The organism is Bradyrhizobium sp. MI1.4 (genome assembly GCF_055811315.1).
In genome coordinates, this window is sequence record NZ_JBVVPP010000002.1 from 200,357 (window position 1) to 281,796 (window position 81,440).

Annotated in this window: 74 protein-coding genes (1 of these 74 cut by a window edge); 41 read left to right on the forward strand and 33 right to left on the reverse strand. The window is 64.4% G+C overall.

Going from position 1 to position 81,440, the window contains the following annotated elements; genetic code table 11:
- Both metH (AC0L23_RS03285) and AC0L23_RS03290 read left to right on the forward strand, forming a co-directional pair.
- Positions 1-295: the final stretch of a methionine synthase gene (metH, locus tag AC0L23_RS03285; RefSeq protein WP_085361626.1), read on the forward strand. Its footprint begins 3,569 nt before the window's first position; the window shows 295 of its 3,864 coding nt (coding positions 3,570-3,864); its start codon lies beyond the left edge, outside the window; it ends in the stop codon at positions 293-295.
- A gap of 449 nt (positions 296-744) precedes the next feature.
- Positions 745-1,752, forward strand: a complete 1,008-nt coding sequence (locus AC0L23_RS03290; RefSeq protein WP_085351836.1) for a DUF3592 domain-containing protein — start codon at positions 745-747, stop codon at positions 1,750-1,752.
- Positions 1,753-1,758: 6 nt separating this feature from the next.
- Here the strand turns inward: AC0L23_RS03290 and AC0L23_RS03295 are convergent, their stop codons facing one another.
- Positions 1,759-2,388, reverse strand: a complete 630-nt coding sequence (locus AC0L23_RS03295) for a glutathione S-transferase family protein (RefSeq protein WP_085361627.1) — start codon at positions 2,386-2,388, stop codon at positions 1,759-1,761.
- 157 nt (positions 2,389-2,545) lie between these two features.
- On the opposite strand from AC0L23_RS03295, the gene AC0L23_RS03300 reads away from it, so the two are divergent.
- Positions 2,546-3,493, forward strand: a complete 948-nt coding sequence (locus AC0L23_RS03300) for a threonine/serine dehydratase (protein WP_085385090.1) — start codon at positions 2,546-2,548, stop codon at positions 3,491-3,493.
- 166 nt (positions 3,494-3,659) lie between these two features.
- Here AC0L23_RS03300 and AC0L23_RS03305 read toward each other — a convergent pair whose 3' ends face one another.
- The 6 genes from AC0L23_RS03305 to pimC (AC0L23_RS03330) form a co-directional block, all read right to left on the reverse strand.
- On the reverse strand, positions 3,660-4,265 hold the full coding sequence (locus AC0L23_RS03305) for a GNAT family N-acetyltransferase (RefSeq protein ID WP_085361676.1): 606 nt from the start codon (positions 4,263-4,265) through the stop codon (positions 3,660-3,662).
- 221 nt (positions 4,266-4,486) lie between these two features.
- Positions 4,487-6,934: a penicillin acylase family protein gene (locus AC0L23_RS03310; protein ID WP_085361629.1), complete on the reverse strand. Its 2,448-nt coding sequence runs from the start codon at positions 6,932-6,934 to the stop codon at positions 4,487-4,489.
- A gap of 46 nt (positions 6,935-6,980) precedes the next feature.
- A complete protein-coding gene (gene glpK, locus AC0L23_RS03315) occupies positions 6,981-8,483 on the reverse strand; it encodes a glycerol kinase GlpK (protein WP_018454709.1) in 1,503 nt (500 codons plus the stop codon).
- Between the two features lie 368 nt (positions 8,484-8,851).
- On the reverse strand, positions 8,852-9,625 hold the full coding sequence (locus AC0L23_RS03320) for an SDR family NAD(P)-dependent oxidoreductase (protein WP_085361630.1): 774 nt from the start codon (positions 9,623-9,625) through the stop codon (positions 8,852-8,854).
- A 148-nt stretch (positions 9,626-9,773) separates the two neighbouring features.
- Positions 9,774-10,916, reverse strand: coding sequence for a pimeloyl-CoA dehydrogenase small subunit (pimD, locus tag AC0L23_RS03325; RefSeq protein ID WP_085361631.1), 1,143 nt, complete (start codon positions 10,914-10,916; stop codon positions 9,774-9,776).
- Positions 10,917-11,048: 132 nt separating this feature from the next.
- The gene (gene pimC / locus AC0L23_RS03330; protein WP_018454712.1) at positions 11,049-12,239 is read right to left on the reverse strand and encodes a pimeloyl-CoA dehydrogenase large subunit; all 1,191 of its coding nucleotides are present in this window, start codon (positions 12,237-12,239) and stop codon (positions 11,049-11,051) included.
- Positions 12,240-12,397: 158 nt separating this feature from the next.
- Here pimC (AC0L23_RS03330) and pimC (AC0L23_RS03335) point away from each other — a divergent pair, with 158 nt between their 5' ends.
- From pimC (AC0L23_RS03335) to AC0L23_RS03360, 6 genes are all read left to right on the forward strand, one after another.
- Positions 12,398-13,588 carry a pimeloyl-CoA dehydrogenase large subunit gene (pimC, locus tag AC0L23_RS03335; protein ID WP_018454712.1) on the forward strand — a complete coding sequence of 397 codons (1,191 nt, stop codon included), beginning with the start codon at positions 12,398-12,400 and terminating at the stop codon, positions 13,586-13,588.
- 132 nt (positions 13,589-13,720) lie between these two features.
- Complete coding sequence (pimD, locus tag AC0L23_RS03340) at positions 13,721-14,863, forward strand: pimeloyl-CoA dehydrogenase small subunit (protein WP_085361631.1); 1,143 nt, start codon at positions 13,721-13,723, stop codon at positions 14,861-14,863.
- 148 nt (positions 14,864-15,011) lie between these two features.
- The gene (locus tag AC0L23_RS03345; RefSeq protein ID WP_085361630.1) at positions 15,012-15,785 is read left to right on the forward strand and encodes an SDR family NAD(P)-dependent oxidoreductase; all 774 of its coding nucleotides are present in this window, start codon (positions 15,012-15,014) and stop codon (positions 15,783-15,785) included.
- A gap of 368 nt (positions 15,786-16,153) precedes the next feature.
- Positions 16,154-17,656 (forward strand): glycerol kinase GlpK, encoded by a 1,503-nt coding sequence (glpK, locus tag AC0L23_RS03350; RefSeq protein WP_018454709.1) that lies wholly within the window; start codon positions 16,154-16,156, stop codon positions 17,654-17,656.
- Positions 17,657-17,702: 46 nt separating this feature from the next.
- The gene (locus AC0L23_RS03355; protein WP_085361629.1) at positions 17,703-20,150 is read left to right on the forward strand and encodes a penicillin acylase family protein; all 2,448 of its coding nucleotides are present in this window, start codon (positions 17,703-17,705) and stop codon (positions 20,148-20,150) included.
- 221 nt (positions 20,151-20,371) lie between these two features.
- Positions 20,372-20,977: a GNAT family N-acetyltransferase gene (locus AC0L23_RS03360; RefSeq protein ID WP_085361676.1), complete on the forward strand. Its 606-nt coding sequence runs from the start codon at positions 20,372-20,374 to the stop codon at positions 20,975-20,977.
- Between the two features lie 166 nt (positions 20,978-21,143).
- Here AC0L23_RS03360 and AC0L23_RS03365 read toward each other — a convergent pair whose 3' ends face one another.
- Positions 21,144-22,091 (reverse strand): threonine/serine dehydratase, encoded by a 948-nt coding sequence (locus tag AC0L23_RS03365; protein WP_085385090.1) that lies wholly within the window; start codon positions 22,089-22,091, stop codon positions 21,144-21,146.
- A 157-nt stretch (positions 22,092-22,248) separates the two neighbouring features.
- Between AC0L23_RS03365 and AC0L23_RS03370 the strand changes: the two genes are divergently transcribed.
- Entirely contained in the window at positions 22,249-22,878 is a 630-nt protein-coding gene (locus AC0L23_RS03370; RefSeq protein WP_085361627.1) for a glutathione S-transferase family protein, read from the forward strand.
- A 6-nt stretch (positions 22,879-22,884) separates the two neighbouring features.
- Here AC0L23_RS03370 and AC0L23_RS03375 read toward each other — a convergent pair whose 3' ends face one another.
- From AC0L23_RS03375 to metF, 3 genes are all read right to left on the reverse strand, one after another.
- Positions 22,885-23,892 carry a DUF3592 domain-containing protein gene (locus AC0L23_RS03375; RefSeq protein ID WP_085351836.1) on the reverse strand — a complete coding sequence of 336 codons (1,008 nt, stop codon included), beginning with the start codon at positions 23,890-23,892 and terminating at the stop codon, positions 22,885-22,887.
- Between the two features lie 449 nt (positions 23,893-24,341).
- Entirely contained in the window at positions 24,342-28,205 is a 3,864-nt protein-coding gene (gene metH, locus AC0L23_RS03380; protein ID WP_085361626.1) for a methionine synthase, read from the reverse strand.
- A 6-nt stretch (positions 28,206-28,211) separates the two neighbouring features.
- A complete protein-coding gene (gene metF, locus AC0L23_RS03385; RefSeq protein WP_085351721.1) occupies positions 28,212-29,132 on the reverse strand; it encodes a methylenetetrahydrofolate reductase [NAD(P)H] in 921 nt (306 codons plus the stop codon).
- Between the two features lie 399 nt (positions 29,133-29,531).
- Between metF and AC0L23_RS03390 the strand changes: the two genes are divergently transcribed.
- Entirely contained in the window at positions 29,532-30,545 is a 1,014-nt protein-coding gene (locus AC0L23_RS03390; protein ID WP_085351722.1) for an LLM class flavin-dependent oxidoreductase, read from the forward strand.
- Between the two features lie 45 nt (positions 30,546-30,590).
- Here AC0L23_RS03390 and AC0L23_RS03395 read toward each other — a convergent pair whose 3' ends face one another.
- Together AC0L23_RS03395 and AC0L23_RS03400 are read right to left on the reverse strand one after the other, a co-directional pair.
- Positions 30,591-31,436, reverse strand: a complete 846-nt coding sequence (locus tag AC0L23_RS03395) for a prephenate dehydratase (protein ID WP_085351723.1) — start codon at positions 31,434-31,436, stop codon at positions 30,591-30,593.
- Positions 31,437-31,457: 21 nt separating this feature from the next.
- Positions 31,458-32,198 (reverse strand): 3-deoxy-manno-octulosonate cytidylyltransferase, encoded by a 741-nt coding sequence (locus tag AC0L23_RS03400; RefSeq protein ID WP_018454699.1) that lies wholly within the window; start codon positions 32,196-32,198, stop codon positions 31,458-31,460.
- Between the two features lie 219 nt (positions 32,199-32,417).
- Between AC0L23_RS03400 and AC0L23_RS03405 the strand changes: the two genes are divergently transcribed.
- The 6 genes from AC0L23_RS03405 to AC0L23_RS03430 all read left to right on the forward strand — a co-directional run bounded on the left by AC0L23_RS03405 (position 32,418) and on the right by AC0L23_RS03430 (position 40,907).
- Positions 32,418-32,972, forward strand: coding sequence for a c-type cytochrome (locus tag AC0L23_RS03405; protein ID WP_018454698.1), 555 nt, complete (start codon positions 32,418-32,420; stop codon positions 32,970-32,972).
- A 209-nt stretch (positions 32,973-33,181) separates the two neighbouring features.
- On the forward strand, positions 33,182-35,083 hold the full coding sequence (locus AC0L23_RS03410; protein ID WP_085351724.1) for an extracellular solute-binding protein: 1,902 nt from the start codon (positions 33,182-33,184) through the stop codon (positions 35,081-35,083).
- A gap of 14 nt (positions 35,084-35,097) precedes the next feature.
- Positions 35,098-36,978 carry an extracellular solute-binding protein gene (locus tag AC0L23_RS03415; RefSeq protein WP_085361625.1) on the forward strand — a complete coding sequence of 627 codons (1,881 nt, stop codon included), beginning with the start codon at positions 35,098-35,100 and terminating at the stop codon, positions 36,976-36,978.
- The gene (locus AC0L23_RS03420; RefSeq protein ID WP_018454695.1) at positions 36,975-38,084 is read left to right on the forward strand and encodes a microcin C ABC transporter permease YejB; all 1,110 of its coding nucleotides are present in this window, start codon (positions 36,975-36,977) and stop codon (positions 38,082-38,084) included. The genes AC0L23_RS03415 and AC0L23_RS03420 overlap by 4 nt, the downstream gene beginning before the upstream one ends.
- Entirely contained in the window at positions 38,084-39,265 is a 1,182-nt protein-coding gene (locus AC0L23_RS03425; RefSeq protein ID WP_018454694.1) for an ABC transporter permease, read from the forward strand. Before AC0L23_RS03420 ends, AC0L23_RS03425 begins: the two co-directional genes overlap by 1 nt.
- A 4-nt stretch (positions 39,266-39,269) precedes the next feature.
- Complete coding sequence (locus AC0L23_RS03430; RefSeq protein WP_085351726.1) at positions 39,270-40,907, forward strand: ABC transporter ATP-binding protein; 1,638 nt, start codon at positions 39,270-39,272, stop codon at positions 40,905-40,907.
- 6 nt (positions 40,908-40,913) lie between these two features.
- On the opposite strand, the gene AC0L23_RS03435 is transcribed toward AC0L23_RS03430, so the two are convergent.
- Both AC0L23_RS03435 and AC0L23_RS03440 read right to left on the reverse strand, forming a co-directional pair.
- Positions 40,914-41,804, reverse strand: coding sequence for a C40 family peptidase (locus AC0L23_RS03435; protein WP_085361624.1), 891 nt, complete (start codon positions 41,802-41,804; stop codon positions 40,914-40,916).
- The gene (locus AC0L23_RS03440) at positions 41,797-43,170 is read right to left on the reverse strand and encodes a leucyl aminopeptidase family protein (protein ID WP_085361623.1); all 1,374 of its coding nucleotides are present in this window, start codon (positions 43,168-43,170) and stop codon (positions 41,797-41,799) included. Before AC0L23_RS03440 ends, AC0L23_RS03435 begins: the two co-directional genes overlap by 8 nt.
- A 202-nt stretch (positions 43,171-43,372) precedes the next feature.
- Here AC0L23_RS03440 and AC0L23_RS03445 point away from each other — a divergent pair, with 202 nt between their 5' ends.
- From AC0L23_RS03445 to AC0L23_RS03455, 3 genes are all read left to right on the forward strand, one after another.
- The gene (locus tag AC0L23_RS03445) at positions 43,373-43,576 is read left to right on the forward strand and encodes a hypothetical protein (protein WP_018454690.1); all 204 of its coding nucleotides are present in this window, start codon (positions 43,373-43,375) and stop codon (positions 43,574-43,576) included.
- A gap of 281 nt (positions 43,577-43,857) precedes the next feature.
- Positions 43,858-45,366, forward strand: a complete 1,509-nt coding sequence (locus AC0L23_RS03450) for a metallophosphoesterase family protein (RefSeq protein WP_085361622.1) — start codon at positions 43,858-43,860, stop codon at positions 45,364-45,366.
- Between the two features lie 94 nt (positions 45,367-45,460).
- Positions 45,461-46,288 carry a tetratricopeptide repeat protein gene (locus tag AC0L23_RS03455; protein ID WP_026232795.1) on the forward strand — a complete coding sequence of 276 codons (828 nt, stop codon included), beginning with the start codon at positions 45,461-45,463 and terminating at the stop codon, positions 46,286-46,288.
- Between the two features lie 74 nt (positions 46,289-46,362).
- Here AC0L23_RS03455 and AC0L23_RS03460 read toward each other — a convergent pair whose 3' ends face one another.
- From AC0L23_RS03460 to AC0L23_RS03505, 10 genes are all read right to left on the reverse strand, one after another.
- Positions 46,363-47,337 (reverse strand): type II secretion system F family protein, encoded by a 975-nt coding sequence (locus AC0L23_RS03460; protein WP_018454686.1) that lies wholly within the window; start codon positions 47,335-47,337, stop codon positions 46,363-46,365.
- A gap of 9 nt (positions 47,338-47,346) precedes the next feature.
- Entirely contained in the window at positions 47,347-48,324 is a 978-nt protein-coding gene (locus tag AC0L23_RS03465) for a type II secretion system F family protein (RefSeq protein ID WP_026232794.1), read from the reverse strand.
- Positions 48,325-48,340: 16 nt separating this feature from the next.
- Entirely contained in the window at positions 48,341-49,804 is a 1,464-nt protein-coding gene (locus AC0L23_RS03470; protein ID WP_026232793.1) for a CpaF family protein, read from the reverse strand.
- Positions 49,805-49,825: 21 nt separating this feature from the next.
- Positions 49,826-51,094: a CpaE/TadZ family protein gene (locus AC0L23_RS03475; protein ID WP_018454683.1), complete on the reverse strand. Its 1,269-nt coding sequence runs from the start codon at positions 51,092-51,094 to the stop codon at positions 49,826-49,828.
- A complete protein-coding gene (locus AC0L23_RS03480; RefSeq protein WP_018454682.1) occupies positions 51,091-51,828 on the reverse strand; it encodes a CpaD family pilus assembly protein in 738 nt (245 codons plus the stop codon). The genes AC0L23_RS03475 and AC0L23_RS03480 overlap by 4 nt, the downstream gene beginning before the upstream one ends.
- 17 nt (positions 51,829-51,845) lie before the next feature.
- Entirely contained in the window at positions 51,846-53,321 is a 1,476-nt protein-coding gene (locus AC0L23_RS03485; RefSeq protein ID WP_026232792.1) for a type II and III secretion system protein family protein, read from the reverse strand.
- 11 nt (positions 53,322-53,332) lie between these two features.
- Positions 53,333-54,130: a Flp pilus assembly protein CpaB gene (cpaB, locus tag AC0L23_RS03490; RefSeq protein WP_018454680.1), complete on the reverse strand. Its 798-nt coding sequence runs from the start codon at positions 54,128-54,130 to the stop codon at positions 53,333-53,335.
- 127 nt (positions 54,131-54,257) lie between these two features.
- The gene (locus tag AC0L23_RS03495) at positions 54,258-54,782 is read right to left on the reverse strand and encodes an A24 family peptidase (RefSeq protein ID WP_018454679.1); all 525 of its coding nucleotides are present in this window, start codon (positions 54,780-54,782) and stop codon (positions 54,258-54,260) included.
- A gap of 122 nt (positions 54,783-54,904) precedes the next feature.
- Positions 54,905-55,045, reverse strand: a complete 141-nt coding sequence (locus AC0L23_RS03500; protein WP_162496356.1) for a hypothetical protein — start codon at positions 55,043-55,045, stop codon at positions 54,905-54,907.
- Between the two features lie 73 nt (positions 55,046-55,118).
- Positions 55,119-55,283, reverse strand: a complete 165-nt coding sequence (locus AC0L23_RS03505; protein WP_007599783.1) for a Flp family type IVb pilin — start codon at positions 55,281-55,283, stop codon at positions 55,119-55,121.
- A 261-nt stretch (positions 55,284-55,544) separates the two neighbouring features.
- Between AC0L23_RS03505 and AC0L23_RS03510 the strand changes: the two genes are divergently transcribed.
- The 4 genes from AC0L23_RS03510 (at position 55,545) to AC0L23_RS03525 (ending at position 58,492) form a co-directional block, all read left to right on the forward strand.
- Positions 55,545-56,372: a sterol desaturase family protein gene (locus tag AC0L23_RS03510; protein WP_085361621.1), complete on the forward strand. Its 828-nt coding sequence runs from the start codon at positions 55,545-55,547 to the stop codon at positions 56,370-56,372.
- 152 nt (positions 56,373-56,524) lie between these two features.
- Positions 56,525-57,019, forward strand: coding sequence for a pilus assembly protein N-terminal domain-containing protein (locus tag AC0L23_RS03515; RefSeq protein ID WP_018454676.1), 495 nt, complete (start codon positions 56,525-56,527; stop codon positions 57,017-57,019).
- Positions 57,020-57,275: 256 nt separating this feature from the next.
- A complete protein-coding gene (locus AC0L23_RS03520; protein ID WP_085351837.1) occupies positions 57,276-57,848 on the forward strand; it encodes a TadE/TadG family type IV pilus assembly protein in 573 nt (190 codons plus the stop codon).
- Between the two features lie 23 nt (positions 57,849-57,871).
- A complete protein-coding gene (locus AC0L23_RS03525) occupies positions 57,872-58,492 on the forward strand; it encodes a TadE/TadG family type IV pilus assembly protein (RefSeq protein WP_240550528.1) in 621 nt (206 codons plus the stop codon).
- 101 nt (positions 58,493-58,593) lie between these two features.
- Here AC0L23_RS03525 and AC0L23_RS03530 read toward each other — a convergent pair whose 3' ends face one another.
- The 3 genes from AC0L23_RS03530 to AC0L23_RS03540 all read right to left on the reverse strand — a co-directional run bounded on the left by AC0L23_RS03530 (position 58,594) and on the right by AC0L23_RS03540 (position 60,928).
- A complete protein-coding gene (locus AC0L23_RS03530) occupies positions 58,594-58,806 on the reverse strand; it encodes a cold-shock protein (protein ID WP_007599788.1) in 213 nt (70 codons plus the stop codon).
- 269 nt (positions 58,807-59,075) lie between these two features.
- Positions 59,076-59,363, reverse strand: a complete 288-nt coding sequence (gene infA, locus AC0L23_RS03535; RefSeq protein ID WP_007599789.1) for a translation initiation factor IF-1 — start codon at positions 59,361-59,363, stop codon at positions 59,076-59,078.
- 23 nt (positions 59,364-59,386) lie between these two features.
- Entirely contained in the window at positions 59,387-60,928 is a 1,542-nt protein-coding gene (locus AC0L23_RS03540) for a DEAD/DEAH box helicase (RefSeq protein ID WP_051112971.1), read from the reverse strand.
- A gap of 479 nt (positions 60,929-61,407) precedes the next feature.
- On the opposite strand from AC0L23_RS03540, the gene urtA reads away from it, so the two are divergent.
- From urtA to AC0L23_RS03615, 15 genes are all read left to right on the forward strand, one after another.
- Complete coding sequence (gene urtA, locus AC0L23_RS03545) at positions 61,408-62,730, forward strand: urea ABC transporter substrate-binding protein (protein WP_026232789.1); 1,323 nt, start codon at positions 61,408-61,410, stop codon at positions 62,728-62,730.
- 84 nt (positions 62,731-62,814) lie between these two features.
- Positions 62,815-64,422 carry an urea ABC transporter permease subunit UrtB gene (urtB, locus tag AC0L23_RS03550; protein ID WP_473356772.1) on the forward strand — a complete coding sequence of 536 codons (1,608 nt, stop codon included), beginning with the start codon at positions 62,815-62,817 and terminating at the stop codon, positions 64,420-64,422.
- Complete coding sequence (urtC, locus tag AC0L23_RS03555) at positions 64,419-65,597, forward strand: urea ABC transporter permease subunit UrtC (protein ID WP_026232788.1); 1,179 nt, start codon at positions 64,419-64,421, stop codon at positions 65,595-65,597. Before urtB ends, urtC begins: the two co-directional genes overlap by 4 nt.
- Positions 65,594-66,355 (forward strand): urea ABC transporter ATP-binding protein UrtD, encoded by a 762-nt coding sequence (gene urtD / locus AC0L23_RS03560; protein ID WP_018454669.1) that lies wholly within the window; start codon positions 65,594-65,596, stop codon positions 66,353-66,355. The genes urtC and urtD overlap by 4 nt, the downstream gene beginning before the upstream one ends.
- Before the next feature lie 3 nt (positions 66,356-66,358).
- A complete protein-coding gene (gene urtE / locus AC0L23_RS03565; protein ID WP_007599806.1) occupies positions 66,359-67,054 on the forward strand; it encodes an urea ABC transporter ATP-binding subunit UrtE in 696 nt (231 codons plus the stop codon).
- Positions 67,055-67,084: 30 nt separating this feature from the next.
- Positions 67,085-67,915 carry an urease accessory protein UreD gene (locus AC0L23_RS03570; RefSeq protein WP_085351738.1) on the forward strand — a complete coding sequence of 277 codons (831 nt, stop codon included), beginning with the start codon at positions 67,085-67,087 and terminating at the stop codon, positions 67,913-67,915.
- A 24-nt stretch (positions 67,916-67,939) separates the two neighbouring features.
- Positions 67,940-68,242, forward strand: coding sequence for an urease subunit gamma (locus AC0L23_RS03575; protein ID WP_018454667.1), 303 nt, complete (start codon positions 67,940-67,942; stop codon positions 68,240-68,242).
- A 10-nt stretch (positions 68,243-68,252) separates the two neighbouring features.
- Positions 68,253-68,558, forward strand: a complete 306-nt coding sequence (locus AC0L23_RS03580; protein WP_007599812.1) for an urease subunit beta — start codon at positions 68,253-68,255, stop codon at positions 68,556-68,558.
- 57 nt (positions 68,559-68,615) lie between these two features.
- Positions 68,616-69,155, forward strand: coding sequence for an HD domain-containing protein (locus AC0L23_RS03585; RefSeq protein ID WP_026232787.1), 540 nt, complete (start codon positions 68,616-68,618; stop codon positions 69,153-69,155).
- A gap of 37 nt (positions 69,156-69,192) precedes the next feature.
- Entirely contained in the window at positions 69,193-70,908 is a 1,716-nt protein-coding gene (gene ureC / locus AC0L23_RS03590) for an urease subunit alpha (RefSeq protein WP_085351739.1), read from the forward strand.
- Between the two features lie 142 nt (positions 70,909-71,050).
- The gene (locus tag AC0L23_RS03595) at positions 71,051-71,350 is read left to right on the forward strand and encodes a putative quinol monooxygenase (RefSeq protein ID WP_007599815.1); all 300 of its coding nucleotides are present in this window, start codon (positions 71,051-71,053) and stop codon (positions 71,348-71,350) included.
- Positions 71,351-71,364: 14 nt separating this feature from the next.
- Positions 71,365-71,982 carry an urease accessory protein UreE gene (locus AC0L23_RS03600; RefSeq protein WP_018454664.1) on the forward strand — a complete coding sequence of 206 codons (618 nt, stop codon included), beginning with the start codon at positions 71,365-71,367 and terminating at the stop codon, positions 71,980-71,982.
- Positions 71,963-72,691: an urease accessory protein UreF gene (locus AC0L23_RS03605; protein ID WP_018454663.1), complete on the forward strand. Its 729-nt coding sequence runs from the start codon at positions 71,963-71,965 to the stop codon at positions 72,689-72,691. Before AC0L23_RS03600 ends, AC0L23_RS03605 begins: the two co-directional genes overlap by 20 nt.
- 158 nt (positions 72,692-72,849) lie before the next feature.
- Positions 72,850-73,473 carry an urease accessory protein UreG gene (ureG, locus tag AC0L23_RS03610; protein ID WP_026232785.1) on the forward strand — a complete coding sequence of 208 codons (624 nt, stop codon included), beginning with the start codon at positions 72,850-72,852 and terminating at the stop codon, positions 73,471-73,473.
- Positions 73,474-73,769: 296 nt separating this feature from the next.
- A complete protein-coding gene (locus AC0L23_RS03615) occupies positions 73,770-75,428 on the forward strand; it encodes a CHASE domain-containing protein (protein WP_018454661.1) in 1,659 nt (552 codons plus the stop codon).
- 7 nt (positions 75,429-75,435) lie between these two features.
- Here AC0L23_RS03615 and AC0L23_RS03620 read toward each other — a convergent pair whose 3' ends face one another.
- The 5 genes from AC0L23_RS03620 to AC0L23_RS03640 form a co-directional block, all read right to left on the reverse strand.
- On the reverse strand, positions 75,436-76,065 hold the full coding sequence (locus AC0L23_RS03620; RefSeq protein WP_026232784.1) for a TetR/AcrR family transcriptional regulator: 630 nt from the start codon (positions 76,063-76,065) through the stop codon (positions 75,436-75,438).
- Between the two features lie 67 nt (positions 76,066-76,132).
- Complete coding sequence (locus AC0L23_RS03625; RefSeq protein ID WP_085351740.1) at positions 76,133-77,275, reverse strand: OpgC domain-containing protein; 1,143 nt, start codon at positions 77,273-77,275, stop codon at positions 76,133-76,135.
- Positions 77,276-77,451: 176 nt separating this feature from the next.
- The gene (locus tag AC0L23_RS03630) at positions 77,452-77,907 is read right to left on the reverse strand and encodes a hypothetical protein (RefSeq protein WP_085361619.1); all 456 of its coding nucleotides are present in this window, start codon (positions 77,905-77,907) and stop codon (positions 77,452-77,454) included.
- A gap of 76 nt (positions 77,908-77,983) precedes the next feature.
- Positions 77,984-78,355, reverse strand: a complete 372-nt coding sequence (locus tag AC0L23_RS03635; RefSeq protein WP_085351839.1) for an ElaB/YgaM/YqjD family protein — start codon at positions 78,353-78,355, stop codon at positions 77,984-77,986.
- A gap of 78 nt (positions 78,356-78,433) precedes the next feature.
- Entirely contained in the window at positions 78,434-79,546 is a 1,113-nt protein-coding gene (locus AC0L23_RS03640; RefSeq protein WP_026232782.1) for an AI-2E family transporter, read from the reverse strand.
- Between the two features lie 210 nt (positions 79,547-79,756).
- Here AC0L23_RS03640 and AC0L23_RS03645 point away from each other — a divergent pair, with 210 nt between their 5' ends.
- A complete protein-coding gene (locus tag AC0L23_RS03645; protein WP_085351741.1) occupies positions 79,757-80,590 on the forward strand; it encodes a L,D-transpeptidase in 834 nt (277 codons plus the stop codon).
- Between the two features lie 17 nt (positions 80,591-80,607).
- Positions 80,608-81,261, forward strand: a complete 654-nt coding sequence (locus AC0L23_RS03650; RefSeq protein WP_085351742.1) for a DUF2865 domain-containing protein — start codon at positions 80,608-80,610, stop codon at positions 81,259-81,261.
- The last annotated feature ends 179 nt before the right edge of the window (positions 81,262-81,440 follow it).

The following is an 81,440-nucleotide window of genomic DNA, read 5'->3' on the forward strand; positions in this document are numbered from 1 at the left end:
CGTGTCGGGGCTCTATCTCGCCAATCCAGAGAGCTATTATTTCGGAGTCGGCAAGATCGAGCGCGATCAGGTCGAGGATTATGCTGCGCGCAAGGGCATGAGCGTCGCCGAGACCGAGCGCTGGCTCGCGCCGATTCTGAACTACATCCCGACGCGAGAGGGTGCGAGCGACAAGGGGGCGTTCACGGCAACGCCGGCGAACGACGAGACGTCGAAGGAGCTTGCGTCGCATCCGCCGGGCTGCACCTGCGCGGTGCACCTGGTCTGGCAGAAGAAGCGCGCGGGCGCGGGTTAGGCGCCCTCCAAACAGAAAATGAAAAATCAACCCCATGCACAGTAGGCATGGGGTTGAAAAAGCTCGATAATTTTTTCGGCGCTACCGAATGATTTTTTCGATATTACCGAAATCGCTTGCGGCGTCGGGCAAAACACCTGTAACATTCCATCATCGCCGACCGTGCCCGTTTGATACTCCCTCGCCAGTCGCCATCACGGCGCGTGCCACACGTTCGCTGTCGTCCTGGCGAAAGCCATCCATACCGGGTGATCCATTGGTGGTCATCGCAGGCAATACCGAACGACCAATCTTCGCCAAATGACCCGCTGGGGCAATGGGTCCTGGCTTTCGCCAGGACGACATTGGTGAAGCTATGCCTGGCATGTGCTGGGGCAACGCACAGCATCGAACGCAAAGCGCGTTCGCCGCGACCAATGGCGGTCGCCGCCGAAGCGCAGGGGAATCGGATGCTGAACGCCCAACAATTGATGTGGACACAGATTGCCGCCGGCATCGCCGTGCTGCTGTTTGGATTGACGCTGTTCAACCTGGTCCGCATGCGGGGCCGGATGGTGGCGGCGCGGAGCTGGGACAAGGTGGAGGGCATCATCACGGTCTCCCGGGTCGACCAGCCGACGGCGCATTCCTCGGACGATCGGAACGACGCCAAGCCCATCATCCGCTATCGCTATCAGGCCGGCGGCCAGGAGCTGGAAGGCGACAAGATCTTTGTCAGCGGCACCGTCATCACGACGAGGGTCCTGGCCGCAAAACTGACCGGACGCTATCCGGTCGGCGCCCATGTCGAGGTCCATGTCGATCCGAAGCAACCGACAGAGGCGCTGCTGGAGCCTGCCGCCGCGCAGAACGTCGCGGCCCTGGTGGCGTTCACAATGGTGTTCGGCGTCATCGCCGCCACCCTGACCGCGCATTCGTTCGCGGGCCACGTGCTCTACGCCGACAAGGGCGTCCCGCTGTTCGCGTTCGCGGTGCCGATCATCGTGCTCGTGGGCGGGGTGTTCCTCGCCGCCGATTATGTCCGGACGCGCCGGCTGGCGAGCGCCAGCCTGCGCTGGCCGACCGCGTCGGGCAGGGTCACCCATTGCGACGTGATCGAGGAAATCGTCGAGGAGAAGACCGAGCACGACAATCGACCAACGACTTCAAAGCTCGTCCACCGCTATCAGGTCGACCTGCGCTACGCCTACAGGGTCGGCAAGCGCGACTTCATCGGCACCGAAGTCGATTGGAACGGCACCATGATCTCCGGCCTGCGCGAGGTCGCCGAAGAGGCCGCGGCGAAATATCGGCCTGGGAAGAGCGTCCAGGTCTACTACGATCCGGACCAGCCCGAACAAGCCGTGCTGGAGCCTGCAAGCCGGGGAGGCGCGCTGGGGCCGCTGATCGGTGCCGCGGTCTGCGCGGTTGTCGGCGGCCTCTTCCTGACGATCCTGATCAAGGTCGGGTTCGCATAGCGGCGATCACCCCTTCGGCGGTGCCAGGGGCTGCACGATCTCCTTGAACGGCGCCAGCGCCTCGCACGCATCGGCATGCGCCGACAGCGCCGGATAGCGCGACGGCTCGAACAACTGCGGATGGGCCTCGCGGGTGAAGCGGACGACGCAGGCGACCACAATATCGGCGTGGCCGATGCGGTCACCCAGCCAGTACGGCGTGGTCACCTTGGCGCGCTCGGCCTCCAGCGCTTTCAGCACGTCCGCGATCTGCGCCTGGCAGCGCTCGACCCACAGCGTAAGCTGCTCCTTCCGCAGCACGCGTTCGTAGAGCAGGCTCACGGCCTTGTCGCCGAGGCCGGACGCGAGCGCGCAGATGCGCAAGTGACGCCGGCGCTCGGCGCCGGAGCGCGGCAGCATCGCCTTCTCCGGCCCGGCGAGCTCGTCGAGATAATCGAGGATGAACGTGCTCTCGATCAGCGCCTCGCCGTCGTCGAGCACCAGCGTCGGCACGCGGCGCAGCGGATTATAGGGCGCGATCTTGTCGGCGTCGCCGAAGGTCGACCACGGCCTGTGCTCGAAGGCGAGGCCGTAAAGCCGCAGCGCAATCGCGACGCGGCGGACGAAGGGGGAATCATATTGGCCGATCAGGAACATGGTTTTGCGCTCTTCTCTGGCTTTTGGACGAGGCAGGGCCGATCAGTTTCCACGGCAAGGCCGCAGTGGCGCAAGCAAAATCATGGAAGTGGAGCATTGCGCTGCATGCAACGGCGCCGCGACAGCGGCTGCCGGATGCGTTATCAAGGACGGCATCATGACAGCAACAATGGACATCAATCGGGAGCGGATCGCGGCGACCGAGGCCGTCATCCGTCCGCACATACGGCGCACGCCGCTCGTTGAGGCCGATCTCGCCGATTTTGGCCTGCCGGCTTCTCCCGTCACGTTCAAGCTCGAGATGCTGCAGCATTCCGGATCGTTCAAGGCGCGGGGTGCCTTCGCCAACCTGCTGTTGCGCCGGCTGCCGGAAGCCGGTGTCGTCGCCGCATCGGGCGGCAATCACGGCGCGGCGGTGGCGTATGCGGCGCAGCGGCTCGGCATCCCGGCCACGATTTTCGTGCCCGAGATCACCTCGCCGGCCAAAGCCGAGCGTATCAGAGGCTATGGCGCGAAACTCGTGATTGCGGGCAGCCGCTATGCCGACGCGCTCGCCGCAAGCGAAACCCATGTCGCGCAGACCGGCGCCATGGCGGTGCATGCCTACGACCAGGTCGAGACCTTGCTCGGTCAGGGCAGTGTCGGAATGGAGCTGGAGCAGGATGCACCGGGCATTGACACGGTGCTGGTTGCAGTCGGCGGCGGCGGCCTGATCGGTGGCATGGCGGCCTGGAGTGCCGGCAGGACGCGCATCGTCGCGGTCGAGCCGGAGCAGTCGCCAACGCTTCACGCCGCCTTCGCGGCAGGCGCGCCGATCGATGCGCCGGCGGGCGGCATCGCCGCCGATAGTCTCGCCCCGCGACGTGTCGGACAATTGATGTTTCCGATTGCGCGGGCCCATGTCGAGCGGGTCGTCCTGGTCGCCGACGACGCGATCAAGCAGGCGCAGTCGGCCTTGTGGTCGAGCCTGCGCCTGGTGGCCGAGCCCGGCGGCGCCGCCGCATTTGCCGCCTTGCTCTCCGGTCGCTATCGCCCCTCACCCGGCGAGCGGGTCGCGGTACTGGTTTGTGGCGCCAACACCAATGCGGTGAATTTCAACAGCTAGCGAGCTTCGCATGATCTGGAGCGCGTAGCCCGAATGAAAAGGGACGACGGTGCCACGCTCCGTCATTGCGAGCGCAGAGAAGCAATCCGGTATCTCTCGGCGGAAACAGACTGGATTGCTTCGTCGCAAGGGCTCCTTGCAATGACGGGTAGGAGGCAGCTCTGCACTATCCGATGATCGGCATATGCCTCGCCGCCGTCCGCGGCACCGTGCCATCGAGCCGCGGATCGTCGGCGATCTCAATCTGGCGGCGGAACGGGCGGAAGCCGAAGCGCTGATAGAACGCAACGGCCGACGGATGATCGAAGGTGCAGGTGTGCACCCAGACGCGGGACAAATCGCGTGACCATGCGATTTCAAGTGCATGGTTCATCATGAAGCGGGCGGCACCACTGCCGATCAGTTTTGCGGTGACGCCGAAATACACCAGCTCGCACTGGCCGGCCTCGCGAAAGTCCAGCTCCAGCAGGCCTTCATCGCGGCCGTCCACGACAAGCGTATAGACCTCGACGCCCGGCGCATGGATGACGGCAGCGAGCTCGGCATCGTTCATGCGCGCCCGCGAAAACCACAACCACTCCTCGCCGACGCGGCGATGGAGGTCGCGATACCAATGAAGCGCGGGGGTATCGACCTTGCGCAGGGTCCAAAGACCTGATGGAGCGCCGGGCGGATCGGCGCGGCGCGCGGGGCGCGCGGTCATCTCGAGATGGGTAACGACGGCGGCGATCTTGCCGGCGGGGATGTCGGAATAGCCGTCGGGGAGGATCATGGGATGCGTCCCTTTGAAGCTGAGCGCCGGCCACACATTCCGGGTCGGGGGGGGGGGGGGGGGGGGGGGGGGGGGGGGGGGGGGGGGGGGGGGGGGTGAGGGGGGGGGGGGGGGGGGGGGGGCCCCCCCCCCCCCCCCCCCGCCCCCCCCCCCCCCCCCCCCCCCCCGGCCCCCCCCCCCCCCCCCCCCCCCCCACGGCGGAGTTTGTGGATACGCCTCATTCACCGCGGCGTCAGCGTGATCGCCTCCGCCGCCGCCGCTTCGACCGCAGCGCGGCTGTAGAGCAGCGGCACATACTGGCCGGTCGCCCACAGCGGCGCGAGGTCGCGATAGTGGCCGCTGAAGGGATCGCCCGACTGGCCCGGCGTGTTGATGGTGCGGCTCGCATCCCAATTGCCGACGTCGAGCACCATGCGGAACGAGGCGCCGGCGAACAGCTGATAATCGGTGCGGCGGTAGGTGGCCGCGCGCGGCACATTGGCCGCGCCGCCGTAGGCCAGCGGACCGACCGAGAGCTGAGCGGCCGTCGCCTTGTCGGCAAGCGGCATCAGAGCATGGTCGAATTTTGCGACGTGCAGGCGGCCCCAGCGCCAGGTTGAGGAATCGGCCCCGAGCTTGGCCGTCACATCGGCCACCGCGGCGCCGAGGCTGTCGCGCAGGATCTGGTCGCGCGCGGCGGCGGGATCGGAGCCAAACGACGCGTCTGGAGATTCCAAGAAGGCAACAAGCGCCGAAATGCTCGACGCCTCGGGCGCGATCAGGTCGGCGGCCTTGGGCGCCGTGGTCTTCAACAGTACCGGTCCAAGATGATTGGCGATCCAGACCTCGAACACCGCAGCAGCGGCACTGTCGGCGGCATCACGGGCATTCCAGGGCTTGAGCAGTTCGAGGCCCTTCTTCACGTTGGCATCGTCCGAAGTGAGCGGCTGCAACAGCTTGACCAGCCGCCGGCCCAGCATCGTGGTGTCGTCGTTCTGCAGATCCATGGCATCGGCCAGCGTCACCTTGCTGTTGGCCTTCAGGACCTCGGTGATACGCTGCCAGCGCGCACTGTCCGCCCATTCGAAGCCGACCTTGCGCTCGCTGACGGGATAATCCGCCGGCAGGTTCATCTGGTTGGCGGTGGCGAGAAAGCCCTGCTTGGGCTGATAGGCCTTGGGCAGTTCGTCGAGCGAGAGAAAACCCTGCCATTCGTAGCGGCCGTCGCCGGGCACCGGCATCAGGCCATCATAGTTGGCGCGCCGCGGCGTCTTGCCGGCGGCGACCCAGCCGATATTGCCCTTGGTGTCCGCATAGACCTGATTCTCCGACGGCGCGCCCCAGCGCCGCATTGCGCCGAGGAATCCGTTCCAGTCCTTCGCGGTCATGTAGTCGGAGGAGCCGAAATAGGCCGAGGTGCCGGGCTCGAACCAGATCGAGCGCACGGCGAAGGCGCGCTTGTTGGCGTCATCGACATAGATCACCGGACCATGCCGGGTGAATTTCAGCTCGAGATCGCGATCGCTCTCGCCTTTCACCTGCTCTTTCTCGTGGACGATGCGCATGTCCTCCCAGCCAGTGCCATAGCGGTACTGGTTGGGATTCTCCGGATTGAGCTCGTAGACGTAGAGGTCTTCCTGGTCGACGTTGAAGATGGTGAGACCGAAGGCGATGGTGCCGTTGTGGCCGATTGAGATGCCGGGCAGCGCCGGCTCGCCCGCACCGATCACGGAGAGGCCGGGCGCATTGAGGCCGACGATGTAGCGCAGCGACGGCACGCTGTGCTCGCGATGCGGATCGTTGGCGAGGATCGGCCGTCCCGTCGCGGTCCGCGACGCCGCGATCACCCAATTGTTGGAGCCGATGGTGTCGCGTTGCTGGTCGGCCTCGGTGAGGTACTTGTCGGGATCGTGCGCGAGTGCGGCCTGGCGATCTTTCGGCGCGGCAAAGGCGACCGGACGCGTTGCCAGATCGTAAGGCGCCAGCACCGCCTTCGGCACGCTGCAGGGATCGAGACCATCGGGAATCTTCGTCGTCCAGGCCGGCTCGAGCTTGACGCGAAACCGATCGGCATCGAGGCCGGCCGCACAGGCGACCAACGAGCGCTTGACCTCGGAGGCGACATTGCGCGTCAGGCCGTGGCTGCGGATGCGGACGATGTCGTCCGCCGTCCACGGATCCGGCCTGGTACCGGCGATCCTGAATTCGATCGGCAGCGGGCGCTTGCCCGCGCGCACATCGGCGACATAGGCGTTGACCCCGGCGACGAATGCCTCCGCATAGGTCCTCCCCTTGGGGCCGTAAGCCGCCCATTCCGCATTCATATCGCCGCGATAGAGAAAGAGCCGCAGCGCCTTGTCCTGTTCGGCATAGGCCGGGCCGAAATCCTTAGCCAGCAGACCAAGTCCGCGCTTGCGCCAGAGATCGATCTGCCAGAGCCGGTCGCGCGCGGCGTTGAAGCCCTGCAGGAAAAACAGGTCGTGCTCATTGTCTGCATAGATGTGGGGGATGCCCCAGACATCGACCAGAATCTGCGCGGGAGCATTGAGACCGGCGACGTCGGTCTTGACCTGACGCGCGCTTCCGAGCGGGTCCGGCTTCTCACGCGCGAGGGAGGTCGAGGTGAGCAGCGCGGCGCAGATCGCGGCACCGCAGAGCTTTTGGACGACCCGGTTGAGATCCGTGTTCATTGTCGTTTCTCCCGTTTGTTGTTGTTTGGCGCGTCGTGCGCGCCCGTTATTCGCCCTCGTCGCTCGCGAGCACGCCCTTCACCGCCCTTGTCCATCCCGCAAGCTTCCGCTCGCGCGTCGCCTGGCTCATGTTGGGCTTGAAGCGGTGCTCCAGCCGCCAGTTATCGGCGAATTTGGTCGGCTCGGGATAGACGCCGGCCTCGAGGCCGGCAAGATAGGCGGCGCCAAGTGCCGTCGTCTCCTGGATCACGGGGCGATCGACCGGCGCATCGAGCAGGTCGGCGAGGCGCTGCATGGTCCAGTCGGATGCGGTCATGCCGCCATCGACGCGGAGCACGACGCTTGCCACCTCCGAGCTCGGCCAGTCGGCGCGCATTGCGGCCCAGAGATCAAAGGTCTGGTAGCAGACGCTTTCCAGGGCGGCGTGGGCAAGCTCGGCCGGGCCGGTGTTGCGGGTGAGGCCGAACAGGGCGCCGCGCACGCGCGGATTCCAGTACGGCGCGCCCATGCCGACGAAGGCCGGGACGAGATAGACGCTCTGCATGGAGTCCGACTGATCGGCGAGAGGTCCGGTCTCGGCGGCATGCTTGATGATGCCGAGGCCGTCGCGCAGCCACTGCACTGCCGAACCTGCGACGAAGATCGAGCCTTCGAGCGCATAGGTGCGCTTGCCCCCGAGCTGGTAGGCGATGGTGGTGAGCAGCTTGTTCTTCGAGGCCACGGGCGTGGTGCCGGTGTTGAGCAGGGCGAAGCAGCCGGTGCCGTAAGTCGATTTCATCATCCCCGGACGGAAGCAGGCCTGGCCGATGGTCGCGGCCTGCTGGTCGCCGGCGATGCCGCAGATCGCAATGGCGCCGCCGAACAAATCCGGCGTGCTCTCGCCGAAACGGGCGGAGGAATCCTTCACCTCGGGCAGCATCGAGCGCGGCACGCCGATGATCTCGAGCAGTTCGTCGTCCCACTGGCCGGTGTGGATGTTGAACAGCAGCGTGCGCGAGGCGTTGGTGGCGTCGGTGGCGTGGACCTTGCCGCCGGTGAGACGCCAAAGCAGATAGCAATCGACGGTGCCGAACATCAATTCGCCGCGCGCGGCGCGCGCCCGTGCGCCGGGGACGTGGTCGAGAATCCAGGCGACCTTGGTGCCGGAGAAATAGGGGTCGATGATCAGGCCGGTCTTCTGCGAGATCACGGGCTCGCGGCCGTCGGCTTTCAGCTTGGCGCAGATGTCGGCGGTGCGGCGGTCCTGCCAGACGATGGCGCGGTGCACGGCCTGCCCGGTGGCGCGGTCCCACACCACGGTGGTCTCGCGCTGGTTGGTGATGCCGATCGCGGCGATGTCCTTTGCGCCGATGCCGGCCTGCGCGATCGCGTCGCGGCAGACCGTCACGGTCGAGGTCCAGATGTCCTCGGGCTCGTGCTCGACCCAACCCGAGGCAGGGAAATGCTGCGGAAACTCGGCCTGCGCCTTCGCCGCAATGGAAATGTCGCCGCGAAACACGATCGCGCGCGAGGAGGTGGTGCCCTGGTCGATGGCGAGGACGAAAGACATGGAAGCAAACCTTGGGGTTTCTTTGGCGTTTTCCCGGCGTTGTCCGGTGAGGGGCTATTGTGTTTCGCCAAAGGGAGCGGATTAGGGCGGGAAGGTCAAGACGGCTGTCCTCCCACCCTCCCCCTGGAGGGCAGGGTGGGCTCGCATGCAGCGAAGCGGAACGCGAACCGGGACGGGGTGACAGACTATCCGCGAAGTTGGTGCTTCGAATTCTGAGCAGCAGCCGTCTCGTCGACGCAAGCGATACCGCCTTTGCGGCTTCACCCCACCCCGCCTCGCGTTGCGCTCTGGGCAACACGAAGCGCCCCTCTCCTCTAGCGGAGGATAAGTGAAGCGCGCCCGGCGCACCATTGCAAGTAGAGCAGAAGTTACGCCGCCGCCGTCGTCACGCCGCCGTCGATGACGATGGTCTGTCCGGTCATGAAGCTCGACGCGTCGGAGGCGAGGTAGGCCACTGCGCCTGCGATTTCGTCGGGTTCGCCGATGCGGCGGAGCGGGGTGGTGGCGGTGCGGCGCTTTAGATTCGCTTCGTCTTCCCACAGCGCGCGGGCGAAGTCGGTCTTGACGAGGCCGGGCGCGATGCAGTTGACGCGGACGCCTTTCGGGCCCCATTCGCCGGCGAGCGAACGACACAGCGCGAAGTCGGCGGCTTTCGAGATGCCGTAGGCGCCGATCACGGTCGAACCGCGCAAGCCCCCGATCGAGGAGATGATGACGACGGAGCCGTTGCCGCGCTCCGCCATTTGCGGGATCGCCAGCGCGGAGAGCCAGATGTTGCTCTTGACGTTCGAGCCCATGATCTTGTCGAAGGCCTCGTCGGTGATGTCGAGCAGCGGACCGTAATACGGGTTGACCGCGGCGTTGCAGACGAGGATGTCGATCTTGCCATAGTGCTTGGTCGCACCCGCGATCAGCGCCTCGACCTCCTGCTTGCGCGCGATGTTGCAGGGGATGACGGTGGCCTCGCCGCCGGCCGCCTTGATGCCGTCGGCGACTGCCTTGCAGGCGTCGGCCTTGCGCGAGGAGACCACCACTTTGGCGCCGAGCTTTGCGAGCAGCTCGGCGGAGGAGCGGCCGATGCCGCGGCTGGAGCCGGTGACCACGGCGACCTTGCCGGTGAGATCGAACGGGGTGTTCTTCATTGTTATTGCTCCGTTGAGCCCGCTTATTCAGACGTCATCGCCCGGCTTGACCGGGCGATCCAGTATTCCAGAGACGGCTCGGCTAGAACCGAGAAGCCGCAGCGTACTGGATCCCCCGCCTGCGCGGGGGATGACAGCGACCTTGTAGCTAGATCAACCCGCCACCGTCCGCCACGCGGCGCTGGTGGTAGTCGGTGTCGCCGAACGAGTTCTCGATCATGGTCAGGCGCTTGAAGTAATGGCCGATCTTCGCCTCCATGGTCATGCCGATGCCGCCGTGGAGCTGGATCGCCTGCTGTCCCACGAACTTCAGCGACTTGCCGATCTGCACCTTGGCCGCGGCAATAGCGTTGCTGCGCTCCTTGGCATCCTGGAAATCGCCCGCCATGGTCGCGAACATCGACATCGATCGCGCCTGCTCGGTGGCGACGAACATGTCAGAGGCGCGGTGCTGCAGCGACTGGAACGAGCCGATCGGCACCCCGAACTGCTTGCGCGTCTTGATGTACTCGACCGTGGTCTTCAGCGACTCATCCATCAGGCCGACCGCTTCGGCGCAGAGCGCGATGCGGGCTTCGTCGACCACACGCTCGATCAGCGCGAGCGAGTCGTCGGGATTGCCGAGCGCCGCATCGGCACCGATTTCGACGCCGGTGAAGGTGATGTCGGCGGCGTGCAGGCCGTCCTGGGTCGGGTACGACTTCTTGGCGACGCCCTTGGCGTCGGCCGGCACCAGGAACACGCCGATGCCGCTCTTGTCGCGGCGCTCGCCCCTGGTGCGCGCGGTGACGATGAGGGTATCTGCATTCTCGCCGTTGAGCACGACGAACTTCTCGCCGTCGATGACCCAACCGTCGCCCTTCTTCTTCGCCGTCGTGGTGACGTCGAAGAGATCGTAGCGCGAGTTCTTCTCGAGCTGGGCAAAGGCGAGCGTCTTGCTGCCGTCTACGATACCGGGCACATGCGCGGCCTTCTGCGCATCGCTGCCCGCATGGCGCAGGAAGCCGCCGCCGATCACGACGGTTGCGAGGTAAGGCTCGAGCACCAGTGCCTTGCCGAGCGCCTCCATCACGATCATGGTCTCGACGCCGCCGCCGCCGAAGCCGCCATCGGCCTCCGCGAAGGGCAGACCGAGCAGGCCCTGCTCGGCGAGCTTGCCCCAGACCGCTTTGCTCCAGCCGCCCTTCTCCTTCATGTACTTCTTGCGGCTCTCGAAATCGTAGGAATCGCTCAACAGGCCGTCGATGCTTTCCTTGAGAAGCCGTTGCTCCTCGTTCAGATCAAAATCCATGTTCTTTGCTCTCCGGTATCGATTTCGTCATGCCCGGTCTTGTGCCGGGCATCCACGTTCTTTCGTGGCGCTAGGCGTGGATGGCCGGGTCAGGCCCGGCCATGACGGTGAGTGCGTGTTGATGGTGTACGATCAAAGCCCCAGCACCGCCTTGGCGATGATGTTGCGCTGGATCTCGTTGGAGCCGCCGTAGATCGAGACCTTGCGGTTGTTGAAATAGCTCGGCGCGATCTGGGCGGTCCAGTCCATGGCTTCGTTCGAGCCGTCGTCGCCGTGCACGTCATAGGGTGCCGCGAACGGGCCGATCACCTCCATCAGCAGCTCGGTGGTGGTCTGCTGGATCTCGGAGCCCTTGATCTTCAGCACCGAGGAAGCCGGATTGGGCTTGCCTTTGCCGTGCTTGCCTTCGTCGGCGACGACGCGGAGCTGGGTGAGTTCGAGCGCCTTGAGCTCGATCTCGCAGGCCGCGAGCTTGTCGCGGAAGGCCGCGTCCTGAATGATCGGCTTGCCGCCGGATTCGACCTTGGAGGCGAGATCGCGGATGCGGCGGAGCCGCTCCTTGGAGACGCCGACCCGCGCGATGCCGGTGCGCTCATTGCCGAGCAGGAATTTCGCGTAATCCCAGCCCTTGTTCTCCTCGCCGATCAGGTTCTCGATGGGCACTTCGACGTCGTCGAAGAACACCTCGTTGACCTCGGCGCCGCCGTCGATGGTCTGGATCGGGCGCACCGTGACGCCCTTCGACTTCATCGAGAACACGATGAAGGAGATGCCCATCTGCTTCTTGGCGGACGGGTCGGTGCGGCAGAGGCAGAAGATCATGTCGGCGTGCTGGGCGAGCGTGGTCCAGGTCTTCTGGCCGTTGATGATCCACTTGTCGCCCTTGCGCTCGGCCTTCGTCTTCAGCGAGGCGAGGTCGGAGCCGGAGCCGGGCTCGGAGAAGCCCTGGCACCACCAGTCGTCGACATTGGCGATGCGCGGCAGATACTGCTTCTTCTGCTCTTCATTGCCGAAGGTGTAGATGACGGGACCCACCATGCTGACGCCGAAGGCGAGCGGCTGCGGCGCCGGATAGGACTGCAGCTCCTCGTTGAAGATATAGTGCTGCACGGAGGTCCAGCCGGTGCCGCCATATTGCTTGGGCCAGTGGCTGACGCCCCAGCCCTTCTTGTTGAGGATGCGCCACCACGTCACCATCTCGTCCTTCGAGAGGTGGCGGCCCTCGACCAGCTTGCGCCGCGTATCCGGCGGCACGTTGTCGCGGAAGAATGACCGCACTTCCTCGCGAAACGCCTGCTCTTCTTTCGTGAATGCGAGATCCATCGGATCCTCCTGTGAATGTGTCGTCCCGGCGAAGGCCGGGACCCATACTCCGCAGCAGGAGTGTGGCACGCGAACAACAATGGCCTTCGCAAACCAACGAAGGCCGGTGGTTATGGGTCCCGGCCTTCGCCGGGACGACACATTCACAGGAGGATCCGATGGATCTCGCATTCACGAAAGAAGAGCAGGCGTTTCGCGAGGAAGTGCGGTCATTCTTCCGCGACAACGTGCCGCCGGATACGCGGCGCAAGCTGGTCGAGGGCCGCCACCTCTCGAAGGACGAGATGGTGACGTGGTGGCGCATCCTCAACAAGAAGGGCTGGGGCGTCAGCCACTGGCCCAAGCAATATGGCGGCACCGGCTGGACCTCCGTGCAGCACTATATCTTCAACGAGGAGCTGCAGTCCTATCCGGCGCCGCAGCCGCTCGCCTTCGGCGTCAGCATGGTGGGTCCCGTCATCTACACCTTCGGCAATGAAGAGCAGAAGAAGCAGTATCTGCCGCGCATCGCCAATGTCGACGACTGGTGGTGCCAGGGCTTCTCCGAGCCCGGCTCCGGCTCCGACCTCGCCTCGCTGAAGACGAAGGCCGAGCGCAAGGGCGACAAGTGGATCATCAACGGCCAGAAGACCTGGACCACGCTCGCCCAGCACGCCGACATGATCTTCTGCCTCTGCCGCACCGACCCGTCCGCCAAGAAGCAGATGGGCATCTCCTTCATCGTGTTCTCGATGAAGTCGAAGGGCGTCACGGTGCGCCCGATCCAGACCATCGACGGCGGCGCCGAGGTCAACGAGGTGTTCTTCGACGACGTCGAAGTGCCCATCGAGAACCTGATCGGCGAGGAGAACAAGGGCTGGGATTACGCGAAATTCCTGCTCGGCAATGAGCGCACCGGCATCGCGCGGGTCGGCGTCTCCAAGGAGCGGCTCCGCCGCATCCGCGATCTCGCCTCCAAGGTCGAATCCGGCGGCAAGCCGATCATTCAGGACGCGGCCTTCCGCGACAAGCTCGCGGCCTGCGAGATCGAGCTCAAGGCGCTCGAACTCACCCAGCTCCGCGTCGTCGCCGACGAAGGCAAGCACGGCAAAGGCAAGCCCAATCCGGCTTCCTCGGTGCTGAAGATCAAGGGCTCCGAGATCCAGCAGACCACCACCGAGCTGCTGATGGAGGTGATCGGCCCGTTCGCGGCACCCTATGACGTGCACGGCGACGACGGCTCGAACGAAGCCATGGACTGGACCGCCCAGATCGCGCCGAGCTATTTCAACAACCGCAAGGTCTCGATCTACGGCGGCTCCAACGAGATCCAGCGCAACATCATCGCCAAGGCGGTGCTGGGGCTTTGATCGTACACCATCAACACGCACTCACCGTCATGGCCGGGCCTGACCCGGCCATCCACGCCTAGCGCCACGAAAGAACGTGGATGCCCGGCACAAGACCGGGCATGACGAAATCGATACCGGAGAGCAAAGAACATGGATTTTGATCTGAACGAGGAGCAACGGCTTCTCAAGGAAAGCATCGACGGCCTGTTGAGCGATTCCTACGATTTCGAGAGCCGCAAGAAGTACATGAAGGAGAAGGGCGGCTGGAGCAAAGCGGTCTGGGGCAAGCTCGCCGAGCAGGGCCTGCTCGGTCTGCCCTTCGCGGAGGCCGATGGCGGCTTCGGCGGCGGCGGCGTCGAGACCATGATCGTGATGGAGGCGCTCGGCAAGGCACTGGTGCTCGAGCCTTACCTCGCAACCGTCGTGATCGGCGGCGGCTTCCTGCGCCATGCGGGCAGCGATGCGCAGAAGGCCGCGCATGTGCCCGGTATCGTAGACGGCAGCAAGACGCTCGCCTTTGCCCAGCTCGAGAAGAACTCGCGCTACGATCTCTTCGACGTCACCACGACGGCGAAGAAGAAGGGCGACGGTTGGGTCATCGACGGCGAGAAGTTCGTCGTGCTCAACGGCGAGAATGCAGATACCCTCATCGTCACCGCGCGCACCAGGGGCGAGCGCCGCGACAAGAGCGGCATCGGCGTGTTCCTGGTGCCGGCCGACGCCAAGGGCGTCGCCAAGAAGTCGTACCCGACCCAGGACGGCCTGCACGCCGCCGACATCACCTTCACCGGCGTCGAAATCGGTGCCGATGCGGCGCTCGGCAATCCCGACGACTCGCTCGCGCTGATCGAGCGTGTGGTCGACGAAGCCCGCATCGCGCTCTGCGCCGAAGCGGTCGGCCTGATGGATGAGTCGCTGAAGACCACGGTCGAGTACATCAAGACGCGCAAGCAGTTCGGGGTGCCGATCGGCTCGTTCCAGTCGCTGCAGCACCGCGCCTCTGACATGTTCGTCGCCACCGAGCAGGCGCGATCGATGTCGATGTTCGCGACCATGGCGGGCGATTTCCAGGATGCCAAGGAGCGCAGCAACGCTATTGCCGCGGCCAAGGTGCAGATCGGCAAGTCGCTGAAGTTCGTGGGACAGCAGGCGATCCAGCTCCACGGCGGCATCGGCATGACCATGGAGGCGAAGATCGGCCATTACTTCAAGCGCCTGACCATGATCGAGAACTCGTTCGGCGACACCGACTACCACCAGCGCCGCGTGGCGGACGGTGGCGGGTTGATCTAGCTACAAGGTCGCTGTCATCCCCCGCGCAGGCGGGGGATCCAGTACGCTGCGGCTTCTCGGTTCTAGCCGAGCCGTCTCTGGAATACTGGATCGCCCGGTCAAGCCGGGCGATGACGTCTGAATAAGCGGGCTCAACGGAGCAATAACAATGAAGAACACCCCGTTCGATCTCACCGGCAAGGTCGCCGTGGTCACCGGCTCCAGCCGCGGCATCGGCCGCTCCTCCGCCGAGCTGCTCGCAAAGCTCGGCGCCAAAGTGGTGGTCTCCTCGCGCAAGGCCGACGCCTGCAAGGCAGTCGCCGACGGCATCAAGGCGGCCGGCGGCGAGGCCACCGTCATCCCCTGCAACATCGCGCGCAAGCAGGAGGTCGAGGCGCTGATCGCGGGTGCGACCAAGCACTATGGCAAGATCGACATCCTCGTCTGCAACGCCGCGGTCAACCCGTATTACGGTCCGCTGCTCGACATCACCGACGAGGCCTTCGACAAGATCATGGGCTCGAACGTCAAGAGCAACATCTGGCTCTCCGCGCTGGCGATCCCGCAAATGGCGGAGCGCGGCAACGGCTCCGTCGTCATCATCTCCTCGATCGGGGGCTTGCGCGGTTCGACCGTGATCGGCGCCTACGGCATCTCGAAAGCCGCCGACTTCGCGCTGTGTCGTTCGCTCGCCGGCGAATGGGGCCCGAAAGGCGTCCGCGTCAACTGCATCGCGCCCGGCCTCGTCAAGACCGACTTCGCCCGCGCGCTGTGGGAAGACGAAGCGAATCTAAAGCGCCGCACCGCCACCACCCCGCTCCGCCGCATCGGCGAACCCGACGAAATCGCAGGCGCAGTGGCCTACCTCGCCTCCGACGCGTCGAGCTTCATGACCGGACAGACCATCGTCATCGACGGCGGCGTGACGACGGCGGCGGCGTAACTTCTGCTCTACTTGCAATGGTGCGCCGGGCGCGCTTCACTTATCCTCCGCTAGAGGAGAGGGGCGCTTCGTGTTGCCCAGAGCGCAACGCGAGGCGGGGTGGGGTGAAGCCGCAAAGGCGGTATCGCTTGCGTCGACGAGACGGCTGCTGCTCAGAATTCGAAGCACCAACTTCGCGGATAGTCTGTCACCCCGTCCCGGTTCGCGTTCCGCTTCGCTGCATGCGAGCCCACCCTGCCCTCCAGGGGGAGGGTGGGAGGACAGCCGTCTTGACCTTCCCGCCCTAATCCGCTCCCTTTGGCGAAACACAATAGCCCCTCACCGGACAACGCCGGGAAAACGCCAAAGAAACCCCAAGGTTTGCTTCCATGTCTTTCGTCCTCGCCATCGACCAGGGCACCACCTCCTCGCGCGCGATCGTGTTTCGCGGCGACATTTCCATTGCGGCGAAGGCGCAGGCCGAGTTTCCGCAGCATTTCCCTGCCTCGGGTTGGGTCGAGCACGAGCCCGAGGACATCTGGACCTCGACCGTGACGGTCTGCCGCGACGCGATCGCGCAGGCCGGCATCGGCGCAAAGGACATCGCCGCGATCGGCATCACCAACCAGCGCGAGACCACCGTGGTGTGGGACCGCGCCACCGGGCAGGCCGTGCACCGCGCCATCGTCTGGCAGGACCGCCGCACCGCCGACATCTGCGCCAAGCTGAAAGCCGACGGCCGCGAGCCCGTGATCTCGCAGAAGACCGGCCTGATCATCGACCCCTATTTCTCCGGCACCAAGGTCGCCTGGATTCTCGACCACGTCCCCGGCGCACGGGCGCGCGCCGCGCGCGGCGAATTGATGTTCGGCACCGTCGATTGCTATCTGCTTTGGCGTCTCACCGGCGGCAAGGTCCACGCCACCGACGCCACCAACGCCTCGCGCACGCTGCTGTTCAACATCCACACCGGCCAGTGGGACGACGAACTGCTCGAGATCATCGGCGTGCCGCGCTCGATGCTGCCCGAGGTGAAGGATTCCTCCGCCCGTTTCGGCGAGAGCACGCCGGATTTGTTCGGCGGCGCCATTGCGATCTGCGGCATCGCCGGCGACCAGCAGGCCGCGACCATCGGCCAGGCCTGCTTCCGTCCGGGGATGATGAAATCGACTTACGGCACCGGCTGCTTCGCCCTGCTCAACACCGGCACCACGCCCGTGGCCTCGAAGAACAAGCTGCTCACCACCATCGCCTACCAGCTCGGGGGCAAGCGCACCTATGCGCTCGAAGGCTCGATCTTCGTCGCAGGTTCGGCAGTGCAGTGGCTGCGCGACGGCCTCGGCATCATCAAGCATGCCGCCGAGACCGGACCTCTCGCCGATCAGTCGGACTCCATGCAGAGCGTCTATCTCGTCCCGGCCTTCGTCGGCATGGGCGCGCCGTACTGGAATCCGCGCGTGCGCGGCGCCCTGTTCGGCCTCACCCGCAACACCGGCCCGGCCGAGCTTGCCCACGCCGCCCTGGAAAGCGTCTGCTACCAGACCTTTGATCTCTGGGCCGCAATGCGCGCCGACTGGCCGAGCTCGGAGGTGGCAAGCGTCGTGCTCCGCGTCGATGGCGGCATGACCGCATCCGACTGGACCATGCAGCGCCTCGCCGACCTGCTCGATGCGCCGGTCGATCGCCCCGTGATCCAGGAGACGACGGCACTTGGCGCCGCCTATCTTGCCGGCCTCGAGGCCGGCGTCTATCCCGAGCCGACCAAATTCGCCGATAACTGGCGGCTGGAGCACCGCTTCAAGCCCAACATGAGCCAGGCGACGCGCGAGCGGAAGCTTGCGGGATGGACAAGGGCGGTGAAGGGCGTGCTCGCGAGCGACGAGGGCGAATAACGGGCGCGCACGACGCGCCAAACAACAACAAACGGGAGAAACGACAATGAACACGGATCTCAACCGGGTCGTCCAAAAGCTCTGCGGTGCCGCGATCTGCGCCGCGCTGCTCACCTCGACCTCCCTCGCGCGTGAGAAGCCGGACCCGCTCGGAAGCGCGCGTCAGGTCAAGACCGACGTCGCCGGTCTCAATGCTCCCGCGCAGATTCTGGTCGATGTCTGGGGCATCCCCCACATCTATGCAGACAATGAGCACGACCTGTTTTTCCTGCAGGGCTTCAACGCCGCGCGCGACCGGCTCTGGCAGATCGATCTCTGGCGCAAGCGCGGACTTGGTCTGCTGGCTAAGGATTTCGGCCCGGCCTATGCCGAACAGGACAAGGCGCTGCGGCTCTTTCTCTATCGCGGCGATATGAATGCGGAATGGGCGGCTTACGGCCCCAAGGGGAGGACCTATGCGGAGGCATTCGTCGCCGGGGTCAACGCCTATGTCGCCGATGTGCGCGCGGGCAAGCGCCCGCTGCCGATCGAATTCAGGATCGCCGGTACCAGGCCGGATCCGTGGACGGCGGACGACATCGTCCGCATCCGCAGCCACGGCCTGACGCGCAATGTCGCCTCCGAGGTCAAGCGCTCGTTGGTCGCCTGTGCGGCCGGCCTCGATGCCGATCGGTTTCGCGTCAAGCTCGAGCCGGCCTGGACGACGAAGATTCCCGATGGTCTCGATCCCTGCAGCGTGCCGAAGGCGGTGCTGGCGCCTTACGATCTGGCAACGCGTCCGGTCGCCTTTGCCGCGCCGAAAGATCGCCAGGCCGCACTCGCGCACGATCCCGACAAGTACCTCACCGAGGCCGACCAGCAACGCGACACCATCGGCTCCAACAATTGGGTGATCGCGGCGTCGCGGACCGCGACGGGACGGCCGATCCTCGCCAACGATCCGCATCGCGAGCACAGCGTGCCGTCGCTGCGCTACATCGTCGGCCTCAATGCGCCCGGCCTCTCCGTGATCGGTGCGGGCGAGCCGGCGCTGCCCGGCATCTCAATCGGCCACAACGGCACCATCGCCTTCGGTCTCACCATCTTCAACGTCGACCAGGAAGACCTCTACGTCTACGAGCTCAATCCGGAGAATCCCAACCAGTACCGCTATGGCACTGGCTGGGAGGACATGCGCATCGTCCACGAGAAAGAGCAGGTGAAAGGCGAGAGCGATCGCGATCTCGAGCTGAAATTCACCCGGCATGGTCCGGTGATCTATGTCGATGACGCCAACAAGCGCGCCTTCGCCGTGCGCTCGATCTGGTTCGAGCCCGGCACCTCGGCCTATTTCGGCTCCTCCGACTACATGACCGCGAAGGACTGGAACGGATTCCTCGGCGCAATGCGGCGCTGGGGCGCGCCGTCGGAGAATCAGGTCTATGCGGACACCAAGGGCAATATCGGCTGGGTCGCCGCCGGCAAGACGCCGCGGCGCGCCAACTATGATGGCCTGATGCCGGTGCCCGGCGACGGCCGCTACGAATGGCAGGGTTTTCTCTCGCTCGACGAACTGCCCAAGGCCTATCAGCCCAAGCAGGGCTTTCTCGCCACCGCCAACCAGATGAACCTGCCGGCGGATTATCCCGTCAGCGAGCGCAAGGTCGGCTTCGAATGGGCGGACAGTGCGCGCTGGCAGCGTATCACCGAGGTCCTGAAGGCCAACAGCAAGGTGACGCTGGCCGATGCCATGGATCTGCAGAACGACGACACCACGATGCTGGGCCGGCGGCTGGTCAAGCTGTTGCAGCCGCTCACTTCGGACGATGCCAACGTGAAGAAGGGCCTCGAACTGCTCAAGCCCTGGAATGCCCGTGATGCCGCCGACAGTGCCGCTGCTGCGGTGTTCGAGGTCTGGATCGCCAATCATCTTGGACCGGTACTGTTGAAGACCACGGCGCCCAAGGCCGCCGACCTGATCGCGCCCGAGGCGTCGAGCATTTCGGCGCTTGTTGCCTTCTTGGAATCTCCAGACGCGTCGTTTGGCTCCGATCCCGCCGCCGCGCGCGACCAGATCCTGCGCGACAGCCTCGGCGCCGCGGTGGCCGATGTGACGGCCAAGCTCGGGGCCGATTCCTCAACCTGGCGCTGGGGCCGCCTGCACGTCGCAAAATTCGACCATGCTCTGATGCCGCTTGCCGACAAGGCGACGGCCGCTCAGCTCTCGGTCGGTCCGCTGGCCTACGGCGGCGCGGCCAATGTGCCGCGCGCGGCCACCTACCGCCGCACCGATTATCAGCTGTTCGCCGGCGCCTCGTTCCGCATGGTGCTCGACGTCGGCAATTGGGATGCGAGCCGCACCATCAACACGCCGGGCCAGTCGGGCGATCCCTTCAGCGGCCACTATCGCGACCTCGCGCCGCTGTGGGCGACCGGCCAGTATGTGCCGCTGCTCTACAGCCGCGCTGCGGTCGAAGCGGCGGCGGCGGAGGCGATCACGCTGACGCCGCGGTGAATGAGGCGTATCCACAAACTCCGCCGTGGGGGGGGGGGGGGGGGGGGGGGGGCCGGGGGGGGGGGGGGGGGGGGGGGGGCGGGGGGGGGGGGGGGGGGGCCCCCCCCCCCCCCCCCCCCCCCTCACCCCCCCCCCCCCCCCCCCCCCCCCCCCCCCCCCCCCCCCCCCCCCCCCCGACCCGGAATGTGTGGCCGGCGCTCAGCTTCAAAGGGACGCATCCCATGATCCTCCCCGACGGCTATTCCGACATCCCCGCCGGCAAGATCGCCGCCGTCGTTACCCATCTCGAGATGACCGCGCGCCCCGCGCGCCGCGCCGATCCGCCCGGCGCTCCATCAGGTCTTTGGACCCTGCGCAAGGTCGATACCCCCGCGCTTCATTGGTATCGCGACCTCCATCGCCGCGTCGGCGAGGAGTGGTTGTGGTTTTCGCGGGCGCGCATGAACGATGCCGAGCTCGCTGCCGTCATCCATGCGCCGGGCGTCGAGGTCTATACGCTTGTCGTGGACGGCCGCGATGAAGGCCTGCTGGAGCTGGACTTTCGCGAGGCCGGCCAGTGCGAGCTGGTGTATTTCGGCGTCACCGCAAAACTGATCGGCAGTGGTGCCGCCCGCTTCATGATGAACCATGCACTTGAAATCGCATGGTCACGCGATTTGTCCCGCGTCTGGGTGCACACCTGCACCTTCGATCATCCGTCGGCCGTTGCGTTCTATCAGCGCTTCGGCTTCCGCCCGTTCCGCCGCCAGATTGAGATCGCCGACGATCCGCGGCTCGATGGCACGGTGCCGCGGACGGCGGCGAGGCATATGCCGATCATCGGATAGTGCAGAGCTGCCTCCTACCCGTCATTGCAAGGAGCCCTTGCGACGAAGCAATCCAGTCTGTTTCCGCCGAGAGATACCGGATTGCTTCTCTGCGCTCGCAATGACGGAGCGTGGCACCGTCGTCCCTTTTCATTCGGGCTACGCGCTCCAGATCATGCGAAGCTCGCTAGCTGTTGAAATTCACCGCATTGGTGTTGGCGCCACAAACCAGTACCGCGACCCGCTCGCCGGGTGAGGGGCGATAGCGACCGGAGAGCAAGGCGGCAAATGCGGCGGCGCCGCCGGGCTCGGCCACCAGGCGCAGGCTCGACCACAAGGCCGACTGCGCCTGCTTGATCGCGTCGTCGGCGACCAGGACGACCCGCTCGACATGGGCCCGCGCAATCGGAAACATCAATTGTCCGACACGTCGCGGGGCGAGACTATCGGCGGCGATGCCGCCCGCCGGCGCATCGATCGGCGCGCCTGCCGCGAAGGCGGCGTGAAGCGTTGGCGACTGCTCCGGCTCGACCGCGACGATGCGCGTCCTGCCGGCACTCCAGGCCGCCATGCCACCGATCAGGCCGCCGCCGCCGACTGCAACCAGCACCGTGTCAATGCCCGGTGCATCCTGCTCCAGCTCCATTCCGACACTGCCCTGACCGAGCAAGGTCTCGACCTGGTCGTAGGCATGCACCGCCATGGCGCCGGTCTGCGCGACATGGGTTTCGCTTGCGGCGAGCGCGTCGGCATAGCGGCTGCCCGCAATCACGAGTTTCGCGCCATAGCCTCTGATACGCTCGGCTTTGGCCGGCGAGGTGATCTCGGGCACGAAAATCGTGGCCGGGATGCCGAGCCGCTGCGCCGCATACGCCACCGCCGCGCCGTGATTGCCGCCCGATGCGGCGACGACACCGGCTTCCGGCAGCCGGCGCAACAGCAGGTTGGCGAAGGCACCCCGCGCCTTGAACGATCCGGAATGCTGCAGCATCTCGAGCTTGAACGTGACGGGAGAAGCCGGCAGGCCAAAATCGGCGAGATCGGCCTCAACGAGCGGCGTGCGCCGTATGTGCGGACGGATGACGGCCTCGGTCGCCGCGATCCGCTCCCGATTGATGTCCATTGTTGCTGTCATGATGCCGTCCTTGATAACGCATCCGGCAGCCGCTGTCGCGGCGCCGTTGCATGCAGCGCAATGCTCCACTTCCATGATTTTGCTTGCGCCACTGCGGCCTTGCCGTGGAAACTGATCGGCCCTGCCTCGTCCAAAAGCCAGAGAAGAGCGCAAAACCATGTTCCTGATCGGCCAATATGATTCCCCCTTCGTCCGCCGCGTCGCGATTGCGCTGCGGCTTTACGGCCTCGCCTTCGAGCACAGGCCGTGGTCGACCTTCGGCGACGCCGACAAGATCGCGCCCTATAATCCGCTGCGCCGCGTGCCGACGCTGGTGCTCGACGACGGCGAGGCGCTGATCGAGAGCACGTTCATCCTCGATTATCTCGACGAGCTCGCCGGGCCGGAGAAGGCGATGCTGCCGCGCTCCGGCGCCGAGCGCCGGCGTCACTTGCGCATCTGCGCGCTCGCGTCCGGCCTCGGCGACAAGGCCGTGAGCCTGCTCTACGAACGCGTGCTGCGGAAGGAGCAGCTTACGCTGTGGGTCGAGCGCTGCCAGGCGCAGATCGCGGACGTGCTGAAAGCGCTGGAGGCCGAGCGCGCCAAGGTGACCACGCCGTACTGGCTGGGTGACCGCATCGGCCACGCCGATATTGTGGTCGCCTGCGTCGTCCGCTTCACCCGCGAGGCCCATCCGCAGTTGTTCGAGCCGTCGCGCTATCCGGCGCTGTCGGCGCATGCCGATGCGTGCGAGGCGCTGGCGCCGTTCAAGGAGATCGTGCAGCCCCTGGCACCGCCGAAGGGGTGATCGCCGCTATGCGAACCCGACCTTGATCAGGATCGTCAGGAAGAGGCCGCCGACAACCGCGCAGACCGCGGCACCGATCAGCGGCCCCAGCGCGCCTCCCCGGCTTGCAGGCTCCAGCACGGCTTGTTCGGGCTGGTCCGGATCGTAGTAGACCTGGACGCTCTTCCCAGGCCGATATTTCGCCGCGGCCTCTTCGGCGACCTCGCGCAGGCCGGAGATCATGGTGCCGTTCCAATCGACTTCGGTGCCGATGAAGTCGCGCTTGCCGACCCTGTAGGCGTAGCGCAGGTCGACCTGATAGCGGTGGACGAGCTTTGAAGTCGTTGGTCGATTGTCGTGCTCGGTCTTCTCCTCGACGATTTCCTCGATCACGTCGCAATGGGTGACCCTGCCCGACGCGGTCGGCCAGCGCAGGCTGGCGCTCGCCAGCCGGCGCGTCCGGACATAATCGGCGGCGAGGAACACCCCGCCCACGAGCACGATGATCGGCACCGCGAACGCGAACAGCGGGACGCCCTTGTCGGCGTAGAGCACGTGGCCCGCGAACGAATGCGCGGTCAGGGTGGCGGCGATGACGCCGAACACCATTGTGAACGCCACCAGGGCCGCGACGTTCTGCGCGGCGGCAGGCTCCAGCAGCGCCTCTGTCGGTTGCTTCGGATCGACATGGACCTCGACATGGGCGCCGACCGGATAGCGTCCGGTCAGTTTTGCGGCCAGGACCCTCGTCGTGATGACGGTGCCGCTGACAAAGATCTTGTCGCCTTCCAGCTCCTGGCCGCCGGCCTGATAGCGATAGCGGATGATGGGCTTGGCGTCGTTCCGATCGTCCGAGGAATGCGCCGTCGGCTGGTCGACCCGGGAGACCGTGATGATGCCCTCCACCTTGTCCCAGCTCCGCGCCGCCACCATCCGGCCCCGCATGCGGACCAGGTTGAACAGCGTCAATCCAAACAGCAGCACGGCGATGCCGGCGGCAATCTGTGTCCACATCAATTGTTGGGCGTTCAGCATCCGATTCCCCTGCGCTTCGGCGGCGACCGCCATTGGTCGCGGCGAACGCGCTTTGCGTTCGATGCTGTGCGTTGCCCCAGCACATGCCAGGCATAGCTTCACCAATGTCGTCCTGGCGAAAGCCAGGACCCATTGCCCCAGCGGGTCATTTGGCGAAGATTGGTCGTTCGGTATTGCCTGCGATGACCACCAATGGATCACCCGGTATGGATGGCTTTCGCCAGGACGACAGCGAACGTGTGGCACGCGCCGTGATGGCGACTGGCGAGGGAGTATCAAACGGGCACGGTCGGCGATGATGGAATGTTACAGGTGTTTTGCCCGACGCCGCAAGCGATTTCGGTAATATCGAAAAAATCATTCGGTAGCGCCGAAAAAATTATCGAGCTTTTTCAACCCCATGCCTACTGTGCATGGGGTTGATTTTTCATTTTCTGTTTGGAGGGCGCCTAACCCGCGCCCGCGCGCTTCTTCTGCCAGACCAGGTGCACCGCGCAGGTGCAGCCCGGCGGATGCGACGCAAGCTCCTTCGACGTCTCGTCGTTCGCCGGCGTTGCCGTGAACGCCCCCTTGTCGCTCGCACCCTCTCGCGTCGGGATGTAGTTCAGAATCGGCGCGAGCCAGCGCTCGGTCTCGGCGACGCTCATGCCCTTGCGCGCAGCATAATCCTCGACCTGATCGCGCTCGATCTTGCCGACTCCGAAATAATAGCTCTCTGGATTGGCGAGATAGAGCCCCGACACGGAGGAGCCCGGCCACATCGCATAGCTCTCGGTCAGCTTCACGCCGGCGGTGTTCTCGGCATCGAGCAGCTCGAACAGCGTGGCCTTCTCGGTGTGATCGGGTTGCGCGGGATAGCCGGGGGCGGGACGGATGCCCTGATACTTTTCGAGGATCAACTCGTCGGTCGAGAGCGCCTCGTCCGGCGCATAGGCCCAGAACTCGCGGCGGACGCGGGCATGCATGCGCTCGGCGAAGGCTTCGGCCAGGCGGTCGGCCAGCGCCTTGCACAGGATCGACGAGTAGTCGTCATTGGCCATCTTGAACCGGTCGGCGACCACATCCTCGCCGATGCCGGCGGTGACGACGAAGCCGCCGACATAATCGGGCACGCCGGTGTTGGCGGGCGCGACGAAGTCGGACAGCGCCGCGTTGAAACGGCCCTCGCGCTTCTCGAGCTGCTGGCGCAGCGTGTGCAGCGTCGCGATCGTCCTGGTCCGGCTCTCGTCGGCATAGAGCACGATGTCGTCGCCCTGCGCATTGGCCGGCCAGAAGCCGACGGTGGCGCGCGCGCGGAACCATTTCTCCTTGACGATCAGGTCGAGCATCTTGCGCGCGTCGTCGTAGAGCGAGCGCGCAACTTCGCCGACCTTGGCGTCGTCGAGGATGGCAGGGAAGCGCCCGGCGAGCTCCCAGGTCTGGAAGAACGGCGTCCAGTCGATATAGGGCACCAGCTCGGCGAGATCGTAGTCGTCAAAGCTTCGGGTGCCGAGGAAGGTCGGCTTCACCGGCTTGTTCGCGGTGAAGTCGACCGGCACGCGGTTGGCGCGGGCGGTCGCCAGCTTCAGCCGCTTCTTGTCGGCCTGGGCGCGCATATGGGCGTCCGAGATCTTTGCGTATTCGGCGCGGACTTCGGCGGCATAGGCCTCGCGCCTCTCGGGCGACAGCAGCGCCGACGCAACACCGACGGCGCGGCTGGCGTCGTTGACATGCACCACGGGGCCTGCGCGATAGCTCGGGTCGATCTTGACCGCGGTATGCACGCGGCTCGTGGTGGCGCCGCCGATCAAGAGCGGCAGCTTGAGGCCTTCGCGCTGCAATTCTGCGGCGAAGAACGCCATCTCGTCGAGCGAGGGTGTGATCAGGCCGGACAGCCCGACGATGTCGGCCTTCTCCGCCTTCACCGTCTCGACGATCTTGGCCGCGGGCACCATCACGCCGAGGTCGATGACCTCGTAATTGTTGCACTGGAGCACGATGCCGACGATGTTCTTGCCGATGTCGTGGACGTCGCCCTTGACGGTCGCGAGCACGATCTTGCCGGCGGACGAGGAGCCTTCCGTGCCGATGCCGTTGGCGAGATTGCGCGCCTTCTCCTCCTCCATGAACGGCATCAGCCAGGCGACAGCCTGCTTCATCACGCGGGCCGACTTCACCACCTGCGGCAGGAACATCTTGCCGTCACCGAAGAGATCGCCGACCACATTCATGCCGGCCATCAGCGGTCCCTCGATCACGTCGAGCGGGCGCTTCGAAGCCTTGCGGGCCTCTTCGGTATCCTGCTCGATGAACTCGGTGATGCCGTGCACCAGCGAATGCGACAGCCGCTTCGCCACCGGCCATTCGCGCCAGGCGAGATCGGCTTCCTTGGTCTGAGTCTTGTTGCCGCGGAATCTTTCCGCAAGCGCCAGCAGACGCTCGGACGCACCGGGGTCACGGTTGAGGATGACGTCCTCGCACACCTGGCGCAATTCGGGATCGATATCGTCATAGACGATCATCTGCCCGGCATTGACGATGCCCATGTCCATGCCGGCCTTGATGGCGTGATACAGGAACACCGAGTGCATGGCCTCGCGCACCGGCTCGTTGCCGCGGAACGAGAACGACAAATTGGACACACCACCAGAAATGTGCGCGCCCGGCAGATTCTTGCGGATCCAGCGCGTCGCTTCGATGAAGTCGACGCCGTAATTGTTGTGCTCCTCGATGCCGGTTGCGATCGCGAAAATATTGGGATCGAAGATGATGTCTTCCGGCGGGAAGCCGACGCGGTTCACCAGGATGTCGTAGGCGCGCTTGCAGATCTCGGTCTTGCGGGCGAACGTGTCGGCCTGGCCGACCTCGTCGAACGCCATCACCACGACAGCCGCGCCGTGACGGCGGGCGATCTTGGCCTCGTGAATGAACTTGTCCTCGCCTTCCTTCATCGAGATCGAGTTGACGACCGGCTTGCCCTGCACGCATTTCAGGCCGGCCTCGATCACGGAGAATTTCGAGCTGTCGACCATTACGGGGACGCGGGCAATGTCGGGCTCGGCGGCGACGAGGTTGAGGAAGGTCACCATCGCCGCTTCCGAGTCCAGAAGACCCTCGTCCATGTTGACGTCGATGATCTGCGCGCCGTTCTCGACCTGGTCGCGCGCGACCTGCAGCGCGGCGGTGTAGTCGCCGGCGGTGACCAGCTTGCGGAAGCGGGCGGAGCCGGTGACGTTGGTGCGCTCGCCGACGTTCACGAAGGGAATGGCGTCGGTCAGGATGAACGGCTCGAGGCCGGAGAGCCGCAAGCGAGGTTCGATCTCCGGCACGATGCGCGGCTTGTGCGGCGCGACCGCAGCCGCAATCGCCGCGATATGGTCCGGCGTGGTGCCGCAGCAACCGCCGACGATGTTGACGAGGCCATCGCGCGCGAACTCGCCGACCAGGCGGGCCATGTATTCCGGGGTCTCGTCATACTGGCCGAACTCGTTGGGCAGGCCGGCATTGGGATAGGCGCAAACAAGCGTGTCGGCGACGCGGCCGATATCGGCGATATGCGCGCGCAGATCTTCCGCGCCGAGCGCGCAGTTGAAGCCGATGGTGACGGGCTTGGCGTGCTGGACCGAATGCCAGAACGCTTCCGGCAACTGGCCGGACAGCAGGCGGCCGGACTTGTCGGTGATGGTGCCCGACACCATCACGGGCATGTCGATGCCACGTTCTTCCGTGATCTCGGCGATCGCGTACAGCGCCGCCTTGGCGTTCAGCGTGTCGAAGATGGTCTCGACCAGCAGCAGATCGACGCCGCCGTCGAGCATGCCGTTGATCTGCTCGCCATAGGATTTGCGCAGGTCGTCGAACGTGACGGCGCGGTAGCCGGGATTGGACACGTCGGGCGAGATCGAGGCGGTGCGGTTGGTCGGTCCGATGGCGCCGGCGACGAAGCGCGGCTTGCCGTCCTCGGCCTCGACGCGGCGTGCGGCGTTGCCGGCGAGGCGGGCGCCTTCTCGCGCCATCTCGTAGACGATGTCGGCGAGATCGTAATCGGCCTGGGCAATCGAGGTCGTGGAGAAGGTGTTGGTCGCGACGATGTCGGCGCCGGCGCGCAAGTAAGCGGCGTGGATGTCCTCGATCGCCTGCGGTTGGGTCAGGATCAAGAGGTCGTTGTTGCCGCGCAAATCGCGATGGAAGTTCTTGAATCGCTCGCCGCGGAAGGCGGCCTCGTCGAACTGGAGATTCTGGATCATCGTGCCCATGGCGCCGTCGAGCACGAGAATGCGCTCGCGCGCGGCGTTGAGCAGGGCGGTTCGCTTGGGAGAGGTGGATACGGTCATGGTGTCTTAAGCCGCCTTCTGCGCGCTCTTGGCGCGGATGCCGAGCAAATGGCTGATCGCGAACACGAGATCGGCGCGGTTCATGGTGTAGAAATGGAAGGTGTCGACGCCGTGCTTGGCCAGCTTCTGCACCTGGCCGGCCGCGACGGTCGCCGCCACCAGCTTGCGGGTCTCGGCGTCTTCGTCGAGCCCCTCGAATTTCGCGGCGAACCAGTCCGGCACGGAGGTGCCGGCGCGGGTGACGAAGGCTCTCGCCTGCTTGAAATTATGCATGGGCATGATGCCCGGCACGATCGGGATGTTGATCCCGCGCGCGCGCACGCGGTCGAGATAGCGGAAATAGAGGTCGTTATCGAAGAACACCTGCGTGATCGCGCGGGTCGCACCTGCATCGACCTTGGCCTGCAGCGTGTCGATGTCATCGTCGAAGTCGCGCGCCTCGGGATGCTTCTCAGGGTACGCCGAGACCGACACCTCGATATCGCCGTGCCGCTTCTTGATGCCGGCGACGAGGTCGGCGGAGCTCTGGTAGCCATCGGGATGGCTGGAATAGGCCGTGCCGATGCCGCCCGGGGGATCGCCGCGCAAGGCCACGATGTGGCGGACGCCGACCTCGTGATAGCGGTCGACGATCTCGTCGATCTCCCCGCGGGAGGCGCCGACGCAGGTCAGATGCGCGGCCGGCAGCAGCGCGGTTTCTTTCAGGATGCGCGAGATGGTCGCGTGGGTCCGCTCACGGGTCGAGCCGCCGGCGCCATAGGTCACCGAGACGAATTTCGGGTCGAGCGGGGCCAGCCGGTTGATGGTGTCCCAGAGATTGCGCTCCATATCTTCGGTCTTGGGCGGAAAGAACTCGAAGGAAATCGCAGGCCGCTTCAGGTACCCGTCTTGCCCGCCGGTGTGGGCAGGCATTGTCGCGTCAGTCATGGGCACCACTCACTCTCCAAGGGCGCGCCGGGTCGTTGGCGGCCGGCGGTCAGGTCTAGATTGCGAAAGGCCAAGATAAGCCAAAGCGGCCGCATCCGACAGCCCATCGGTAATGGGAAGTGGCCCACTTTGGCGGTGTTGGCATAAAATATTCGGTGATTTAGAATCGAAGTGGGAAGCTCGGTTTGGTATAAAAAGATAAATATATCAGCCAAGTAGGGAGAACTTGCGGATTAACTGGCGCAATATATTTAGTGGGCAATATGAAACTCATGTTGCCAGATTGATTATTGTCCCAACGCCGCGGCGCGGGTCCGGAGCGCGCGGGCCCTGGCCTGCACGTCAGATCTGCGCGCCCTCCCATTGCCGCCGCGCTGCCCTCCACTACGTTAGCGCGCCATGATCCCGCTCTCAGTCCTCGACCTCTCCGTCGTCACCACCGGCACAAAGCCCGCCGCGGCGCTGCGCAACAGCATCGACCTGGCGCGCCATGTCGATGGGCTCGGCTATGTCCGCTATTGGCTCGCCGAGCATCACAACCTCGCCTCCGTCGCGAGCCCGGCGCCCGACGTGATGATCGGGCAGATCGCGGCGGTGACCAAGCACATCCGCGTCGGCTCCGGTGGCGTGATGCTGCCCAATCACGCGCCGCTGGTCGTGGCCGAGCGCTTCAAGATGCTGGAGGCGCTGTTTCCGGGCCGCATCGATCTCGGCCTCGGCCGCGCCCCTGGCACCGACGGCGCCACGGCCTATGCGCTGCGCAGCCGGCTCGACCGTCGCGAAGGCGACGATTTCCTCGAGCGGCTGCACGAATTGATCCTGTGGCAGACCCGGGAATTCCCCTCGGGCCATCCCTATCACAACGTCGTTGCGATGCCCGACGATACGCCGTTGCCGCCGATCTGGCTGCTCGGCTCCAGCGATTATTCGTCGGAGCTCGCCGCGCAAATCGGCATGGGGTTCGCATTCGCCCATCATTTTGCGTCCCACGATGCGATCGATGCGATGGTGCATTATCGCAATCGTTTTCAGCCCTCGGCCTGGAGTGCGAGCCCGCGCGCGATCCTCGCGGTCGCCGTCATTGCGGCCGACACGGATGACGAAGCCGAAAAGCTCGCCGCGTCTTTCGACCTCAACCGCCTGCGCCGGGACCGCGGCCAGTATCTTCCGTTGCCGAGCGTCGAAGAGGCGCTGGCCTATCCCTATACCGACTCGGAGCGCGCCTCGATGCGGCGCAACCGTTCCCGTCTGTTCGTCGGCAGCCGGGCAACCGTGCAGAAGACGCTGCAGCCGTTGATCGATGCGAGCAAGCCGGACGAGTTGATGGTGATTACCGCCGTGTACGATCACGGGGCACGAAAGAAATCATATTCGCTGCTGGCGGAGGCGTTCGGGCTTAAGGCGGTCGGATAAGGCTCTGGTGCTCCGGCTCGCGCTCCGCGCGTCCGGGACACGAATCTATTCCATCGTCGCGCGGAACGGGTGCCCCGGATACACGCCAACGATGCGGAATTCGCGTGAGAAGAATTTCAGCTCCTCGATCGCGAAAGCGAGGCCCTTGTCCTCGGGGTGGCCGTCGACGTCGGCATAAAACTGCGTGGCGAAGAAATTGCCGTCGACCATATAGCTCTCGAGCTTGGTCATGTTGACGCCGTTGGTGGCAAAGCCACCGAGCGCCTTGTAGAGCGCGGCGGGCAAATTGCGCACCCGGAACACAAAAGTCGTGACCAACGGACCGGAGCCCTGTGCGGCCCATTTCGGTTCGCGCGCGAGCACCACGAAGCGCGTGGTGTTGTGGGCCTCGTCCTCGATGTCCTCCGCGAGGATGTCGAGGCCGTAGATCTGCGCGGCGAGGCGCGAGGCGATCGCGGCGACGGACTTGTCGTTACGCTCGGAAATGTCGCGGGCGCTGCCGGCGGTGTCGGCGTGCACGATTGGCTTGATGCCAAGCTTGCGAATGATGCGCCGGCATTGGCCGAGCGCGTGCACGTGGCTCTCGACGCTCTTGATGTCCTCGAGCCTGGTCCCCTTCACCGCCATCAGCTGATGCCGGACCGGCAGAAACCATTCGCCGATGATGAAGAGGCCGGAGGCCGGCAGCAAATGATGGATGTCGGCGACGCGGCCTGCGACCGAATTCTCGATCGGAATCATGCCGAGATCGGCTTCGCCCGACGAGATCGCCGACAAGGCGTCCTCGAAGGTGGCGCAGGGCATCGGCTCGGCGTCGGGATAGGCCTCGACGATGGCGATGTGCGAATTGGCCCCAGGCTCGCCCTGGAATGCGATTTTCAGCTTGCTCATGCTCGGCCTTGTAACAGCGGCTCAGGATTTGGAAAGGATGCTGCGGGCGGTTTCCAGGTCCGCCGGCGTGTCGACCCCGCGGGGCACGGTATCGACAATGGTGAAGTCGATGCGCATTCCGGCCTCGAGCGCCCGGAGCTGCTCGAGCTTCTCCTGCAATTCCAGCGGCGACGGCGGAAGCCGGACGTAGCGCTCCAGCGCGGCACGGCGATAGGCATAGAGACCGATATGGTGGTAGCGCGGTCCGTCGCCGGTCGGCGCGGTTGCGCGGGTGAAATAAAGTGCGCGCATGCGTCTGCCGCCGAGCGAGGTTCCGATCGCCTTCACGACGCTCGGCGCGAGGTCCTCCTCCTCGGTGTGGATCTGCGACGCCAGCGTTGCGATATCCACGGCGGGGTCTTGCAGCGGCGGCAACACCTCGCGGATGTTGTCGATCGTGATGGTCGGGAAATCGCCCTGCAGATTGACCACGATCTCGGCTTTGCCGTCCGGATCGAGCTTCTGCATGGCCTCGTGGATGCGGTCGGAGCCGGACGGATGCTCCGGGCGGGTCATCACGGCCTCGCCACCATGGGCGGTCACGACGGATGCGATCTCCGCGGTGTCGGTTGCGACCGCGACCCGGCCTATCCCGGCCGCTTCGGCACGGCGCATCACGTGCACGATCATCGGCTGCCCCGCGATATCGGCTAGCGGCTTGCCGGGCAGGCGGGTGGCGGCCATGCGGGCCGGAATCAGCACCAGGATGCGGGGATCGATCATCGGTTCAAGGGCCTGGAAACGGGGCGTTTTCCGCGCCGGGAAATGGGGTGGGGACGGGGGTGAAGCCCGCTCGCTTATACGGGTTGCCAGACCCCGGGCAAACCGATATCTCAATGGCAAAACTCGGGGAAACAGTAAGGAACGTTGATTCCCCGAGGCTCGTCCTGGCGGCCGCACTGGGCCGCTCGATCCTTCTTGCGGTGTGGGGCCTGGCCGGAAATGGACTCTTTCGAACTGAACAAGATTCTCGGTGCCGTGCTCGGCACCTGTCTCCTTCTGCTGGTGACGAGCTTCACCGCCAGTGCGCTGTTCTCGCCCAAGATGCCGGAGAAGCCGGGCTTCGAGATCGCCGTGAAGGAAGACGCCGGCCATGGCAAGGAAGGCGGCGCTGCCGCCGCGGCTGCCGAGCCGATCGAAAAGCTGCTCCAGACCGCCTCGGTCGAGAAGGGCGCCGCCGCTGCCAAGAAGTGCGGCGCTTGCCACACCTTCGAGAAGGGCGGCCCGAACCGTGTCGGTCCGAACCTCTATGGCGTCGTCGGCGACCATGTTGGCGAGGGCCGCGGCGGCTTCAACTTCTCGGCCGCGATGAAGGCCAAGGGCGGCACCTGGGACTTCGATGCGCTCAACAAGTTCATCGCGAATCCCAAGGCAGCTGTCCCGGGCACCGCGATGGGCTTTGCTGGCATCCCGAAGGATAGCGAGCGTGCCGACGTGATCGCTTACCTGAACAGTCTCTCCGACAGCCCGAAGCCGCTGCCGACCGCGGCGAAGTAAGGCCTATCGACTTCGATCTTAGTACGCGGCCAGGCTGAAAAGCCTGGCCGTTTGCTTATCCGGGCCTCGCGGCGTTGTTATCGGGGCGTTTGGCCGCAGCGATCGGCCAGCTGGCCCTCCAAGATGAGGAAAAAGCAACATATTCCGTCGAAACCTCGCCTATATTGGGAACTTAAAGGAGTAGCCTCCTTCAAGACAGGAATGTTGATTTGGCCCTTACCCGACGCGATCTCCTGCTCACCGGCACTGCTGCCGCAACGCTCCCCGCCCTTGGTTCCGTAGGGGGCCTTTCCGGCGTCGGCGTGGCACACGCGCAATCCGCCAACGAGCCCACCTGGCGGCACGCGCTGTCGCTGTTCGGACAGATCAAATACCCGGCGGATTTCAAGCGCTTCGACTACGTCAATCCGGAAGCGCTCAAGGGCGGCGTCGCGCGCCAGATCGCCGTCGGCACATTCGACAATTTCAACATCGTCGTCTCCGGTGTGAAGGGGCAAGTCGCCGGTGCCGTGGCGTTCATCTACGAATCCCTCACGACGGCCTCGCTTGACGAAGTCTCGACCGAGTACGGCGCGCTGGCCGAGGCCGTCAGCCATCCGGATGATTTCTCCTTCGTGACTTACCGCTTGCGGCCGCAAGCCAAATGGCACGACGGCAAGCCGGTAACCGCGGATGACGTGATCTTCTCGCTCGATTCCTTCAAGAAGCACCACCCGCAGTACTCGGCCTATTACAGCCATGTGACGAAAGCCGAGAAGGTCGGCGAGCGCGAGGTAAAATTCGTGTTCGACGCGCCGGGCAACCGCGAACTGCCGCAGATCGTCGGGCAGCTCACGGTCCTGCCGAAGCATTGGTGGGAGGGCACGGATGCGCAGGGCCGCAAGCGCGATGTCTCCGCCACCACGCTTGAAGTGCCTCTAGGTTCCGGCCCCTATCGGGTCAAGGAATTCGTTGCCGGGCGGTCGATCGCGCTGGAGCGCGTCAAGGATTACTGGGGGCGCGACCTCGCCGCCAATGTGGGCCGCAATAATTTCGACGAGCTGCGCTATGAGTATTTCCGCGACGCCACCGTGGCGATTGAGGCATTCAAGGCCGATCAGGTCGATTGGCGCACCGAGAACAGCGCGAAGAACTGGGCGACAGCCTATGATTTCCCGGCCGTCACCGAAAAACGCGTGATCCTCGAGGAGTTCGCCAATCGCAGCTCGGGCGTCATGCAGGCCTTCGTGCCGAACCTGCGCCGCGCCAAGTTTAAGGATCCGCGCGTGCGACGCGCGCTCAATTACGCGTTCGACTTTGAGGAGATGAACAAGCAGATCTTCTACGGCCAGTACAAGCGCATCAGCAGTTATTTCGACGGCATCGATGAGCTGATGGCGACCGGGTTGCCGCAGGGCAAGGAGCTCGAGATCCTCGAGACAGTCCGCGCCGAGGTCCCGCCCGAAGTCTTCACCACGGCCTACACGAACCCGGTCGGCGGCAGTCCGGAAGCCGTTCGCGACAATCTGCGCGAGGCGCTGCGCCTGTTCAAGGAAGCTGGCTACGAGGTGCGCGAGCGCAAGCTGATCGACGTCAAGACCGGCGCCCAGTTCTCCCTTGAATTGCTGAACTCGGATCCAAGCTTCGAGCGGATCACGCTGTTCTACAAGCCGTCGCTGGAACGGCTCGGCATTGCTGTCAGCGTGCGGACGGTGGATCCCACTCAGTACGAGAACAGGACGCGCGAGTGGGATTTCGACATCGTCACTAACTCCTGGGGCGAGTCGCAGTCGCCGGGTAACGAGCAGCGCGAATTCTGGTCCTCGAAGACGGCTGACATCGCCGGTTCACGCAACATCACCGGCATCAAGAATCCGGCGGTCGACAAGCTGATCGAGCGGGTGATCTACGCCAAGGGTCGCGACGATCTCGTCGCGGCAACCAAGGCACTCGACCGCGTGCTGCTGTGGAATCACTACGTCGTACCGCAGTGGACTTATACGAAGGTGCGCACCGCGCGCTGGGATCGGTTCGGCCGGCCGGCGGAATTACCCAAATACGGTCAGTCCGGCTTCCCGTTCATTTGGTGGTACGACGCGGACAAGGCGGCGCGGATCGCAAAGAAGTCGTGAAGGGCATTTCTCGCATGGCGCAGCTTTCACGCCGGCATGTGCTGGCCTTGGGTGCCGGTGGCGCGTTCAGCGCCGCCTGGCTCCGGGGCGCGACAGCGTCCGAGATGCCTGCAGAGGCCCACGGCATGTCGGCCTTCGGCGACCTCAAATATCCCGCCGACTTCCATCACTTCGACTACGTCAATGTCGACGCGCCGAAGGGCGGCACCTTCTCGCTTATCCCGTCGGTGCGCGCGTACAACCAGTCCTACCAGACCTTCAACTCGCTCAATGCCTTCATCCTCAAAGGCGATGGCGCGCAGGGCATGGACATGACTTTTGCGCCGCTGATGGTGCGAGCCAATGACGAACCGGACGGGATGTACGGGCTTGCCGCCAGGTCTGTAAATATATCGGCAGACAGGCTGGTCTATCGCTTCACCATGCGGCCAGAGGCGAAATTCCATGACGGCACCAAGCTTACCGCTCACGACGCGGCGTTTTCGCTGACGTCGCTGAAGGCCAAGGGGCATCCGCTGATCATCGTGCAGATGCGCGACATGGTCAGCGCGGAAGCCGTTGACGATGCGACGCTGGTCGTCACCTTTGCCAAGGGACGCGCGCGTGACGTGCCGCTCTATGTGGCGAGTCTGCCGATCTTCTCGAAAGCATATTATGCCTCTCGCGCTTTCGACGAAACATCGCTCGATATCCCGTTGGGCTCGGGCCCGTACAAGGTCGGCAAGTTCGAGGTCAACCGCTACATCGAATACGAACGCGTCAAGGATTGGTGGGCTGCCGACCTGCCCCCCTGTCGTGGCAGCTACAATTTCGACGTCGTGCGCTACGAATTCTACCGCGACCGCGATGTCGCTTTTGAAGGTTTCACCGGCAAGAACTATCTCTACCGCGAAGAGTTCACCGCTCGTATCTGGGCGACCCGCTATGACTTCCCCGCGGTCAAGGAGGGTCGCGTCAAGATGGAGGTCGTGCCCGACGACACGCCGTCCGGCGCGCAAGGATGGTTCATCAACACGCGGCGCGAAAAATTCAGGGATCCTCGCGTGCGTGAGGCACTGATCGACGCCTTCGACTTCGAGTGGACCAACAAGACCATCATGTACGGTGCTTATGCCCGCACGGTATCGCCATTTCAGAACTCGGACCTCATGGCGAGCGATGGGCCTCCGCCGCCGGAAGAGCTGAAGCTGCTGGAGCCGTTTCGCGGCCAGGTTCCGGACGAGGTGTTCGCCGCACCGTTCACGCCGCCCGTCTCCGACGGCTCCGGGCAGGATCGCAGCCTGTTGCGCAGGGCGCAGCGATTGCTGAGCGAGGCCGGCCTGCCGATCAAGGACGGCAAGAGGATGCTGCCGAACGGCGAGATCTTCAGGATCGAATTTCTGTTGGACGAGCCTTCGTTCCAGCCGCACCATGGGCCCTACATCAAGAATCTCGCGACGCTTGGCATCGAAGCGAGCGTGCGCCTCGTCGACGCCGTGCAATACAAGGTACGCCAGGAAGATTTCGACTTCGATATGACGACCCAGCGCTTCAGCATGTCGGCAACGCCGGGCGACGCCATGCGCTCGTTCTTCTCGTCGCAGGTCGCGGCAACGAAGGGCTCGTACAATCTTGCGGGCGTCGCCAATCCGGCCATCGATGCCATGATCGAGAAGATCATGGCGGCCGACAGCCGCGAGGAATTGACCGTCGCCTGCCGCGCCTTCGATCGCCTGTTCCGCGCCGGCCGTTATTGGGTGCCGCACTGGTTCAACAAGACGCACCGGCTTGCTTATTGGGACCAATTCGGTCATCCGCAGAAGCCGCCGCGTTATGCCAACGGCGTCGGCGCTCCCGACATCTGGTGGTACGATGGCGGCAAGGCCGCCAGGCTCGAGCAGGCGAAGCAGCCATGAGCGCCTACATCGCCCGCCGCATCCTGCTGATGATCCCGACCTTGCTCGGGATCCTCTTCGTCTCCTTCATCGTCGTGCAGTTCGCGCCGGGCGGCCCGGTCGAGCGCGTGATCGCGCAGCTCTCGGGCGCGGACACCGGCGGGACCTCGCGCATTTCGGGCGGCGGCGACTTTGCGCAGCGCGCCCCGGGGCAGTTGGGGGCCGGCGGCGACGCCATCAACTCGAAGTATCGCGGCGCGCAAGGCCTCGATCCCGATTTCATCAAGAAGCTGGAAGTGCAGTTCGGCTTCGACAAGCCGGCGCCGGAGCGCTTCGCGCTGATGGTCTGGAATTTCGCCCGCTTCGATTTCGGCAAGAGCTATTTTCGCGACGTCAGCGTCCTGCAGCTCGTCAAGGAGAAGTTGCCGGTCTCGATCTCGCTCGGCATCTGGCTGACGCTGCTGACCTACCTGATCTCGATTCCGCTCGGCATCCGTAAGGCGGTCAGGGACGGGACGCGCTTCGACACCTGGACGTCGAGCGTGCTCGTACTTGGCTACGCGATTCCCGGCTTTCTATTCGCGATCCTCCTGATCATCCTGTTTGCCGGCGGTTCGTTCTTCAACTGGTTCCCGCTGCGCGGACTGACGTCAGACGGCTGGTCGCAGTTTCCGTGGTATTGGAAGATCATCGATTACTTCTGGCATTTGACGCTGCCGCTGATCGCTATGGGGCTCGGTGCGTTCACCACCATGACGTTCCTGACCAAGAACTCGTTTCTGGACGAGATCCGCAAACAATACGTGATGACCGCGCGCGCGAAGGGCTGCAGCGAGAATCGGGTGCTTTACGGTCACGTCTTTCGCAACGCGATGCTGATCGTCATCGCCGGCTTTCCCTCGACCTTCATTCACGCCTTCTTCTCGGGCTCGCTTCTGATCGAGACCATCTTCTCGCTGGACGGACTGGGACTGCTCAGTTTCGAGAGCGTTCTCAACCGCGATTACCCCGTGGTGTTCGGCACGCTCTTCATCTTTTCGCTCGTCGGCCTCGTGATCAACCTGATCTCTGACCTGACCTATATGTGGATCGATCCGCGAATCGATTTCGAGGCGCGGGAGGTCTGATGACGCTGGCCGCCCCCACCACGCCGATCGAAACCACTGCGAAGTCACCGCTCGGCAGTGCCGTGCCGATCACGCGCAAACCGTTCGTGCCGTCGCCGCTCAACAGGCGCCGCTGGCAGAATTTCAAGGCGAACCGGCGCGGCTATTGGTCGTTCTGGATCTTCCTGATCCTATTTGTGGTGTCGCTGTTCGCCGAGCTGATCGCCAATGATCGGCCGTTCCTGATCAAATATGACGGCCACCTTTATTGGCCGTCCGTCGTCACCTATTCGGAAACCACTTTCGGCGGCGACTTCGAAACCGCGGCCGACTATCGCGATCCCTATTTGCAGAAGCTGATCAGGGACAAGGGCGGCAGCATCGTCTGGCCGCTGATCCGCTATTCCTACGACACCCACAATCTCGATCTGCCGACGCCGGCGCCGTCGCGGCCGACCTGGATGTTGACGGAAGCGCAGTGCAAGCCCGTCGTCGAGAAGAAAGGCCTCAAGAGCTGCCGCGATCTCGAATACAACTGGCTCGGCACCGACGATCAGGGCCGCGACGTGGTGGCGCGGCTGATCTACGGCTTCCGCATCTCAGTGCTGTTCGGCCTCTGCCTGACCATCGTCTCCTCCATCGTCGGCATCGCGGCCGGCGCGGTGCAGGGCTATTTCGGCGGCTGGATCGACCTGTTGTTCCAGCGTTTCATCGAGATATGGACTGCGATCCCTTCGCTCTATCTGCTGCTGATCTTGTCGTCGGTGCTGGTGCCCGGCTTCTTCGTGCTTCTCGGCATCCTGTTGTTATTTTCCTGGGTGTCGCTGGTCGGACTCGTGCGCGCGGAATTCCTGCGCGGGCGCAATTTCGAGTATATCCAGGCGGCGCGGGCGCTCGGCGTGTCGAACAAGGTCATCATGTTCCGGCATCTGTTGCCGAACGCGATGGTCGCGACGATGACGTTCCTGCCGTTCATCGTGTCGAGTTCGGTGATGACGCTGACGGCGCTCGATTTCCTGGGGTTCGGACTGCCGCCCGGCTCGCCGTCGCTCGGCGAGTTGCTGTCGCAGGGCAAGTCCAACGTGCAGGCGCCGTGGCTCGGTTTTTCCGGCTTCTTCTCGGTCGCGATCATGCTGTCGCTTTTGATCTTCATCGGCGAGGCCGTGCGCGACGCATTCGATCCGCGCAAGACGTTCAGGTAAGCCAATGGACGCGATCAACCAGCCTTTGCTCAGCGTGCGCGACCTCTCGGTGGCCTTCCACCAGGGGGGCGCCACCACGCTCGCGGTCGACAAGGTCTCGTTCCAGATCAAGCGCGGCGAGTGCCTGGCGCTGGTCGGCGAGTCCGGCTCCGGCAAGTCGGTCAGCGCGCTCTCGATTCTCAAGCTCTTGCCCTATCCAAATGCCTCGCATCCCTCGGGCAGCATCCACTTCAAGGGCCAGGAACTGATCGACCGGTCGGAGCAGGAGATGCGGGAGATTCGCGGCAGCGACATCTCGATCATCTTCCAGGAGCCGATGACCTCGCTCAACCCGCTGCATACGATCGAGGCGCAGATCGGCGAGATCATTCAGCTGCACAATCCGACCAGCAATGCCGAGGCGCGCAGGCGGACGCTGGAATTGCTCACGCAGGTCGGCATTCCCGAGCCTGAAACGCGGCTGAAGAGCTATCCGCACCAGCTCTCCGGCGGCCAGCGCCAGCGCGTGATGATCGCGATGGCGCTCGCCAACGAGCCGGACCTCCTGATCGCGGACGAGCCGACCACGGCGCTCGACGTTACCGTGCAGGCGCAGATCCTGACGCTGCTCGCAGAGATCCGCGGCCGGCTCGGCATGAGCTTGCTCTTCATCACCCACGATCTCGGCATCGTGCGCCGCATCGCCGACCAGGTCTGCGTCATGAAGGGGGGCGAGATCGTCGAGCAGGGGCCGGTCGAGCAGGTCTTCAAGACCCCGAAGCATCCCTATACGCGCGACCTGCTCGCCGCGGAGCCGAAGCCGGATCCGGCGCCGCCGCAGCCGGATGCCCCGGTGGTGATGTCAGCCCACGACCTGAAGGTCTGGTTCCCGATCAAGCGGGGGCTGATGCGCAAGACGGTCGGCCACATCAAGGCGGTCGACGGCGTCAGCATCGCCGTGCGCAAGGGCGAGACGCTCGGCGTTGTCGGCGAGTCCGGCTCGGGCAAGACCACGCTGGGGCTCGCATTGCTGCGGCTGATCTCCTCGAACGGACGCATTGTGTTCCTGGGAAAAGATATCCAGGGCCTGCGCTTCAAGGAGATGCGGCCGTTCCGGCGCGACATGCAGATCGTGTTCCAGGATCCGTTCGGCTCGCTCAGCCCGCGCATGTCGGTCGCCGACATCGTCGCCGAAGGCCTCACCGTGCATCAGCCGCAGCTCTCGCGAGGCGAGCGGGAGGAGCGTGTCGTCAAGGCGCTCGAGGACGTCGGACTGAAACCGGATACTCGCCACCGTTATCCGCATGAATTCTCCGGCGGCCAGCGCCAGCGCATCAGCATCGCGCGGGCGGTGGTGCTGGAGCCGGATTTCGTCGTCCTGGACGAGCCGACCAGTGCGCTCGACATGCTGATTCAGGCGCAGATGGTCGATCTGCTGCGTGAATTGCAGCGCCGGCGCGATCTCACTTACATGTTCATCTCGCACGATCTGCGCGTCGTCGCCTCGCTCGCCAGCCATCTGATCGTGATGCGTGGCGGCAAGGTGGTCGAGGAAGGCCAGGCCGCCGAGCTCTTCAAGAACCCGAAGACGGGTTACACGCGCGCGCTGTTTGCGGCGGCGTTCCGGCTGGAGACGGCGGAGAACGGGTCCGCGGCGACGTAGCCTCCGTCAGAGCCGCTTGATCGCGGCGACCTCGCTGCCGGCTTGCTTGATCCTTGCGATTGCCGGCTCGATCGGCTCGATCACCGTTGCCATGTGATGCGCATTGGCGTGAACCATGGTGCTGCCATCGCGGACGATGGCGACATGACCTTTCCAGAAAATGAGATCGCCGCGCAGCAAGCTGCTTTGCTCATGGGGCTCCAGCGCGCGGCCGAGCCCGGCCTGCTGCATGTCGCTGTCGCGCGGGCAGCCGATGCCCGCCGATGTCAGCGACATCTGGACCAGGCCGGAGCAATCGACGCCAAGGCTGCTCTTGCCACCCCAGAGATAGGGCGTGCCGACGAAACGCTCGGCGACTGCGACGAAATCCGGCTCGCAATGACCAAGCGGGGCGAGATGGGCCTTCGGCAGATAGTGTCCGTCGCGTGTCACGGCGAAGCTGCCGTCCTCGCGTGCAACCGCGATCTTCGATCCCATCACCAGCGTGTCTGCTGGCGGCAGCTTGATCGAGGGACCGGGGAAGGCAAAGGTTCGTAAAGCACTGACCATATGGGTCGGCGCGGCCGCGGGCTTCATGAGTGCTGCGTCCGGCAGCCAGCCGACATAGCCGTCACCTGAAAGTTGACCCCATGCCCAGCCTTCGCCGTTGCGGTCGTAAACCGTGACGCCCTCGCCGCGCAACGCTTGTGTCATTAGCATCGCGTTCGACGACGGCTGCTCGCGCACGGGCGCGATCGCCGCGATGATCTCGAATTCCTCGCCCGTGACGAAACGATCCGCCTGCACCTTGCTTTCGAGGTATTTCGCGGCGATGTCGCCGCGCGACGGTGTCAGCCTTGGATCGTATCTTGGATCGTGACTTGGATCGTGGCTTAGATCGTGTTCTGGATCACGCATAGCGCTCGCTCAGCAATGTGTAGATCGCGCGCGCGGCCTGGCACTCGCCGCCCTCGGGGCGTGCGGGCTTCGCCGACGGCGTCCAGCCGTAGATGTCGACATGCAGCCAGCTCCTGGCATGCTCGACGAAGCGTTGCAGGAACAGCGCGCAAATGATCGAGCCGGCAAAGCCGCCTGATGGTGCGTTGGTGATAGTGGCGGTCTTGGAATCCAGCCACGCATCGTAAGGCGGCCACAGTGGCATGCGCCACAACGGATCGTTCTCCCTCGCCGCGCATCGTGCGACGTCAGCGGCAAGCGTCTCATCATTGGTGTAAAAGGGCGGTAAATCCGGCCCCAGCGCGACGCGTGCCGCTCCCGTCAACGTGCCGAGATCGATCAGCAGGTCCGGCTTTTCCTCGTCCGCAAGCGCCAGCGCGTCGGCGAGCACCAGCCGCCCCTCTGCGTCCGTATTGCCGATCTCGACCGTGATGCCCTTGCGCGAGGTGAAGATGTCGAGCGGGCGGAAGGCATTGCCCGCGACCGCGTTCTCCACGGCCGGAATCAGCACGCGCAGTCGCACCTTCAGCTTCGCATCCATCACCATGCGCGCCAGCGCCAGCACGTTGGCGGCGCCGCCCATGTCCTTCTTCATGATCAGCATGCCGCTCGGAGGCTTCAAGTCGAGCCCGCCGGTGTCAAAGCAGACGCCCTTGCCGACCAGCGTCACCTTGGGATGAGCCGGGTCGCCCCAGCCAATGTCGATCAGCCGCGGCGCGCGGCTAGATGCCATGCCGACGGCGTGGATCAGTGGAAAATTCGTCTTTAAGTCGTCACCGATGGTGCAGGCAAAGCTTGCGCCGAATTCGGCGGCGAGATCCTGCGCGGCTGCGGCCAGCTCCTCCGGCCCCATGTCGTTGGCCGGCGTGTTGATGAGGTCGCGCGCCAGCATTGCGGCGTCCGCCATGCGATTGATGTCGGTCGCGTCGACGCCGTCGGGGGGAACGAGGCTGACCTCGGGGCGATCGGCCTTGCGGTACCGGGCGAAGCGGTAGCTGCCGAGCGCGAAGGCGAGTGCGGCGAGCCGTGCATCCTGCGGTGCATTGGCGAAGCGATAGATGCCCGGCGGCAGGAGGCCGGGCAGGGCGCCCGGTCGGAACAGGTCGCGCGATTTTGCACCCTCGTCCTCGAGCCCGAACAGCACTTGCGCGATCGCGCCATCGGGCGCGGGCAGCGCGAGATAGCCGCCCGGCTTTGCGGTGAAGGCGCTCGCGGTGGCGAACTGGCGTTGCGCCGCCGGTAGCCCCTCGGCGACCTGATCCCAGCTCGACTTGGTGACGAAGGTGATCGGGATGGCGGTAGGCGACGTCTCGAAGACAGAAGGCATTGGCGGGTCCGGATCGTCAGATCGAGCGGGTCATACGAACGGACGAGATTTCGCAGAGTTTTGCCGCCGCCGCAATCAGCTTTGCTGCCACCGTTCGGCGGTCCGCTACTCGCAGCAAAGGGGCCATGCTAGGTTCCGGCAACGGCCGTCAGGTGTGCAGATCTCCGGCGGCCGACGACAAAGCCGGCCGGGAGGAAATGCAATGGAATTTGTGTGGAGCGTGGTCACCTTCATCGGGCAGGCGGTCGAGGCGATTTTTGGCTATGTCGAGCATCATCATTGGATATTCGCGTTCCTTGCCGGCGGTTACGTCTTCTATCTCCACGACCGCTCCGTTCACGCGCGGTTCGATGCATTGGACAAGCGCATTGATGAAATTCGCAAGAGGCTCGCTATCGAATATTGATCGGGTGAGCGAAACCATCATCGGGCGAGCCCCGTCTCATGCCGAGGACACGATCCACGCGAGCGGCCGCAGGGCTTTACTAGCGCTGCGGTTGTGGCATTATTGCCCAATATTTTAGATTGTGTCGTACGGTTCTGCACGGAGTGCAACAACAGGGGATGGGGTCAATTCTTACCCGGCTCATCATGGCCCGGGCTGATTGATACCGGACTGAACCTGATCGTCGAAGGCATTTCTCTCATCGTTTGCGCGGCGCGGCATTCGCAAATAAGCGACGCAAAATGGATAGATCGTTCGTCATCGTACAGATTTCCGACCTGCATCTGGACGGGTCTGGTCGACTGCTTGCGACCATCGAGACGCTCAATGCCGCAATTCGCGAGAGGATGGCGGACTTCGCGGATGTTCCCGATCGCATCCTGCTGATCACCGGCGATATCGTGGACGACCCGGCGCCGCCTGCGCTCGACGAAGCGATCGCCGTCATTGCGTCCTTCCGGCAGACCGGGCTGTTCACCGACATCCAGGCAATTGCCGGCAATCACGACGTCAAGCGACCGAGCCAGCGTGCAGGTCGCCACGATGTTTATGATTACCTGCATTTGCCGCGGACCTCGAAGAGCGTCTACTACCGTCAGGCCGGCCTCGATCTGGTGCTGCTGGATTCCAACCGCGCGAGCCTCACGACGCTCGTGAGCGGCAACGTCGACCAGAGCGCCTATAGCGCCATGGTTTCGGATTCCGCGCGGCTGAGCGTCAAGCTCGCGGGCAGCCTCGGGTCGGGCGGCCGCGCCGATTATGCCGAGCCGGTGGAAAACCTCGTGCGCGTGCTGGCGCTGCACCATCATCCACTGCCGCAGGCGACCGGAGAAGGAAAGCGGTTTCTCGGCGTGCCCGACGAGCCGCTGATGTATCTCGCCGCGCCCGCGACCTTCCTCGAAGCGGCGACATCGCTCAATGTCGATCTGGTCCTGCACGGACACCGGCATGTCGAAGGGCTGACGCGTTATTCGATTCCCGATCCGCGCGCCACGTCGAGCGAGAGCGCTGAAGCATTCTGGCGCACGATCTACGTCCTGTCCTGTCCGTCATCGACCGGGCAGGCCGGTGACGATGCCGGCTTCAACGTCATCCATTTCGGCCCGATGTCCGACCCGATGTCCCATGGCGGCCGCACAGAGTATCGCTTCGCGATCGCCCGCTACTCACGTCCGCGCAAGGATGGTGTCTTCAGGCCGCTCGATTCCAACCTGCCGCACGGCGTCGTCAGACTGCCGGCCGGACGGGATTTTTCCCGAGATCCGGCCGTCCAATCGGGCATCGAGATCGACGCATGCACCACGCTGAAACGGAATCAGGTCGCAGCATTCGCGCGCCGGCTCCTGCTGCGCCGCGCCTTCTATGCCGACGACGAGGTGGATTGGGCCAATTTGCTCCACGTCTATCTCGTGACCTCTCATGTCTGGGCCGATCTGGAAAGCAAGTTCTCGAGATCCGCACGCAAGCATGATGTCGAGGCCGCGGTGACGTCACTACTGCGCCGACTGATCGAGCAATCTGCAAATGTGCTCGGCATCGACGACGTTCAGCTCGACGAGCTCCGCGCGAGGCGTCTGGTCAATCGTGACGATCTTCGACGCGAATTGCCGAGGGTCGTGCGTCCGGGCATCGATGTCGCGATCGAGACGCGGCAACGACTGCAATTGCTGCGGGACCTGAACGAGCAGGCGAAGGCGCTCGGCCTCGATGCGGGTCTCGGCGGCGAGGTGCCGCCGCAGGCGCCGCAGTGACGGGCCCGGGCCGGGAGCATTAACCGGCCGTTAGGGTTAACAGTCTATTGCTGGCGCGTTCGGCTCGATCAATCGGCTCGAGAGTCAAAGCGTCATGCGTCAACGGTTCAGTCGTGAACGGTTAAGTCTTGCCCGGCTTCTTGCGTCCACCTCGCTGGTCGCAGCGGTGGCCATGGGTCTCGGCGGCTGCACGGCGATGTCGAAACTCTCCGACGTCACGGGCTCGGTCGGGCCGCGGGCGGAAGCCGCTCCCACCGATCCCGCGCGCGCTGCTGAAGTCTATGGCGAGCGCTATCGTGCCAATCCCAAGGACGCCGACGCGGCGCTCGCCTACGGCCAGGCCCTGCGCGCCAACGGCCAGCGCGCCCAGGCTGCCGCCGTGCTCGAGCAGGCGACCATCGCCAATCCCGGCAACAAGGCGCTGATGGCCCAATACGGCCGCGCGCTCTCCGACAACGGCAATTTCCAGCAAGCCTTCGACGTGCTGTCGAAGGCGCATTCGCCCGATAACCCGGATTGGCGCCTGCTCTCGGTGCAGGGTACCGCGCTCGATCAGATGGGGCGTCACGAGGAAGCGCGCTCCTACTATGCGAGTGCGCTCAAGATCGCGCCTGGCGATCCCGGCGTGCTCTCCAATCTCGGCCTGTCCTACATGTTGTCGAGAGATCTGCCGAAGGCCGAAGACGCGCTGCGCCAAGCCTATGCCTCGCCGCACGCAAGCGCGCGGGTGCGGCAGAATCTCGGTCTTGTCGTCGGTCTCCAGGGCCGCTTCGCCGAAGCCGAGACTATTGTGAAGGCGGACCTGCCGCCGGACCAGGCTACGGCCAATGTCGCCTATCTCAAGGAAATGTTGACCCGCAGCGACGTCCGGCGTGGTGCGCCGAAGCGGACGCCGGTCGCCTCGCTCGGCCTGCCCGACTGATCAGACGTGATCTTCCGATCTTGATCTTCCAATCTTGAAGGCATCCTCGGACCGTACGCGGTCCACGTCTAAGGTCATTGCATCTCGGTGACCTTGATGCCAGTCGGTCCAAGGATGACGACGAACAGCACCGGCAGGAAGAACAGGATCATCGGTACCGTCAGCTTCGGCGGCAGTGCCGCGGCCTTTTTCTCGGCTTCGTTCATGCGCATGTCGCGGTTTTCCTGCGCCATCACCCGCAAGGATTGGCCGAGCGGGGTGCCGTAACGCTCCGCCTGCTGGAGCGCGAGACATACCGACTTGACGCCCTCGAGCCCGGTGCGCCGCGCGAGGTTCTCGTAGGCGACCTTGCGATCCTGCAAATACGACAGCTCGGCCGTGGTCAGGGTGAACTCCTCCGATAGCGCGATCGACTGGCCCACGATTTCGACCGCGACCTTCCGGAACGCCATCTCGACCGACATGCCGGATTCGATGCAGATCAGGAGCAGGTCGAGCGCATCGGGAAAGGCGCGCTTGATCGAGAGTTGGCGCTTGGAGATCGCGTTCCTGAGGAACAGCATCGGCGCCTGGAGTCCGAGATAGGCCGCACCGACGCAGATGCCGATCTTGATCGGCATGGACTGCTGCATATGCGCGATCAGGAACACGTAGACGACCGAACCGACGAACAGCACGATCGGGGCAACCAGGCGGGCAAACAGGAAGGTGATGTAGGGCGCCTGGCCTCGATAGCCGGCCATGATGAGCTTGTCCCGCGCAGCTTCCTGCGCGAGCCATTTGGTCAGGTTGAAGTCATCGACGACCTTCGAGACGAGCTGCTTCGGCGTCTGGCGCAGCGAGACTTTTTCACTCTTGTGGAGGCGCTCGCGCTCGCGCTGCCGGATGCGCTCACGTTCGTTCGCCACCGCCTTCATGCGCTTGGAAAGGCCCTCGCCGGCGAACAGCGGCATCACCAGCGTATAGACGGTGGCGCTGGCGGCAATGGCCGCCAGCAGCATCGTCATGAAGTGGACGTCGTGAAGTTTCGCAACGAGGAACTCTACCATAAGACACCATCAGAAGTCGAAATTGATCATCTTCTTCATCACCATGATGCCGATCGACATCCAGACAACACAGCCGACCAGCATGAGCTGGCCGGTGGGATGAGTCCAAAGCATCGAGATGTATCCTGGCGTTGTGAGGTAGACGAGGAACATCACGATCGGCGGCAGCGAGCCGATGATGCCGGCCGAGGCCTTGGCTTCCATCGACATCGCCTGGATCTTCTCTTTCATCTTCTTGCGGTCGCGCAGCACCTTGGAAAGGTTGCCGAGCGCTTCGGAGAGGTTGCCGCCCGATTTCTGCTGGATGGAGATGACGATGCCGAAGAAATTGGCCTCGGGCAGCGGCATGCGATCGTAGAGCCGCGTGCAGGCCTCGCCGAGCGGCATGCCGATCGCCTGCGTCTCGATGATGGACAGAAACTCGGAGCGCAGCGGCTCTGGCGCGTCGGCGGCGACCACCTTGATCGATTCGAACAGCGGCAGGCCCGCCTTGATGCCGCGGACGATGACGTCGACGGCATCGGGCAAGGCGGCCAGGAACTTGTTTTCACGGCGCTTCTTCAGGAAGCCGAGCGCCCAGCGGGGCAGACCGAGGCCGCCGGCAAACGCGAAGCCGGCGGCACCGAGCAGGCCGCCGCCGATGAACAAGGCGACTGCGAACAGCACGCCCGCCACGACGGCGGACACGATCCAGAATTTCTGCGGCGCCCAATCGAGGCCGGCCTGCGACAGGCGGACACTGAGCGGTACGCTCTTCTCCTGCTGGCGCCGCGCCTCGAGATCCTTGAGCGAGGTTTCGACCTGCTCGCGGCGCGAGCGCTGCGTCTTCTCGGCGGCGCGGGCCGTGGGCGCCTCGGCCCGCGAGATCGAGGCGCGGCGGCTCTCGGCCTTCCGTTCCCCGGACAGCATTGGATAAAGGAAGACCCAGGCGAGGCCGCCGACGGTGGCGGTGGCAAGGAAGGCGAGGGCAAGGACTTGCATGTTCATGGCTGCGTTGACCTGCTCACGTCGTGGGCGCCACTTCCGCCGCGTCGAGCGCCGCGGCAAGGCGCTTCTCTTCGCCGTAATAGCGGGCGCGTTCCCAGAATTTCGGGCGGCCGATTCCGGTCGACCGGTGCCGGCCGATGATCTTGCCGTTGGCGTCCTCGCCGACCATGTCGTAGAGGAACACGTCCTGGGTGATGATGGTGTCGCCTTCCATGCCCATCACTTCGGTGATGTGGGTGATGCGGCGTGAACCGTCGCGCAGGCGCGCGGCCTGGACGATGACGTCGATCGAGGCGCAGATCATCTCGCGGATGGTGCGTGAAGGCAGGGAGAAGCCGCCCATCGTGATCATGGATTCGCAGCGCGATAGCGCCTCGCGCGGATTGTTGGCGTGCAGCGTGCCCATCGAGCCGTCATGGCCGGTGTTCATGGCCTGGAGCAGGTCGAACGCCTCGGGTCCGCGGACTTCGCCGACGATGATGCGCTCGGGACGCATACGCAGGCAGTTGCGCACCAGCTCGCGCATGGTGACCTGGCCCTCGCCCTCGATGTTGGGCGGGCGGGTTTCCAGTCGCACCACGTGCGGCTGCTGGAGCTGGAGTTCGGCGGCGTCCTCGCAGGTGATGACGCGCTCGTCGTGCTCGATGTAGTTGGTCAGGCAGTTGAGCAACGTGGTCTTGCCCGAGCCGGTACCGCCGGAGATCAGCACGTTGCAGCGGACGCGGCCGATGATCTGGAGGATTTCCGCGCCTTCCGGCGAGATTGCGCCGAACTTGACGAGCTGATCGAGCGTCAGCTTGTCCTTCTTGAACTTGCGGATCGTGAGCGTGGGGCCGTCGATTGACAGCGGGGGCACGATGGCGTTGACGCGGGAGCCGTCGGCCAGGCGGGCGTCGCAGATCGGCGAGGATTCGTCGACGCGCCGGCCGACCTGGCTGACGATACGCTGGCAGATGTTGAGGAGCTGCTGATTGTCGCGGAAGCGGATACCGGTGCGTTGGATCTTGCCGGCGACCTCGATGTAGACGGTGTCGGCGCCGTTGACCATAATGTCGGCGATGTCGTCGCGCGACAACAGCGGCTCCAGCGGACCGTAGCCGAGGACGTCGTTGCAGATGTCGTCGAGCAGCTCTTCCTGCTCGGCGATCGACATCACGATGTTCTTGATCGCGATGATCTCGTTGACGATGTCCCGGATTTCCTCGCGCGCGGACTCCGAATCGAGCTTGGCAAGCTGGGCGAGGTCGATGGCCTCGATCAGCGCGCCGAAGATGGTCGCCTTGACCTCGTAATAATTGTCCGAGCGGCGGGCTTCCATGGTCGGCGCAGGCTTCGCCGGGGCGAGCGGCGGCGAGGAGATTGCCGGCGGCGGCGGCACGCGCGACATGGCGGGCGCCGAAGCCTGGGCAGGCTCTGGCGACACGGCACCGGGCTTCGGGGCCCGGGCGTCGGCGTCTGTTCCGCTACGCTTACCGAACACTTAAAAACTCCATGCGGCGACCTATTTTCCCCGCAACTTGTCAATCAGGGGTGAAAGCAGGGACGACTTTTGCTTCTTCGTTTCGCTGCGGCCGGTCAGGCGCTGGGCGATCTGAAGGAACATCTCGATCGACTTATGGTTGGCCGAGATCTCCGCGATCATCTGGCCGTTATTGGCCGCCGAGCCGAAGATCTGCGGCTCGAACGGAATCGAGACGACCGGCTGGCTCTCGATCGCCTTGGCGAACTCCGCCGCGGCGATTTCGGGCCGTTTCGGCACGCCGACCTGGTTCAGGCAGTAGAGCGGCGGCCGGTCGTTGGGGCGCGCGGCCTTCAGGAGATCGAACAGGTTCTTGGTGTTGCGCAAATTGGCGAGGTCGGGCGCCGCCACGATCAGGATGTCGTCCGCTCCGATCAGGGCGCGTTTCGTCCAGCCCGACCATTGGTGCGGAACGTCGAGGACGATGCAGGGCATCGTGGAGCGCAACGTGTCGAACACGGAATCGAAGGCGTCGGCGCCGAAATCGTAGACCCGGTCGAGCGTCGCCGGCGCCGCCAGCAGACTGAGGTGGTCGGTGCATTTCGACAGAAGGCGGTCGACGAAGGCGGTGTCGACGCGATCGGGTGAGAATACGGCGTCGGCAATGCCCTGCGGTGGATCCTGGTTGTAGTCGAGTCCGGCCGTGCCGAAGGCGAGGTCGAGGTCGGCGACGACCGCGTCCATCGCGAGATCGCGGGCGATCGCCCAGGCGACATTGTGGGAGATGGTTGATGCGCCGACGCCGCCCTTGGCCCCGACCACGGCGATAATGCGGCCGACGGCCTTGGCTTCCGGCGCCGAGAACAGGTTGCAGATCGAGCGCACGACGTCGATCGCGCCGACCGGCGCGAGCACGTAGTCGCTGACGCCGCGGCGGACCAGCTCGCGGTAGAGCGTGACGTCGTTGATGCGGCCGATCACGACCACGCGGGTGCCGGCATCGCAGACGGTCGCGAGATGGTCGAGCCCGCCCAGGAGGTCGTTGCGGCCGTCGCTTTCGAGCACGATCACGTTCGGCGTGGGGGCCGAGCGGTAGGCTTCCACCGCAGCCGCCATTCCGCCCATCTGGATCTTCAGATGGGCCTTGCCGAGACGGCGATCTTCGCCGGCTGACTGCACGGCGGCCGCCGTTTCCACGGTCTCGCAGAAAGCCTGGACGGAAACGCGGGGCGCCGGCGCAATATGCTCCTCGACCGGTGGGAGCGATGCCTCGGACTGATCTTCTTGGGGCTGGCGAGCGTAGCTGATCATCTGCCGGTGTCGCTGAGTTTGGCCTTGTCGGCCTCAGGATAGGCGACCGCCGTCGGCATTCCCTTGCGATACTTCTCGAACGCGGCGGTCCGCCGCGGCGTGTAGGACGGCGTTTCGGGCCGCGGCTGCTCGAGATCCGACGGATTGTCGACCATCGCTGCGAGGTTGCGCTGATAGGCGCAGCCGTAATTGTAGTAGTCCTTGTTCTCGAACCAGCTCTTGTTCTTCATCGAAGGGCCGATATCTTCCGGCCACAGGCCGCAGGGACCCGCGACTGCGGCGATCTTGGAATAGGTGAGGCGGATCGGCGGCAGGAATCGCTTGTCGTCCGGCGTGTAAGAGCGGGCGTTGATGCCGCGCGGCGGAACGCCCGCCGCCGACAGCATTGCCTGGATTTCGCGCATGGTGTCCGCGACCGGACGCGCGTTGGGCGTGCCGGACGGTACGTCGATCCGGATCGCGCCGGTGCCTTCGTGCATCCAGGCCGACGCGACGCCCATCACGTCGGCGCGCTGGGCGGCGGTCAAGCCGCCGCGGGCATGGCCGACGAAGACGACGATGGAACGATTCTGCTCCTCGATCGCGATCGGATGGCGCTGCTTGTAGTCGTCGGGAATGGAGGCCGTGACCGCTTCGTCATGCTGGCAGCCGCCTAGGGCGAGCGCCATGCCGACGAGCGCGCCGCCGAGGTGGATGGCGCGCCTGCGAATCTGGGGTGGTCTAGTGATCTTCATGAAGTCCCCGTTCCGCCTCAGTCGGTGATGAAGCCGTAGGTGCCGCGGTAGTTCTTGGCCGGTTCGGTCCGGCCGGGCACGCCGTAGATGCGGTTGATGTTGCCGAGCAGTTCGGCCTGCGGATCAGCCGGTGCGGAGAAGCCATCATCCGGCCGCGACAGGTCCTTTTGCGCAACTGCGCGAACGATGTAGGGCGTCACGATCACGACCAGCTCGGTCGCGTTGTTGACGAAGTCGCGGCTACGGAACAGCGTGCCGAGGACCGGGAGCTGCATCAGACCTGGCAGTCCGCTGACCGCTTGCTTGGTCTGCTGCTGGATCAGGCCAGCCATCGCCATCGCGCCGCCTGAGGGAATTTCCAGCGAGGTTTCTGCGCGGCGGGTCTTGATCGAGGGCACCGTGAGCGAGTTGACCGAGGTCGAGGTCACGGCCTGGGACAGCGTGATCGCGTTTTCGTTCGAGAGCTCGGACACCTCGGTCATTACCCGCAGGCTGATCTTGCCCTCCGTGAGAACGACGGGGGTGAAGTTGAGCGAGATGCCGAACTTCTTGAAGCTGATCTGGGTGGTACAGACGTGCGTGGTGGGGTCGCACGCATAGCCCGCAGGCACCGGAAATTCACCGCCGGCAATGAACGTTGCCGATTCACCGGAGATCGCGGTCAGGTTCGGTTCGGCCAGCGTCCGGATCACGCCCGCGGTCTCCATCGCACGCAGCGTGGCCTGCACCGACGGGGCCGCGCCGAACTTCGTGGTCAGGTTATTGCCGTCGACGAGGTTGTGGCCAAGAGCCGTGAACGGATTGGAGTTGCTGAAGCTGACGACCGAGGTGCCGTAGCTGAGGTTGGCGGTGAGGTCGATTCCGAGCTGCTTGACGATGCTGCGCTGCACTTCCGCGACCGTCACCTTGAGCATGACCTGATCGCGGCCGCGGACCACGATCGAGTTCACGACCTTCTCGGGGCCGCCGGCGAGGCGCACGGCGAGGTCGTTGGCCTGCTGGGCTTCGGCCGGATTCGCGGCCGAGCCGGTCAAGATGATGCCGTCGCCTAGCCCGTCGATCTGGATGTCTGAGTTCGGCAGGACCTGCTTCAGCGCGGCCCGCACGCCGTTGAGGTCGCGCTTGACCGCGATGTCATAGGCCGCGATCTGCTGGCCGGCGGAATCGAAGAACACGATGTTGGTCTGCCCGATCGAGGCGCCAATGATGTAGGCACGCTGCGCCGAGCGGACGACCGCGTTGGCGATCTTCGGATCGGCGACAAGCACGTCCTTGATGTCGCGCGGAAGGTCGATCACGATCGACTTGCCGATGCCGAGCGAGAGGAATCGCGCGTTCATCTGACCGTCGGCCGCAGCCTGCGCCACAGGGCGATAGTCGGCGGCGACCACAGGGGTGAGCACCGGGTTGAGCGCGAGCGCGACGGCGGCCGAAAACGACAGGGCGCGGACCACCGGGGTTCGCATCGTCGCCAAATTCGCCCTGCATTTCATGTCGACAGTCCTCATCGTGCCTTCGCCGTCGAGCTTGGGATACCGTACCGAATGATCGAAATGCCCTCGCGCTTCTGTGCGGAGTCATCGAGCGTGATCTCGCTCAGCTTGACATCGACGATGCTGCGCAGCGCCAGCGACAGCGTGCCGCTCTGGCGTGCGGAGGAGAGCGTCGCAGTCTGCGCAGGATTGAGTTCGAGAGTGACGGTCTTGCCGACCACCGCGTTCTGGCCGTCCTTCTCCTTGGGAGCCTGGTCGATGGCCAGGACGCGGATATTGGCCAGGATGATCTCGGACGTGACGACATCGGGAGCGCCGCTGCTCTGGTCCGGGTTCTTGAGACGGCGCGTCAAAAGCACGTCGACGCGGTCGTTGGGCAGGATGAAGCCGCCTGCGCCGGTTTCCGGCGAGATCTCGGTCGAGATCGCCCGCATGCCGGTGGGCAGGATTGCCGCCATGAAGCCGGAGCCTTCGGCCTTGACCAGCTTCTGGTCCCGGATCGGCTCGCCCTGGATGAAGGGAGATCGTGCGATCGAGCCGGTGACCTGGGTTACCCCCTCGGGGCGCTCGTTGCGGCGGATGAAGGTGGCGCTGGCGGTCGCGGACGGCCAGGTCTGCCATTGCACGTCTTCCGGCTTGACGGTCTGGCCGAGGCCGATGTCGTTTTTCGCGACCAGGACGTCGACGGTGGGAAGCTGCGCGACCGGAGCAGGAGGCGGTGCAGAATTGTCCGAGCCGCTCGCCAGATACGCGGCGACACCGCCGGCGCAGATGGCGACCGTCAGGACGACAATGCGTGCCCTATTCATACGCTTCACTTTCCAACAAACGCCGCGACGCTGACGCCGCCGTAATCGGCAGTTGACCAGCTATTCGTCAAAGCATGGTTAATGAGGCGTATCTAAATCGCCTTAACGCCGGGTTTACCCGATGCGTTCAGCGCAATGCGAGGTGAGCGAGGTCGATCGCCTTCACCCATTCGGTCTCCGGGTAGACCATCAGCGCGCTCAGTGCGAGCGCGATGCCGTAGGGAATGCCGCTGTCCTTGGCGTGCAGCCGCGCGAGCCAGGTCTGGCCAGCGAGCCCGTAAGGCAGCGGCCACTGCCGGAACTGGAGCAGGAGCAGCGTCAGCGCCCCGCCGAACAGCGAGGCGTAGAGCAGGAAGTTCATCAGCTGTGCGAACCCGAACCAAAGCGCGACGGAGGCCGCCACCTTGGCATCGCCGCCACCGACCCAGCCCATCGCAAAACAGGTGAAGGCCACGACTAGGACGAGCGCGCCGGCGCCGACATGGCCCAGCATCTCGTAAGGTGCCATGCCACCGGCGAGAGCGAGCGCGAAAAAGCCGGCGACCAGCGCCAGCGATACGCGGTTGGAGATCGTCATCGTGAAGAGATCGCTTGCGGCGGCAAACGCCATCAGGGCCGGGAAGAGCAGAAGGCGCGCAAGGTCGAGGATCATGGGCTGCGTCTTGAGGCCTGGGTGTGCCGCGGAGCTGGCGTCGCCGGATTCTAGCCGGCAGTGCTAAACAAACCGAAAACGGCGGCGGCGGTCTTGAGGGGTAGAACCAGCCGAAGGCGTGCTCACCAGAGGGAGGCGATGCGTGCGGCGAGCGCGACGGTCGCAAGCAGCAGGGCCAGGCAGACCCAGTAAGCCGGCGAGCCGGTCTGCGCCGCCTCGGCCGCGTTCGCCGCGACCACGGCATCGGTTCTGTACTTGCTCAACGCCACTGGAACTCGCCGTCTTAAAAACAAAGGCCCCGGAAATCCGGGGCTTTTGCAGTCGTTGATCGATCGCCTACTTCAGCGAGCTGCTGATCGAGGTGAACTTGGCGTTCAGCGTGGTGCCGAGATTGTTGACGACGGTGATGATGGCCAGCGCGATGCCGGCGGCAATCAGACCGTATTCGATGGCGGTGGCGCCGGATTCATCTTTCGCGAAACGCGCAATCAGGTTCTTCATGAACAAAACTCCATCTGGGGTGGGATCGCCTCGTTCGGCGGTGTGCTTGACGCAACGACCATGAGATCCGAGCTCTTTCGGGAGAGTTAATTCGATCGGGCAAACGCGCTTGCCGCTGGCCAGAGTGAATTTCGCCTTAAGGCAGCCAGCTGCAATTCGTTCCGGTTCCGGATGTGCAGCAAGCGCAGCACCGGCTTCACCCTCCCTTAAATTTGGGGGAGTACGCGTAGGCGGGACCAGCAATTCGCAAGAGAGGCGACAATGTCGAGCCTGCCCATGGAAATCGCCCTGATGCTTGGCGAGACCATCGCGAAGGTGATCCCCGCGACCTTCGCGCTCGCGGTGGTCTTCACCGTGCTCGAGCATGTCTGGGCCTGCAATCCCGGCGTGCCGTGGTGGCGCAAGCGGGAGATCGTCACGGACATCTGCTACTGGTTTATCGCTCCGGTGTTCGCACGTGTCATGCGGATCGGCCTTCTGATCGTCGGTGCGAGCTTCGTCTTCAACATCCATGATGCCGACGGGCTCATCGCCTTCTACGACAACGGCCACGGCCCGCTGGCGCTATTGCCGCTCTGGGTCCAGGCCATGCTGTTCCTGGTGCTGTCCGATTTCATGCTGTACTGGCTGCACCGGTTGTTCCACGGCGGTGGGTTCTGGAAGTACCACGCGATCCACCACTCCTCGGAGGAGATCAGCTGGATTTCTGCGGCACGCTTCCATCCCGTCAATCTCGTGCTCGGTACCATCGCGGTCGACGTCGTGCTGCTGATGGCCGGCATTTCGCCGAACGCCATGGTCTGGCTCGCCCCGTTCACGACCTTCCATTCGGCCTTCGTGCACGCCAACCTGAACTGGACCTTCGGGCCGTTCAAATATGTGTTGGCGACGCCGGTGTTCCACCGTTGGCACCACACCGCGCTAGCAGAGGGCGGCGACACCAATTTTGCCGGCACGTTCCCGATCTGGGACTTGCTGTTCGGCACTTTCCGCATGCCCGAGGGGCAACTGCCGCAGGATTACGGCAAGGATGAAGCCACCATGCCGAAGGAAATCGGAGGGCAGCTTGCCTATCCGTTCCGCCGCTAGGTTCTCGAGAGCCGCGAACGCCAGTCCGTTCAAACAATAGTCCGAGAGTTTGCGGAACGTTCACGAATTGAGGGCAGGTTAGCCGGGTCGGGCACCGGCTCGGCTGTTATCTGATCGCTTCTGCCGGTTTGTGACGTCCCGGGGGTAAGAGTATGCGTAAACAACTGCTGCGCCGTCATGCGCGCGTCTGTCTTCTGGTTGCGACAGCGGTGCTGGCATCGCCGGCTGCCGTCATTGCCGAGTCCGCCGATACCATCGCCGTCAATGTCGACCAGGCCAAGCTGGTGCGGCTGCCTGGCAAGGTGGCAACCATCGTGGTCGGCAATCCCCTGATCGCCGACGTCACGCTCCAGCCCGGCGGCATGATCGTCGTCACCGGAAAGGGCTATGGCGCCACCAATTTCATCGCGCTCGACCGCGGCGGCGAGATCCTGGTCGACCGCCAGGTCCAGGTCGAAGGTCCGAGCGACCGGCTCGTTACCGTCTATCGCGGGATCGAACGCGAGTCCTACAGCTGCGCGCCGCTTTGCCAGCGCCGCGTGACGCTCGGCGACAGCGACACCTACTTCAACAGCACGATGAGCCAGGCCGGTTCGTTGAGCAGCTCGGCGAGCGGCAGTGCCGGTGCGGGCGCCAAGACGAACTGACTAAGGCGAACTGAGCAAGACGAACCAAGTAAGACCAACCAGCAAGTTTGATTGGCGGATTTGGGGGCAAGGATCGTCCCCGCCCGCCGCACGCGCGCGAGTTTCTCTTTCCGTGTCCTCGTCTCCCTGGTCCGGGTCGTTCGCGGTTAACGCGCTCTTAACGGCCCGGGCCGCCGGGTGCGGATCGCCTGAAACACTTAAACAATCAGTTTCCGCTATTGAACATGGCAGATGATTGCTGCTGCTGGGGAATTTGATGCCTTCGCCTGCACCTACGAGATTCACGCTCCTCGCCACGTTGCGCCGGTTTCGTGGCAGCCGCCGCGGCTCCGCAGCCGTCGAGTTCGCGCTCGTTGCGCCGATGTTCTTTGCGTTGCTGTTCGCCATCATCGAGTCGGCGCTGATGTTCCTGGCGAGCCAGGTGCTCGAGAGTGCCTCGCAAAATTCTGCGCGCGTGTTGCTGACCGGGCAGGCGCAATCCGGCACGCTCACGGCCTGCGCGGTCTCCGGCGTCAGCACACCCTGCTCGCAAACGACGTTCAAGGCTTACGTCTGCAGCCAGATCCCGGCGCTGTTTGATTGCACCAAGCTCTACGTCGACGTCGTGAGTACAAACTCGTTCGGAGCGCTGAGCCTCACCAATTATGGTGATTCCTGCAGCTTCAATCCAACCGGCGTGCAATACAGTGCCGGGGCCGCCAACCAGGTCGTCGTGGTGCGGCTGTTCTATCAGTGGCCGCTCTTCGTCACTGGCCTTGGCTTCAACATGGGCTGCAACAACAAGCGGCTGCTGATTGCGACCGCGGCCTTCAAGAATGAACCCTTCTGAGACAGATGGATCCGAGCGGACAGATGCAGGCGATTGCGAATATCTGGAGGAATGCCCGAAGCTCCGTGCGCGACTTCGTCGCCGACACGCGTGCGATCGCGGCGACCGAGTTCGCGGTCATCGTGCCGCTGATGCTGGTGATGTTCTTCGGGACCGTCGAATTTTCATCGGCCGTGGCGATCAATCGCAAAGTCACAATGATTGCACGGACTCTGTCCGATTTGACGTCGCAGTCGACATCGGTCGACGATGGCGACATGCAGGACACGTTCACGGCAAGCATATCGATGATCATGCCGTACGACGCTACGCTCGTGAACGGCACGGTCCTTCAGATCTATATCGACTCAAGCAAGGTCGCCAAGATTCAATGGAGCAAGTCCGCCACCATTGCCAACGGTGCGACGCAGGCCACGCTGACGGCTCCGCCCCCGACTCTGGTAGCTGGCACCACGGTCACCTCGATGATTCCGCCATCGCTCTTGATCGCGTCGACCTACCTTATCTTCAGTCAGGCGAGTTACGTCTACACGCCTTCTGTCAAATTCGTCCTGAAGACGGGCATCACGCTGAGCGATGTCTCCTACACGCGGCCGCGCCAGGTCACCTGCGTTCCTTACACGGGTGTAAAGTCGCCGTGCTGAAATACGAGAGCAGATCCTGGAATAAAAAAAGGCCGGGCATCGCGCCCGGCCTTTTCATTGATTGGTTCGCTCGAGCCGATCGGGGCCCGTAAGCGGTAGGCTCAGCCGGCGGAGCGGAGGTTGTCGGCTGCCGACTTGCCGGAACGGCGGTCGGCGACGATCTCGTAGGAGATCTTCTGACCTTCGCGCAGCGTGCCGAGGCCTGCACGCTCCACAGCGCTGATGTGAACGAACACGTCCTGGCCGCCATCGTCGGGCTGGATGAAGCCGAAGCCTTTGGTCGCGTTAAACCACTTCACGGTTCCCATGCTCATGGGGGTAGTCCCTTCTCAGATAACACAATGTCAGAGCCCGCTTGCGCGGACAGGTTAGATCGAATTTTTGGAAGGGTCGTCAGCGTGTCTGAACCGGCTGTACCGGTGGATGCTAATGTCGTCCGGCCGAAAATCGATTAAGTCATTTTATTGGAAACAGACACCCAAAACAATGCTGACGTGCACGATTTTTTGATCCGCCGTGATGGTCACGGCGGATCAGCATACACGTCGGAATTACAGGTCCGCGCTCGCGCGCTGGGCCCCCGCTAGCGGCGGCGGAACTGGCCGCCGCGCTGTCCGGGACGCGGAGGTCCGCCCATCCCGCTCGGACGTTCGTCCTTGTGGCGGAAAATCAGCCGGCCCTTTTCGAGGTCATAGGGCGACATCTCTACCGTCACGCGGTCGCCCGCCAGAGTCTTGATGCGGTTCTTCTTCATCTTGCCGGCGGTGTAGGCGACGATCTCGTGTCCGGCGTCGAGCTGCACGCGGTAGCGCGCGTCGGGGAGGATTTCGGTGACCAGTCCTTCGAACTGGATCAGCTCTTCCTTAGCCATGAATTTCTCCAGGTCGTGGACGGCTAGTGCGAATGGGGTTTGCGGTTCGGTTGGCCGTTCGGCCGACTCTCGCGGCGCAAAAAGGCAACGCCTTGTATCCCATCAGACGCCCCGGCGCTATGCGCGGAACGCTGTTCCGGACGGGCGTTTGGCGAAGAATGCGCCTTGCCTCCGGAGCGGCTGCGAGGAGCTGCCTTCGGGCCACTGCCGGGCCTTCCGTCGCCCTGCTTGGCGGCACTGTGGTGGCGCCCGTCCGCATGCCTTTCGTCGGCACGGCGACCGTCAGCGTGGCGTCCCTCACCATGCCTTGCGCCTTGCGGACGCTGGCCCGGGCGGCCCGGCCGACCCTGTCGTTGCTGCTGCGGGGGAGGGCCCGCATCGCGGCGGCCGGCGTCGGTGCGGCGATCCTCACGCGGCAGCGCCACTTTGATCAGCCGCTCGATGTCGCGGAGATAGGCGAGTTCCTCGCCGCCTGCGACCAGCGAGATCGCGGTGCCCTCGGCACCCGCGCGCGCGGTGCGCCCGATGCGGTGCACATAGGTCTCCGGCACGTTGGGCAGATCGAAATTGATGACGTGGGTGATGCCGTCGACATCGATGCCGCGGGCGGCGATATCGGTGGCGACCAGGGTACGGATCTCGCCGGTGCGGAACAGAGCGAGTGTCCGTTCGCGGTGGTTCTGCGACTTGTTGCCGTGGATGGCGCTGGCGGGGATGCCGGCCTTCTCGAGCGTCTTCACCACCTTGTCCGCGCCGTGTTTGGTGCGGGTGAAAACCAGCGCGCGGTTGACCTGCTCCTGCTTCAACAGCTGGGCGAGGAACGCCGGCTTGGCGGAGAAGTCGACCTGGATGATGCGCTGCTGGATGCGCTCCACGGTCGAGGAGACCGGGGTCACCGCGACGCGGGCGGGGTCGCGCAGCATGGCGTCGGCCAGCTCGGCGATGTCCTTCGGCATGGTGGCCGAGAAGAACAGCGTCTGCCGCTTGATCGGCAGCTTGGCGACGATTTTGCGGATGTCGTTGATGAAGCCCATGTCGAGCATGCGGTCCGCCTCGTCGAGCACGAGGAATTCGACGCTGCCAAGCTTCAGTCCGTTGCTCTGCACGAGGTCGAGCAAACGGCCGGGGGTGGCGACCAGCACCTCGACGCCCTGCATCAGCGAGCGGACCTGACGGCCCATCGGCACGCCGCCGATGGCGAGCGTCGAGGACAGGCGGATGTGACGGCCATAGGCGTTGAAACTGTCGAGGATCTGGCCGGACAGTTCGCGGGTCGGCGACAGCACCAGGACGCGGGTCGTCTTCGGCTGCGGCTTGATGCGATTCTCGAGCAGGCGGTGCAGGATCGGCAGCGCGAAGGACGCGGTCTTGCCGGTTCCGGTTTGGGCGATGCCGACGACGTCGCGGCCGGTCAGCGCGGTCGGAATTGTCTGGGCTTGGATGGGGGTGGGGGTGACGTAGTTCTCTTCGGTGAGAGCACGGGCGATGGGCTCGGCGAGGCCGAAATCCTGAAACGAAGTCAAAAGATGGGTTCTTTCCATGTCAAAAGCGGGCGCCCGGCGCATTCGGCGCGGCGCGCGCAAAAGGGTGTCGAGTGGGACACCTGCGTGTTTGGGGTGTCGGATGGCTTGATGGGATGGGGCAAGCCAGACGCCCGTAAGGGCTTAAGAACACGCGGCTCGCAACGGTCTCCTGATTCGCAAGAGACCTCGACCTCATATGGAACATTGAGGCGGCGCTTTCAAGGCACGCCCCACAGAAACGGCGATCGCGGTGCAGAAATAGTTATGCCGGAAATTTAGCCAGAGTGACAAATTTGCTCAGAAAATAACCTGCCTGCCGCATTCGCATACATTAGAATTGCTCAATGTTTAGGCGGCGCGGCCTGTGCAATACTTCGTTTTCTGGCAATTTCACCAGCAAAAACAATCGGTTGAAGGGTGTCTAATCCATGGCACAGTTCTTGCGAATCCGTTAATCGCAGGCGGCCGTTGGGGCCGTTTCGCAGCGTTTTTCACGTCTGCGTCAGGGAGATGAGACACTCATGCATAGCAAATCCACTCACGATATAGCGGCGCCATTTAGCCGCCGTGGCGTTCTCGCCGCGACCGCCGGACTGATGCTTGGTCTGGCTTCCATTTCTGGTGCGAAAGCCGCGGACGACACCATCAAGGTCGGCGTGCTTCACTCCCTCTCCGGCACCATGGCCATCAGCGAAACCACGCTGAAGGACACCATCCTCTTCCTGATCGACGAGCAGAACAAGAAGGGCGGCGTCAACGGCAAGAAGCTCGAAGCCGTGGTCGTCGATCCCGCTTCGAACTGGCCGCTGTTCGCCGAGAAGGCGCGCGAGCTGATCACCAAGGACAAGGTCTCGGTCGTGTTCGGCTGCTGGACCTCGGTGTCACGGAAGTCGGTGCTCCCGGTGTTCAAGGAGCTGAACAGCATCCTGTTCTACCCCGTGCAGTACGAGGGCGAGGAGAGCGAGCGCAACGTGTTCTACACCGGCGCCGCGCCGAACCAGCAGGCGATCCCCGCCGTCGACTATCTGATGAAGGACGAGAAGGTGAAGCGCTGGGTGCTCGCAGGCACCGACTACGTCTATCCGCGCACCACCAACAAGATCCTGGAAGCCTACCTGAAGTCCAAGGGTGTCGCCCAGGAAGACATCATGATCAACTACACGCCGTTCGGTCATTCCGACTGGCAGACGATCGTGGCCGACATCAAGAAGTTCGGCTCGGCCGGCAAGAAGACCGCTGTGGTCTCGACCATCAACGGCGACGCCAACGTTCCTTTCTACAAGGAGCTCGGCAACCAGGGCATCAAGGCGAAGGACATCCCGGTCGTCGCGTTCTCGGTGGGTGAGGAAGAACTCGCCGGCATCGACACCAAGCCGCTGCTCGGCCATCTCGCCGCCTGGAACTATTTCCAGTCGATCAAGTCGCCGGAGAACGAGAAGTTCATCAAGGCGTGGCAGACCTACACCAAGAATCCGAAGCGCGTGACCAACGATCCGATGGAAGCGCACGTGATCGGCTTCGACATGTGGATCAAGGCGGTCGAGAAGGTGAAGTCGACCGATCCGGACAAGGTGATCGATGCGCTCCCCGGCATCGAAGCCAAGAACCTGACCGGCGGCACCTCCAAGATGCTTCCGAACCATCACATCACCAAGCCGGTGTTCATTGGCGAAATCAAAGCCAACGGCCAGTTCGACGTGGTGTGGAAGACCCCGGGTCTTGTCGCGGGCGACGCCTGGTCGAAGGAGCTCGACGGCTCCAAGGACCTGGTCGGCGACTGGGTCGGCAAGAAGTGCGGTAACTTCAACACCAAGACCAACAAGTGCCTCGGTTCGGGCTCCTGATCCGGATCTGACGCTCCATTGCACGATCGGAGAGGGCGGCGATCCCGCCGCCTTCTCCACCCTTTTCTGCCGGGGTCTTTCACAGTGCCAGCCAATTTGTCCGCCCGCCTCTGTTCGCTCCTGCTCTCGTTCTTCCTGATCGCGTTCGCACTGCCGGCCTTGGCCGGCCCGTTCGAAGATGCGGTCGCCAAATTCGCCAACGACGATTATTCCGACACGGAAGAGGCGATCGGCGTGGTCGCGGGCAGCGGCAATACCCTTGCCTTTCCGATCATCAGCGCGCTTCAGGACGGCCGGCTCATGGCCGACCCTGATAGCAAGAAGGTTTACGTCACCGGCACCGACGGCAAGTCGATCGATGCCGCGACCGGTCAGGCCGTGGCCAGCGTGCCCGACAGTGCGAGCGCGGTCCGCCTCAACAACCGCCTTCGCCGCAGCGTCGATGCGGCGATCGGCAGCCTGACGCTGCAGTCACCCGACATCGGAGCGCGGCTCCAGGCCGCGCAATCCGTCTTCAAGTCGCATGAGGAGACGTCGCTCGAAGCGGTCGATGGCGCGCTCGCCAAGGAAACCAACCGATCCGTCAAGGCTGCGCTGGGCGACGCCCGCGCGGCGATCCTGTTGTTCAAGCCGGATGCCACCGAGCTCGAGAAGCTCGAAGCCGTTGCCACCATCAAGGCGCGCGGCGACCAGGAGGCGATGGCGCTGCTGACCGGCATGGGCGACCAGCCGGCCTCGGTGACCAAGGCTGCCGCGAGCGCAATCGGCTCGATCCAGAGTTCGCTCGCGGTCTGGTCGATGGTGCAGAATGCCTGGTACGGCCTCTCGCTCGGTTCGGTGCTGCTGCTTGCTGCGATCGGGCTTGCCATCACGTTCGGCGTGATGGGCGTCATCAACATGGCCCATGGCGAGATGGTGATGATCGGGGCCTACACCACCTTCGTGGTGCAGGAGGTGATCCGTACCCGCTATCCCGTCCTGTTCGACTATTCGCTGCTGATCGCCGTGCCGCTCGCCTTCCTGGTGGCCGGCGCGCTCGGCGTCGTGATCGAGCGCAGCATCATCCGCTTTCTCTATGGCCGTCCGCTGGAGACGCTGCTGGCGACCTGGGGCCTGTCGCTGGTGCTGCAGCAGGCCGTGCGCACCATGTTCGGCCCGACCAACCGCGAGGTCGGCAACCCCTCCTGGATGAGCGGCGCGTTTGAGATCGGCCAGATCACGGTCACCTATAACCGGCTCTGGATCCTTGTCTTCACGCTCGCGGTGTTCGTCATTCTGCTCGCGATGCTGCGCTACACGGTACTCGGGCTCGAGATGCGCGCGGTGACACAGAACCGGCGCATGGCGGCTTCGATGGGCATCGCCACTTCGCGGGTCGACGCGCTGACTTTTGGTCTCGGCTCGGGCATTGCGGGCACCGCCGGCGTGGCGCTGTCGCAGATCGACAATGTCAGCCCCAATCTCGGCCAGAGCTACATCATCGACAGCTTCATGGTCGTGGTGTTCGGTGGCGTCGGCAATCTCTGGGGCACGCTGGTCGGCGCCTTCACGCTCGGCATCGCCAACAAATTCCTGGAGCCGGTCGCCGGCGCCGTGCTCGGCAAGATCGCCATCCTCGTTCTCATCATCCTGTTCATTCAAAAACGGCCGCGCGGCCTGTTCGCGCTCAAGGGCCGCGCGGTGGAAGCATGACCCCTCACATGCTGACGCGATCGCTGGACCGCGGCGCGACCATCTTCCTTGCCATCGTCGTGGCCTGCGGCATCCTCATCCCGCTCTCCAACCTGCTGCTGCCCGCAGGTTCGTTCCTGCAAGTGCCGACCTATCTCGTCGCGCTCTGGGGCAAATATGTCTGCTACGCGATCCTGGCGCTCTCGATCGACCTGATCTGGGGCTATTGCGGCATCCTCTCGCTCGGTCACGGTGCCTTCTTCGCGCTCGGCGGCTACGCGATGGGCATGTACCTGATGCGGCAGATCGGCAGCCGCGGCGTCTACGGCAATCCGATCCTGCCGGACTTCATGGTGTTCCTGAACTATTCGAAGCTGCCCTGGTACTGGTACGGCTTCGACATGTTCTGGTTTGCCGCGCTGATGGTGCTGATCGTGCCGGGCCTGCTCGCCTTTTCCTTCGGCTGGCTCGCCTTCCGCTCGCGCGTCACTGGCGTGTATCTGTCAATCATCACCCAGGCGATGACCTATGCACTGCTGCTCGCCTTTTTCCGCAACGATTTCGGCTTCGGCGGCAACAACGGCATGACCGACTTCAAGGACATCTTGGGCTTCAACGTGCAGGCCGAGGGCACGCGTGCTGCGCTGTTCGCGCTGAGCTGCCTGGCGCTGATCGCCGGCTTTCTGATCTGCCGCGCCATCGTCTCGTCCAAGCTCGGCAAGGTGCTGATCGCCGTGCGCGATGCGGAATCGCGCACGCGCTTCCTCGGCTACCGGGTCGAATCCTACAAGCTGTTCGTGTTCACAGTGTCGGCCTGCATGGCCGGCGTCGCCGGCGCGCTCTATGTGCCGCAGGTCGGCATCATCAACCCGAGCGAATTCGCGCCGGGCAATTCGATCGAGGCCGTGATCTGGGTCGCGGTCGGCGGCCGCGGTACGCTGGTCGGCGCCGCGCTCGGCGCCGTCGTCGTCAACTACGCAAAGACGTTCTTCACCTCCGGCATGCTCGCGCCCTACTGGCTGTTCATGCTGGGTGCCATGTTCATCCTGGTAACGTTGCTGCTGCCTAAGGGCATCGTCGGCACTTTCAACGCCTGGTGGGACTCGTCGAAGGAAAGGCGCGACGCCGCGACCATTGCGAGCGCCGCGGCCGAAGACGGCGTCACCCAACCCAAAATGGCGGAGGAGGCGCAATGAACGTCATGGACACCCGCGCGACCTCCGCAATGCTGTATCTCGACGGTGTGCACGTCTCGTTCGACGGCTTCCACGCCATCAACAACCTCTCGCTGACGCTCGAGCCCGGCGAGATGCGCGCCATCATCGGCCCGAACGGCGCCGGCAAGACCACGATGATGGACATCATCACCGGAAAGACCAAGCCCGACGAAGGCACCGTGCTGTTCGACGGAGTCACCGATCTGACGCGACTGGACGAGACCCGCATCGCCGAGCTCGGCATCGGCCGTAAATTCCAGAAGCCGACCGTGTTCGAGAGCCAGACCGTGCAGGACAATTTGCTGCTCGCGCTCAATGTCGACCACAGCGTCAAGGGTACGCTGTTCTGGCGCGGCAGCCGGGCGGAGGCCGAGCAGATCGACAAGGTGCTGGAGACGATCCGCCTCACCGATGCCCGCAACCGTCTCGCCGGCAGCCTCAGCCACGGCCAGAAGCAGTGGCTCGAGATCGGCATGCTGCTCGCCCAGGATCCGAAACTACTGCTCGTCGACGAGCCCGTCGCCGGCATGACCGACGTCGAGACGCATCTCACCGCCGAGCTGCTCAAGGAAATCAACAAGACCCACACCGTGATGGTGGTCGAGCACGACATGACATTCGTGCGCGAGCTCGGCGTCAAGGTCACTTGCTTGCACGAGGGTACCGTGCTCGCGGAAGGCACCATCGACCAGGTCTCGTCCAACGAGCGGGTCATCGAAGTTTATCTGGGGCGCTGAGCGATGCTTGAGGTCAAGGACATCAACCTGTTCTACGGCGCGGCGCAGGCACTACGCGGCGTGTCGATTGCGGCCGAGCCCGGCAAGGTCACCTGCGTGCTCGGGCGCAACGGCGTCGGCAAGACCTCGCTCCTGCGTGCCATGGTCGGGCAGTACCCGATCTCCTCGGGCGCCATCGTGCTCGACGGCAACGATATCACGGGCCTGAAACCCTATGAGCGCGCGCGCAAGGGTATCGGCTTCGTGCCGCAGGGGCGCGAGATATTTCCGCTTCTGACGGTCGAGGAGAATCTCAAGACCGGCTTCGGGCCGCTCAGGCGCGAGGACAAGCACATTCCGGACGACGTGTACTCCCTGTTTCCGGTGCTGCAATCCATGCTCGGACGGCGTGGCGGCGATCTCTCCGGCGGCCAGCAGCAACAGCTCGCGATCGGGCGCGCGCTGGTGATGCGGCCGAAGCTGCTGCTGCTCGACGAGCCGACCGAGGGCATCCAGCCCTCGATCATCAAGGACATCGGCCGTGCCATCTCGTACCTGCGCAATCTCGGCAACATCGCCATCGTGCTGGTCGAACAATATCTCGACTTTGCCTGCGAACTCGGCGACAGTTTTGCGGTGATGGATCGCGGCGCGGTGAAGTTCACCTGCGACCGCTCCAATCTCGACGCGAGCGAAATCAGCCGCCAGATGGCGCTGTAGGCCATTCTGCCGCGACCGGCTGGGGGGCGGATGCGCAGCGACGTTCTAACGGCATCTTCGGTGTTCGACGCCAACCGTGCCCGCGGCGCGGTGCGCTTCGACGTCCACGCGCGCGACGGTGTGACACGTCGCGGGATATTGCATGAGTCCGGCTCCCTGCGCGTGCGCTTCCCTTCGCCGGAGGACGAGGGGCTCTCCGGCGTGTTCGTCAACACGGCCGGTGGTGTCGCCGGCGGCGATCGCTTCGACATCGAGATCGCTGCCGCAGATGGTTCGAAGCTGACGCTGACGACGGCGGCCGCGGAAAAGGTCTATCGCGCGCCAGGGCAGGCGGCGGAGCTCAATATAGCGCTGAAGGTTGGCGCAGGCGCACATCTCGGCTGGCTGCCGCAGGAGACGATCCTGTTCGACCGCGCGCGCGTGCGTCGTCGCTTCGACATAGACCTCGATGCGGCTGCCTCGCTCCTGCTGTGCGAGATCGTGGTGTTCGGCCGTACCGCGATGGGCGAACGGATGGAGCAGGGTGAGTTCGTCGATCGCTGGCGGCTGCGTCGCGGCGGCAAGCTAGTGTTCGCCGAGACCGTCAGGCTCGACGGCAATATTGGCGCAAAGCTTGCGCGATCGGCGGTGGCCAGGGGCGGCGCTGCGATTGGCACGGCGCTGATCGTGCCCGGCGACGAGGCCCTGATCGAGCGCATCCGCGAGGCCTCGGAATCCTTCGCCAGCGAGGTCGGGATATCCGCCTGGAATGGCTTTGCAATGGCGCGGTTCTGTGCCCAAGATGCGGCGCGTCTGCGCGCAGACATGATGACCGTGCTGGCGCGCACCGGCGCGGCGCTGCCGCGGCTCTGGTTGAATTGACGAAGTGAACGGAAGAGATTTCGTATGAACCTGTCTCCTCGCGAAAAGGACAAGCTTCTGATCTCGATGGCGGCGATCGTGGCCCGCCGCCGGCTGGATCGCGGCGTCAAGCTCAACCATCCGGAGGCGATCGCGCTCATCTCCGATTTCATCCTCGAAGGCGCGCGGGATGGCCGCACCGTCGCCGAGTTGATGCAATCGGGTGCGCAGGTTCTCACCCGCGACCAGGTGATGCCGGGCATTCCCGAGATGATCCACGACATCCAGGTCGAGGCGACGTTTCCGGACGGGACCAAGCTCGTCACTGTGCACGAGCCGATCAGGTAGGAGCGAGAGCATGATCCCCGGCGAACTCTTCATCCAGGACGGCGAGATCGAGCTCAACGCCGGCCGCAAGACGGTGACGCTGACGGTCGCCAACACCGGCGACCGCCCGATCCAGGTCGGCTCGCACTACCATTTCTTCGAGACCAACCCGGCCCTGAAGTTCGACCGCAAGAAGGCCCGCGGCATGCGCCTCGACATCGCCGCCGGCACCGCGGTCCGCTTCGAGCCCGGCCAGACCCGCGACGTCCAACTCGTCGCGGTGGCCGGCAAGAAGACCATCTACGGCTTCCGCGGCGACGTGATGGGGAAGCTGTGAATTCCACAGGAACGAGCGTGGCGCGGCATGGTTGAGGCGAAAACGGAGGACTTTGCCATGCTGTCACCTGTCCGCCTCGTCTCCGAAGCCGCCGAACTCGCCGCGCGCCGTCACAACGGCATGGCGCGCAAGGGCCGCGGTCATGAGCCTTACATCAACCACCTCGCCGAGGTCGCGAACCTGCTTGCGACCGCGACCGACGGCGCCGACGCCGAACTGGTTGCAGCCGGCTGGCTGCATGATGCGATCGAGGACACCGACACCACGCGCGAGGAGCTCGCGCAAAAATTCTCCGACCGTGTCGCGTCGCTTGTCGACGAGTGCACCGACGATATGAGCCTGTCGAAGCCGGAGCGGCGGCGGCGTCAGGTGCTCGACGCACCGAAAAAATCGGCTGGCGCCAGGCTGATCAAGATCGCCGACAAGATCAGCAATATCGGCGCGCGCGTACATTCGGATCCGACGGCCGAGGAACGTGACGATCTCGTCGATTATACCGACTGGGCCGAACAGGTTGTCGCTGGTTGCCGCGGCGGTAACTCTTGGCTCGATACGACCTTCGACGACATGGTGCTCACAGCGAGAACCTCTCTGTGAGCACCGATCCAGAATTCAAACGCAAACGGGGCTTGTGATGTCCGTCAAAATAAAGCGTTCCGTCTATGCCGACATGTTCGGCCCGACCACCGGCGACAAGGTGCGGCTGGCCGACACGGATCTCATCATCGAGGTCGAGAAGGACTTCACCAGCTACGGCGAGGAAGTGAAGTTCGGCGGCGGCAAGGTGATCCGCGACGGCATGGGCCAGTCGCAGGTCACCAACAAGCAGGGCGCGGCCGACACAGTCATCACTAATGCGCTGATCGTCGATCACTGGGGCATCGTGAAGGCCGACGTCGCGATCAAGGACGGCATGATCGCCGGCATCGGCAAGGCCGGCAATCCCGACATCCAGCCCGGTGTCACCATCATCATCGGCCCCGGCACGGACGTGATCGCGGGTGAAGGCAAGATCCTCACCGCGGGCGGCTTCGACAGCCACATCCATTTCATCTGTCCGCAGCAGATCGAGCACGCGCTGATGTCGGGCGTCACCTCGATGCTAGGGGGCGGCACCGGCCCCTCGCACGGCACGTTCGCCACCACCTGCACGCCGGGGCCGTGGCACATGGGGCGGATGATCCAATCGTTCGACGCATTCCCGGTCAATCTCGGCGTCTCCGGCAAGGGCAACGCCTCGCGGCCCGCCGCGCTGGTCGAGATGATCAAGGCCGGCGCCTGTGCGCTGAAGCTGCACGAAGACTGGGGCACCACGCCTGCCGCGATCGACAATTGCCTGTCGGTCGCCGACGACTACGACATCCAGGTGATGATCCACACCGACACGCTCAACGAATCCGGCTTCGTCGAGGATACGATCAAGGCGTTCAAAGGCCGCACCATCCACGCCTTCCACACCGAGGGCGCCGGCGGCGGTCACGCCCCCGATATCATCAAGGTCGCAGGGCTGAAGAACGTGCTGCCGTCCTCGACCAACCCGACGCGGCCCTTCACGCGCAACACCATCGACGAGCATCTGGACATGCTGATGGTGTGCCACCACCTCGATCCCTCGATCGCGGAAGACCTGGCGTTCGCCGAAAGCCGCATTCGCAAGGAGACCATCGCGGCCGAGGACATCCTGCATGATCTCGGCGCGCTCTCGATGATCTCCTCGGACTCCCAGGCCATGGGCCGCCTCGGCGAGGTCATCATCCGGACCTGGCAGACCGCCGACAAGATGAAGAAGCAGCGCGGTTCGCTGCCGCAGGACAAAGGCAAGGACAACGACAATTTCCGCGTCAAGCGCTACATCGCCAAATACACGATCAATCCCGCGATCGCCCATGGCGTTTCGAAGCTGATCGGCTCGGTGGAGAAGGGCAAGCTCGCCGATCTCGTGCTGTGGTCGCCGGCCTTCTTCGGCGTCAAGCCGGATTGCGTCGTCAAGGGCGGCATGATCGTCGCCGCTCCCATGGGCGATCCCAACGCCTCGATCCCGACCCCGCAGCCGGTGCATTATCAGCCGATGTTCGGCGCCTTCGGCAAGGCGCGCACCGCGTCCTCGGTGGTGTTCACCTCGAAGGCCGCCATCACCGGCGGCCTCGCGCGTAAGCTCGGCATCGACAAGAAGCTCTATGCGGTCCAGAACACCCGCGGAAAAATCTCGAAGAAAAGCATGATCCACAACGACGCCACGCCCAATATCGAGGTCGATCCTGAGACCTATGAGGTCCGCGCCGACGGCGAGCTTTTGACCTGCGCCCCCGCCGAGGTGCTGCCGATGGCGCAGCGATATTTCATGTACTGAAATAGCGCCTCAACGCATGTCCCAGGACCATGTCCTGGTCGCATATCCGGGAGCGGCTTTTCCGGGTTTTGCGTTCGATCCCGCCTGGTCTAAGGTCCCGCCCGGTATCTGAAGCCCAGAAGAAAAGCCGGGAGGATTTCTCGTGATCTACGTCGTCGCCACCTTGACCATCAAGCCTGAAACGCGCGCCGAATTCATTGCAGCCGCCACCGCCTGCATCAAGGAGACGCGGAAAGAGCCCGGCAATATCGCCTATGATCTGCATGAGAGCGTCACCGATCCCGCCAAGATGGTGTTCGTCGAGCAGTGGGAGAATGCCGAGGCGCTGGTGCCGCATCGCGCCATGGAGCACATGAAGACGTTCGGCCGCGTCGCGGTGAAGTGTTTTACGGCGCCGCCGAAGATCGAAGTGATCACGCCCGAGAAGGTCGAGACACGGTAACGGGGTAAACGCGCATGATCCGGGCGACGCAGGTCAGGGGACAACACCGCTTCGCGGAAGCGCCGGCGGATACGGTCGTGCTCGATTTCGACGATCGACACCGCCGCCGCATGGCAATGACGGGGACGCGGGGACTCGAGTTCCTGCTCGACCTGGAGAATGCCGTCGCACTGCGCGGCGGCGATGCGCTGGTGTTGGAGGACGGCCGGCTGGTCGAGGTGGTCGCTGCGCCCGAGCCGCTGCTCGAGATCCGCGGCCACGATCCGCACCACCTTATTCGTGTCGGCTGGCATCTCGGCAATCGCCATCTGCCGACGCAGATCATGGCCAAGAGCCTGCGCATCCGCCGCGACCACGTCATCGAAGCCATGGTGAAGGGCCTCGGCGCGCGCGTGATCGAGATCGAGGCGCCGTTCGATCCCGAAGGCGGCGCCTATGCGGATGCCGGACATGCGCATGGACACGACGACCACGCGCATCACGATCACGGCCACGATGATCATCACGGTCATGATCACCATCATGATCATGCCGCACATGGCGACGGTCACGATCACCATCACCACCACGACGAGCATTGCGATCACCCCGACCATCACCACGGCCACAAGCATGCTCATGACCACAAATGAGCCGGTCGCGGCCCGCGACCTCGCGGAGTGCGAGGCGGCGGCGCTGTACCGGTTGATGACCTGGCTGTCGCCGGCGTTTCCCGTCGGGGGCTTTTCCTACTCCAGCGGCATCGAATGGGCGGTCGAAGCCGGTGACATCAACGACACCGCGTCGCTGGCGGACTGGCTCGATGCGATGCTTCGCGATGGCTCTGGCTTCTGCGATGCGACGTTTCTGGTCCACGCCTATCGCGCCACTGAAGCGGGCGAGGGCGACACCTTGGGCGATATCGCCGAGCTCGCCGCGGCCTTCGTGCCGTCGCGCGAGCGGCAGCTGGAGACGACATCGCAGGGCCGTGCCTTCATCGACATCGCCCGCGCCGCGTGGGATGCAGACGGGCTGGATGCGATGGTTGCGGCATGCCGTACGCCACTGGTCTATCCCGTTGCCGTTGGCGTGGTCGCTGCGATGCACGGCGTGCCGCTGGCGCCGACGCTGCACGCCTTCCTGCATGCGCTGGTCTCGAACTGGATTTCCGCGGCCAGCCGGCTCATTCCGCTCGGCCAGACCGACAGCCAGCGCGTGCTGGTGAGGCTGGAAGCCGCGGTTGCCGCGACGGCGAATCGTGCGCTGAATGCGACATTGGACGATGTCGGCGGCGCGACGTTCCGCGCCGACCTCGCCAGCGTGCGGCACGAGACGCAATATACGCGGCTGTTCAGATCTTGAGCGGGTTCGTCGCTTTCACTGTCGTCCTGGCGAAAGCCAGGACCCATAACCACGGGTGCGCGTGGTTATGCACAGATGTGGCTGCAGCGTGCCGTGACAATCGGATTCAGTGGTAACGGGTCCTGGCTTTAGCCAGGACGACGATAGGAAAAAAAGCAATGGCTACATCTCACGGCCCCTTGCGTGTCGGCATCGGCGGTCCGGTCGGATCGGGCAAGACTGCGCTGATGGACCTGCTCTGCAAGACCATGCGCGAGCGCTACGACATCGCCGCGATCACCAACGACATCTACACCAAATGGGATGCGGAATTCCTGGTACGCTCGGGCTCGCTGACGCCGGATCGCATTGCCGGGGTCGAGACCGGCGGCTGCCCGCACACCGCGATCCGCGAGGACGCCTCGATGAATCTCGCCGCGGTGGCGGATATGCGCGCCAAGTTTCCCGGACTCGATCTCGTGCTGATCGAATCCGGCGGTGATAACCTCGCTGCCACTTTTTCCCCGGAGCTCGCCGATCTCACCATTTACGTCATCGACGTGGCGGCCGGCGACAAGATCCCGTCCAAGGGCGGCCCCGGCATCACCCGGTCCGACCTCCTTGTCATCAACAAGATCGACTTGGCGCCCCATGTCGGCGCCTCCCTGGAAAAGATGGAGACGGACGCCAGGCGGATGCGCGGCGAGCGGCCGTTCGTCATGACCAACCTGAAAAAAAGCCAGGGGCTGGACCGCATCATCGGCTTCATTGAGGCCAAAGGCGGCTTGAAACGGGCCGGCTGACCGGCGCGACGACCTAACGCAGGCGTTTCCCCCGTTAACACCGTGGGCAGAGCCGTGTCCGCGGAACAAATTTCGGTCACGGCAATTGATTACCTCCGGTGCCCGGAGCAAATCCAACTCGGCCGGACCATCGGCGGGCCGATTTAAGCTTCTCAGGCGACCAAGTTGCGTACCGATGCCTCCTCCTTCATTATCTCGGCGATTGGGGTTCACCCTGTTTCGGCACGTGCCCGTTCGAGCGGCGTCCATATGCTCCGTATTTATTGCCGACCTCCTGCTTTCGCCTGAGTAGTCGCGTGGTCCGGCTGGGTTTCATCATCGGCTTCATTGCTCTTCTCGGGGCCTTGCTCTCCGGGCTTGCGGCTTATCGCGTCCACGACCAGGAGCTGGCGCTGGACCGGATCGCGCTGGCGCGCGCGATCGATGTCCATGCGAGCCTGGTCCAGGACCGGCTCACCGAGCGCGAACTGCTCGCGCGGGTTGCCTCCGGCCTGTTCCGGGCGCCGTCGGTGCTCAAGCCCAACATGCTCGAGCCGCTGCGCTCGGCCATCTACGCCTTCAAGACCGATTTCGTGGTGGCGGGCTGGGTCGCCCGCCTGAAGCCGAACGAGCTTGCCGCAGCACAAGCCGCGATCGCGAGCGCCGGCTTCCCCAATCCGCGAATCCGCAGCTATGAGGACAAGCCGATCGATCCGGCAGGTGTCACCCAGCCGATCGATGTGCTGATGGATCTCGAGCCGCGCAGCAACGAGACCAAGGGGCTGCCCGGCCGCAGTTACGACCAGGATCAGGTGCGCGGCGCCATGCTGGCGCGCGCCAGAGTGGAGAAGAGGTCGGTTGCCTCAGAACCGGTTGCCCTCCTGCGTGGCGACGGGTCGATCGGCATCATTGTGGCGGCTCCCGTCATCCCCGAGGGCGCGACGGAGCCGGCGGGCTTCATCACATTTTCCTATGAGCTCTCTTCCCTGATGCTGACCAACGACGACATGTCGTTGTTCGCGGTTGCGCTGAAGGATCCGCGCCGGGAGGGTGGCGAGTTGGTCGCCAACGATCAAGGCGTGGTCTCGGCCCGCCCGACAGCGGCCGATGGGCCGGCGCCGTCGGCGACGCGCACGGTGAGCTTCGGTGGTCGCGACTGGCAGCTCGGCTATTACGCCAAGACCAATTCGGCGCGCCGCGCCGAGCAGACTGCGATCATCGTGGCGGCGATCGGCCTTGCGATCACCGCGATGGTGTGCGGCCTGTTCGGCTATGTCGCCTACAACAATTTGCGGCTCAGCCGGGAAATCCAGGTCAGAATCGGCTTCGAGCGCCGGCTGACGGCTGTCATCGACGAGCTCAACCATCGGGTCAAAAACATCCTGGCGGTGATCCAGTCGATCGTGACCCGCACGCTGCGCCATGGCTCCGACATCGATGTCGCGCGCGAGCTCCTGATCGGCCGCATCCACGCCATGTCCAACGTCGTCTCGCTGCTCAGCGAGAGCCAGTGGCAGGGTGTCAAGCTGAAGGGCCTGTTCGAGGCGCGCGCCATCCCGCATGCCGACCGCATTGCCGTCACCGGTCCTGATATCGCAGTCAGCGCGCGCGCGGCGCAGAGTCTGTCGCTGCTGTTCTTCGAGCTCGCCTCGCACTCCGACGAGGGCCTGTCGCTTGTCGGCAAGCATCCGCACATCACTGCCAATTGGACGGTGACGAACGAGGGGTCCGGCGAGGTCTTCTATTTCCGCTGGGAGGAGTTCAACACCAGCGAAGCGACGCGCCGCCCCGATTCCGACTTCGGCCTGATCCTGCTCGACCGCGTCGCGCCCGAGGCGCTCGGCGGCACCGCCAAGCGCTATTTCACCGACGTCTCCTATGTCTACGAGCTGACCGCGCCGATGGAGACGGTCGAGGACATGACCGAGCGCGACCGCACCGACAAGCTGTCAGCACCGATCCGGCCTGCGCGGTAATTCGAGGCTAGCTCTTCGGCCGCAGCACGAGGTCAACCAGGGTCCGCGCGTAGGCCGGCGTGATCGGCGCGATGCCGAAGACGTAGCGGTAGAACAGGCTGCCATAGATCGCGTCGTAGAGATCCTGGGGCGGTGCTTCCGCCAGAATGCTGCCGTCGTTCTGGCCCGCGGCGATCATCTCGATCAGCGCGTCGCGGCGGAATTGCAGGTAGCGGGCGTAGAACAGCTCCGCCGAGCCGGTCTTGGAGATGCATTCGGAGATGACGGCGAGCTGGACCTTGCCGAACTCGCCCTGGAGGGCTTCGGCATAGGCGGCGGCATGGCGGCGTGCGCGCGCGGCGGGGCTGCCCGAGCTTGCATGCGGCAGCGGCAGCATCTGCGCGGCATGGTGAAGAAAGGCGTCGATCAGCAAGGCTTCGCGCGACGGCCACCATTTGTAGATCGTCATCTTGGAGACGCTGGAGTGGCGCGCGATCGCGTCAATGGTGGTGGCGGCAAGGCCGGTAGTGGCCATCAGCGCATAGGCGCTTTGGAGAATGGCGTTGGTGGTCTCGATCGACCTTGGCCGGCCGCGCCGGGGCGCGCCGTCGGCTCCCTCATCCCCGCCATTCGCCATCACCACGCCCGGCCTCCCCATGCAATCCGCTGCCGCTCCGCATAGCCCAGCCGTAATGGCCGGCCTAGGGGAATCGGAAGGTGCCGGGTTAGGCCTGTTGCCGCAAGGCCGCGGGCAGGTCCTGCCGCTTCGACCAGGCGATGTAATATGCGACCGCGGCCATCGCCGCGAAGCCGGCCAGGCTCACGGCAATCTGCATCACCACCAAATTGGCGCCGGTGATCAGGATGAGATGGCCGGCAAACGACAGGAACACGCCGACGCAGAACACCGCGAGCCATTCCTCGCCGCATCTGATCACCGCCTGAAGCGGCTTCAGTCGCAGGCCGGGATGATCGGCCGGGACGAAATATGTCGCGAGGAAAGCGAGCGCGAGGAAGTGGACCACGCGATAGGGGGCGAGGTCTTCCTTGTCGGTCGGCGTGATGGTGTTGAGCACGATATCCGGCAAATAGGCCGCTAGCGTCGGCGAGTGTCGCATCAGCGTGATTGCCATCGCGAATACGAGATAGGCGCCTGCGAGCACGCGCAGCCAGGACAGGCCATGCAGCGCGCGGCCCGACGTGCCGGTCACGGCAAACCAGCCGCCCAGCACCATCAGCATCTGCCAGCAGAACGGGTTGAAGGTCCACTCCTGGTCCGGATAAACCCGGAAATTCCAGCCGAACCAGCGCGCCGCAACGTACAGCGCGACCGACGCCGCCAGCGTCAGGTTCGGACGCCGCAACAGCCCCCACAGCGCGAGTGGAAGGAGGGCCATCAGCGGGATCATCAGCTGAAGAAGATCGAGGTTCAGCGGCTCTTCCTGAAGCACCAGTCCGCGTATCAGGATCCGCAGCGGATGCTCGATGATGCCCGAGATGTTGTATTCGTTGATGATCTCGGGCGCCATCGATTGCGAGGCGACATAGGCGATGGCGTCGATGTAGATCACGAACAGGACGACATAGGCGGCGTAGAGCCGCCACATGCGCTGGAAGATGCGCGTCGCCGCGACGACGTAGCCGCGCTCCAGGGCGATCTTGCCGTGAATGATGGCCATGCCATAGCCGGCCACGAACACGAACAAGTCTGCGGCGCCGCTGAAGCCGAAATTGCGCAGCGTCAGCAAATTGACGACGTTGTTCGGGATGTGGTCGACGAAAACCGACCAGTTGGCGATACCGAGCGTCAAATAGAGCCGGGGGTCGTGTTGAAATGCGGCGAGGTTCGCCTGGACGGACGGTTTCATCGAAAAAATGGCTTTTGGAATCAGGGGCGCTGCTTTTAGCGGCAACCGCCTGCCTATCCGAGTAGCGTTTGCGTGATGGCGCAGGCAAACGGCGCGAAATTGGCGCGGGGCCGCCGGTGCCGATTGGATAGGCGCGTTCGCGGGACCCGTGACGAAATTTTCTAACCCGGTAGCTGCTACTCGGCAGGCTCAGCCGAGGCCTCGTCGGGTGCGCCGGCGCGGCTCGCCATGAGTCCGAGGGCGACGCCGCCGATCGCCAGGATCGGCAACAGCCGCTTGATCCCGATGGCGCGAACGATCTGGAGACCGGTGGCGAGCAGCATGGGGTCCGCGAGCATGCTCGAGGCCGCCGATTTCGTGGCGCGCTCGGCCGCGATATGAGCTTGCTTGCGCAGCTGCCGTTTGTAGACCCAATAGCTCACCGCCGCGGTGAGGGTCAGCAGAAAGAAAATGCCCGCACCGGCGAGGCAGGCCTGCACCGGACCATATTTGTTGAGCACCGAAATGAATGCCGCCGCGCACAGGAAGCACGTGGTGATGAAGAGTGCGAACGCCGCGCCTGCTGCCAGCGAGGTCAGCCGCACAGTGGTGCCGGTGGATGCGCTGATCCCGTCGATGATGCGCTGAAACATGGTCTTGCTCCTCAGATCCCCACAAGCCGGCACCGGCGGCGCCGCTGCGCCACCGTCTCGATACCCGTTCGCGATCTCAGCGACGCCAGACCGCGCCGATCAGGAAGCCGATGCCGAGCGCAAGCCCGACGGTCGCGAGCGGCCGCTGCGTGATCGCGTCCTCCAGCGTCTCCTCGATCGAGCCGTAGGCCTCCTGTGCCGCGCCCATCATCGCGCTGCCGCGTTCCGACATGTCGTCGATCGCGGAATCCACGTTTTCGCGCGCTTGGCTATAGCCGCGGCGGGCTTGCTTGCTGGAGGAGTTGGCAAAAGTATTGAGCGCGTCGGTGATCTGATCAGTGAGGGCGGCGATATCGCTTTTCACGGCTGCTACATCCTTCTCGAGGCGTTCTCTGGTGGTTTTGTCGGTCCAGTCTCTCATCCCGGCTTCGGCATTGGTGGTGGACATCAGGGGCTCCGGGCTGTTGACGGTTGAGACAGCCGGGAAACGTTTCGTCGTGGTGTAAGTTCCGTTCACGGAAACCGGTCAGTCCTGCGGGAGCTGCGGCGAATCCTCAGGCAACAGATGCTCCTTCAGGATCAGGGCGACGATCAGCAGCGGCGACGACAGGAACGCGCCCATCGGGCCCCACAGCCAGGTCCAGAACGCCAGCGCCAGCAGCACCGCGAGCGCATTGAGCGCCAGCCGCCGGCCGATGATGGTCGGCGTGACGAAATGTCCCTCCAGGAAGGTGATGCCGCCAAAGGCGAGCGCCGCCATCAGGCCGCCGCTGACGGTCGGGAAGGTGACCAGCCCCACCACGACCAGAATGGCGAACATGGCCACCGGTCCGATGATCGGAATGAAATTGAGGGTGGCCGCCAGCGCGCCGAGGCCAGCCGGATTGGGCATTCCGGTGAGGGCGCAGACGATTCCGGCGGCGACGCCGACGCCGACGTTGATCAGGGTCACAGTCAAAAGGTAGTTGCCGAGATGGACCTCGATCTCGTTGAGGATGCGAAGCGTGCGCAGCCGTGCGTCGTGATCGCTGAAGGTCATGATCATTGCCCGTCGCAGGTCGCGCCAGCTGGCGATGAACAGGATCAGGGTGACGAAGAACAGCAGGAATTCGGTAAAGGTCGGTGACAGGAATTCAATCGTTGGCTGCACCCACTCGAATTTCGGCATCTGGAAGCTTGGCAATCCCTCCGAGCCGCCGAGCATCGTCTGCAGCTCTCGCCACAGCGCCAGCGGCCGGTCGAACACGTGGACCTTGTCTTTCAACTGCGCGCCGAGTTCGGGCAGGCGCGAGCTCCATTCCATCGCCGGCGAGGCGATCAGCGCGACGATGAAGCCGACCACGGCGGTCACCGCGAACACGATCAAGACGGCGGCAAGCCCGCGCGGCACTTTCCGGTACTCCAGAAAGGTCGCTGCCGGCGAGAGCATCGTGCCGGTGACGAACGCCATCACGACAGGCAAAAAGAACGCCTTTCCGACATAGAGCACCGCGACGATTGCGATGAGGAGCAGTCCGGCGAGCGAGAAGGCGACGAGTTCGGTGCGGCGGATCACCGGCGGGAGTTCGCCGTGGCTCTCGGGAAGCGGAGTGCCTTCGCCATTGCCGGGAGTCATACGTTCACTGGGAAGGACGCGCACAATACCTCTCCGGCACGGAGACTTCAGTCCTCGCGCCCATGACCAGGGGAGAACGTCCTCGCGCCCTGCGGGTTCCATCGCGGCTTCGCGAAGAAGCGCTCGCTTGACTGTGACGTCGCTGCTGCATCCCGCCGCGGAACTTGTAGCGGTTGGACCGCGTTGAACAAACCAGCGCATCACCCTGATGCAGGCATCCACACGGGGCAGCACATGACGAAGTTCTCTGCAGTCCGACGCCGCTTATCGCAGCGCCGCATCACCGCTTTTGCCTTTGCAACCGCTTTGCTGGCAGTGCCGTTCGGCGCCGCAAGCGCACAGACGCTGGGCTACACCTATCCGCAAGATCAGGCTTACCCGCAGGACCAGGGCTATTCGCAGGGTTATGCGAGCCCAAGCTATGCGAACCAGGGCTATGCGAACCAAGGCTATGCGAACCAAGGCTATGCAAGTCAGAACGCGCAAGCGCCCGACGAGGATGCCGCGCTGCCAGATCGCCTGCGCAGGCAGATTGTCAGCTTCGACCGCAGCGAGCCGGCCGGCACCATCGTCATCGATACCAACAATACTTACCTTTACTATGTGCTCGGCCAGGGCCGCGCGATCCGTTATGGCGTCGGCGTCGGCCGCGAGGGCTTCACCTGGTCGGGCGTGCAGAGCGTCAGCCGCAAGGCGGAGTGGCCGGACTGGCATCCGCCGGCTGAGATGATCGCGCGCCAACCCTATCTGCCCCGCTTCGTCGCTGGTGGCCCCGGCAATCCGCTCGGCGCGCGTGCGATGTATCTCGGGTCGAGCGAATACCGCATCCATGGCACCAACGATCCCACCACGATCGGGAAGTTCGTTTCGTCCGGTTGCATCCGCATGACCAATGAGGATGTCACCGACCTGTTCGGCCGTGTCAATGTCGGCGCCAAGGTGGTCGTGCTACCGAAGAACGCGCCGCTGATGGCGAAAGGCAGTGATTCCGTGCGCAAGCGCCCAGCCGTGACCGCGCTGCCCTCAGGCCGGCAGGCGCTGAACATTTCGAATTCGGCCGTGAACTAAGGGTCGAGTGAGGTCACATGAAGAGACGTTCGATCGGCAAACTCGCCGGGGGCGCGGCGGCGTTCGTCGCCATTGCCTCCTTCGGCCTCGCGCTGACGCCATCCGCCCATGCGGAGGACTTTTTCTCGGCGCTGTTCGGCGGCTTCCGCGGACGGCCGGCGCCCGAGATTCGCATGCCTTTCCAGACCGATGACACGCCGCGCTACGACCCGCCGCGCCAGCGGGCCTCCTACGGTGGCGGCACGGCCTATTGCGTGCGCGGCTGCGACGGACGTTATTTCCCGGCGCAGGGAAACGATTCCGAGAGCAAGGCGCAATCCTGCAAGAGCTTCTGCCCGGCCTCGGAGACCTCGCTGGTCTATGGCGGCAACATCGACGACGCGACGACGGATAAGGGGAAATCCTATTCCGACCTGCCTAACGCGTTCCGCTATCGCAATGAGATTGTCGCAGGCTGTACCTGCAACGGCAAGGATCCGGTCGGGCTCGCTCAGGTCAAGGTCGACGACGATCCCACCTTGCGCAAGGGCGACATCGTCGCGGGCGCGGACGGCCTGGTGGTCGCCAGCCGCAATGCCAACGACCGCCGCGGCGTCGCGATGAATTTCTCGCCGCTGCCCGAGTCGATTCGCGCAAGATTCCGCCAGGTGCCGGTGGTGGCGAAGGAATAGGCCTCAACGTCGGGGGGGGGGGGGGGCGGGCGGCCCCCCCCGGGGGGGGGGTTGGGGCCCCGGGGGGGGGGGGGGGGGGGGGGGGGGGGGGGGGCCGGGGGGGGGGGGGGGGGGGCGGGGGGGCGGGGGGGGGCGGGCGGGGGGGGGGGGGGGGGGGGGGGGGGGGGGGGGGGGGGGGG

Bases quoted from the DNA above. Each gene is read 5' to 3' on its own strand.
- AC0L23_RS03290 (WP_085351836.1), top strand. From the start codon at position 745: ATGCTGAACGCCCAACAATTGATGTGGACACAGATTGCCGCCGGCATC.
- AC0L23_RS03295 (WP_085361627.1), bottom strand. From the start codon at position 2,388: ATGTTCCTGATCGGCCAATATGATTCCCCCTTCGTCCGCCGCGTCGCG.
- AC0L23_RS03300 (WP_085385090.1), top strand. From the start codon at position 2,546: ATGACAGCAACAATGGACATCAATCGGGAGCGGATCGCGGCGACCGAG.
- AC0L23_RS03305 (WP_085361676.1), bottom strand. From the start codon at position 4,265: ATGATCCTCCCCGACGGCTATTCCGACATCCCCGCCGGCAAGATCGCC.
- AC0L23_RS03310 (WP_085361629.1), bottom strand. From the start codon at position 6,934: ATGAACACGGATCTCAACCGGGTCGTCCAAAAGCTCTGCGGTGCCGCG.
- glpK (WP_018454709.1), bottom strand. From the start codon at position 8,483: ATGTCTTTCGTCCTCGCCATCGACCAGGGCACCACCTCCTCGCGCGCG.
- AC0L23_RS03320 (WP_085361630.1), bottom strand. From the start codon at position 9,625: ATGAAGAACACCCCGTTCGATCTCACCGGCAAGGTCGCCGTGGTCACC.
- pimD (WP_085361631.1), bottom strand. From the start codon at position 10,916: ATGGATTTTGATCTGAACGAGGAGCAACGGCTTCTCAAGGAAAGCATC.
- pimC (WP_018454712.1), bottom strand. From the start codon at position 12,239: ATGGATCTCGCATTCACGAAAGAAGAGCAGGCGTTTCGCGAGGAAGTG.
- pimC (WP_018454712.1), top strand. From the start codon at position 12,398: ATGGATCTCGCATTCACGAAAGAAGAGCAGGCGTTTCGCGAGGAAGTG.
- pimD (WP_085361631.1), top strand. From the start codon at position 13,721: ATGGATTTTGATCTGAACGAGGAGCAACGGCTTCTCAAGGAAAGCATC.
- AC0L23_RS03345 (WP_085361630.1), top strand. From the start codon at position 15,012: ATGAAGAACACCCCGTTCGATCTCACCGGCAAGGTCGCCGTGGTCACC.
- glpK (WP_018454709.1), top strand. From the start codon at position 16,154: ATGTCTTTCGTCCTCGCCATCGACCAGGGCACCACCTCCTCGCGCGCG.
- AC0L23_RS03355 (WP_085361629.1), top strand. From the start codon at position 17,703: ATGAACACGGATCTCAACCGGGTCGTCCAAAAGCTCTGCGGTGCCGCG.
- AC0L23_RS03360 (WP_085361676.1), top strand. From the start codon at position 20,372: ATGATCCTCCCCGACGGCTATTCCGACATCCCCGCCGGCAAGATCGCC.
- AC0L23_RS03365 (WP_085385090.1), bottom strand. From the start codon at position 22,091: ATGACAGCAACAATGGACATCAATCGGGAGCGGATCGCGGCGACCGAG.
- AC0L23_RS03370 (WP_085361627.1), top strand. From the start codon at position 22,249: ATGTTCCTGATCGGCCAATATGATTCCCCCTTCGTCCGCCGCGTCGCG.
- AC0L23_RS03375 (WP_085351836.1), bottom strand. From the start codon at position 23,892: ATGCTGAACGCCCAACAATTGATGTGGACACAGATTGCCGCCGGCATC.
- metH (WP_085361626.1), bottom strand. From the start codon at position 28,205: ATGACCGTATCCACCTCTCCCAAGCGAACCGCCCTGCTCAACGCCGCG.
- metF (WP_085351721.1), bottom strand. From the start codon at position 29,132: ATGACTGACGCGACAATGCCTGCCCACACCGGCGGGCAAGACGGGTAC.
- AC0L23_RS03390 (WP_085351722.1), top strand. From the start codon at position 29,532: ATGATCCCGCTCTCAGTCCTCGACCTCTCCGTCGTCACCACCGGCACA.
- AC0L23_RS03395 (WP_085351723.1), bottom strand. From the start codon at position 31,436: ATGAGCAAGCTGAAAATCGCATTCCAGGGCGAGCCTGGGGCCAATTCG.
- AC0L23_RS03400 (WP_018454699.1), bottom strand. From the start codon at position 32,198: ATGATCGATCCCCGCATCCTGGTGCTGATTCCGGCCCGCATGGCCGCC.
- AC0L23_RS03405 (WP_018454698.1), top strand. From the start codon at position 32,418: ATGGACTCTTTCGAACTGAACAAGATTCTCGGTGCCGTGCTCGGCACC.
- AC0L23_RS03415 (WP_085361625.1), top strand. From the start codon at position 35,098: ATGGCGCAGCTTTCACGCCGGCATGTGCTGGCCTTGGGTGCCGGTGGC.
- AC0L23_RS03420 (WP_018454695.1), top strand. From the start codon at position 36,975: ATGAGCGCCTACATCGCCCGCCGCATCCTGCTGATGATCCCGACCTTG.
- AC0L23_RS03425 (WP_018454694.1), top strand. From the start codon at position 38,084: ATGACGCTGGCCGCCCCCACCACGCCGATCGAAACCACTGCGAAGTCA.
- AC0L23_RS03430 (WP_085351726.1), top strand. From the start codon at position 39,270: ATGGACGCGATCAACCAGCCTTTGCTCAGCGTGCGCGACCTCTCGGTG.
- AC0L23_RS03435 (WP_085361624.1), bottom strand. From the start codon at position 41,804: ATGCGTGATCCAGAACACGATCTAAGCCACGATCCAAGTCACGATCCA.
- AC0L23_RS03440 (WP_085361623.1), bottom strand. From the start codon at position 43,170: ATGCCTTCTGTCTTCGAGACGTCGCCTACCGCCATCCCGATCACCTTC.
- AC0L23_RS03445 (WP_018454690.1), top strand. From the start codon at position 43,373: ATGGAATTTGTGTGGAGCGTGGTCACCTTCATCGGGCAGGCGGTCGAG.
- AC0L23_RS03450 (WP_085361622.1), top strand. From the start codon at position 43,858: ATGGATAGATCGTTCGTCATCGTACAGATTTCCGACCTGCATCTGGAC.
- AC0L23_RS03455 (WP_026232795.1), top strand. From the start codon at position 45,461: ATGCGTCAACGGTTCAGTCGTGAACGGTTAAGTCTTGCCCGGCTTCTT.
- AC0L23_RS03460 (WP_018454686.1), bottom strand. From the start codon at position 47,337: ATGGTAGAGTTCCTCGTTGCGAAACTTCACGACGTCCACTTCATGACG.
- AC0L23_RS03465 (WP_026232794.1), bottom strand. From the start codon at position 48,324: ATGAACATGCAAGTCCTTGCCCTCGCCTTCCTTGCCACCGCCACCGTC.
- AC0L23_RS03475 (WP_018454683.1), bottom strand. From the start codon at position 51,094: ATGATCAGCTACGCTCGCCAGCCCCAAGAAGATCAGTCCGAGGCATCG.
- AC0L23_RS03480 (WP_018454682.1), bottom strand. From the start codon at position 51,828: ATGAAGATCACTAGACCACCCCAGATTCGCAGGCGCGCCATCCACCTC.
- AC0L23_RS03485 (WP_026232792.1), bottom strand. From the start codon at position 53,321: ATGAAATGCAGGGCGAATTTGGCGACGATGCGAACCCCGGTGGTCCGC.
- cpaB (WP_018454680.1), bottom strand. From the start codon at position 54,130: ATGAATAGGGCACGCATTGTCGTCCTGACGGTCGCCATCTGCGCCGGC.
- AC0L23_RS03495 (WP_018454679.1), bottom strand. From the start codon at position 54,782: ATGATCCTCGACCTTGCGCGCCTTCTGCTCTTCCCGGCCCTGATGGCG.
- AC0L23_RS03505 (WP_007599783.1), bottom strand. From the start codon at position 55,283: ATGAAGAACCTGATTGCGCGTTTCGCGAAAGATGAATCCGGCGCCACC.
- AC0L23_RS03510 (WP_085361621.1), top strand. From the start codon at position 55,545: ATGTCGAGCCTGCCCATGGAAATCGCCCTGATGCTTGGCGAGACCATC.
- AC0L23_RS03515 (WP_018454676.1), top strand. From the start codon at position 56,525: ATGCGTAAACAACTGCTGCGCCGTCATGCGCGCGTCTGTCTTCTGGTT.
- AC0L23_RS03520 (WP_085351837.1), top strand. From the start codon at position 57,276: ATGCCTTCGCCTGCACCTACGAGATTCACGCTCCTCGCCACGTTGCGC.
- AC0L23_RS03525 (WP_240550528.1), top strand. From the start codon at position 57,872: ATGCAGGCGATTGCGAATATCTGGAGGAATGCCCGAAGCTCCGTGCGC.
- AC0L23_RS03530 (WP_007599788.1), bottom strand. From the start codon at position 58,806: ATGAGCATGGGAACCGTGAAGTGGTTTAACGCGACCAAAGGCTTCGGC.
- infA (WP_007599789.1), bottom strand. From the start codon at position 59,363: ATGGCTAAGGAAGAGCTGATCCAGTTCGAAGGACTGGTCACCGAAATC.
- AC0L23_RS03540 (WP_051112971.1), bottom strand. From the start codon at position 60,928: ATGCGCCGGGCGCCCGCTTTTGACATGGAAAGAACCCATCTTTTGACT.
- urtA (WP_026232789.1), top strand. From the start codon at position 61,408: ATGCATAGCAAATCCACTCACGATATAGCGGCGCCATTTAGCCGCCGT.
- urtC (WP_026232788.1), top strand. From the start codon at position 64,419: ATGACCCCTCACATGCTGACGCGATCGCTGGACCGCGGCGCGACCATC.
- urtD (WP_018454669.1), top strand. From the start codon at position 65,594: ATGAACGTCATGGACACCCGCGCGACCTCCGCAATGCTGTATCTCGAC.
- urtE (WP_007599806.1), top strand. From the start codon at position 66,359: ATGCTTGAGGTCAAGGACATCAACCTGTTCTACGGCGCGGCGCAGGCA.
- AC0L23_RS03570 (WP_085351738.1), top strand. From the start codon at position 67,085: ATGCGCAGCGACGTTCTAACGGCATCTTCGGTGTTCGACGCCAACCGT.
- AC0L23_RS03575 (WP_018454667.1), top strand. From the start codon at position 67,940: ATGAACCTGTCTCCTCGCGAAAAGGACAAGCTTCTGATCTCGATGGCG.
- AC0L23_RS03580 (WP_007599812.1), top strand. From the start codon at position 68,253: ATGATCCCCGGCGAACTCTTCATCCAGGACGGCGAGATCGAGCTCAAC.
- AC0L23_RS03585 (WP_026232787.1), top strand. From the start codon at position 68,616: ATGCTGTCACCTGTCCGCCTCGTCTCCGAAGCCGCCGAACTCGCCGCG.
- ureC (WP_085351739.1), top strand. From the start codon at position 69,193: ATGTCCGTCAAAATAAAGCGTTCCGTCTATGCCGACATGTTCGGCCCG.
- AC0L23_RS03600 (WP_018454664.1), top strand. From the start codon at position 71,365: ATGATCCGGGCGACGCAGGTCAGGGGACAACACCGCTTCGCGGAAGCG.
- AC0L23_RS03605 (WP_018454663.1), top strand. From the start codon at position 71,963: ATGCTCATGACCACAAATGAGCCGGTCGCGGCCCGCGACCTCGCGGAG.
- ureG (WP_026232785.1), top strand. From the start codon at position 72,850: ATGGCTACATCTCACGGCCCCTTGCGTGTCGGCATCGGCGGTCCGGTC.
- AC0L23_RS03620 (WP_026232784.1), bottom strand. From the start codon at position 76,065: ATGGGGAGGCCGGGCGTGGTGATGGCGAATGGCGGGGATGAGGGAGCC.
- AC0L23_RS03625 (WP_085351740.1), bottom strand. From the start codon at position 77,275: ATGAAACCGTCCGTCCAGGCGAACCTCGCCGCATTTCAACACGACCCC.
- AC0L23_RS03630 (WP_085361619.1), bottom strand. From the start codon at position 77,907: ATGTTTCAGCGCATCATCGACGGGATCAGCGCATCCACCGGCACCACT.
- AC0L23_RS03635 (WP_085351839.1), bottom strand. From the start codon at position 78,355: ATGTCCACCACCAATGCCGAAGCCGGGATGAGAGACTGGACCGACAAA.
- AC0L23_RS03645 (WP_085351741.1), top strand. From the start codon at position 79,757: ATGACGAAGTTCTCTGCAGTCCGACGCCGCTTATCGCAGCGCCGCATC.
- AC0L23_RS03650 (WP_085351742.1), top strand. From the start codon at position 80,608: ATGAAGAGACGTTCGATCGGCAAACTCGCCGGGGGCGCGGCGGCGTTC.